Below are 111,061 nucleotides of genomic sequence, written 5' to 3'. Positions count from 1 at the left end.
GGCTGGATTTCAGCGTCGACCCCCAGGGGCGTCGCGAGATCCACGGGCGGCTGCGCGCCACGCTGCAGCTGCCCTGCCGGCGTTGCCTGCGCCCCATGGCGCAGGACGTCGAGAGCCAGTTTCTGCTCGGCATGGTCACCAGTGACGCCCTTGCGGCCGAGTTGCCCAGCACCCATGAGCCGGTGCTGGTGGAAGACGAACAGCTGAACCTGCTGACGGTGGTCGAGGATGAACTGATCCTCAGCCTTCCCCAGGTGGTTTACCACGATGAGGCCGACTGTGCGGTCTCACGCGACCAGCTGACCAGCGGGGAGGATGCCGTGGCATCCAGCGAGCCCGCAGCCAGCCCCTTCGACGTGCTCCGGCACCTCAAGGGAAAATCCTGATTCATTACCGATTCACTCTGGAGTGACATCCCATGGCAGTTCAACAGAACCGCAAGACCCGTTCCAAGCGCGGCATGCGTCGCAGCCACGACGCCCTGAGCGCCCCGGCCCTGTCCCAGGACAAGGAGACCGGTGCCACCCACCTGCGCCACCACGTCTCTCCGGATGGCTTCTACCGTGGTCGCAAGGTCGTCGACGCTTAAGTCGACGACGCGACCTGCGGTGACCCCTGGCTCCTGACCCCCTTCATGCGGATCGCTATTGATGCGATGGGGGGGGACCTCGGACCTCGTGCCACAGTGCGCGGTGCCGCCGGGGCAGCCCTCCAGGACACCCGTCTCGCGCTGCGACTGTTCGGCCCACGGGCTCGACTGGAGCGTGAGATTGCCAGCCTGCCGCGGCGTCTCGCCGCGGCCGGTTCGCGTCTGGAGGTCGTGGATGCCCCCGATGAGATTGCCCCGGGGCAGCGCCCCTCCGAGGCGCTGCGCCATGGTCGCAACAGCAGCATGGCGCGCATGCTCGACTGCCTGGTGTCGGGTGAGGCCTGTGCCGGGGTCAGTGGCGGCAACACCGGGGCCTTGATGGCCCTGGGTCGACGCGCGCTCGGGACCGTGGCCGGTATTCCCCGACCGGCGATTAGCACCGCGATTCCCACGCACGAGCAGGGACGCTGTTACCTGCTCGACCTGGGGGCCAACGTCGAGGCTTCAGCCGACCGCCTGGTGGACTTCGCCCGCATGGGCGAGGTAATGGCGCGCCATGTGGATGGCCTGGCGCGGCCTCGTGTGGCGCTGCTCAATGTCGGTGTCGAGGGCATCAAGGGCACCGCCAGCGTTCGCCAGGCGGACGCCCGGCTGCGCGAATTGCCTGAGCTCGACTACCACGGCTACGTCGAAGGGGATGGTATCTTCGCCGGACGGGTCGATGTGGTGGTCTGCGACGGCTTCGTCGGCAATGCCGTGCTCAAGGCCAGCGAAGGCCTGGCACGCATGCTGGTGTCCCGGGTTCAGGCCACCTTCGAGGCGCACTGGGGCAGCCGCCTGGTGGGCCTGCTCGCCAGGCCGGCGTTGCGTCGCCTGCGTGGTGAGCTCGATCCGGTTCGCTACAACGGCGCCAGCTTGCTGGGGCTTGCCGGCATCGTGGTGAAGAGCCATGGAGGATCCGACGCCGATGGTTTCCGCTATGCCGTGCTGCGCGCCGTGCAGGAGGTGGAGCATGATCTCCCGCGGCGTCTGGCGCGGGAACTCGGCGGCGCCCCACAGCACTCTACTTCTCGCGTCGGTGCGGCCGGCGACGATGACAGGCAATAAAAGCAAAGGTGACCAAGATGACTCAACCGCTCGCCCTCGTGTTTCCCGGACAGGGTTCCCAGCAGGTCGGCATGCTGCGGGAGCTGGCGGAGCGCTACAGCGTGGTGGGCACGACCTTCGAGGAAGCCTCCGAGGCCCTCGGTTATGACCTATGGCAGGTGGTCCAGGAGGGACCCGCCGAGGCGCTGAACGCCACCGCCTGTACCCAGCCTGCGCTGCTCACCGCCAGTGTGGCGATCTGGCGCATCTGGCAGGAGCTCGAGGGGCCGCGCCCTGGTGCCATGGCCGGCCACAGTCTCGGCGAGTACAGCGCCATGGTCTGCGCCGGGGTGATGCCCTTCGCCGAGGGGGTCAGGCTGGTGAAGCTGCGTGGTGAGGCCATGCAGGCCGCAGTGCCGGCGGGGCAGGGCGCGATGGCGGCGATCCTGGGTCTCGATGACGCCGTGGTGGAGCAGGCCTGTGCCGAGGCGGCTCAGGGCGATGTGGTTTCGGCGGTGAACTACAATGCTCCTGGCCAGGTGGTGATTGCCGGCAGCAAGGCTGCCGTGGAGCGTGCCATCGCTGCCTGCCAGGAGGCGGGTGCCAAGCGGGCCATGCCGCTGCCGGTCTCGGTCCCCTCCCACTGTGCCCTGATGGAGCCGGCCGCCGAGCGACTGGCCGCGGCACTGGGCGAGGTGACGCTCAAGGCACCGCGATACACCGTGGTCCAGAACGTCGATGCCCAGGCTCATGCCGATGTCGAGACCCTGCGCACGCGGTTGATCGAACAGCTCTATCGCCCGGTACGCTGGACTTCCTGCGTCGAGGCCATGAGCGAGCGCGGTGCCGAGGTCTTCATCGAGTGCGGGCCTGGCAAGGTGCTCACCGGCCTGGGCAAGCGTATCGCCCGCGGCAGCAAGGGCCTAGCGGTCAATGACCCTGACAGCCTCGATGCGGCCCTTGAGCTGGCGCGCGGCGTGGCAGCCAACCACGGTTGATCTCTTTTCACAGGACGAAGGCGTAATTTCCATGACTAGCGAAACCAGAGTCGCCCTGGTCACCGGGGCCAGCCGCGGCATCGGCCGGGCCATCGCCCACGAGCTTGGCCGCCAGGGGCGCATCGTGATCGGTACCGCGACCAGCGATGCCGGCGCCGAGAAGATCGATGCCGACCTCAAGGCCCAGGGCATCCAGGGTGCCGGTCGGCGTCTCGATGTCACCGACCAGGCCAGCGTCGACGGCCTGGTCAAGGCGATTACCGAGGAGTTCGGCGCACCGACCATCCTGGTCAACAATGCCGGGATTACCCGTGACAACCTGCTGATGCGCATGAAGGAAGGGGAGTGGGACGACGTCGTCGACACCAACCTCAAGTCGGTCTATCGCGTCAGCAAGGCTTGCCTGCGCGGCATGACCCGGGCGCGCTTCGGCCGCATCGTCAGCATCAGTTCGGTGGTGGCCAGCATGGGCAACCTGGGGCAGACCAACTATGCTGCCGCCAAGGCGGGCATGGAGGGCTTCACCCGGGCTCTGGCTCGTGAAGTGGCCTCGCGTGCTATCACCGTCAATGCGGTGGCGCCCGGCTTCATCGCCACCGACATGACCGAGGCGCTGCCCGAGGAGCAGCACAAGGCACTGCTCACGCAGATTCCGCTGGCGCGCCTCGGCCAGCCCGAGGAGATCGCCGCGGCGGTGGGCTTCCTTACCGGCGAGACAGCCAGCTACATCACCGGCGAGATTTTGCATGTCAACGGCGGCATGAACATGCGTTGAGAGGTGCCGGGTCCGGCGGTTGCGCCGGCCCCGGGGGCTCTATACACTACCCCGCAGCTTCCGGCTTGCGGATCTGGAACCCCAAACGGCTGGTCATCTGGACGGCCAATGTGAACGACTGGAGTACGTCATAATGAGCACCATCGAAGAGCGCGTTAAGAAGGTTGTGGCCGAGCGCCTGAACGTCAAGGAAGAGGACATCCAGAACAGCTCCTCCTTCACCGAGGACCTGGGTGCCGACTCCCTGGATACCGTCGAGCTGGTCATGGCGCTCGAGGAGGAGTTCGATACCGAGATTCCCGACGAGGAAGCCGAGAAGATCACCACCGTTCAGGAAGCCATCGACTACGTCAACGCCCACCAGTAAGTCTGGTGGCGGTCGATACCGCTTGCTGATGCTCGGGGCCGTCCTCGCCGGAACGGCCCCTGGAAAGCCGCCCCAAGGGGCGGCTTTTTCGCACCCGGACGGTTCTCATGTGCGCCGCCGGGGCGGCATCTCGCGGGGAGACTCGTTATAATGCGCCGAAACAGGCGGCCCGGTCGGGCCGCAATCATCCTGGACGCCTGGAGGAACGCTGATGACACGTAGACGGGTAGTGGTGACCGGCTTGGGCCTGGTCACGCCGGTGGGGAATTCCGTGGAAGAGAGCTGGCGCAACATCGTGGCCGGCAACAGCGGTATCGCCCCCATCGAGCACTTCGATGTCAGCGGCTTCAACACGCGCTTCGGCGGTTCGGTGAAGGACTTCGATATCAGTCCCTACCTGAATCCTAAGGAAGCCCGCAAGATGGACCTGTTCATCCAGTATGGGGTGGCGGCCGGGGCTCAGGCGATCCAGGATGCCGGCATCGAGTGCACGGAAGAGAACGCCGACCGCATCGGTGTGGCCATCGGTTCCGGCATCGGCGGGCTGCCGATGATCGAACACAACCATAGTGCCCTGCTCAAGAGTGGGCCGCGGCGCATCTCGCCGTTCTTCGTGCCGGGGTCGATCATCAACATGATCTCCGGAAACCTGGCGATCCAGCATGGCTTCCGCGGTCCCAACATCGCGATCACCACCGCCTGCACCACCGGTACCCACAACATCGGCTACAGTGCCCGCACCATCGCCTATGGCGATGCCGACGTGATGGTCTGTGGTGGTGCGGAGATGGCCACCACCCCGCTGGGCCTGGGCGGCTTCTCGGCGGCGCGGGCGCTGTCCACGCGTAACGATGATCCCCAGGCGGCCAGTCGGCCCTGGGACCGCGACCGCGATGGCTTCGTGCTCTCCGACGGTGCCGGCGTGCTGGTGCTGGAAGAGTATGAGCATGCCAAGGCGCGCGGAGCGACCATCTATGCGGAAATGGCCGGTTTCGGCATGAGCGATGATGCCTATCACATGACCGCCCCGCCCGAGGACGGCAGCGGTGCGGCTCTCTCCATGGCCAACGCCGTGCGGGATGCACGTCTCGACCCGTCCTCGATCGACTATATCAACGCCCACGGCACCTCGACCCCCGCCGGCGACCTGGCCGAGAGCCGGGCGGTGCAGAAGGTGATGGGCGAGGCGGCCAAGTCGGTGGCGGTGAGCTCCACCAAATCGATGATCGGTCATCTGCTGGGGGCGGCCGGCGCCGTCGAGGCGGTGTTCTCGATTCTCGCGATCCGAGACCAGGTGGCGCCGCCCACCATCAACCTGGACAACCCCCAGGAGGGTTGCGAGCTCGACTATGTGCCCCACACCGCCCGTGAGATGAAGGTCGACGTGGCACTCTCGAACTCCTTCGGCTTCGGTGGTACCAACGGCACCCTGGTCTTCACCCGGGTCTGAGGCGGGTGGAGCCGCGTGTGAGTGAGCAGGCTGCCTGGCCGCTGGACGATCGCGGCGCCGCTTACGGTGATGGCCTCTTCGAGACCATCCTGGTCAGGGCTGGCCGCCCACTACTGTGGGACGAACACCTGGCGCGGCTGGCCCGGGGATGCCATGTTCTGGGCATTCCCATGCCGGCAGAGCATGACCTGGCCGCCCCCCTGGCCGAGGCGGGGCCTGGGCTCGAGGTGCTCAAGCTGATTCTCACCCGGGGCAGCGGCGGGCGTGGCTATCGCCCGCCGGCGGCCCCCGAACCGCGGCTTCGCTGGCAGTTCGCCGACTTCGCCCCCGCCGAGTCGCGCTGGCAGAAGGGGGTGCGGGTTCGTCACTGTCGGCTACGCCTCGCCAGCCAGCCGCTGCTCGCCGGGATCAAGCACCTCAATCGTCTCGAGAATGTGCTGGCACGCGCCGAGTGGAACGATGATGCGATCGCCGAGGGGCTGCTCCGCGATGACGCGGGGCGGCTGGTCGAGGCCACCGCCATGAACCTCTTCTGGCAACGCGCCGGTCGTCTGGAGACCCCGCGCCTCGCACATTGCGGTGTGGCGGGGACCCTGCGCGAGGCGTTGATCTCCCATCTCGATATCCACGAGGTCGAGGCGGGGGACGAGGCGCTGACGAATGCCGAGGCGGTGTGGCTTGGCAACTCCGTGCAGGGCGTCTGGCCGGTCGTGTGCCTCGATGATGCCGCCGGTGTCGAACGACGTCGCTGGTCGCTCGGGGCCACGCATCGCACCTTTCAGGCCGAGGCCCACGCCTTGCTGGGCTACGCCTGCCCCTGAACTCTACTGACTCACGAGGACTCCGATGCGGCGAGTGCTGATCTTCCTGCTTGTGCTGGCCATGGTGGTCGCGGCGGCGCTGTTCGGTGGCTATCGCTACTGGCAGTCGCGCCTTACGGCTCCCATCGCGATCAGCGAGACGATGCTCTACGAGGTGCCCCGCGGGGCCGGCTACCATCGGGTGGTTGGCGACCTGGCGGCCCGGGGCGTGATCGAGGATGACTGGGCCTTCCGTGTGCTGGCGCGCCTCGAGCCTGAGAGCCTGCCGCGACTGCGCCCCGGGGAGTTCCGGCTGGAGCCCGGCATGAGCGGCCGCGAACTGCTCGAACTGCTGGGCAGCGATCGCCTGGTGAGCTATCCGCTGACCATTCCCGAGGGCTGGACCTTCCGCCAGATGCGAGCCGCTCTGGATGCGGCGCCCAAGCTGGAGCACCGTACCGAGGGGCTCGACGCCGAGGAGGTGATGGCACTGCTCGACCGCGAGGGCAAACATCCGGAGGGCTGGTTCTTTCCCGATACCTACCTCTATCACAAGGGCGCGAGCGACCTGCAGATTCTCGAGCAGGCGCTCTCGCGCATGGAGGAGACCCTCGAGGAGGTCTGGGCCCAGCGCACCGATGACCTGCCGTTCGATACCCCCTACGAGGCGCTGATCATGGCCTCGTTGATTGAACGCGAGACGGGGGCCCCCGAGGAGCGTCGTGAGATCGCCGGGGTCTTCAAGCGTCGCCTGGAGCGTGGCATGCGCCTGCAGACCGATCCCACGGTGATCTACGGCATGGGGGAGCGCTACGAGGGCAACATCACCCGCGCCGACCTGCGCGAGGCCACGCCCTACAACACCTATGTCATCGCCGGCATGCCGCCGACGCCGATTGCACTGCCGGGGCGGGCCTCGCTGGAAGCCGCGGTCGACCCGCTGCCCGGTGAGACGCTCTACTTCGTCTCCAAGGGCGATGGTACGCACCACTTCTCGCGCACCCTGCGCGAGCACAATAATGCGGTGAACCGGTATATCCGTAATCGCCAGTAAGGAGATTCATATGGCCGAGCGCGGACGCTTTATTACCCTGGAAGGGGGCGAGGGTGTGGGCAAGTCCACCAATCTCGAGCGGGTCGTTGGCTGGCTCGAGGCGCGTGGGTTCGAGGTGGTCCAGACCCGCGAGCCCGGCGGCACGCCACGCGCCGAGGCTATCCGTCGCCTGCTGCTCGACCCCGATGAGCCGGAACCGCTGGATGATGACGCCGAGCTGCTGCTGGTGTTTGCCGCCCGTGCCCAGCACCTGGCACAGGTGATCCGTCCGGCTCTGGCGCGCGGCGCCTGGGTGGTGTGCGACCGCTTCACCGATGCCACCTTCGCCTACCAGGGCGGCGGGCGCGGCATCGACAGCGCGCGCATCGCCGAGCTCGAGGCCTTCGTCCAGCGGGGCCTGGCCCCCGACCTGACCCTGCTCCTCGACATGCCGATGACGGCGGCCCAGCAGCGTCTGGATCAGCGCGGCGAGCGGCGTGACCGCTTCGAGCAGGAGCGCGCCGAGTTCTTCGAGGCGGTCCGCCAGGCCTACCTCGCGCGTGCCGCCGCTGCACCGCAACGCTTCGCCGTCATCGATGCGGCCCGCTCACGGGAGGCGGTCGCCGAACAGATCGAGAGTGTGCTCGAGGCACGGGTGGCCGCATGGCAGAGCTGAACTCTACGCCGATCACCACCCTGGAACCGCTGCCCTGGCTGGCTGGCCGATTCGCCGAGCTGACCCGCCTGGCCGACAGCGGCCGACTGCCCCACGCGCTGCTGATTTCCGGGCCGCGGGGGGTGGGCAAGCGTTCGCTGGTGGATGCCCTGGCCGCCCGGACCCTGTGCGCCGAACCCGGTGCGGTGGCCTGCGGTCGCTGCCATGGCTGCCGCATGCTGGCCTCCGGCTACCATCCCGATCTGATGAGCGTCGAACTCGAGGAGGGCAAGCGCCAGATCCGCATCGACGCCATCCGCGAGATCAACCATGTCGTTTCCCAGACCGCCCAGCAGGGGGGCTATCGGGTCATTCTCATCGCCCCGGCCGAGGCGCTCAACGTGGCCGCCGCCAACGCGCTGCTCAAGAGCCTGGAGGAACCTGGTGAGCGGACCCTCTTCCTGCTGCTCTCGGATATCCCGTCCCGTCTGTTGCCTACCATTCGCTCGCGCTGCCAGCACTGGAGCCTGGCGCCCCCCGCCGCGTCCAACTGCCTGCCCTGGCTCACCGAGCACCTCGGCGACGAGGAGGAGGCGCGCTTCTGGCTGACGGTGGCCGGTGGCTTGCCGCTGCAGGCGCTGAGCCTGGCCGAGCCCGAGGCCAGGGCCCTGCGCCAGCAGCTGGTGGAGACCTTCGAGGCGCTGGTGCGGGGGGGCGAGCCCGTGGCCGAGGCCGCCCGACTCGATCGCCAGTCCATCGACGCCATCCTGTGGTACGGTATCGCCTGGCTCGAGGATCTGATTCGCCTGGGGCTTTCCGGTGATGCCGAGGGCCTGTGCAATCCCGACCTGCTGCCGCTCTACCGTCAGGCGGTCAAGAACGCCCGGGTGCGTGACTGGTTCCGCCTGCTCGACTACGCCCGTGAAGAGCGCAGGCTGCTGGCGGCCGGCGGCAACCCCAACCCGCAGCTGGTGCTGGAAGCCTGGCTGGTGCGCTGGTCCGCGCTGTTGCGCTCATGATGCGCCGCCCGTGAACGTTGAAGGAGGGGCCCATGGCCGCCCAGAAGGCTCTGTCGCTGAATATCCAGGACGTCCAGACCCTGCTCTCGGCCTATATGCCGGCGCTCGAGCGGGGCGGTATCTTCGTGCCCACTCGCGAGCGCTATGAACTGGGCCAGCAGATCTACCTGCTGCTGACGCTGCCCGGCGAGAGCGAGCGCGTACCGGTCACCGGCCAAGTGGTGTGGGTCTCGCCGGAAGGCGTCACCGGCCGGCGGATGCCCGGGGTGGGCATCCACTTCAGTGCCGCCGACCAGGCCGTGCGCGACCGCATCGAGAACCTGCTCGCCGGGCACCTCGACAAGGGTACGCCGACCTATACGCTTTAATCAGCTTCGAGCTTCGAGCTTCGAGCTTCGAGCCATTCATCTGTCATCCGGATATACCGCATGTTTGTCGACTCCCACTGTCACCTCGATCGCCTCGATCCCGCCACCCACGGCGGAGACCTCGCCGCCACCCTGGATGCTGCCCGGGCACGCGGGGTCAAGCAGTTCCTGGCCATCGGCGTCACCCTGGATGAGGTGCCCGGTGTCGCCGCCATCGCCCGTGAACACGATGACGTGGTGATCTCCGCCGGGATCCACCCGCTGCACCGGGTCGACGAGGAGCCCGACGTGGAGGCGATCAAGGCGGTTGCCGACCGCTACGGCGCGGTAGCCATCGGCGAGTGCGGGCTGGACTATCATTACCTGAAGAAGGCGCCGGAGACGGTGCCCTCTCGGGAAGTGCAGCGCGAGCGCTTTCGCCGCCAGCTGATCGCCGCCAGGGAGCTCCAGCTGCCGGTAATCATCCATACTCGCGAGGCGCGCGACGAGACGCTGGCGCTCATCCGCGAGCACACCGATCCCGCTATCGGCGGTGTGCTGCACTGTTTCACCGAGGACCTCGAGATGGCCCGTGAGGCGGTACGCCACGGCTTCTATATCTCGCTTTCCGGGATCGTCACCTTCCACAGTGCCAAGGCGCTGCGCGAGGTCGCCAGGCAGGTACCCCTGGATCGGCTGCTGATCGAGACCGATAGCCCCTATCTGGCCCCGGTGCCCCATCGCGGCAAGCCCAACGAGCCGGGCTGGGTGGTGGAAGTGGCCGAGTGCATTGCGGCCGAGCGCGGGATCAGCGTGGAGGAGGTCGCCATGCAGACCACCGCCAACTTCTATCGGCTGTTCCGTGCCGCCGTCCCCGAGGTCTCCGAGGAGATGCGTGGCATCCTGCAGGGTGCCGGGCTGGTCACGTAGGAGGAAGGCGATGGACCTGGAGCCGCTGGTGGCACAGATCGACCCCGAGGGTGAGATCCCCCCGGTGGGTGACTGGCACCCCGAACACGAGGGGGAGATGGACCTGGTGATCGCCGCCGACGGGCGTTGGATACACGAAGGGACCATCATGTCCCGCCCACGACTGGTGCGATTGCTTTCCACCATCCTGCGCCGGGAAGCCGACGGTCGCCATGCGCTGGTCACCCCGGCCGAGAAGCAGCTGATCCGTGTCGAGGATCGCCCCTTCCTGATCGTCGACGCCGAGCCTGGCGCCGACGGCCTGTGGTGGTTGACCACCAACATGGGTGACCGCCTGGCGCTGGATGCCGGCCATCCCTTCACCCTCAGCGAGACCCCTGCCGGTGAGTGCGTGCCCGAGGTCCCGGTGCGCTTCGGCCTGGCCGCACGCCTTGGGCGCAACGTTTTCTATCGGCTGGTCGAAGAGGCCGCTTCCTTTACCCTGGATGACGGCCGTGAAGCCCTGGGGCTCCATAGCGGAGGCGTATGGCATCCGCTGGGCCTGGTTGACGGCGAGACGGCGTGCGGCTGACCGACGAGCAGCGTGCCGTGGTCGAGCACGGCGCCGGGCATGCGCGTGTTGCCGCGGTGGCGGGGTCCGGCAAGACCACCACCATGGTGGCCAGGGTGCTGCACCTGCTCGAACGGGGGGTGGCACCGCAGCGTATCCTGGTGCTGATGTTCAACCGGTCGGCACGCGAGGACTTCCAGGCGCGCCTGGCAGCCATGGCGCCTCCGGGCCAGCGGTTGCCGGATGTGCGCACCTTCCACTCCCTGGGCCACCGACTGAGTGGCAGCCTGACCCGCTGGGGGGCGCTGGCGCCCCGCCAGCTGCTTACCGCCGACTGGCAGCTCGAGCGCCTGCTGCGCCAGGCCACTCAGCTGACCCTGGGCGACCAGGATGCCGATTCCAGGGAGTCGGCGCTGGATTCGGAGCGGCTCGAGGCACTCGCCCACTTCTGTGCGTTGGTCAAGGCCGAGATGGTTCCCGCCGGCGAGCTTCACGAGCGGCTGGATTACGGTGAGGAGACCCGCTACTTTCCGGCCGCCTTCGAGCAGGTCGAGGCGCTGCTGGAGCAGCATGGGCTGATGGGCTATGCCGACCTGCTCTATCGTCCCCTGCGCGCGCTGGAAGCGGATGCCGGCCTGCGCGGCCGCATCCAGGGCTACCTCGACCATGTGATCATCGACGAGTATCAGGACATCAACGTCGCCCAGCAGCGGCTGCTGGCGCTGCTCGCCGGCGAGCGTGCCGAGGTGATGGCGGTGGGGGATGCCAACCAGTGCATCTACGAGTGGCGTGGCGCCCATCCGGAGACCATGCTCCAGCGCTTCACCGCCACCTTTGGAGAGGCCGTGGACTATCCGCTCTCCACCACCTTCCGCCACGGCCATGCCCTGGCGCTGGCCGCCAACCACGCCATCGAAGCCAATCGCCGGCGCCCCGACCAGCAGTGCCTGGCGGCTCCCGGAAACCCGCTGACCCGGATCGCGGCGGGCCAGGGCAGTCGCGGCCTGCTGGATGGCCTGGCGGCCTGGCAGCGGGAGGGGCGGGCGCTGCATGAGGCCTGTGTGCTGGTGCGCAGTTGGGCCCTCTCCGTGCCGTTGCAGCTGGCGCTGCTGCGCGAGGGGATCCCCTTTCGCCTGGCTCGGGAGGACCGCTTCGTCTTTCGTCTGCCCCTGGTCCAGGCGCTGGCCGGCTACCTGCGCCTGGCGCGTGAGCCGGGGCTACTGCGTGACCCCGCGCACCTGGCGCTGCTGTTCGGCCAGCCGACCCCCTTCGTGGCTCGCGAGCGGCTCGAGGCGCTGGCCCTGCGTCTGGCCGAGAGCCAGCGCTGGCCGGAGCCCCATGATCCGCTGCTGGCCCCCCTGAGACCCCACCAGAAGCGCACCCTCAAGAAGCGTTGGGCGCTGCTCTGTGAGCTGCCGCGGCTGGCGGCCCGTCCCCCGGCCGAGCTGCTCGAGCACGTAGTGGCCGAGGTCGATGCCGAAAAGGTGCTCAAGCGTGCCGCGGCGCGGCGCGACAAGGGCGAGGAGGACGTGCGACTGCTCGACGTGCTCAAGGAGCAGGCCAGCGAACTGGGCAACGATACCGAGGCCTTCGTCGAGCTGCTCAGCCGGCCGGTGGAGAACCGTGACGATGGCGTGCTGATCAATACCGTGCACGGTGCCAAGGGGCTGGAGTGGCCCCTGGTGGCCCTTGCCGGCGTCAACGAACAGGACTTCCCCCACTATACCCGTGACAACCCGCTCTCCCCGCAACGGCTCGAGGAGGAGCGCAGGCTCTTCTATGTGGCGATCACCCGTGCCCGGGAGCGGTTGCTGCTGCTGCATGACGGTGGCGACCACCGACCCAGCCGCTTCCTTGCCGAGAGTGCCTGGGAGGAGTGTGATCGCCTGGCCCGGCGACTGGACGGGATGGGTGAAGGGGCCCTCGAGGTGTCCCGCCCCGGGCTAGTACGTCACTATCTCGCCAGGCTGGGCGAGGAGCTGCCGCTGGTCGGCAGCGACCCGGGAGTCGCCGAGGGCGGGAGTGACTATCGCACCTTCGACGTGGGCCAGCGCCTGCGCCATGCTGTGTTCGGTGAAGGCGAGATCGACCTGGTGGAGGGGGATCCGGACAATCCGGTGATCGAGGTGCGCTTTCACCATGCCGGCCGACGGCGCTTGATCGCACGTCGGGCGCCTATCGAACTGCTCAACGGAGAACGCCCATGAGCCAACCCTTGATCGCCGCCTGGGAGCTGGAAGAGGCCCTGGAGGGGGCGCGTCCCCCGCGGTTGCTGGACTGCAGGGCACGCCTGGGGGAGCCCGACGCTGGCCACGGCCTTTGGTGGAAAGCCCATCTGCCGGGCAGCCACCACCTCGACCTGGATCGCGACCTCGCGGGACCGCCGGGGGAGGGCGGGCGACACCCCCTGCCGCGCCAGGAGGCTTTTACCGCGACGCTCCAGAGGTTGGGAGTGGCGCCGGATGTGCCGGTGGTGGTGTATGACGACATGGGCGGGCAGCTGGCAGCCGCACGGGCGTGGTGGATGCTGGCCTGCTGGGCCGGTCACCCCGATGTCAGGGTGCTGGACGGAGGCATCCAGGCCTGGCTGGGGCACGGTGGCGAGCTGCGCGAAGGTGATGGCGTGGCGCCGCGTCCCGGCGACTGGTCTCCCGCCTACCGTGACGTGGCCTGGATGGGGGCCGATGCGGTCTTCTCCGGGCGCGGTCTCAAGCTGGACGCCCGCAGCCGAGAGCGTTTCAGCGGTGAGGCCGAGCCCATCGATCCGGTGGCGGGCCATATCCCGGGGGCAATCTGCCGCCCCAGCGCCGAGAACCTGGGCGCGGACGGACGCTTCAAGGACCCGCGCCGCCTGGCCGAGGAGCTGCCCCAGGCCGATGAGTCAGTGGCCTACTGCGGCTCGGGGGTCACCGCCTGCCACACTATTCTCGCCTATGCCGTGGCGGGCAGGCCGTTGCCACGTCTCTATCCTGGCTCCTGGAGCGAGTGGATCCGCGACCCGGTGCGCCCGGTGGCGACCGGAGCCTAAGCCCGGCTCAAGCTTGAAGAGCGTCGCTTCGCTCCTGAAAGCTTGAAGCTGGAACAAGACCGCCTCCGGGGTTTTCCCCGGAGGCGGTCTTGTTCAGGCTGTTATCCAGCTTTCAGCTTACATATTCGGATAGTTCGGCCCGCCGCCGCCCTCCGGCGCCACCCAGGTGATGTTCTGGGCCGGGTCCTTGATATCGCAGGTCTTGCAGTGCACGCAGTTCTGGAAGTTGATCTGGAACCGCGGCTTGCCGTCGTCCCCCTCGACCACCTCGTAGACCCCGGCCGGGCAGTAGCGTTGGGCCGGCTCGGCGTACTCCGGCAGGTTGTCGCGAATCGGCAACTCCGGGTCGGCCAGCTTCAGGTGGCAGGGCTGGTCCTCCTCATGGTTGGTGTTGGAGAGGAATACCGAGGAGGGCTTGTCGAAGGAGAGCTTGCCGTCTGGCTTCGGGTAGTCGATCTTCTCGAATTCGCTGGCCGGCTTCAGTGCGGCATGGTCCGGAGTGGTGTCGTGGACGTTGGGCAGCTTGCCCCGCAACAGCTGGTCGGCGAAGTTGTAGGCGCCGCCAAAGACGGTGCCGTACTTGTGGATCGCCGGCCCGAAGCTGGCGCTCTCCTTGAGCTCGGCAAAGGCCCAGCTGGATTCCCACTTGTCGGTGAAGGCCGTCAGCTCCTGACCTCCTTCATCGCCTGCACTGATCGCCTCGAATACCGTCTCGGCGGCCACCAGGCCGGACTTCATGGCGGTGTGCAACCCCTTGATCTTGGCGAAGTTGAGGGTGCCAGCGTCGCAGCCGATCAGCAGGCCACCCGGGAAGGTCATCTTCGGCAGGCAGTTCAGCCCGCCCTTGGCGATGGCCCGGGCGCCGTAGGCGACCCGCTTGCCGCCCTCGAGATGTTTCGCCAGCACCGGGTGGTGCTTCATGCGCTGGAACTCGTCGAAGGGCGAGAGCCAGGGATTCTGGTAGGAGAGGTCCATGATCAGGCCTACCACCACCTGCTGGTTGTCGCCATGGTAGAGGAACCAGCCGCCATGGGTGTGCTTGTCCAGGGGCCAGCCGGATCCATGCAGCACCAGTCCGGGTTCATGCTGCTCGGCGGGCACGTCCCACAGCTCCTTCAGGCCGATGCCGTAGTGCTGGGGGTCCTTGCCCGCGTCGAGGCGATACTCCTCGATCAGGCGCTTGCCGATATGGCCCCGGGCACCCTCGGCGAACAGGGTGTACCTGGCGCGCAGCTCCATGCCCGGCATATGGCCATCCTTGGGCTGACCGTCGGCGCCCACGCCCATGTCGCCGATCAGGATGCCCTTGACCACGCCCTCCTCGACGATCGCCTCCTGCGCGGCGAAGCCGGGGAAGATCTCCACGCCCAGTCCCTCGGCCTGCTCGGCCAGCCAGCGGCACAGGTTGCCGGCGCTGATCACATAGCGGGGCATGTCCCCACCGGTGTTGTGCATGGAGGGGGGCACCAGGGCATTGGGCAGCTTCTGACCCTTCTCGGCGTCCTTGAGCAGGTAGACCTCGTCGCGGCTGGCCGGGGTGGTCAGCGGGGCGCCACGCTCCTCCCAATCGGGGAACAGCTCCTGCAGGGCGCGGGGTTCGAAGATGGCACCGGAGAGGATATGGGCGCCCACCTCGGATCCTTTCTCCACCACGCATACGGAGAGCTCCTGTTCCGCCTCGCTCGCCTGCTGCATCAGCCGGCACGCGGCGGCCAGGCCCGAGGGCCCGGCGCCGACGATGACCACATCGAATTCCATGGATTCGCGTTCGACTTGTTCTTCCATCTGCTCTCTCCTCGCTGCCCGAGTCGACGCTGAGGTCCATGCCACCAACGTCGAAACGATTTAAAACGGTCGTTTGCTTCTAGCCTGTCCCCATGATAGGCATAATAGTTCAACGAGGTCACCCCCTGCGATCGAGCAATCACGGTGTCATGCCGGCCAGGGATTCCGGGGAGGGGCCGATATTGGGATTGTTGCCGTGCGCAAGGGTATGGCACATTGGGGCAGTTTTTTCGATGCAGCGCCTATCAAACGCTTGCATGAAACATATAAGAGCATGCCACGCCGTTCTATGCGGCTGTTCCAGGAAGGTGCGGTCGGCAGTGGCAGTACCGCACCATTGGATTTGTGATGGTTCAACTTCCGAGAACCAAGCGAGGAAATCATGAAAGTACTCGTCGCGGTCAAACGCGTCATCGACTACAACGTCAAGATCCGCGTCAAGCCGGATAACTCCGACGTCGATCTCACCAACGTCAAGATGGCCATGAACCCCTTCTGCGAGATCGCCGTGGAAGAGGCGGTGCGCCTGAAGGAAAAGGGTGTAGCCACCGAGATCGTCGCCGTCACCGTCGGTCCCAAGGCCGCCCAGGAGCAGCTGCGTACCGCGCTGGCGCTGGGTGCCGACCGTGCCATCCATGTCGAGACCGACGAGCGCGTCGAGTCGCTAGGGGCGGCCAAGGCGCTGGCCAAGCTGGTGGAAGAGGAGCAGCCGGGTCTGGTGATCCTCGGCAAGCAGGCCATCGACACCGACAACAACCAGACCGGCCAGATGCTCGCCGCCCTGACCGGTCTGCCGCAGGGCACCTTCGCCTCCGCCGTGGATGTGGACGGCGAGAAGGTGCAGGTGACCCGTGAGATCGACGGCGGCCTGCAGACCGTCGAGCTTTCCCTGCCGGCCATCGTCACCACCGACCTGCGCCTCAACGAGCCGCGCTACGCCAAGCTGCCCGACATCATGAAGGCCAAGAAGAAGCCGCTGGACGTCAAGAGCCCGGCGGACCTCGGTGTCGAGGTGGCCTCGAAGGTCAAGCTGCTCAAGGTCGAGCCGCCGGCCGAGCGCCAGGGTGGCGTCAAGGTGGGCTCGGTGGACGAGCTGGTCGACAAACTCAAGAACGAGGCGAAGGTGATCTCATGAGCATTCTGGTTCTGGCCGAACATCACGACGGCGCCCTGGCCGGCGCCACCGCCCATGTGGTCGCGGCGGCACAACAGATCGGCGGCGATATCGACGTGCTGGTGGCCGGCGAAGGCGTCTCCGCCATCGCCGAGGCCGCCGCCAAGCTCGACGGCGTCAGCAAGGTCCGTGTGGCCGACAATGCCGCCTATGCCCACCTGCTGGCCGAGCCCACCGCGGCGCTGATCGCTGAGCTCGCCGGAGACTACAGCCACGTGCTGGCGGTGGCCTCCACCACCGGCAAGAACGTGCTGCCCCGGGTCGCCGCGCTCAAGGACGTGGCGCAGATCTCCGAGATCATCGCCGTCGAGTCCGCGGATACCTTCAAGCGCCCGATCTACGCCGGCAACGCCATCGCCACGGTGCAGAGCGAGGACGCGCTGAAGGTGATCACCGTGCGCACCACCGGCTTCGATGCGGTGGGTGAGGGCGGCAGCGCCGCCATCGAGGCCGTGGACTTCGTGGCCGACAACGCCCAGTCCACTTTCATCAAGGAGGAGCTGGCCCAGTCCGACCGTCCCGAGCTGGGTGCCGCCAAGGTGGTCATCTCCGGTGGTCGCGGCATGGGCAACGGCGAGAACTTCAAGCTGCTCGACGGCATCGCCGACAAGCTGGGCGCGGCCATCGGCGCCTCGCGTGCCGCGGTGGACGCCGGCTTCGTTCCCAACGACATGCAGGTGGGCCAGACCGGCAAGATCGTCGCCCCGGACCTCTACATCGCCGTGGGCATCTCGGGTGCCATCCAGCACCTGGCCGGCATGAAGGACTCCAAGGTGATCGTGGCCATCAACAAGGATGAGGAGGCACCGATCTTCCAGGTCGCCGACTATGGCCTGGTGGCGGATCTCTTCGAGGCTCTTCCGGAACTCGAGAGCAAGCTGTAACGGCGACCCCTCGAGGCGTCGTCAAGAAGGCCGGCTCCCTCAGGGGCCGGCCTTCTGCCATCTGGCTTGCGCTAGACGGATTCGCGCTGGCTGGGGTAGGGTGGCCGGAGGATAAAAAGTGCGTGCGGTGCGGTTGAAATCCCTATGCGGCGACCGCATCTCAATGAGTTGCAGCACAATGAAAGCCACCAAAAGGAGATGATCAACATGGCACATACCCTCCCTGACCTCCCGTATGCCTACGATGCGCTCGAGCCCCACATCGATGCGCTGACCATGGAGATCCACCACTCGCGTCACCACCAGACCTACGTCAACAACCTGAACGCTGCTCTCGAGGGCACCGGCCTGGAAGACGTGCCGGTCGACGAGCTGCTGGCCGATCTGGACAAGGTGCCGGCTGAGAAGCGTCAGGCGGTGATCAACAACGGTGGCGGCCACTCCAACCACTCCATGTTCTGGCAGATGATGTCGCCCAATGGCGGCGGTCAGCCCAAGGGCAAGGTGGCCGAGGCCATCGACAGCGAGCTGGGTGGCTTCGAGGCTTTCAAGGATGCCTTCACAAAGGCCGCTCTGGGTCGCTTCGGCAGCGGCTGGGCCTGGCTCTGCGTCACTCCGGAGAAGAAGCTGGTGGTGGAGAACAGCCTGAACCAGGACAGCCCCATCTCCAACGGCAACACTCCGGTGCTGGGGCTGGACGTGTGGGAGCACGCCTACTACCTCAAGTTCCAGAACAAGCGCCCGGACTACATCGCCGAGTTCTTCAACGTGATCAACTGGGACGAGGTTGAGCGTCGCTACCAGGCGGCCACCGCCTGATCGACTGACCGACTTCCGGTCTCACCACGCAGCGCCGCGGCCTTAGGGTCGCGGCGCTGTTTTTATATTCGCCCCTTGTTCCTTTTCTTGTGCCTCGTCCCTATCTATACCACAACATATGGTAATTAAAGGGTGACGAATTCTATATATGGTGTATCCTTGCCTCTGTAGACGCCATATATAGTTTTCCTGCCAACAGGGAGTGTCACCATGGAGATCGAGGTCTATACCCGTCCCGCCTGCCCCCAGTGCACCGCCACCTGCCGCACCCTGGAGCGTCAGGGCATCGCCTACCGCCTGATCGACCTGGAGCGTGACCCGAAGGCCCGCGAGCGCGTGATGTCCCTGGGCCACCGCCAGTTGCCGGTGGTGATTGCCGGCTCCGAGCACTGGTCCGGCTTCCGTCCGGATCGCCTCGGCCACCTGGCCCAGGCGTGAGTGTGGCGGCCGTCTCGGCGTTGCCACCGGAGCTGATCTACTTCTCGACCCGCTCCGGCAATACCCATCGCTTTATCCGGAAACTGGACCTGCCCGCTCGGCGCATCCCGATCGAGCGGGAGGCACCGAGTCTGGCGGTGACACGCCCCTTTATCCTGGTGACGCCCACCTACGGCGGGGGCGAGGCGAAGGGTGCTGTGCCCGCGCCGGTGATCCGCTTCCTCAACGAGGCCGATAACCGTGCGCTGCTGGTGGGGGTGATCGCCGCTGGCAATACCAACTTCGGCGCCGCCTACGGGCTGGCCGGGCGCATCATCGCCGAGAAGTGCGGCGTACCGCTGCTGTATCGATTCGAATTGCTGGGCACGGACGAGGACGTGACCCGGGTTCGCAAGGGAGTGAGAGAGTTTTGGACACGACTATCCTGACCCCGCCGCCCCGCCAGGGGGAGGCCGCCGCGCGTGAGCTGGATTACCACGCGCTCAACGCCATGCTCAACCTGTATGGTACCGACGGACGCCTGCAACTGGAGCGCGACCGCGAAGCGGTGCGCCAGTACTTCCTGCAGCACGTCAACCAGAACACCGTGTTCTTCCATTCGCTGGAGGAGAAGCTCGACTACCTGGTGGAGCAGGAGTATTACGAACCGGAGGTGCTTGCGGCCTATGCTCCCGGCTTCGTCAAGGCGCTGTTCGAGCAGGCCTACGCCTGGAAGTTCCGCTTCCCGAGCTTCCTCGGCGCCTTCAAGTACTACACCAGCTATACGCTGAAGACCTTCGACGGGCGTCGCTACCTGGAGCGCTTCGAGGGCCGGGTGTGCATGGTGGCGCTGACCCTGGCCCGCGGTGACGAGGCCCTGGCGCGGGCGCTGGTGGACGAGATCATCGGCGGGCGCTTCCAGCCGGCCACGCCCACCTTCCTCAATGCCGGCAAGCGCCAGCGCGGCGAACTGGTCTCCTGCTTCCTGCTGCGCCTCGAAGACAACATGGAGTCCATCGGTCGGGGCATCAACTCGGCGCTGCAGCTCTCCAAGCGCGGTGGCGGAGTGGCATTGCTGCTCAGCAACATCCGCGAGGCGGGGGCCCCCATCAAGCAGATCGAGAACCAGTCGTCGGGCATCATCCCGATCATGAAGCTGCTCGAGGACGCCTTCTCCTACGCCAACCAGCTGGGCGCCCGCCAGGGGGCGGGCGCGGTCTACCTCAACGCCCACCATCCCGACATCCTGCGTTTCCTCGACACCAAGCGCGAGAACGCCGACGAGAAGGTACGCATCAAGACCCTCTCGCTGGGGGTCACCATCCCCGACATCACCTTCGATCTCGCCCGGCGCAACGCGCCCATGTACCTTTTCTCGCCCTATGACGTGGAGCGTGTCTACGGCGTGCCCTTCGGCGACATCAGCGTCACCGAGAAGTACCACGAGATGGTTGACGACCGGCGCATCCGCAAGACCAAGATCGACGCCCGGGCTTTCTTCCAGACCCTGGCCGAGGTGCAGTTCGAGTCGGGATATCCCTATGTGATGTTCGAGGACAACGTCAATCGCGACAATCCCATCGCCGGCCGGGTCAACATGAGCAACCTCTGCTCGGAGATCCTGCAGGTCAACACGCCCAGCGAGTTCGACGAGGATCTCGGCTACCGCCGCGTGGGAGAGGACATCTCCTGTAACCTTGGCTCATTGAATATCGCCCGGGTGATGGATGGCGGGGATATCGGAGCCAGCGTCGAAGTCGCCGTACGCGGCCTGACCGCGGTGGCCGAGATGACCGACATCGCCTCGGTGCCTTCGGTGGCTAACGGCAATGCCCGCTCCCGGGCCATCGGCCTGGGTCAGATGAACCTGCATGGCTTCCTGGCCCGGGAGCATATCCACTACGGCTCACCGGAAGCGCTCGACTTCACCAGCGTCTACTTTGCCTGCGTGGCCTACCATGCACTGCGCGCCTCCAACCGGCTGGCCATGGAGCGCGGCGAGAGCTTCGCCGGCTTCGCGGCCTCCGCCTACGCCAGCGGTGCCTTCTTCGACAAGTACACCGAGCGTGACTGGCGACCGAGCACCGAACGCGCCCGGGCGTTGTTCGAGCGTCTCGGCATCGTGCTGCCGACTCGCGATGACTGGGCGGCCCTCAAGGAGTCGGTGATGGCGCACGGGCTTTACAACCGCTACCTGCAGGCGGTGCCTCCCACCGGATCGATCTCCTACATCAACCACGCCACCTCCAGCATTCATCCAGTGGCCTCGCCCATCGAGATCCGCAAGGAGGGCAAGCTGGGGCGGGTCTACTACCCGGCACCCTACCTGGACGACGACAACCTGGCGTTCTACCGCGACGCCTACGAGATCGGACCCGAGGCGATCATCGACACCTACGCCGCGGCCTCGGAGCACGTCGACCAGGGGTTGTCGCTGACGCTCTTCTTTCCCGATACCGCCACCACCCGGGACATCAACCGTGCCCAGATCTATGCCTGGCGAAAGGGGATCAAGACGCTCTACTACGTGCGCCTGCGCCAGAGTGCCCTGCAGGGCACCGAGGTAGAAGGCTGCGTTTCGTGCACACTCTGACGGAGGGATCCGACATGACGACGGCAACATCGCGATTGACCCGTGTCCAGGCCATCAACTGGAACCGGCTCGAGGACGACAAGGATCTGGAGGTGTGGAACCGCCTGACCAGCAACTTCTGGCTACCCGAGAAGGTGCCGCTCTCCAACGACATCCCGTCGTGGAACACCCTGAGCGAGCCGGAGCGGCGGCTCACTATCCGGGTGTTCACCGGACTGACGCTGCTCGACACCATCCAGAGCAGCGTCGGGGCGCCGACGCTGATGCCCGATGCGCGCACCCCCCATGAGGAGGCGGTCTATGCCAATATCGCTTTCATGGAGGCGGTACATGCACGCTCCTACAGTTCGATCTTCTCGACGCTATGCACCACTCGCGAGGTGGATGACGCCTTCCGCTGGAGCGAGGAGAACCCCGCGCTGCAGACCAAGGCCGAGCTGGTACTCGAGCGCTACCGCGCCGAGGACCCGCTGATGCGCAAGGTGGCCAGCGTCTTCCTGGAGTCGTTCCTGTTCTACTCGGGCTTCTACCTGCCGATGTACTGGTCGAGCCACGCCAAGCTGACCAACACCGCCGACCTGATCCGCCTGATCATCCGCGACGAGGCGGTGCACGGCTACTACATCGGCTACAAATTCCAGCAGGCCCTGGCCGAGGCGAGCCCAGAGCGCCAGGATGAGGTCAAGGCATACGCCTATGACCTGTTGCTGGCGCTCTACGACAACGAGGTGGCCTACACCGAGTCGCTCTACGACGAGGTGGGGTTGACCGAGGACGTCAAGGCGTTCCTCCACTACAACGCCAACAAGGCACTGATGAACCTGGGCTTCGAGGGTCTCTTTCCCCAGGAGCTGTGCGACGTGGATCCCACCATCCTCGCCGCACTCTCGCCGGGGGCTGACGAGAACCACGACTTCTTCTCCGGTTCCGGTTCGGCTTATGTCATCGGGCGGACGGTCGCCACCGAGGATGAGGACTGGGCCTTCTGATCTTCGTCATTGATAATTGTTATCATTTTTGCGATGATCCGGCGTCATTCGAGATCGCTCAGGGAGCCTGACGTGAAGAGGACCGGACATCTGCTGATCGGGGTGGCCGCCGGCTTGATGCTGGCGGCCACCCCGCTGATGGCCCAGGAGCTGCTGGAAGCCACCGGTGAGGCCCAGCGCGCCCAGGCCGAGCTGCAGCAAAGGATCGATGCCGCCGACGACGCCAGTCGCGAGATGTTGGCCGAGCTACGTCGCCTGGAAGCCGCTACCCGCCGGCTCGAGGCGCGCAGCGACACCCTGGCGCCACGGCTCGAACGCCAGGCGCAACAGCTGGATGCTCGGGAAGCGGCACTAGATACCCTGGCCGAGACGCGTGAGACGTTGCCCGAGGTCGAACAGGCGCTGACCAGGCGCCTGGCCACATGGGTCGAAGGCGATCTGCCGTTCCTGAGAGAAGAGCGCCTGGCCCGGGCCGAGGGCCTCGAGAAAGGCATGACGGACCCCGACACTACCACCGCGGAGCGCCTGGATCATCTGCTTGCCGCCTGGCGCAGTGAGCTGGACTACGGCCGCGAGCTCGACGCCTGGCGCGGTACTCTCGGGCAGGGCGAGCAGCGCCGCGAGGTGGACTTCCTGCGCCTGGGGCGGGTGGGGCTCTACTACCTGACCGCCGACGGACGAGAGGGTGCGGTCTGGCGCAGCGATGCCAAGCGCTGGCAAGCGCTGGATGAGGCGGCCCGCGTCGAGCTGCGCCATGGCCTGCGCATCGCCCGCGACCAGCGAGCACCGGAACTGCTGACCCTGCCGGTTTCCCGCCCCATCATGCCGGCCAACGAGGGGGATGCCTCATGATGACGACCGTCACATCTGCTGCCGGGCGCATGGTAGCGATAGCCCTGACCGCATTGTTGCTGGTCACGGCACTGCCCGCAGCCGCTCAGGAGGATCCCTTGACCACGCTGCGCGCCGAGCGCGAGGCCGCAGAGGCCCGGGACGCCGCCCGACTTGCCGCGCTGGTCGAGGATCGTGAGGCGCTGGAGTCTGCCTTGAACGAGGCCCGCCAGGTGCACGCCGCGGCCGAAGCACGAGGTGCCGAGCTCGAGTCACGTCAGGCCGAGTTGCAGGCACGGGATTCGGCCCTGGATGAACGCCAGGCCGAGCAGGGGGGTGACCTGGCGGCGGTACTGGACGTGCTGGCCCGGCACAGCGGCGAGCTGCGTGACTCCCTGGGACAGAGCTGGATCACGTTGGGAGGCCCTGATCTACCGCCACGCCTGGATGATGCCGAGGTGCTGCGTCCGGAACACCTCGAGACCCTGGGCGATGCGCTGATGGCGCTGACCGCCGAGACTGGCCGCATTCGGGCCTTAGAGGCTCCTGTTGCCGGCAGCAACGGCGAGATCCGCCCCCGCGAGGTGGTGCGCCTGGGTGACCTGGCGGCATTCAGTGGCGGCGAGCTGCTCGAGCGTGGGGCCGAGGAGGGCGTACTCTCCACGCTGGCGCGGACGCCGGTTGAGGTCAGCGAGCACTTGAGCGCCTTTCAGGCCGGCAACGCCGAGACCGTCGTGCTGGACCCCACCGGTGGCGATGTTCTGGCGGCCTTGGGCCAACGCCCCAGCCTGGTGGAGCGTTTCCATCAGGGGGGTGCTGTGGGCTATGTCGTGGTGGGGCTCGGCGCATTCGGCCTGCTGGTGGCACTGGCCCAGTATGCCTATCTGCTCCGTGTCAGCCTGGTGGTAAGGCGTCAGCGTCGTGACCTGGCCGACCTGCGTCAGGACAACCCGCTGGGCCGTGTGCTGCTGCGTTTCCGGGCACTCAGCGACGAGCCGGTGCCCGAGGCGCTGGAGGCGCGGCTCGACGAGGCGGTGCTGGCCGAGATGCCACGCCTGGAGCGCGGTCAGCCGCTGGTCAAGCTGCTTGCCGCGGTCTCTCCGCTGCTCGGCCTGCTGGGCACGGTGACCGGCATGATCGTTACCTTCCAGGCGATCACCGTGTTCGGCACCGGCGATCCGCAGCTGATGGCCGGTGGTATCAGCCAGGCCCTGGTGACCACCGTGCTGGGACTGGTTACCGCCGTGCCGCTGCTGTTTGCACATACCGCCCTGACCGGGCGCAGCCGCCAGCTGGCCGGCATTGTCGAGGGCCAGGCTAGTGCCGCCCTGGCCGAAACCCTCGAGCACCGCCAACCCTCATCCGTCGCGTCCAGGAACAAGCGCCGTGCTGATGCCCTGGCTTGAGCCGATCGCACGGCTGATCGATGCCGGTGGCGTGGTGCTGGTCGGCATCGCCGCGGTAGCGGCCCTGCTTTTCAGCCTGGCACTCGAGCGGGTGCTGTTCTTCCGCCTCGCCTACCGGGGAGCCCGCCAGCGCCTGATCCGGCGCTGGACGGCGCGCGCTGACCACCACAGCTGGAGCGCCCTGACCCTGCGTGAGGTGTGGACCCGCCAGCTGATCGCGCGACTGCGCCGGCCGTTACCCTGGCTCAAGCTGCTGGTGGCGCTCTGTCCACTGCTCGGCCTGCTGGGTACCGTCACCGGCATGATCAGCGTCTTCGACAGCTTGGCATTGAGCGATACTCACCAAGCCCGCGCCATGGCCGATGGGGTCGCCCGGGCGACTCTGCCGACCCTGGCCGGAATGGCCGTGGCCGTGGTGGGACTGCTGTTCACCAGTCGACTGGAACAGATCATCCGGCGCGAGGACCAACGGCTGCATGACCGCCTGGCCCGTGCCGTGGAGGAGAGTGATGCGTAGACGTCGCAGCGTTGCCGGCGAGCCGGGGGATGCCGGAGAGATCAACCTGACCCCGATGCTCGATGTGGTCTTCATCATGTTGATCTTCTTCATTGTCACCACCAGCTTCATCAAGGAGAGCGGGGTGGAGATAGAACGTCCCGAGTCGAGTGCTGCCACACCGCGCCCGGATGCCCAGCTGATGGTGGCGATCACGCCGGAGGGAGCCGTCTGGGTGGATGGCGAACCGGTGGACGTGCACCGGGTGGGTGACGAGGTGGCCGCCCTGGTCAGCGACGATGGCGGTGTGGTGATCCAGGCCGATCGAGAGGCCACCACGGGCCTTCTGATTGAGGTGATGGACCGCTTGCGCCAGGCGGGAGTGGAGAACGTGGCGGTGGCCGCCACGCGAGGCGCCTCATGACACGGGTTGTTGTCTCGGTGCTCTCCGGCCTGGGACTGGCGCTGCTGCTGTTCTGGCTGCTGGCGCTGCTGGTTACGCCTCCCGAGGCTGAGGTCGAGGTCATGGAAATGAGCATGGCGCTGACCAGTGTCGAGGCAGCCGAGCCCGAGGCGACTCAGCCGCCCGCCGATGCCGAGCCCCCGGCGCCCGTGGAGCCGGCGCCGCCGCCTCCCTTGCCGGAGCCGGCCCCGCTGCCCCGCAGCGAGGTGATGCTGCCAGAACCCGAGCTGCCGCCGGAGAACGCCGAGCCGCCGGAACTGGATACGCGTCTGCCGGAATTGAGCGAGGTTCAGCCCGAGCCTCGCCCGGAGCCGGCGTCGCAGCCTGCCTCTCCGCCGGAACCCCGCCCCCAGGCAGAGCCCGAACCCCAGGCGAGCCCGGCACCACAGCCGAGCCAGGAATCCTCGGCGCCATCGTCCGCGCCCTCTGAACCTGCACAGGCCGAAGCGGCCAGCAATGCGCCGGTGGATGTGGGGCAGGTTGCGCCCACCAGTCGGGTGCCGCCCGAGTATCCCGCGCGGGCCCAGCGCCGCGGCCTCGAGGGGCATGTCGAGGTGGAGTTCGTGATTCGAGCCGACGGTAGCGTCGACCCCTCGAGCATCCGCGTGCTCTCCGCCCGGCCATCCAATGTCTTCGACCAGGCAGCGAAGCGAGCCGTATCACGCTGGCGCTTCGAATCCGCTGAGGGGCTGCGTCGCGCTCGCCAGCGCCTGGAATTCGAGCTGAGGTAATGCCATGTCGAGAGTTCTCCTGCCTGTTGCGCTGCTGGTCACTAGCTGGTTTGGGGTCGCCACCGCGGCCTGGTCGGCGCCACCGCTACCGGCCTCGTTCATCGCCGATCTCGAAGGACTCCAGGCGCGCCTGGAGGCCGGTGACCTGGCGGCAGTGAGGGAGCGATCCGTGGCCCAGGCCGAGCGTCTGGCCGGGGGCAATGCCGCCGATCGCTGGGCTCGCGCTCTCTATCTGCAACTGGCGGCGGGGGCGGCGGCACGTGACGGGGATCTCTCCTTGGCCGCCGACTACCTCGGCCAGGCGCGTCGCGTATCCGGCATCGAGCCGGATCATCGCGATCGCTGGCAGCACGACGAGGCCGGGTTGCGCCTGGCCGCGGGCGAGACCCGGGATGGCGCCAACCTGCTGGCCGAGTGGCTCGAGGGCCACTCGGGCGAAGCCCGGGATCACTGGCGTTTGGCTCGCGCCAGGGCCGAACTCGAGCAGTGGGAGCTGGCCGCCGAGCATGTGCGGCATGCGCGTGGCATGACTGAGCAACTGGATGAGGGGCAGCGGGAACTGGCCGTCACGGTGCTGCGCCGCGCCGGGGACGAGGCAGAGGCTCTGGCGCTCCTGGGTAGCGGGCTCGCCACGAGCCGCGACCCTGAACGCTGGCGAGTTGCTGCAGCCCTGGCACAGCGTGCCGGCAATACCGGTCAGGCGGCATCGATCTGGGAGGCGGGCTGGCGGGCTGGCGTATTCACCGGGGCCGATGACCTTCGCCGGTTGGTCGAGTTGCATCTGGCCGGAGGTACTCCGGCCCGGGCCGCCGAGCATCTCGAGGCCGCCCTGGCAGAGGGGACCCTGGAGGACAGCGAGGCGAACCGGCGGCTGCTGGCCCAGGCCTGGGAGCGGGCCCGGGACCGTGAGCGCGCCCTGGCCGCCTGGCAGCGGGTGGCCAAGCAGAGTGGGGCCGGCGACGATTGGGCGAGGCTTGGTCAGCTCGCCCATGCCTGGGGACGTGATCGGCTGGCCGAGCAGGCACTGGACCGCGCCGGGCTGCGCCCGGAGTTATAAGCTGTGAGCTTTAAGCTTTAAGAAAAACGGGGGCATATCAACCGCTGCCACCGCTTATCTCGGTGGCAAGATCCCGGCTTACGGCTTACGGCTTACGGCTTACGGCGCCTGCTGTACCCCGTCGATCTCGCGGACGAAGGGCGGTAGCGAGTCGAGCAGTGCCCGCCCGTAGCGCCGGGTGAGCACGCGCCGGTCGAGGAGGGTGATGCGGCCGTGGTCGGCTTCCTTGCGGATCAGACGGCCACAGGCCTGGACCAGCTTGATGGAGGCGTCCGGCACGCTGATGCGCATGAAGGGATTGCCACCGCGGCTCTCGATCCATTCGGCGAGCGTCGCGCCCACCGGATCGTCGGGCACCGCGAAGGGCAGTCGGGTGATGACCACATGGGTCAGGTAGTCGCCGGGCAGGTCGATGCCCTCGGCGAAGCTCGCCAGCCCGAAGATGATGCTGCCTTCCCCAGCATCTACCCGCTCGCGGTGGCGGTTGATCAGCTCGCGCTTGGGCAGCCGGTCCTGGGCCAGTACCCGTTCGGCCAGGGACCTGGGCAACGCCTTCTCCACGGCGCGCAGCTGGGCCCGGGACGAGAACAGCATCAGCACTGCTTCCCGGGTGTCGAGACCCTGTACGAAGTCGACGATGGCACGCTCATGGCCTTCGCGATCGGCGGGGTCGACGGCCTCCCGGGGAACGCTGAGCACCGCCCGCGAATAGTCGAAGGGACTGGGTAGGCGCTGGTAGCGATAGCGGTTGGCCAGTCCGGCGCGCTCCTGCAGCCGTTCGAAACGACCCAGTGCGGTGAGCGTCGCCGAGGTGACCACGGCGCCGAAGGTGGTACCCCACAGGCTCTTGGCCAGGGTGTGGGCGGCCGACACGGGGCTCGCCGCGAAGGTCAGCTCCGGCTCACCGCCGAAACGTTCTAGTGTCAGCCAGCGCGCCCGCGGTGGCTCTCCCTCGGGATCGACCTCGCTGAAGGCCTGCCACAGGGCGTGGGCTTCCAGGGCGCGGCCATGGAGCAGCGCCACCAGCGGCAGCCACGCCTCAGCGGCGTCCCGAGGCAGGCCAGTGTGCTTCTCGGGGTCGAGGCTCTCGCGCAGGATATCCGCCATGCTCTCGAGGGTGCGGGAGAGCTCGGCAAACAGCGTGACCAGCGCCGCGGCGTGCTCGCGCAGTGCCTCCGGGGCGCGTCCCATCTCGAAGCGGTGCTGGTGGAACTCCTCGGCGTCGCCGAGCCCCTGGGGACGCCCGGCCAGCTGATGGCCCAGGGCGAAGGCCTCGCCGAGTCGTGGCTCGGCGGCATCCATCGCCTGGGGCAGGCTGGCCAGCAGCCGCGCCAGGGTGGGCTGTACGCCCAGGGCGGCGTTGAGTTCGCTGAGCGACTTCCTGAGATTGCGCAGCCAGCGCAGGCCGGAATTCACGCCGAAGCGATAGGTGAAGTGGTTGAGGGCCTTGTCGGGCAGGTGATGCCCCTCGTCGAAGACGTGGATGCAGTCACCCGGGTCGGGCAGTACCACGCCGCCGCCCAGGGAGAGATCGGCTAGCACCAGGTCGTGGTTGGCGACGATGATATCGGCCTGTTCCATGTCGCGGCGGGCACGGAAGAAAGCGCAGGCACCGAAGTGGCCACAGCGCCGGTTGGTGCACTGCCGGTGGTCCACGGTCAGGCGACGCCAGTGCTCATCCTTGATCGCCTCGGGCCAACTGTCGCGATCCCCCTCCCAGCGGCCACTTCCGTAGGCGTCGCCCAGGGTCTTGACTAGGGCCTGGAAGTCATCGCCGCCACTGTCCAGGGCCTGCTCGAACATCGACAGGGTGGGATTCTCCTCGCCGCCATCGAGGGCCTGGTCGAGGCGTGCCACGCACACATAGCGGCCACGCCCCTTGGCCAGGGCGTAGCTGAAGTCGATCCCGCTGTGGGCCTTGAGCGCCGGCAGGTCCTGGTGAAGCACCTGCTCCTGCAGCGCCACCGTGGCGGTGGAGATCACCAGCCGCTTGCCGCGGGCCTTGGCCACCGGCAGGGCGGCCAGCAGATAGGCCAGGGTCTTGCCGGTGCCGGTGCCCGCCTCGAGCACGCAGACATGCTCGTCGCTTGTGCGCTTGCCGGAGTCGTCGGCCTCGATGCCTGCCAGGGTGCGGGCGATCTCGGCGATCATCAGGCGCTGGCCATAGCGAGGCGTGAGCCCGAGGCCCTCCAGCGCATGGCGGTAGGCTGTCTGGATCTCGCGCTTGAGGGCCTCGTCGAGCATCGCGGCTACAGCAGTCCTTCGGGGGGATGCTCGCAGGGCAGCTTGTCGCCGATGAAACGCTCGATCTCGGGCAGCGAGAAGGCATCTTCTTCGCCCACGAAGCTGATCGATACGCCCTTGGCGCCGGCCCGGCCGGTGCGGCCAATACGGTGGACATAGTCCTCCGGGTCTTCCGGCAGGGTGTAGTTGATCACGTGGCTGACGTCCTCGATATGGATGCCGCGACCGGCCACATCGGTGGCCACCAGCACCTGGATCTCACCTGCGCGGAACTTCTCTAGGGTTTCGATGCGCTGGTTCTGAGGCACGTCGCCGGAGAGCATGGCCACGTCGATCCCCGCCTTGCGGAGCAGGTCGTCGAGCTTGCGCACCAGGTCACGCCGGTTGCCGAACACCATCACCCGATCGAAGCTTTCCTGCTGCAGCAGCTTGACCAGCAGGCGCTGCTTGTCGGCATCGCCGACCATGTAGACGCGCTGGTCGATATCGGCGGCGTTGTCGACTGTCACCGCGATCTCGACGTGGGCCGGCTCATGGGTCCACTGGCTGGCCAGCTCGAGGATGTCCTCGGTGAAGGTGGCCGAGAACAGGAAGGTCTGACGCTCCTCCTTCTTCGGCGTATGGCGGATGATGCGCTTGACGTCGGGAATGAAGCCCATGGAGAGCATGCGGTCGGCCTCATCGAGCACCAGCACCTCGACCTGGGTCAGGTCGACGTCGCGCTTCTGATGGAAGTCGAGCAGGCGCCCCGGCGTGGCCACCAGGATGTCGAGCTTGCCGCCCAGGGCGTCACGCTGCTTCTGGTAGTCCATGCCGCCGACGACACTGGCCACCTTGAGATCGGTGAAGCGGGCCAGTGCCTTGGCATCCTTCTCGATCTGCAGGGCGAGCTCCCGGGTCGGCGCCACGATCAGCGAGCGCGGCGCACCGTTCTTCTGGCCGTTGGGACGCTCTTCCTCGAGGAAGTAGGCGATGATCGAGATCAGGAAGGCGGCGGTCTTGCCGGTGCCGGTCTGGGCCTTGCCGACGATATCGCCGCCGAGCAGGGTGTGGCCGAGGGCCTCGGCCTGGATCGGCGTGCAGTACTCGAAGCCTAGCGCATGGATGGCGCGCATCAGCGGCAGGGGCAGGTCGAAGTCGTGAAAGCGCCACTTGCCGGCCACCGGGGGTACCTGGAACTGGCGCAGGTCCCAGTTCGACTGGCGACGGCGCGGCTTGCGACGACGACGCTTGGGCTTGCGGTTCTCGGCCGGGGCCGTGGTCTGTTCCGACTCGCTCATAGGCTTGCTGTCTTTCCGTATCGATAGGGTAGTCGTGTGATGCAAACGGGCATTGTACCAGTCTATGCGACGAAGGGCGCGTCTCACCGCGAAGGGCTGGTAGAATGCGCGCCAAAGCAGAGGAGTTTCCCCATGACACGTCGCAAAAAGACCCGTTCGCTGGCCGACAAGGTGCAGATTCGCACCGGTCGACGCAAGGATTACAAGAAGTGGCGCCACGAGAATCCCGATCAGGTGACCTCGTCGACCCGCTATACTCAGAAGAAGCGTCAGCAGCGCAAACTGCAGGCTGCCCGCAAGCAGGCCCGCCAGGAGGCTGGCCAGGAGATCGCCATTCACCCTGAGCACGAAGGCGGCCAGGGATCGGAGCAGGGAGGCCCGTCGAACTGATGCGCCTGGTCTCGTTCAATATCAACGGCATTCGCGCGCGTCTCCATCAGCTGGAGGCGCTGGTGGCTACCCAGCGGCCGGCCGTGATCGGCCTGCAGGAGACCAAGGTGCAGGACGCCGAGTTTCCCCGCGAAGCGGTGGAAGCGCTGGGCTACCGGGTCGTCTACCACGGCCAGAAGGGCCACTACGGAGTGGCCCTGATGATTGATGTCGCCCAGTGCGGTGAGCCCGAGGCGGTGCACTACGGCTTCCCGGATGACGGCGAGGAGTCCCAGCGGCGCATGATCGGCGTGGTGCTGCGCCTGGCCGACGGTGAGCCGCTGACGGTGTGGAACGGCTACTTCCCCCAGGGCGAGAACGTCGAGCACCCGCTGAAGTTTCCCCACAAGCGTGAGTTCTATGCCCAGCTCCGGCGCCTGCTGGAGGGCGCCCACCGCCCCGACGAGCGCCTGGCGGTGATGGGCGACTTCAACATCTCGCCCGAAGATATCGATATCGGCATCGGCGAGGCCAACCGCAAGCGCTGGCTTCGCGAGGGCAAGACCAGCTTCCAGCCGGTGGAGCGCGAGTGGCTCGCCGGGATCAAGGCCTGGGGGCTCACTGACAGTTACCGCCTGCGCTATCCGACGGTGGACGACCGCTTCAGCTGGTTCGACTATCGCTCGAAGGGCTTCGACCGGGAGCCGAAGCGTGGCCTGCGCATCGACCATATCCTGGTGACCGCCCCGTTGGCCGAGAGGGTGACCGACGCGGGTATCGACTACGACCTGCGTGGCATGCAGAAGCCCTCCGACCACGCCCCGGTATGGACTGAGCTGGTGCTCTAGGGAGTGTGAGTTCTTACCTGAAGAAAACCCCACGCCGACAGCAGTGGCGCGGGGTTTTCGTGCACGGTACCGGGAACCGCTGGGTGGTTGTGCCGGGCGGCTCGATCAGGCCTCGATGCGCTTGGCCAGTACCGGCGCCAGCTTCTCGTCCATCTCTTTGAAGGCCCGTTCGGTGGTCTCCCAGTCGATGCAGGCATCGGTGATGGAGACACCGTATTTCAGCTGGCTCAGGTCCTCGGTCAGTTTCTGGTTGCCCCAGCCGATGTTGGACTCGACCATCAAGCCGATGATCGAACGGTTGCCCTCGAGGATCTGGTTGGTGACGTTCTCCAGCACCAGCGGCTGAAGCGCCGCATCCTTGTTGGAGTTGGCGTGGGAGCAGTCGATCATGATGTTGGGCTTGATGCCGGCCTTGTTGAGCTCCTGCTCGGCCAGGGCCACGCTGACGCTGTCGTAGTTGGGCTTGCCGTTGCCGCCACGCAGCACCACGTGGCCGTAGACGTTGCCGCGGGTGCGGATGATCGCCACCCGGCCCTTGTAGTCGATGCCCAGGAAGTTATGGGGATGCGCCACCGATTGCAGGGCGTTGACCGCGACATCCAGGCTGCCGTCGGTGCCGTTCTTGAAGCCTACCGGGCAGGAGAGGCCCGAAGACATCTCGCGGTGGGTCTGGGATTCGGTAGTACGCGCACCGATCGCCGACCAGCTGATGCAGTCCTGGATATACTGCGGCGAGATCGGGTCGAGTGCCTCGGTGGCCAGCGGCAGGCCCATCTCGGCGAGCTCCACCAGCAGCTTGCGGGCGATATGCAGCCCTTCCTCGATCTCGAAGGAGCCATTGAGGTGGGGGTCGTTGATCAGGCCCTTCCAGCCCACGGTGGTGCGCGGCTTCTCGAAGTAGACGCGCATCACGATATACAGGCTGTCCTTCACCTCATCGGCCAGGCGGCGCAGGCGGCGCGCGTAGTCGATGGCCGCGTCCACGTCGTGGATGGAGCAGGGGCCGACCACGACCAGCAGGCGTGGATCCTCGCCGTCGAGGATGCGCTGGATGGTGTGGCGCCCCTCGATGACCGTCTTCTCGGCGGCGTCGGTAAGCGGAATCTCCTGCTTGAGGGCTTCCGGGGTGATAAGCACGTCCTGGGAGAGGACGTTGAGGTTGCTGACCTGCTGATCTGTCATTCGAGTACCTTGTCTGTCGTGTCTGCGCTGAGGGCCTGACGGCGTGATTCTTGTGCGCCTACTATACACCGGGCGGGGTGCGGCGGATCAATCGCGGGAACCTCCGGGGTATGCGCATTGTCACAGCGCCCGCGTCCGCTAACGACCACCGCTTGATGGATGAACTGGAAAAGGGAACACTTGTGCGACTCTTGTTGACGGTCATCGACCCCCATCCGCCCAGGCTCCAGGTAGACGCTATGCAAGCAAGCCACGCAGTTGAAGTTTCAAGGCCTTCCGGACGACGCCGCCTCTCCCGTCGCCTGATGACGGGGAGGGGCTAGATGGGTGCCAGGGAAACCGACCAGCAGCTCGTCGAGCGTGCCCAGAAGGGCGATACTCGCGCCTTCGACCTGCTGGTGAAGAAGTATCAGCACAAGATCATCGGCCTGATCGGTCGCTATGTGCACGATCATGCCGAAGTGCAGGATGTGGCCCAGGAGGCCTTCATCAAGGCCTATCGTGCCCTGGGCAAGTTCCGCGCCGAGAGTGCGTTCTATACCTGGATGTACCGTATTGCCATCAATACGGCGAAGAACCATCTGGTGTCCCGGGGACGGCGTCCGCCGGGCAGCGATCTGGATATCGTCGATGCCGAGATCCTCGACCAGAGCGGGCGTCTCTCAGATACCGAGACCCCCGAGGCGGCCATGGCCCGCGACCAGCTGGAGGCGGCCATCTTCGAGGCGATCGAGGCGCTGCCCGATGACCTGCGCACGGCGATCACGCTTCGCGAGCTGGATGGCCTCTCCTACGAGGATATTTCCAATATCATGGATTGCCCGGTAGGCACGGTACGTTCGCGGATTTTCCGCGCACGTGAGGCGGTCGATGCGCATATTCAGCCGCTGGTCACCACCGCACGCAATCGTGAGACGGTCGATGAGTGAAGTGCACCAGAAAATTGCCGATTTCTTGTTGATTCGCTGAACTGTCCGGCGCCTTTGGCGTCACATGCAGTGTTCGATCCGCCACTGGCGGTTCAGGATGTCGGCATTCCCAGAGCAGCTCCCGCGAATGCCGATATCTGGCTGATAACGGATGCAAGGCACGGCCTTGCCAGGCTGAGGTGTTGAGAATGAGTCAGAACGCACGGGAATCGCTTTCTGCCCTGATGGACAACGAGGGGGATGAGCTCGAGCTTCGCCGCGTGCTGAAGTCGCTGGAAGACGAACCGGATGCTGCCGAGGCGTGGCGACGCTATCACCTCATGCGCAGCCTGATGCGCCGCGAGTCGGAGGTGGATGTCAGCGTCGACCTCTCCGCGGGTATCCTGGCGCGTCTCGAGAGCGAGCCGGCGCCGGCCCGCGAGGACGACGCTGCACCACCCGCTGTCCGTCGGTCACTGCCCTTTGCGCGCAGTGCCGGCATCGCTGCCGCCGTGTCGCTGATGGTGATTACCGGTGTGCAGTTCTACAACGGTGGCGGGGTGCCCGGGGAGGGCGCGTCAACCGAGCTGGCTTCCGGAGAGGGGACTTCCCAGGCGTCTCCCGCCGGTCTCTCCGGCGGAGGGTCCCAGCGCCCCTCCCTGGCCGAGCTGCCGCTCTTCCAACTGCCCCAGGGTGACGGTAGCGGCCTGATGACCGTGGGTTCCGGTATGCCGAGCACGCCGATGTTCATGGCGCCCAGCCAGCGACAGTCGCTGATGGCCGACGAGGAGCAGGCACGTCTGCTGCAATCCTACCTGGACCGCCATGCCGAGGGGGCCGCCTACCGCAGCGGTGACTCCTGGATGCCGCTGCTGCGCGCCAGCGGTGGCGACAGTCTCGGTCAGCGCTGAACGGGAGGCAGGCGATGCGCGTCCTACGCAGCTGCGCCGCGGGTATCCTGCCGTGCCTGATGGCGGCCGCGTTGCCGGCCGTCGCACTGGAAGCGACCCCCGATGCGGACCGTTTCGACTGCCGCGTCCTCGCAGAGGAGCCTGCACCGCAGAGCGCACTCGACTGGTATGAGCTCAGCCTCTGGGCCGGTCACTGCTACCGCTACGATGCCCATGCGGTGCGTATCGGCTTCGACGGCGTGCGCACCCTCGTGCTGAGTCATGAAGTGGATGGCGGCCTCGAGCGGGGCCATGCCCGTTTCCTGGATGGGCCTCCCATGGCCTTCGAGCGGCGCAGTCGCATCGGCCGCCTGGGCTGGTCAGGAGGCGACGAGGCCCCCGCGACGCCTGAGGGCATCGCGTCCAGTATCACATCACATTATCGCTTGAGCCTGGGGGGCGAGGAGCGCATCGCCAACCGGCGTGCCCGCCGCCTGGATATCTCGCCGCTGGACAGCTTCCGCTACGGCAAGCGACTGTGGCTCGACGTCGATACCGGCTTGACTCTCAAGCAGAGCCTGCTCGACGAGACCGGTCGCGCCGTGGAGACCTTCCAGTTGACGGTGCTCGAGCAGCCGCGGCTGCACCAGGGTGAGGTGAGCGTCGATGCTCCCCGCCAGGCGCCTCGTGATGCCTGGAGCCCCGGCTGGCTGCCCGCCGGCTTCAGGGCGCAGCCCGTGGAAACCCGCAGCGGACGTCACGCGAGTGATGTGACCCATCGTCTTTACAGCGATGGTCTCTCTACCTTCAGTGTCTTCGTCTCGCCCCTCGACGGTATCGAACCCCTGGCCCCCGGCCTGCACCGGCTCGGCGTCTCCCATGCCGTGGTACGTCACCGCGAGCTGGGCGGCGCCCCCCGCCAGGTGGTGGTCATGGGCGAGATGCCGCCGCGGGTGTTGCTGCAGGTCGCCGATACCCTGAACTGGGAAGCCGCCGACTCCTGATCCCCCTGGCGAGTCGATGCCGTTCCCCCGTTATCTTCGCATTGCCCAACCAAAACCACGCAGGAGCCAACATGATGCGAACGTTGCGACACTTTTCCCTGTGGATGCTGCTGGCCGGAACCCTGCTGGCCTGGCAGAGCGCCATGGCCCGTGAGCTGCCAGACTTCACCGAACTGGTCGAGGAGGCGGCTCCCGGCGTGGTGAACATCTCGACGACCCGCATGGTGGAGAGCCGTAACCCCTTCCAGGGGTTCGGCAATGAGGAGATACCCGAGATCTTCCGGCATTTCTTCGGCGACCGCTTTCCGATGCCGCCGGGCCAGACGCCCGGAAGGCCCCAGGAGCGTCAGTCGCTGGGCTCCGGCTTTATCATCAGCGATGACGGCTACATCATGACCAATGCCCATGTGGTCGATGGCGCCGACGAGATCCTGGTGCGTCTCAATGATCGTCGCGAACTGGCCGCCGAAGTGGTGGGCAGCGACGAGCGCACCGATGTGGCAGTGCTCAAGGTCGACGCCGGCGACCTGCCGACGCTGCGTCTGGGCGACTCCGATGACCTCAAGGTCGGCGAGTGGGTGGCGGCCATCGGCTCGCCCTTCGGCTTCGACCACTCGGTCACCGCGGGCATCGTCAGCGCCATCGACCGCACCCTGCCACGCGATGCCTATGTGCCGTTCATCCAGACCGACGTGGCCATCAACCCGGGCAACTCCGGAGGGCCGCTGTTCAACCTCGACGGCGAGGTGGTGGGTATCAACTCCCAGATCTTCACCCGCAGCGGTGGCTTCATGGGGCTGTCGTTCGCGATTCCCATCAATGTTGCCATGGACGTGGCCGACCAGTTGCGCAGCGATGGTGAGGTGCGCCGCGGCTGGCTGGGCGTGATGATCCAGCCGGTGTCGCGTGATCTGGCGGAGTCGTTCGGCATGGACGAGCCGCGTGGTGCCCTGATCGCCGACATCGACCCCGAGGGTCCGGCGGCCGAGGGCGGCCTGCAGGCCGGCGACGTCATCCTCGCCGTGGATGGTGCGCGAGTGCATGACTCCAGCACCCTGCCACGGCTGATCGGGCGCACCGCGCCGGGTAGCGACGTCGAACTTGAGCTGATGCGTGACGGCAAGCGCCAAACCCTCGAGCTGACCCTGGGTGACTGGCCCGACAGCGGCAGTGCCGCCGCCGGCGAGAGCCGCGACAGCCAGCAGGCGCGCCTGGGTATCTCCGTTGTCGAGCTGGATGCCACCGAGCGCGAGCGCCTGGGCATCGAGGGCGGCGTGCGCATCGCCGAGGTCGACCCCAGTGGTGCCGCGGCGGCGGCGGGCCTGCAGCCCGGCGACATCCTGGTCAGCATCGATCACCAGGCCGTCACCAGCGCGTCACAGTTGGTCTCTCTGGTGAGTGAGCTGCCTACGGATCGCGCCGTGCCGGTGCGCCTCTATCGTGATGGGCGCTCGCTGTTCGTGGCCCTGCGCCTGGCCGGCGACTGACCCTCTCCTTCACGCCACGCCATTGCAGCCCGACGGTCCTCCCGTCGGGCTGCTGTATCTGGCACCAGCATCCCGGTACAATGCGCCCATCCTGGCCGCTGGCCCGCGCTGCTGCGCCCGGCCCCGGCCCGAACCCCATCAGGTAGAAGTCCATCGATGTCCCAAGACACCTCCTCCGACAAGCTCAAGCATATCCGCAACTTCTCGATCATCGCGCATATCGACCATGGCAAGTCCACGCTGGCCGACCGGTTGATCCAGACCTGCGGCGGCCTGACCGAACGCGAGCTCAAGGAGCAGGTGCTCGACTCAATGGACCTGGAGCGTGAGCGGGGCATCACCATCAAGGCGCAGTCGGTGACCCTCGACTACCACTCGCCGGATGGCAACACCTACCAGCTCAACTTCATCGACACCCCGGGGCACGTCGACTTCTCTTATGAGGTGTCGCGTTCGCTGTACGCCTGCGAAGGGGCGCTGCTGGTGGTAGATGCGGGCCAGGGCGTCGAGGCGCAGTCGGTGGCCAACTGTTACACCGCCATCGAGCAGGGCCTCGAGGTACTGCCGGTGCTCAACAAGATGGACCTGCCCCAGGCCGACCCCGACAAGGTCTCCCACGAGATCGAGGAGATCATCGGCCTGGACGCCACCGACGCCTGCCAGGCCTCGGCCAAGAGCGGGATGGGCATCGATGCGCTGCTCGAGCGGCTGGTGCGTGATATCCCGCCGCCCAAGGGAGATCCCGAGGGTCAGCTGCAGGCCCTGATCATCGACTCCTGGTTCGACAACTACCTGGGCGTGGTCTCGCTGGTGCGGATCTTCGATGGCACCCTGAAGAAGGGCGAGAAGATCCGCATCAAGTCCACCAGTCGCGACTGGCAGGTCAACGAGGTGGGTATCTTCACCCCGCTGCGCAAGGAGACCGGTGTGCTGCGCGCAGGCGAGGTGGGCTTCATCGTCGCCGGCATCAAGGAGATCCAGGGGGCACCGGTGGGTGACACCATCACCCACACCAAGACCCCGGATGTGGCGCGCCTGCCCGGCTTCCAGAAGGTCAAGCCCCAGGTCTATGCCGGCATGTTCCCGGTCAGTGCCGACGACTACGAGGACTTCCGCGACGCCCTGGAGAAGCTGGCACTCAACGACGCCTCCCTGGAGTACGAGCCGGAAAACTCCGATGCCCTGGGCTTCGGCTTCCGGGTCGGCTTCCTCGGCACCCTGCACATGGAGATCATCCAGGAGCGTCTCGAGCGCGAGTATGACCTGGACCTGCTGACCACGGCGCCCACCGTGGTGTATGAGCTGGCGCTCAAGAATGGTGAGGTGATCTACGTCGCCAACCCCTCCAAGCTGCCCGACATGGCCGACGTCGAAGAAATGCGCGAGCCCATCGTGCGGGCCAGCATCCTGGTGCCCCAGGAGTTCGTCGGCAACGTCATCACCGAGTGTGAGCAGCGCCGCGGCACCCAGAAGGACATGCAGTTCCTGGGCAGCCAGATCCAGCTCACCTACGAGCTGCCGATGAGCGAGGTGGTGATGGACTTCTTCGATCGCCTGAAGTCGATCTCCAAGGGCTACGCCTCGCTGGAGTACAACTTCGAGCGCTTCGAGGCCGCCAAGCTGGTGCGCCTGGACGTGCTGATCAACGGCGACAAGGTCGATGCCCTGGCGGTGATCATCCATCGCGACCATGCCCACTCCCGCGGCCGCCTGCTGGTGGAGAAGATGAAGGAGCTGATCCCGCGCCAGATGTTCGATGTGGCAATCCAGGCGGCCATCGGCGGCCAGGTGGTGGCCCGCTCCACCGTCAAGGCGCTGCGCAAGAATGTCACCGCCAAATGCTATGGCGGCGACGTGTCGCGCAAGAAGAAGCTGCTCGAGAAGCAGAAGGCGGGCAAGAAACGCATGAAGCAGGTGGGCCGGGTGGAGATTCCCCAGGACGCCTTCCTCGCCGTACTCAGGGTCAACGACTAGGAACCGACAACCACCATGGACTTCTCACTGCTGCTGGTGATCGCCGTCGCCGTCACCGGCGTGATTACCCTGTTGAACTTCCTCTGGTGGCGTCCGGCACGCCGCCAGTCCCTGCAGGCCGCCGAGGCCGGCACCACCGAAGGCTTGACGCCCCATGCCCGCGAACAGGTGATGAAGGAGCCGTGGCCGGTGGACTACGCCCGCTCCTTCTTTCCGGTACTGCTGGTGGTGCTGGTACTGAGAAGCTTCGTGGTGGAGCCGTTCCAGATCCCTTCGGGCTCCATGAAGCCGACCCTGGAGATCGGCGACTTCATCCTGGTCAACAAGTTTGCCTACGGGCTACGCCTGCCGGTGGTGCATACCGAAATCCTCGACCTGGGCGAGCCCGAGCGTGGCGATGTCATGGTGTTCCGCTTCCCCAGCGAGCCATCGGTCAATTTCATCAAGCGCGTGGTGGGACTGCCGGGCGATCGCATCCGCTACGAGGGCAAGCAGCTCTACATCAATGGCGAGGCGGTGCCCAAGGCGCTGTTGGCCGAGGGGCCGGCCAAGGCACCCGGTGAACTGATGCTTGCCGAGCAGCTGGGCGAGGTGGAGCACCGCATCTACAATAACCCTCGGGATCCCGGGCCCCAGATGCGTGAGCTGGTAGTTCCCGACGGTCACTATTTCACCATGGGTGACAACCGCGATCACTCCAACGACAGCCGCTACTGGGGCTTTGTGCCGGAGGATAACGTGGTGGGTCGTGCCTTCGCCGTCTGGATGCACTGGGACGGCGGCCTGCCCAGCTTCACCAGCATGCGACGTATCCACTGAGCGCGCTGTGATTCACCATCAGAAACAGACGACAGAATCAGACAACAGGATTTTCGTGAGCCAAACCCTCAACGCCTTCAGCCGACGTCTCGGCCATGACTTCGTCGACTCCTCGCTGCTCGAGCTTGCCATGACCCACCGCAGCTTCGGTGGCCAGAACAACGAGCGCCTCGAGTTTCTGGGTGACTCCATCGTCAACTTCGTGATTGCCGAGGCCCTGTTCCGGCGCTTCCCCGAGGCCCGGGAAGGGCAGTTGTCACGCCTGCGTGCCCGGCTGGTCAAGGGGCAGACCTTGGCAGAGCTGGCCCGCGAGATGGGCTTCGGCGAGCACCTGCGGCTCGGCTCCGGCGAGATGAAGAGTGGCGGTCACCGCCGCGAGTCGATCCTTGCCGACGCTGTCGAAGCGATCATCGGTGCCATCTACCTTGATGCCGGCATGGAGGCGGTACGCGCCCGGATACTCTCCTGGTATGCCGCGCGTCTGGAAGAGATCAGCCTGCAGGATACCCAGAAGGATCCCAAGACGCGTCTCCAGGAGTTCCTGCAGTCACGCCAGGTACCGCTGCCGCGCTACGAGGTGGTCAACGTGGAGGGGGAGGCGCATGCCCAGACCTTCACTGTGGACTGCCATGTCGAGTTGCTGGAGAAGCACACCACTGGCATCGGCTCCAGCCGCCGGCATGCCGAACAGCAGGCGGCCGAAGTGGCCCTCAAGCAACTCGAGCCGAAAGGAGTCCGGTCATGACCCAGACCTGTGGTTTCGTGGCCATCGTTGGCCGCCCCAATGTCGGCAAGTCCACGCTGATGAACCGCATCCTCGGCCAGAAGATATCGATCACCTCGCGGCGGCCGCAGACCACCCGCCATCAGGTGATGGGCATCAAGACCGAGGGTGAGGCCCAGTTCATCTACGTCGACACCCCCGGCATCCACATTCAGACTCGCGATCGCAACAAGGCGATCAACAGCTTCATGAATCAGGCGGCCACCCAGGCCCTGCGTGACGTGGACTGCGTGGTGTTCATCATCGACCGTACCCGCTGGAGCGAGGAGGACCAGGTCGTCCTGCAGCGCCTCGAGCACGTCAAGGCGCCGGTGATCCTGGCCGTCAACAAGGTCGACCGTCTCAAGGACAAGGCGGAACTGCTGCCCTGGCTGGAGTCGGTGGGCGCCCGCCGCGATTTCGCCGCCATCGTGCCGATCTCCGCCAAGCACGGTACCAATGTGCCGGAGCTGGAGGCGGAGGTGGCCAAGTATCTGCCGGAGAGCGTGCATTTCTTCCCCGAGGACCAGATCACCGACAAGAGCCAACGTTTCCTGGCCGCGGAACTGGTGCGCGAGAAGGTCATGCGCCAGCTGGGCGACGAGCTCCCCTACCAGATGACCGTGGAAATCGAGGAGTTCCGCGACGAGGGCAGGGTGGTGCATATCAGCGCCCTGATCCTGGTCGAGCGCCAGGGGCAGAAGAAGATCCTCATCGGCGAGAACGGCGAACGCATCAAGAGCATCGGTCGCGAGGCGAGGCTCGACATGGAGCGTGCCCTGGGCGCCAAGGTAATGCTCAACCTCTGGGTCAAGGTCAAGCGCGGCTGGTCCGATGACGAGCGGGCGCTCAAGAGCCTGGGTTACGACCTCGACTGAATGACCCCCGAACCGGCGTTCCTGCTGCACAAGCGGCCCTACCGCGAGACCAGTGCTCTGGTGGAGCTGCTGACGCTGCACCACGGGCGGGTGCGGGCCGTGGCCCAGGGTGTACAGCGCCCCGGCTCACGCTCCCGCGGCCGGTTGCAGCCCTTCGCCCCGCTGCACGTGACCTGGGTGGGTGAGAGCGAACTCAAGCGCCTGCGCCTGATGGAGAGCCGAGGCGCGGTGGCGCTGCTGGCCGGGGAAGGGCTGCTGTGCGGCCTCTATGCCAACGAGTTGCTGACACGCGTTCTGCCGGTGGAGCTGCCGGTGGCCGAGGTGTTTGCCTTCTATACCTCGCTGCTCGAGGCGCTGCCGCGGCCCGACTCCCGCGCCGGTGCCCTGCGCTGCCTGGAGTTCTCGCTGCTCGAGGCGCTGGATGCCGCCCCGCGCTTCATCGACGCCGAGGGTGGCGAACTCGACCCTCAGGCACGTTATGTCTATGACGCCACCAGCTGCGCCTTCCGACCCGGTCAGCCGGGCCTCGACGGGCGGACCCTGCGTCTGCTCGCTGCCGGTGATTGGGCCGCGCCCGGGCTCGCCGGGCCTGCCAAGGCGGTGGCCCGCGCCGCCCTGGCACCGCTGCTGGGCGCGCGCCCACTGCGCTCCCGGGAGCTGATGCGCCAGTTGGCCGAGCGTCGGCGCGCCGGGCTTCGCCCGGAGCTGTAAGCTGTAACTTGTAAGCTATAAGATGCCATTCCATCTTATGGCTTACAGCTTACGGCTTAAGGCTTGTCTAAGGAGACCCCATGCATCCCCCCCGTATCCTTCTCGGCGTCAATATCGACCATATCGCCACCCTGCGTCAGGCTCGCGGTACCCGCTACCCGGACCCGGTCCAGGCGGCGCTGCTCGCCGAGGAGGCCGGCGCCGATGGCATCACCGTCCACCTGCGCGAGGATCGCCGGCATATCCAGGAACGGGATGTGCGCCTGCTGGCCGAGGTGCTCAACACCCGCATGAACCTCGAGATGGCGGTGACCGAGGAGATGATCGCCCTGGCCGAAGAGGTGTGCCCGGCCCACGTCTGCCTGGTGCCGGAGAAGCGCGAGGAGCTGACCACCGAGGGTGGTCTCGATGTGGTCGGTGGCTTCGAGGCGATCCGCATCGCCTGTCGTCGCCTGGCCGCGGCGGGCTGCGAGGTGTCGCTGTTCATCGACCCGGAACCCGCGCAGATCGAGGCTGCCGCCAAGGCCGGCGCGCCGGTGGTCGAGCTGCATACCGGGGGCTATGCCGAGGCCACAGGCGATGCGGCGACCCGTGAGCATGTGCGGCTCTCGGCGGCCGCCGAGATGGCCATGGAACTCGGCCTGACTGTCAATGCGGGCCACGGGCTTCACTACCACAACGTGGAAGCGGTAGCCGCCATCCCGGGCATCCATGAGCTCAATATCGGTCACGCCATCATCGCCCGGGCACTGTTCGTTGGCCTCAAGGAGGCGGTGGCCGAGATGAAGCGCCTGGCGATCGCCGGCCAGGAGGCAGGCTTCGTCGCCGCCCTCGAGGAGCATGACCATGACCACGAGCATGCGCACGACCACGACGACCGTGTGCATTGAACCATGATTCTGGGCATCGGCACCGATATTGCCAGGGTGGAGCGCTTCGAGGCGGCCTTGTCACGCCGGGGCGTACGCCTGGCGGGGCGCCTGCTGGGGGAGCTGGAGCGCGAACGGCTCCACGAGCAGGTCCGGCCTGCGGCCTTCCTGGCCAAGCGCTTCGCGGCCAAGGAGGCCTTCGTCAAGGCGCTGGGCACCGGACTGAGGAACGGCATGCGCTGGACCGAGATCCAGGTGGTCAATGACACCCTCGGCAGGCCCTCGCTGCTGCTCGCCGGCAAGGCTCACGAGCTGGCGCGTGCCGCGGGGGTGCGAGCCACTCACCTGTCGCTTTCCGACGAGGTGGAGTTCGCGGTGGCCTTCGTGGTGCTGGAGGGATAAGGCTCCAGCGGGTGCTCGCTTCGCCAGCAGCGTAGTTCCCCCATGGCGCTGAACAGGTCCTCCATGAGCGGTGTCAAGGCCTCGCGACCCCGGGTGCGCAGGCGAGTCTCCATGGTTTCGGCGAGCAACCCCAGCCGCGGGGCACCGCAGTAGCGACAGGCGCCGTTGAGGGCATGGATGGCGTCCAGCAGTGCCTCGTCATCCTGCTCGGCGTGGGCCCGACGTATGCTGGCCTCGCTCTCGTCGAGCGAGGCCGCCAACTGGTCGAGTAGCTGGCGGGCCAGGGCTTCACGGCCACCGGCCAGGCGCGTACCCAGCGTCAGATCCACTGCACGCAGCTCCGTCGTGTCGGGCCGGGCAGGGGGCGTGGGGGGAGACGTGAGATGCGCCGGGGCACCGCCCAGGTGGCGCGTCAGCAGGGCGGCCAGGTCCTCGGCGTCGAGCGGCTTGATAAGCACATCATCCAAGCCATTGGCCAACAGCCGTCGCCGCTCATCCTCCAGAGCATGGGCGGTCACGGCGATGATCGGTGTACGGCTCCACTGGCCCCCGAGGCGGCGCAGTGCACGGCTGGCATGAATCCCGTCCATGCCCGGCATGCGGATATCCATCAGCACCAGGTCGAAGTGTTGCCGGCTGCCCAGGGCCACGGCCTGCTCACCGCTGCTGGCCAGGGTGACCTCCATGCCGGGGCCGGAGAGCAGCTCGCCCATCAGCTGGCGGTTGGCGTCGTTGTCGTCGACGGCGAGCAGGCGCAGGCAGGTGTCAGGGGCGTTCGGTACGTCTTGCGCGCCGGTCGGGTCAGTGTCCCGCTGCGGTAGCAACAGGCGCTCGATAACAGCGGCGAAGGTGCGGCGTGCCAGCGGCTTGGCCAGGATCTCGCCACCGTGGGGCAAGGTCAGGTCGGGAAAGTCCAGCGGACTGGCCGTACACAGCAACAGGGCCGGGCAGGGCAACTCTGCCAGGCGTGTGCGCCAGTGGCGCAACTGCTCGGGAAGATAGGGCGGAGCGCCCAGGCTGGCCACCAGCAGCTGCGGTGTGGTGCTGGGTGCCGAGCCGGCCTCCAGCGGCTGTGCTCCCCAGCACCGCAGCAGATGCTGCAGGGCATGCCGCGTGGCAGGGTGCGGCTCCTCCAGCAGTATGTTTACGCCCTCCAGCTGCAGTTCCGCCGGCCGCTCTATCCCGGGTTCGCCGGCTAGCGGCAGGGTGAAGGTAAAGGTGCTGCCACAGCCGGGCTCGCTCTCCACGCCGATCTCGCCACCCATCTGCTCCACCAGCTGGCGGCAGATGGAGAGCCCCAGTCCGCTGCCACCGAACTCCCGCGAGTGGCTCGGTGCGGCCTGCTGGAAGGCGTCGAAGAGCCGACGGCAGTGCTCCGCCGACAGGCCGATGCCGGTATCCGAGACGCTGACTCGCAGGGTGACACGGCCGGGCTCGGTCTCTTCCACCATTACCCGCACCAGGACCTCGCCGCGCTCGGTGAATTTCACTGCATTGCTGACCAGGTTGGTCAGCAACTGGCGGATGCGCATCGGGTCGCCGTGGAGTACCGGTGGTACGTCGTCATAGACCATGCCGACCAGTTCCAGCCCCTTCTGCTGGGCCATGGGGGCCTGCAGGGCCAGTACCTCGTCGACCAGTTCCACCATTTCCACTGGCATCCGCTCGAGCTCCAGCCTGCCGGCCTCGAGCCTGGAGTAGTCCAGCACATCGTTGACCAGCAGCAGCAGGTTGCCGCAGGCGCGGTTGACGTGCTCCAGCCACTCCTGCTGGCGGGCATCCAGCCGCGAACGTCCCAGCAGTCGACAGAAGCCGACGATGCCGTTGAGCGGTGTGCGTATCTCATGGCTCATGTTGGCCAGGAACTCCGATTTCACCCGGTTGGCCTCCACGGCGCGCCGATGGGCCATGTCGAGCTGCATGTTCTGGACCTCGACGGTCTCCATCGACTCCTCCAGCTCTGCCGTGGCCTGGGCGATCTGGCGTTGCATCTCTTCGCGGGATTCCTGCAGTCGCGTGGCCAGTTCATTGATACGGCTGCCCAGCGGGGGGAGCTCGGGAGGCGAGGGCGGCAGGGGGGCCGCAGGCTTGCCAGTGGTCAGTTGCTCCAGGGTGGCATCGATCTCATCGAGGGGGCGCTGCAGGCGGCGGTAGGTGGCGGTTGTGGCCAGCGTCAGGATACCAGCGCCCAGCATCAGCAACAGTCCGGCACCACCCAGCTGTCGGTAGTGCTCGAGCAGCAGTCCGCTGGCATCGATATCCATTACCAGGCGCTCGCCGGAGCTGCCCTCCTCGAGGGGGAAGGTCATGCGCCAGTGGCCGTCGCCATGGCGCTGCATGCCGGGCGCGTCGACGAGAGGGATGCCCGCCTCGAGGCGCCCGACCTCCACGTGTGGCGTGCCATCGGCGTCGATGACGGCCACGGCCTTTACCTCCTGGAGGTCGAGCAGGCGACCCACGCGCTCCTCCAGGGCCTGGGTGTCATTGGCCCGCAGTGCGGCTACCAGGCCGGGCTCGGTCAGGCCCGCGGCCCGGATCAGTTCGGCCTCAAGCTGCGCCTCATGGTTTCCTCGGTGCAGGGGCAGGGTGATGACCGCCACGCTGACCATCAGCAACATGGGCAGTACCAGTGCGATAAGCAGCAGGCGCAGCTTCAGCGTCATAGGAACTCTCGATGTGGGAGACACGAAACGCCAGGCGACCCGAGGATGCCTGTCCACCCCGGAGTCGCGCGGATATAATGTTGAAAATACCTTTAGAGAAGGATGCTTGCATGCATTTTCCCACCATCGAGGATGTCGTCGGCCATACTCCGCTGGTACGCCTCAAGCGGATCGGTGCTGGCCGCAACAATGTGCTGCTGGCCAAGCTCGAGGGCAACAACCCGGCGGGCTCGGTCAAGGACCGCCCGGCCCTCTCCATGCTCGAACAAGCCGAGGCGCGCGGGGAGATCGCCCCGGGTGACACCCTGATCGAGGCCACCTCGGGCAATACCGGCATCGCCCTGGCCATGGCCGCGGCCATCAAGGGCTATCGCATGGTGCTGATCATGCCTGAGAACGCCTCGGAGGAGCGCAAGCAGTGCATGGCCGCCTATGGGGCCAAGCTGATCACGGTCAGCAAGGAGGGCGGCATGGAGGAGGCTCGCGACGTCGCCGAGGCGATGCTCGCCCGTGGCGAAGGCAAGCGGCTGGACCAGTTCGCCAACCCCGACAACCCGCTCTCCCACTACCAGGGCACCGGGCCGGAAATCTGGGAGCAGACTGCCGGCACGGTCACCCACTTCATCAGCTCCATGGGCACCACCGGCACCATCATGGGTGTCTCCCAGGCGCTCAAGGAGCGCAATCCCCAGGTCGAGATCATCGGCCTGCAGCCCGAGGATGGCGCCAGCATCGCCGGGATCCGCCGCTGGCCGGCGGAGTACCTGCCAAGCATCTTCGACGCCAGCCGCGTCGATCGGGTGCTCGATATCGGTCAGCGCGAGGCCGAGGAGCATATGCGTCGCCTGGCCCGGGAGGAGGGCATCCTGGCCGGGGTCAGCTCCGGCGGTGCCCTGGCCGGTGCCCTGCGCGTCGCCGAACAGGTGGAGAACGCGGTGATCGTGTTCATCGTCTGCGACCGCGGCGACCGTTATCTCTCCACCGGCCTGTTCGCCCCGGAGGCCTGAGCCATGGCGATGCTGGGCAAACGGCGGCCGCGCCGTGAGCGGTCGGGTGTCTCCGGCCTGCAGGGCCGCCAGCCACAATCGAAGCCGGTGGCCCCGGGCGATGATCAGGCCCAGGGGCTACGGATCGAGCGGCTGGCCCATGACGGTCGCGGGGTGGCCCACGACGCCACCGGCAAGGCGCTGTTCGTCGAGGGCGCACTGACCGGCGAGCGGGTCGAGGTGGCGGTCCACCGGACCCGCAAGCGCTTCGATGAGGCCCATGTGCGTGAGGTGCTGGAGGCCACGCCGGAGCGTGTCGAGCCGCCCTGTGCGTACTATGCACGCTGTGGTGGCTGCGACCTTCAGCACCTGGCGGTACCTGCCCAGCGTCGCCACAAGCAGGCGGTACTCGTCGACCTGCTGGCCCGTCAGGGCATCGTGGTGGATGGCGAACCCGAGCTGCTGGCCGGTGCCGGCCAGGGCTACCGTCGTCGGGCGCGGCTGGGGGTGAAGATTGATGCCGAGGGCCAGCTCCACCTGGGCTTTCGGGCGCGGCATTCGCATCGCCTGGTGGATATCGAGCACTGCACCATTCTGGTGCCTGAACTCGATGCTCTGCTGGTGCCCCTGCACCGTCAGGTGGCCTCGCTCCAGGCGCCACGCCAGGTGGGCCATCTGGAGTTGCTAGCCAGTGACCAGGGCGTCACGCTGGTGGTGCGTCAGCTGAAGGAGCATGCCGCCGATCGCGAAGCCTGGCTGACCTTCGGTGCGGAGCATGGGCTGAACCTGGCCAGGCTGACAGGACGCGACGCCCCCGAGCTCGAGTGGCTGACCCCCAGGCCGACGCTGAGTTGTCGCGTGCCGGGGGTGGGGGGAGAGCTCGACCTTGGCTTCGCCCCTGGAGACTTCCTGCAGGCCAATGCCGAGGTCAACCGCCGGATGGTGGCCACCGCGCTGGACTGGCTCGATGGCCTCGCCGACGCGCCGCTGCTGGACCTGTTTGCCGGGGTCGGCAACTTCAGCCTGCCGCTGGCCTCTGCCGGGGCCCGGGTGACCGCGGTGGAGGGCAGCCCGTCGATGGTCGAGCGCCTGGAGCACAACGCCCGGGCCAATGCCCGAGCGCCGAGCCTGAGTCTGGTGGCCCGCCAGGCCGACCTGGCGGAGGCGGGCGCCGTGGCCACGCTGTTGGCCGAGCTTGCCCCCGAGGTAGTGGTGCTCGACCCGCCCCGCGACGGTGCCGAGGAGGCCGCTCGAGCACTGGTGGCTGCGCCGGTGCCGCGTGTGCTCTACGTCTCCTGCGATCCGGCGACCCTGGCCAGGGATGCGGCACACCTCTTGCAAGGTGGTTATCGGGTCACGCGCATCGCCGTGGCCGACATGTTCGTGCACACCTCACACCTGGAATCGATGCTGCTGTTCGAACATTCGCGGACACAGCGGCAGCGCCAAGGAGCATCACCCGATGGTTAAAGTCCGTGAGGACCAGCCCCTCACCGCTACGGGGCGCGTGGATATCGAGCTGTGGGTGGAGCGCCTGCAGGAGGACGTCAGGCTGCGCGACCCGGTCGAGATGGTCGAGGCTTGCCGTCTCGCCGAACGGCTGGATCGCGAGTCGGAGCGTCCTCATCGCGCCTGGCTGGCGGATGGCTCCAGCTTTCGCATGGGTCTGGAGATGGCCGATATCCTGGGCGAGCTCAAGCTCGACCAGGCGGTGCTCGAGGCCGCGGTGCTCTATCGTGCGGTACGCGAGGGGCTGATCGGCCTGGAGGCGGTCGGCAAGCAGTTCGGCCGCGAGGTGGCCGGCCTGATCGACGGCGTACTGCAGATGGCGGCGATCAGCGCCACCCAGCTGCCCAGCCATGACATGGGTCAGCATGACCAGCAGGACAACCTGCGCAAGATGCTGGTCAACATGATCGATGACGTGCGCGTGGCGCTGATCAAGATCGCCGAGCGCACCTGCGCGCTGCGCCAGGTCAGGGACGCCCCTCGCGAGAAGCAGCTGCGCGTGGCCCGCGAGGTGTTCGACATCTACGCGCCGCTGGCCCATCGGCTGGGCATCGGTCACCTCAAGTGGGAGCTGGAGGATCTCTCCTTCCGTTACCTCCACGAGGATGACTACAAGGCCATCGCGCGTCAGCTGGCCGAGAAGCGCCTGGATCGCGACCGCTATATCGCCGAGGTCGTGGATGCCCTCAAGGGGATGCTCGAGGCTCAGGGCATTCCCCGCTATGACGTGGATGGCCGCGCCAAGCATATCTACTCGATCTGGCGGAAGATGAAGCGCAAGCGCATCGACTTCTCCCAGGTCCACGACATCCGCGCGGTGCGCATCCTGGTCCCCGAGGTAGCCGACTGCTACACCGTGCTGGGACTGGTGCATTCGCGCTGGCACCACGTGCCCAACGAGTTCGACGACTATATCGCCAACCCCAAGAGGAACGGCTACCAGTCGCTGCATACCGCGGTGATCGGCCCCGAGAACAAGGTACTTGAGATCCAGATCCGAACCTTCGCCATGCACGAGGAGGCGGAGCTCGGGGTGTGTGCCCACTGGCGCTACAAGGGCCACGACACCAAGGCCAAGAGCACCAGCTACGAGGAGAAGATCGCCTGGCTGCGCCAGGTGCTGGAGTGGCAGGACGAGGTCGGCGACTTCGGCGATCTGCGCGAGGGACTGTCGAGCGACGTGGCGCCGGATCGCATCTATGTGTTCACGCCCGACGGCCATGTCATCGACCTGCCGCGCATCGCCACGCCCATCGACTTCGCCTATCGCGTACATACCGAGGTGGGCCACCGCTGCCGAGGTGCCAAGGTCAATGGGCGCATCGTGCCTCTCACCTACAAGCTCAAGACCGGCCAGCAGGTGGAGATCCTCACCGCCAGCAAGGGTGGGCCGAGCCGCGACTGGCTCAATCCCAGCCTGGGCTATGTGCGCACCTCCCGTGCCCGCGCCAAGATCCAGGCCTGGTTCAAGCACCAGGCTCGCGGCCAGAACATCGAGGAGGGGCGTGCGCTGTTCGAGCGTGAGATGAAGCGCCTCGATCTCGAGGGCATGGACCTCGATACCCTGGCCCGCAAGGTCAACTACCTTACCCCCGAGGACATGTATGCGGCGCTGGGGGCGGGCGACCTGCGCATCGGACAGGTATTGCACCAGGCCCAGCAGCTGTTCGGCGAGAACGACGACCAGGAGCAGCTCGAACGCCTGCTGGCCAAGCCGAAGCGCTCCCCGGTCAAGGGGGAGAAGAGCGATATCACCGTGCTCGGAGTCGGCAACCTCAAGACCAGCATGGCCAACTGCTGCCATCCGGTGCCCGGCGAACCCATCGTCGGCTTCATCACTCAGGGGCGCGGCGTCACCGTCCACCGCCAGGACTGCCCCAATATCCTCCAGCTGCGCATGGAGGAGCCGCAACGCATCATCGAGGTCGAGTGGGGCGAGCGGGCCCGCACCCAGTACCCGGTCAATATCGAGGTGGAGGCCTGGGACCGCTCCGGCCTGCTACGTGATGTCACCGGGGTGCTCGGCAACGAGAAGGTCAACGTGCTGGCGGTGAATACCCTGACCGACAGCGACGACGGCATCGCCCGCCTGCAGATCACCGTGGAGGTGGATGGCCTGGAGACCCTCGGCCGGCTCTTCTCGCGGATCCAGCAGCTGCCCAATGTCATCGAAGTGCGCCGCCTGCGCAGTGGCACAGGCGGTGGCGGTGGTGGACGCAAGCGCAAGAACAAGGAGCGCAAGTCATGAGTCGTCGCCACTCTCTCGATGACCTGTTGACCCTGATGGCAGTGCTGCGCGACCCCGAGCAGGGCTGCCCCTGGGACCTCAAGCAGGGGTGGGACTCCATCGTGCCGCATACCCTGGAAGAGGCCTACGAGGTCGCCGATGCCATCGAACGCCGCGCCTGGAACGAGCTACCCGGCGAGCTGGGCGACCTGCTCTTCCAGGTGGTCTACTACGCCCAGTTCGGCGATGAGGAGGGGCGCTTCGACTTCCACGATGTGGTGGATACGCTGACCGCCAAGATGCTGCGCCGCCATCCCCATGTCTTCCCGCAAGGCACCCTGGCCTCGCGGCGCCCGCCGGGCGTTTCCGCCGCGGAGATCGAGTCCCGTCAGGTCAACAGTCGCTGGGAGACGCTCAAGGCGGAGGAGCGTGCCGCGCGGGCTGCCCAGGGAGAGGACGCCTCGGGATCTGGCTCGGCGTCGGTAGCCGATAGCGCCGCGGCGTCGGTGCTGGATGATGTCCCGCGCACCCTGCCGGCGCTTTCTCGTGCCGCCAAGCTGTCGAAGCGCGCCTCCCGGGTGGGCTTCGATTGGCCTGACTCCCGCGGGGTGATCGCCAAGATTCGCGAGGAGCTCGACGAGGTGGAGGAGGCGCTGGCCGCCGGGGATCGCGACCACGCCGCCGAGGAGGTGGGTGACCTGCTATTCGCGGTGACCAACCTCGCCCGCACCCTCAAGGCCGACCCCGAGCAGTGCCTGCGCGCCACTAATGCCAAGTTCGAGCGCCGTTTCCGTCACGTGGAGGCTGCCCTGGCCGCCGAAGGTGACAGCCCCGGCGCTGCCGACCTCGAAACCATGGAGCGTCACTGGCAGGCCGCCAAGCGAGACGAACGCCTCGATGTCGCCCCATCTTCCGGAGAATCTCGGCCATGAGTCACGATCTGCATGAATCCCTGCGCGACAACGTCCGTATCCTGGGTGACAGCCTGGGACGCACCATCGCCGATGACCTGGGCCATGGCTTCGTCGACCGGATCGAGGCAATCCGTGGCTTCGCCAAGCGCGGCCGCCAGGGTGATGAGGCGGCCCAGCGCGAACTGATCGACTACCTGCGTCGCCTGCCCGACCGCGACCTGCTGCCGGTGACCCGGGCCTTCAACCAGTTCCTCAACTTGGCCAATATCGCCGAGCAGCACTACCGGGCGCGCTTCCGGCGGGTCGAGGACTATCGTCCGGGAACCCAGCCGGTGCTCTCGGAGCTGGTGGAGCGGGCACGGCGTGCCGGTAACTCGCCGCGCAAGCTGGTGGAGAGCCTGGCCGGCATGCGGGTCGAGCTGGTGTTGACCGCCCATCCCACCGAGGTCATCCGGCGTACCCTGATCCAGAAGTACGACGCCATCGACGACTGTTTGACCGCCATCGAGTCCTCGGCGGACTATCCCGAGCGTGGTGCGCGGGCCAAGGGGCGCCTCGAGGAGCTGATCAGCCAGGCCTGGCATACCGACGAGATTCGCCACGAGCGGCCCTCGCCGGTGGACGAGGCCAAGTGGGGCTTCGCGGTGATCGAGAACTCGCTATGGCAGGCGGTGCCCGACTTTCACCGTGACCTCGACAACCTGCTGCTGGAGACCGCCGGCGAGCGCCTGCCGTTGGACGCCGCGCCGATCCGCTTCGCGTCATGGATGGGCGGCGATCGTGATGGCAACCCCAACGTCACCTCCCGGGTGACCCGGGAGGTGTTGCTGCTGGGGCGCTGGATGGCCGCCGACCTCTACCTGCGCGACCTCGAGCAGCTCAAGGCCGAGCTCTCCATGTGGAAGGCCAACAGCGCACTGAAGGCCGAAGTCGGTGATGCCGGGGAGCCCTATCGCGAACTGCTGCGCCGGCTGCTGGCGCGAGTCGAGGCGACCCGCGACTGGGCCAAGGCGAGCCTCGACGGCAAGCCCTACGATGGCGGCCCGATCATCGAGAGTCGCGACCAGCTCTATGCGCCACTGCTCGCCTGCTACCGCTCGCTGTGCGACGTGGGGCTCGACACCATCGCCAACGGCGCGCTGCTCGACACCCTGCGCCGGGTCGCGGTGTTCGGGGTCACCCTGACCAAGCTCGATATCCGCCAGGAGGCGGGCCGCCATGCCCAGGTGATCGAGGAGCTTACCGATGGCCTGGGGCTGGGCCACTATCGTGACTGGAGCGAGGAGCAGCGCCAGGCCTTCCTGCTCGAGGAGCTCGCCTCGCGTCGACCCTTGATTCCCCGGCGCTGGGAGTGTTCGCCGGAGTCCCGGGAGGTCATCGACACCTTCCGGGTCATCGCCGGCGAGCAGGCCGAGGCACTCGGTACCTATGTCATCTCCATGGCGGCAGAGCCCTCCGACGTACTCGCCGTGGCGCTGCTGATGAAGGAGGTGGGGGGCGAGGTCAAGCTGCCCATCGCGCCGCTGTTCGAGACCCTGGATGACCTCAACCATGCCGGCGATGCCATCGACCGCCTGCTCTCGCTGCCTGGCTATCGCCTCCTCACCGGTGATCGTCAGGAGGTGATGATCGGCTACTCGGACTCGGCCAAGGATGCCGGCCAGCTGGCCGCCGCCTGGGCCCAGTATCGCGCCCAGGAGAGCCTGGTGGCGGTGTGCCGCCGACACGATGTCGACCTGACCCTGTTCCATGGTCGCGGCGGCACCGTGGGCCGCGGTGGTGGCCCGGCCCACGCGGCGATCCTGTCCCAGCCGCCGGGCTCGGTGAACGGCAGCCTGCGGGTGACCGAGCAGGGCGAGATGATCCGCTTCAAGTTCGGCCAGCCGGAGATTGCCCTGCGCTCCATGGAGATCTATGCCTGTGCTGTGCTGGAGGCGACTCTGCTGCCCCCGCCGGATCCCGAGCCCCAGTGGCGTGAGGAGATGGACCGCCTGGCCGAGATCGCCCATGGCGCCTACGTCGGGGTGGTGCGCGAGGATCCCGACTTCGTCCCCTACTTCCGGGCGGTGACCCCGGAGGGCTCACTGGGCCGGCTGCCGTTGGGCTCGCGGCCCACCAAGCGCCGCCAGGATGGCGGGGTGGAGACCCTGCGGGCGATCCCCTGGATCTTCGCCTGGACCCAGATCCGTTTGATGCTGCCGGCCTGGCTGGGCAGTGGCGAGGCCTTCGCCACGCGGCTCGCAGAGGAGGGTGGCCGTGAGGTGCTTCAGGAGATGCGCGATCGCTGGCCCTTCTTCGGTACCTATCTGGACATGCTGGAGATGCTGCTGGCCAAGGCCGATGTGGGCATCGCCGCCTACTATGAGCATCGCCTGGTCGACGAGCCTGCCCTCAAGGCGCTGGGTCAGCGCCTGCGCGACCGTTTCGAGCGCCTCAACACGGTGTTGCTGGAGATCCTCGAGCAGCAGGAATTGCTCGAGAAGACCCCGTTGATCCATCAGGCGATTGCCGTGCGCAATCCCTATATCGACCCGCTGCATGGCCTGCAGGCGGAGCTGCTACAGCGTAACCGCGATGCCGACGGGGCGATCAGCGCCGATCTCTCCCGAGCGCTGATGGTCACCATGGCAGGCATTGCGGCGGGGCTGCGTAATACGGGGTAATCCGGCTTCGCCGAGAGCTGTAAGCTGGAAGAGTGCCGCTGCGCGGCTGAAAGCTGGAAGAAAAAACCTGGACTCCTTGGTTTGGGTTTTCTTCCAGCTTCAAGCTGTAAGCCCGCGCAGCGGGCGTTCTTCAGGCTCTAGAAAGGAATATTGACCGAGGCGGTCAGCAGGTTGAGGTGGGCCATATCGGGGGCGTCGTACTCCTCAAGCTCCAGGCGGCTGGTGAAGCCCGGGAACTGCAGCCGCGCCCCGAAGCCCTGCACTCGGGTGGTGCCGGCCTCATCGAAATCGCCGCGAGGAATCACCGCGTCGCCTTCCCAGCCGACCAGACCGGACTTGGCATATAGGCCGAAGCGCCCCATTCGCACGCCCGCCACCAGGCTGCCGCCGAGGCTGACGGTGTTGACCAGCAACTGCTGGTCGCCGAGCCGGGTGGGGACCTCGTTGCTCTCGCGGTAACTGAATTCGGCACCCAGATCGAGCTTGGGAAGCTGGAAAGGACTGAAGCCGGCGATCAGGCGAAAGCCGGAGGTGAAACCGTCCGGGGTTTCGATGTCCTGGCCGTCGATGACGACGCCGTTTTCCAGGCGCATGAGGTCTTGTGGCTGACCCGCGTAGGCGGGGCTTACCCCATTGCCTCGTTTGGCTTTCGTGACGATCTCGACGATGTCGTCGTTACCATCCTCGGCGGCGACAGCCCCGAGCGAGGCGGTGAAGGCAAGGCAGGCCAGCAGCACAGCGAAGGTGTGGCGGGATTTCATGGGTCCCTGTCCTTGCGCTACGGCCTGACCCGCAAGGGGTCAAGCCGCAGGGCGAGTAGCGATGAGATTCATCTAGGCTAGCAAGCTCACCGGGGATTCGCCAGTCGCCGCTGCAGCGCCTCCAGCCGCGGGGTGGCCAGGGCGTGGCGCCTGGCGGCCTCGTCCAGCGGCCCGAGGATGGCGGCATGCTCGGTGGGCCGGCCCGCGAGGATATCCTGAAGCATGGAGGCACGGTTGGCAGCGGTGGCCTCCACCACCTTCCAGACCAGGGCCCGCCAGCCCTCGAGTCCCGTGCCGCTGGGCGGGGCAATCCCTTCGGCCTGCATCACCTCTGCCACCTCGCCGATGATCCCCTCCACCTCCTTTCGGTAGGGCGCATCGCGCAGCTCGCCATTGCGAATGCGGTAGTGGGCCACCAGCGGGTTGATGGCGGCATTGACCGCCAGCTTCTGCCATAGCCGTTGCCGAATATCGGGCACCGCCCGGCTCGGCAGCCCGGCGTCGCTCAGCAGGCCAGCCAGTGATTCGGCGAGGGCTGCATGACCGCCGTCCAGCGAGCCGATGGCGGTGTCGCCGTGACCTGCGTGAACCACCCGGTCATCCGCTTCCACATAGGCGCCTTCGGTGGTGGTAGCGCAGAGCACCGGCCCCGGGTGACACGCGCTGAGGCGTGGCTGGGTGAAGAATCCGTTCTGCCACAGCACCATCGGGGTGTGCGCAGGAAGGTGCCCGGCCAGGGCCGCATAGGCCGCCTCGGCGGCGTAGGCCTTGGTGGTCAGGTGAACCACATCCGGAAAACCCTGGGGCGGGCCGGTTCGGGTGGTGACCTCGAGAGTCGACGCTTCACCCTCGGGTGTGACAAGGGTCTGCTGGCCAGGGAGGGGCCGGCGACCGATCAGCGTCACCCCATGGCCGTCGCGGATGAGGCGCAGGGCCAGCAGTCGACCGATGGCGCCCGGGCCGATGATCCAGTGGGTTTGCCAACTCATCAGCTGCCCTCCTTGCGGCGTCGCGGCGCACGGCGCTTGCTGCCCTTGCTCGTCGCGCGTCCCGTGCCGCGCCGTCGTGACGCCCGCTGGGGTGCCTTGGCCTCCTCGCCCTCGGCGTTATGCAGCGCCTGGCGCAAACGGCCGGCATCCGCGGCGCCGAGCAGGGCATGCAGGTCGCTGATCAGCGAGTCGAGGAAGGGGGCGGGGGCGGAGGCCTCCTCGGCGATGGCGGTGAGCCGCTGCTCCCATAGCGCGGTGCGCTCGGGACGACCGACCGCCTCGGGCAGCGAGGCGATCAGCGCACTGCCCAGGCGGGTGGCGCGCAGCGCCTTGCCCTGACGCACAAGGTAGCCACGCTCGACCAGGGTCTCGATGATGCCGGCACGCGTCGCCTCGGTGCCCAGGCCATCGTGCTCGCGCAGGGTGCGCCTGACCGCGGGGTCGTCCACGTAGCGGCCGATGTTCATCATCGCCTTGATCAGGCTGGCGTCGTTGAAAGGCTCGGGCGGGCGGGTCTCGCGATCCTCCACGCCGGCTTCCTGGACCCGGCACGCCTCGCCCTCGGTGAGGGGCGGCAGAGGCGGCGCCTCGTCGCGGGTGGTGAACAACGGCTTCCAGCCGGGGTCGAGGATCTCCTGGCCACGGGCGCGGAAAGTTTCCTCGAGGATGCGGAACTCGGCCTTCACCTCGCGTGTGATTAAGGGCGAGTAGAACTGGGCCAGCACATTGCGGGCGATCAGTCGGAAGACATTGGCCTCGGTGGCCGAGAGCCGCGCCGGGTCCATGGGGCGCCCGGTGGGCGCCAGGGCGTGGTGGGCGCCTACCTTGGTGTCGTTCCAGGCCCTGGAGCGACGGGAGAAGTCGGCGCCGGAAAGCCACCCGCGCAGGGTGTCATCCTCCCGGCAGGCGCTCTGCAGAGTGCTGCGGGCGGCGGCGAAGTGCTCCTCGGGCAGGTAGCGGCAGTCGGAGCGCGGGTAGGTGATCAGCTGGTGGCGTTCGTAGAGCGCCTGGCAGGTGTCCAGGACGATCTTGGCGGAGATGCCGTAGCGCCTGGCGGCGTCGACCTGCAGTGCCGACAGCGAGTAGGGCAGAGGGGCGGCCTGGCGTTTCTGCTGGGTCTCCAGGGCCACCAGGCGACCTGCGGCTCCCGGCAGGCGCTCGGCCAGGGTCGCTGCTGGCTCCCGGGCCAGCAGGCGCCCCTGGTCGTCGAGCGGATGGTGCTCCCCGGGGGCCCACCAGGCGCGCAGCTCACCGTGCGCCACTGCGAGGTCGGCCCACAGCACGAAGAAGGGCCGGGGCGTGAAGTCGCGGATTTCGGCGTCGCGGCGCACCACCAGGCCCAGCACCGGAGTCTGCACGCGGCCCACCGAGAGCACACCATCATGGCCGGCCTGGCGACCGGTCAGCGTCCAGGCCCGGGTCAGATTGATGCCATACAGCCAGTCGGCGCGGGAGCGCGACTCGGCGGCGCGGTAGAGCGGCTGGTAGCGGGCATTGTCCTCCAGGCGTGCAAGCGCCCGCTGCACCGCTGGACGGTTGAGGTCGCTGACCAGCAGTCGGGATACCTTACCCTTCCAGCCGAGGTATTCGATCACCTCCTGGACCAGCAGCTGACCCTCGCGGTCGGGGTCCCCGGCGTGCACCACCTCGCCGGCTGTCTTGAGCAGCTTGCGAATCGCCGCCAGCTGGCCGCGGGCCTTGGGGCGAGGCGTGAGTTTCCAGCGCTCGGGCAGGATCGGCAGGGTATCCAGGCGCCACTGCTTGAGGGCGGGATCATAGGCATCGGGTGGTGCCTGCTCCAGCAGGTGGCCCAGGCACCAGGTCACGGTGGTATCGCCCACGGCGATCGCCCCCTCCTGCTTGCGGGGAGAGCCGGGCAGGGCGTCGGCGATGGCCCGGGCCAGGCTGGGCTTCTCGGCGATGATCAGGCGCATGGTGGCCTCGACAGCGGTGAAGTATGGACATTCTTCCAGTGTTCGTGGTGATTGGCCAGGTGTCACGTCGCAATCATGGTGTACAATTGTTGTAACACTATTCTTCGGCGGAGCAGGCGATGCGTGAGCGAGGCAGGACGAGGCGGTTGCTGGGACTGGGGGCACGCACCGGTGGGGCGCTGTTGCGCACCCGGCTGGGCGGCCAGGCCGACTGGCGCGCCCTGGGCGAGGCGCTGTTTGAGGGGCTCTCCGAGCTCAAGGGGCCGGCCATGAAGCTGGCCCAGATCATGTCCCAGTGGGATGACCTGCTGCCGCCGGACCTCGCCGAGGAGCTGGCCCGGCTGCAACGCCAGGCCGAACCGATGCCCTGGGAGTCGATTCGCCGCACCCTGGATGACCACTACGGCGATATCGATGACGTGTTTCGCGAGGTCGAGACGCGCCCCTTCGCCAGCGCCTCCATGGGGCAGGTACACCGCGCCGTGACTCTCGACGGCGAGACGCTGGTACTCAAGGTGCAGTACCCCGGCCTTGCCGAGGTGCTGGAGGGGGATCTCGCCCAGGTCAGGCGTCTGATGCGCCTGGGGCGCTGGTTCAAGGTGCCACAGGCGCGACTCGATGCGCTCTTCGAGGAGTTGGCGGCGAGCCTGCGCGGTGAGCTGGACTACCACGCCGAGGCTGCGGCGCTGGCACGCTATCGGCAGCGCTACGCCGACTGGCCGGGACTGGTGATCCCCGAGCCGCTGCCTGACTACTCGGGTGAGCGGGTGCTGGCGATGCGCCATGTGCCTGGCACCCCGCTGCGCGAACTGGAGGCCTCCGACGATGCCACCCGACAGCGTATCGCCCAGACCCTCGCCGACTGGCTCACCGAGGAACTCTTCACCCATGGCGAGCTGCACGCCGACCCGCATGCCGGCAACTTCGCCGCCGACGCCGAGGGGCGACTGGTGATCTATGATCTGGGTGCGGTCATACCTGTGCCTGAGCCGCGGCTCAAGGCGATGATGCGCCTGCTCGAGGCTACCCTGGTCGGAGACCCGATGGCCATGGACAGTGCGCTGCTCGAACTGGGCGGCCGTCAGGGGCAGGGTGCGCCGCTGGCGCTCTACAGGGAATCCGCCGAGGCGGTCTCGGCGCTTTTCGCCCCCGGCGAGCAGGATTTCGGCGACGTGCGGGTGCACCGTCGCCTGCGCGAGCTCTCCCCCAAGGTGTGGGCGGCCATGGACCGCCTGCAGCCTCCCGCCGACACCCTGCTGCTGTCGCGCACGCTCAACGGCCACTACTGGAACCTGGTGCGCCTCGGCGCCCGACTCGACATGCGTTCGCGCACCGCCCCCCTGCTGGCGTGGGCGCGGCAGTAAGCGGCTGCCAAGCCCCCGTGCGGACTGGTAGACTGTGCCGTTTTCCGGACGGTGGAGTGCGCAATGCTGGCGGTATGGGTCGAACAGCTGCTGGGATTTGCCTCGGGAGCGCTCAAGGCGATTCGCCAGGACGAGCGCTATCCGACGCTGATGGCCTGGGCTCGGGAAGAGGGACCCGCGCTGGTGGGCGGCGATCTGCCGCTGGCCCAGGCGCTGGCGCCGGAACTGTGGTCCCAGGCGCCGCTGGCGCGCCTGGATTTCCGCTGCGAGCCACTGGCGCGCCCGGGGCGTAACGAACCCTGCTGGTGCGACTCCGGCCGCAAGACCAAGCACTGCTGTGGCGCCGTGACACTGCCCGGCTCGGTGCCGGATCACCTGATGTGGATGCTCTCGCTGCGCGACTGGAAGGGCGACACCCTCAAGGCGGCGCTGGCGAGTGGCCGGGCCCCGGCCCAGGCGCTGCTCGAGGCGGGCCTGATCGCCGCCGAGACCGGCCAGCGTGGCCGCGCCCAGCAGATCCTCGAGTCGCTGTTCGAGCGTGGCGACTGGTCGCGGCTGCCGGAACAGGCCGAGCCCGCCTTCGAGATCCTGATCGACCTCTACCAGGAGCGCGGCTTCCATCGCAAGCGCGAGAGCCTGCTCGATGCCGTGCTCGAGCACGGTCCGCTGTTCCTGCGTGGAGTGGCACTGGAGCGGCTGTGCCTGATGCACCTCGACAACGACGACCTGGACAGCGCCCGCGCCGCCTTCGTGCGCGCCCAGCAGGCGCTGCCCGACTCGCCCACCCTGGCCTATATCGAGGCCATGCTGCTGCTCCACGAAGGGCATGAAGAGGAGGCCGCCGAACGGGCGCGCTTCTGGTTCCGGCGCCTGGCTCGCCGGGGCGACCTGGACCCCGATCAGCTGCAGTTCCTCGCCGATCTGGCCGAGAACCCCGGCGCCACCCTGGCCGAACAGTTGCTCAACGCCGAGGAGGACCTGGCCGAGCCGCTGGCCTCCCTGCAGGCGCTCCTCGAGGAGCTGCCCATCGCGCCGCGCCTGGCCGTGTCATGTACCCCGGAAGGCCGGCTCGAGTATCACACCACTGCCCGAGAAGACACCCTGCACGCCGCCTGGCGCCAGGTGTTTCCCGTGTCTGCCGTCTCCGACTCGCCGCTGGGGCTCGAGGATGACCCCTGGCCGAGCGCTGCGGAGTGGCTCCCCGAGCTGTGCAGCCACCCCGAATGGCTGGATGCCCCGGCGGTGGTCCAGGAGCTGGCTCTGGCGCTGACCACGCGCTTCGGCAGCCTGCCGTGGATGGCTCCCAGCCTGTTCGTGCCGCTGGCCAGCCGGCTGGAACGCTGGCTCGAACAGGTGGCGGCCGAAGGCCCCGGCACTCTGGCCTGGGAGGATGCCGACAATGCCCTGCTGCTGCGCACGGGGCTGGCGTTGGTGGTGGGCATGGAGCGCGGCGCCCGCGAACGTTCCCGCCAGCTGGCCGAACGCCTGCTGGTCCTGGACAACCATGACAGCCTGGGCCTGCGGGAGCTGGTACTCGACCAGCTGCTGCGGGATGGTCGCGACAGCGATGCCCTGGCACTCAGCGAGCAGCCGCCCGAAGCCGAGGCCGAGGGGCCGGCACTGGGCGTGCTGATGGGGCGGGCCCTGGCGCTCTATCGCCTCGATCGGCCCGAGGAGGCCGGCCAGGCACTGGCCGAGACCCAGGCACACAACGCCCACGCGCTCAAGCTGCTGTGTGCCGACACTCCACGGCCACTGTCGGGAAGCGATGATGACCCCGCCGAGCCCGGCAGCCGCGCCGAGGCCTGGCAGTATCGCACTCTGATGCGCGACCAGTGGCGGGCGACCCCGGGGGCGCTCGCCTGGCTGCAGGGGTGGCTGGATGGCGAGGCGCATCGCCGATAAATCGGGCTCCCATGGGGGCGGTTTCCAGCGCCCGTGGTGCAAAGGGCTTACGGCTTACGGCTTGCGGCTGCCGGTACAACCGGCGCCGGCACCAGTTCCCGGTCGCGGCTGATCCATAGCGCCAGCAGCACCGCCGGAATCCCCATGACGGCGGAGATCATGAAGAAGGTGGCGTAGCCCTCGACCTCGACCACCAGCCCACCGAAGCCGCTCAGGAACTTGCCGGGCAGGGTCATCAGCGACGAGAACAGCGCGTACTGTGTCGCGGTGTAGGCCCGCGATGTCAGGCTGGAGAGAAAGGCGATAAACACCGCACTGGCCAGGCCGTTGGCCAGGTTGTCGCCGATGATGGCCATCACCAGCAGCGGCAGGCTCTGGCCGGTGAGCGCCAGGGCGGTGAACAGCAGGTTGGTCAGCGCCGCCGCGGTGGCGCCCAGCACGAGGATGGGGCCGATGCCATAGCGCGCCACCAGTAGCCCACCCAGCATGCCCCCGGCGATGCTCATGGCAATGCCGAAGGCGTTGGTGACGTTGGCGATCTCGGTCAGCGTGAACCCCAGGTCGATATACAGCGGGTTGGCCATGGAGGCCATGGCCAGGTCGCTGATCCGGAATACCGCCACGAAGATCAGCAGCCACAGGGCCTTATGCCGATAGCGGGTGAAGAAATCGGTGAAGGGGCAGACGATGGCACCGATCCCCCAGGCGCCCAGGCGCCGCAGCGTCCTGGGCTTGCCGCGGCTGGCCCGCAGGAAGGCACGAACCCTCGGCTCATGGATCAGCTGGCTGGTCAGGGAAAGGCGTTCCGGCTCGGGGCGCACCAGAACCGTCACCACGCCGATGCCGACCAGCGCGGCCATGGTCAGGTAGGCGGCCTCCCAGGAGAGCCAGGAGGCGACGTAGAGCGCCCCGGCACCGGCCGCCAGCAGGCCGCCGCGGTAGCCGATGATATAGGTCGAGGCCATGGCCGCCTGGATGTCCTCCGGCGCCGACTCGATGCGAAAGGCGTCGATGGCGATATCCTGGGTGGCGCTGCCGAAGGCGACCAGCAGGGCGAAGGCGGCCACCAGCGGCAGGTGACCCACCGGGTCTACCCCGGCGAGTCCCACCAGGCCGGCGACGATCAGCGCCTGTGCCAGCAACATCCAGCCGCGGCGCTGGCCGAGGTGACGGGTCAGCAGTGGCAGTGGCAGGCGGTCCACCACCGGGGCCCAGAAGAACTTGATCGAGTAGAGCATGCCGATCCAGGCGAAGAAGCCGATCGCCGCCACCTCGACGCCGTCGCTGCGCAGCCAGGCCGAGAGCGTGGAGAACACCAGCAGGAAGGGCAGGCCGGCGGAGAAGCCCAGGAACAGCATGGTGATGACAGGGGCGCGCAGGTAGATCGCCAGGGAGGCTAGCCAGCTTCTCTGGACGGTAGGCGTCGGCATGGGGCTCTCCTTGCAACGGTGTTAAAATCCTTGCCTCTTTCGCCGGGCTCCCGGCCCGCGAGACGGGTCGCGCAGGGCAGCAGCCGATTGTTGCAGAGCCCCGGCAGCGATACCAGCGTGCAGCGTGAGGGAGAGACATGAACGAGAGCGATGTGATCCGCGACGAAGGTGAAGCAGCGGTACCTCGCTGGTATGCGATCCAGTGCAAGGGCGGCGAATCCTTCCGCGCCACCGAAAACCTGGTCAATCAGGGCTTCGAGGTCTTTCATCCGGTGCTCGAGGTGCAGAAGAAGCGCCGCGGCAAGCTGACCTGGGTGGTCGAGCCGCTGTTTCCCTATTACCTGTTCATCCGCCTCGACCGGCTGGTGAGCAACTGGCGTCCCATCCGCTCGACTCGAGGCGTGCTGAAGCTGGTCAGCTTCGGCGAGACGCCCATCGCCGTGGATGATGCCCTGGTGGAGACGCTGCGCGAGAAGGGCAGCGAGCGCGACCAGGATGCCAACCTCTACTTCCATGCCGGCGAGCCGGTGCAGATCACCGAAGGCCCCTTCAAGGAGCTGCAGGCAGTGTTCGAGAGCCACAAGGGCGAGGAGCGCGCCATCGTGCTGCTCAACCTGCTGCATCGCCAGCAGCGCCTGGAGATGCCGGTGGCCAATCTGCGCCGCAACTGAGCCGGTCACCGCCGCCGGCTTTCACCCGCGATACCCCCATTCAGGAGATCCGCATGACCATTGCCCCTCAGCGCGTCGTTACCCTGCACTATGTCCTCAGCGACGCCGACGGTCAGGTCCTCGATGATTCCCGTGCTCGCCAGCAGCCCCTCGAGTACCTGCATGGCCACCACAATATCGTCGCCGGCCTGGAGCGTGCCCTGGAGGACCAGGACACCGGGGCCGAGCTGACGGTGACTCTGATGCCGGCCGAGGCCTATGGCTTGCGCGACGAGGCGCTGCAACGCGAGGTGGGGCGTGACGCCTTCCCGGTTCCTGAGCTCACGCCGGGCATGCGCTTCCAGACGCCCGGGGATGATGGTCCCGAGATCGTCACCGTCATCGAGGTGCGCGATGACAGCGTACTGATCGACACCAACCACCCCCTGGCCGGCCACACCCTGCGCTACACCCTCGAGGTGCTGTCGGTGCGCGATGCCACTCGTGCCGAGCTGGCCAAGGGCCACCCCCTGCCCCCCGACACCGATCACACCCAGGTCGAGGACAAGAAGCTCCCCTGAAAACTGACCTGAATCAATTACGCTCCCTCTCTCGTCAGCCCCCGGGTCGTAACTTGATTCAGGTCAGGTTTCTCCTTGCCTTCCCGGCCTATAGTGCACCCATCACATCGAGTCGGGGAGGACACCACCATGTATCTGGATGACGCCGTAATCTTCGGGCTGGTCACCGTCGCGATGATGATCGCTTTCATGGGTGGCTGGATTGCCTTCATCGTGCGGGACCACCGCAAGAAGCACTGAAGCCAGCCGCAGCACGAGTCGTCAGGGGAGGGGGGAGTCTTTCCCCCCAGTGGGCCGACCTTCACGGGTCGGCCTTTTTTTTCGTGTGTGATCAGTTAGTGTCGCGGTTAGGCAACGCCCGTGGAACAAATTGACAACGCTTCTCCGGCAGCGGCATCTCGAGGCCTCAGTGGCTAGGATGAACAGTGTTCGAGCAAGACACTGCTCGCCGAGCCGCAGGAGGTTCCCATGTCACACCACGATCATGAAATCGAGGCCGCCGAGACCCATCGCCGGCGTCGGCGCCGGCTCCTCGCCACCCTCGGCGTGGGTCTGGCTGGTGCCTATGTTGCCCCCACGCTGTTCAGCGTCGGCCAGGCCCAGGCCTGGGATGGGCGCCGCCGTTCGCGTCCCAGCCGCTCCCGGCCTAGCTGGTCGCGCCCCAGCCGCTCCCGGCCCAGCCGCTACGACGGCGCCTATCGGCGGCATGAGCGGGCCCGCCAGGAGCGCCACTATCGCCGCGGCGATGAGCGCTATCGCCGGGACGACCGCTACTACTCGCGGCGTGAATACGAGCACGACCGTCGCCGGCTGCGCGATTATCGTGAAGACCCGGTGACCATCGTCGAGGATATCGTCTTCGGTCGCCCCGATCGCCGCTGGTAATGGTCGACGCCCAAGATATTTCCCTGCCCGGCCTCGGACGCATTCTGCGGGTGCAGGAGGCGCCCGAGGTCGTCGCGGCCTTGGGCCAGGCGTTGCCGGGTTGGCCACTCTCTGTCGCGCGTGCCCGGGGTCTGGCACCGGCCATCCGCCTGCGGCGCAGTCGCGGAGGCTATCTGCAGCGCTCGCCCCAGCTGCCCCGAGGTCTCGAACTGCCGACGCCGGCCTCGGCGGTGTGCAGCCTGATCGCGGATCTGGGTGGCGATCTTCTCGATCGGGATGGCTCGCTGCTGGGCCTGCACTGCGCCAGCGTGGAGGTGGGTGGCCGCCTGGTACTGTTTCCCGAGAGCCATCGCGCCGGCAAGAGCACCTTGGCGGTGGCCTTTGCCGCGGCCGGTTACCGGCTGTTCGGCGATGATGTGCTGGGCCTGACACGGGAAGGCAAGGGGGTGGGCCTGGGCATCGCGCCTCGGCTGCGCCTGCCGCTGCCCGAGACGTTGGCTCCGAAGCTGCTCGACTATGCCGAGGCCCATGCCGGCCCCGAGGATGCCCGCTATCGCTTCGTGCTGCCGCCCGGGAATGCCCTGGCTCGCCATGGCGAATCGGGTCCGGTGGGGGCACTGGTGCTGCTGGAGCGTGACGATCAGGCGAGCATTCCCGAGGTCGTCCGGCTCCAGCCGGGAGAGGGGCTGCTGCAGCTGCTCTCCCAGAACTTTGCCCGGCATGCCGCCCCCGAATCGCTCATGGCACACCTGCTGCCGCTGATGAAGCGCGTTCCCTGCCTGCTGCTGCGCTATGCCGAGCCGCTGGCAGCGGCCCGCCACCTGGGCGCCGTGCTCGAGGGTGACGAAAGTGAGGCTGGCCAGGGCGAGAGCGACAGGTTCGTGGTGACCAGGCCTGAGGCCTCGCCGCTTAGCGGCCCGGTCCCTGCAGGGCGGCGCTGGCTGGCGACTCGCGAGGCGAGAAGCTACCCGCTCGGTCGTGAGCTGTTCCTGATTCAACCCGCCAGCGGTGCCATTCACCGCTTGAACGCCACCGGCGAGGCGGTGTGGCGATTGCTGTGTCAGGAGCCGCTCAGCGGGGAGGAGCTGGGGGAGCTGTTGGCCGAACACTTCGGCGAGCCGCTCGAGTCGGTCAGCGAGGATGTCGGCTGGTTGCTGGCGGGGCTTGCCGATGCCGGCCTGGTGGCTGCCGCCGAGCAGCAGTCAGCACCTATCGCTGGACCGTGACGCGCTCCTCGGCGGGGCGCCAGTGGCGCTGCCAGGCCCGCATCACGCGTTCCGGGTACCAGGTCTTGCCCAGGCTGCCGTTGTAGCGGGCCAGGGCCCGGGTGAAGTCGCCGCGCTCCACTGCCAGGTAGTGGGCGAGTATCGTGCAGCCATAGCGCAGGTTACGCCACGGGTCCTTGAGGTCGTCGGCGGGAAGGCCCAGTTCGCGGATCCAGAATGGCATGATCTGCATCAGTCCCACCGCGCCGGCGGAGGAAACCGCCTCGACCTGGAAGGCACTCTCCACCTGGATCAGGGCCAGTACCAGCTCGGGAGGCAGCCCCGCCAGCGTCGCCTCGTGATAGACCCGCCGCAACAGCTCGCTGCGCAGCATTGGATCCTTCACATGGCGCGACAGCGCCGGCTCCATGGCGGTAAACCACTGGCGTGCGGCCCACACCTCGGCCGGGTCACGGGAGATGGAGAGGGTCTCGTCGAGGGTGGTGCGCAGCGTATGTGGGGTATCCGGCAGCGGCTGGACCAGCAGCGGCCGACTATCGGCCGCCAGGGATGCCAGGAAATCGCCGTCATCGGCCGCTACACCCGCCGCCAGCAGGCTGCTTGCCAGCATGGCGGCAAGTGAGCGGCGCATCCTGGCCAAGATGAAACTAGCCGAGCTGGATCTTGTGGCGCAGGAAGTCGAGGATCTCCGCGGCCGGCACCATGGTGGCTTCGCTGTCACGGCGTCCCTTGTACTCCAGTTCACCCTTGTCCAGTCCGCGATCCCCGACCACCAGGCGGTGGGGCAGGCCCATCAGCTCATGGTCGGCAAACTTCACGCCGGGGCGCAGGTCGCGGTCGTCCAGCAGCACCTCGAAACCGGCGGCGGTCAGCTCGGCGTAGAGTTTCTCCGACTCCTCGCGCACGCGCTGCGACTTGTGGGCATTCATCGGCACCAGCGCGATATGGAAGGGGGCGATGGGGTCTGGCCAGATAATGCCGGCGTCGTCGTGGTTCTGCTCAATGGCAGCCGCCACCACGCGGGTCACCCCGATACCATAGCAGCCCATCCAGGGATGAATGGCACGACCTTCGTCGCCCAGCACGGTGGCGTTCATCGCCTCGCTGTACTTGCGTCCCAGCTGGAAGACGTGGCCCACCTCGATGCCCCGCTTGATGGAGAGCGTGCCCTGGCCGTCCGGCGAGGGGTCGCCCTCGACCACGTTGCGGATATCGGCCACCTTGGGCAGCGCCACATCGCGCTCCCAGTTGATGCCGAAGTAATGCTTGCCATCGATGTTGGCGCCGGCACCGAAGTCGCTCATCAGTGCCACGCTGCGATCGATGATCACCGGCATGTCCAGGTTAACGGGGCCCAGGGAGCCGGGACCGGCACCCACCACGGCGCGAATCTCCTCTTCACTGGCCATCGTGAGCGGGGCAGCCACCTCGGGCAGGTTCTCGGCCTTGACCTCGTTGAGCTCATGGTCGCCACGCACCAGCAGAGCGATCAGCCCGCCCTCGGCAGCGTGGACCATCAGAGTCTTGATCGTCTTCTCGATGGGCAGGCCGTGCTGCTCCACCAGGGCGGCGATGGTTTTGGCATCCGGCGTATCCACCAGGCGCAGCTCCTCGCCGGGCGTGGGGCGCCGGGCATCGCTGCCCAGCGGTGCCGGCAGCGCCTCGGCCTTCTCCATATTGGCCGCGTAGTCGGAGCCGGTAGAGAAGACGATGTCGTCCTCGCCGGAGTCGGCCAGCACGTGGAACTCGTGGGAGCCGGTGCCGCCGATGGCGCCGTTGTCGGCGATCACCGGGCGGAAGTCCAGTCCCAGGCGGGTGAAGATCCGCGTATAGGCGTCGTACATCGCCTGGTAGGTCTCCTTGAGGGAGTCCTCGTCGACGTGGAAGGAGTAGGCATCCTTCATGATGAACTCGCGCGAGCGCATCACTCCGAAGCGCGGGCGGATCTCGTCACGGAACTTGGTCTGGATCTGGTAGAAGTTGGCCGGCAGCTGCTTGTAGCTGGAGATCTCCTTGCGGACCAGGTCGGTGATCACTTCCTCGTGGGTGGGGCCCACGCAGTAGTCGCGATCGTGGCGGTCCTTGAGGCGCAGCAGCTCGGGGCCGTACTGCTCCCAGCGGCCGGACTCCTGCCACAGTTCGGCGGGCTGGACCGCCGGCATCAGCACCTCCTGGGCGCCGGCCCGATCCATCTCCTCGCGCACGATGCGTTCGACCTTGCGCAGGGTCTTGAGCCCCAATGGCAGCCAGGTGTAGAGGCCGGAGGTGAGGCGGCGGATCATGCCTGAACGCAGCATCAGCTGGTGGCTGATGACTTCCGCATCGGCGGGGGTTTCCTTCAGGGTGGCGATCAGCATCTGGGTGGCGCGCATGGGTCCGGCGTGTCCTCGGTGGTCAAACGGGATGGCCGCAAGGGCGGCAATGTTGCAGGCATTGTACGGCGAAGCCGGGGGCGCGGCAAAAGCCGTCGCACCGTGGCCCGGCGTTGCGCTGGGCCTTGATGCGGATCAACTTGATCACGCTTATCTATAGCAAGCTAAAAGAAAGCATGAAATCATCATGCCGTGATCTAATTCTGCGGCCTCGCCGCGGATCGTGAAAGGAGACGACCTTGGACAAGCTGGACAGGAATTCCATCGAAGCGCGCTGCCGCTGGCCCGGCTGGCAGGACAAGCTGTGCTCCGCCGAAGAGGCCTCTGCCCTGATCGAAGATGGCATGACCGTGGGCATGAGCGGCTTCACTCGGGCCGGAGAGGCCAAGGAAGTACCGCGGGCACTGGCCGAGCGCGCCGCCCTGGACCCGTTCTCGATCACCCTGATGACCGGGGCCTCGCTGGGCAACGACCTGGACAAGCTGCTCACCGATGCCAACGTGCTGTCGCGGCGTATGCCGTTCCAGGTCGACGCCACCCTGCGCCGCGCCATCAACGACGGCCGGGTGATGTTTATCGACCAGCATCTCTCCGAGACGGTGGAACTGCTGCGCAACCGCCAGTTGGCCGAGCTCGACGTGGCCGTGGTGGAGGCCTGCGCGATCACCGAGGAGGGCGGGATCGTGCCCACCACCTCGGTGGGCAACTCGGCCAGCTACGCGATCCTCGCCGACAAGGTGATCATCGAACTTAACCTCGACTCGCCCGCCGAGCTGGAGGGGCTGCACGATATCTATATCCCCCAGATGCGGCCCACCCGTCCGCCGATTCCGGTGGTGGCGCCGGACTCGCGCATCGGCACGCCCTATATACCGATCGATCCGGAGAAGATTGCCGCCATCGTGGTCACCCGGGGCAAGGACAGTCCCTCCACGGTGTTGCCACCGGACACCGATACCCGACATATCGCCGATCACCTGATCCGTTTCTTCTCCGCTGAGGTCGAGGCCGGGCGTCTTGCCCCCTCCCTGCTGCCGCTCCAGGCCGGCATCGGCAGCATGGCCAATGCGGTGATGAGCGGGCTGGCCGAGGGTCCCTTCGAGCACCTCACCATGTACTCCGAGGTGCTGCAGGATTCCACTTTCGACCTGCTGGATGCCGGCAAGCTCGACTTCGCCTCCGGCTGCTCCATCACCCTCTCCGAGGCGTGTGGCGAGCGGGTCTGGTCGAACCTGGACGTCTATCGCGATCGCCTGATCCTGCGCCCCCAGGAGCTCTCCAACCACCCGGGGATCGTGCGCCGCCTGGGCATCATCGCCGTAAACACGGCGCTGGAGGTGGATATCTACGGCAACGTCAACTCTACCCATGTGGGCGGCACCAGGATGATGAATGGCATCGGTGGTTCCGGTGACTTCGCCCGCAACGCCCAGCTCTCGGTGTTTGTCACCAAGTCGGTGGCCAAGGGCGGTGATCTCTCAAGCGTGGTGCCCTTCGTCAGCCACGTGGACCATACCGAGCACGATGTGGATGTGCTGGTGACCGAGCATGGGCTGGCCAACCTGCGTGGCCTGGCGCCGCGGGAGCGCGCCGAGCGGGTGATCGAGCAGTGTGCCGACCCACTCTATCGCCCGGCGCTGCGTCGCTATTTCGAGGAGGCCTGTCGGCGTGGCGGTCACACGCCGCACTGCCTGGAGCAGGCGCTGTCGTGGCATATCGCCGTGGAGCGTGATGGCCATATGCGCAGCCTCCAGGAGGAAGGTGCCGAGGCCGTGGGCGCCTGAGCGGCTGGTTCAGGCCTGAAACAGCAGCAGGCGCACCAGCATGCCCAGCACCAGGGTGGTGGAGACGCTCAGCAGGGTGCCGAGCAGAACGTATTCGGTAAGCTTGCGGTCGGGGGAGTCGCGCAGGTCGCCGAAGCGTAGCACCGACTTGGCAGCAAGCAGGAAGCCGACCGCGGTGAGCTGGTCGAGCAGCACCAGGGTCAGCACCAGCAGCCGCTCCAACACGCCGATGCGCGCCCCGGCGCTGACCAGGGTGCCGGTCTCCTCGAGTTGCTCGCTCCAGCGCTGCATGATCAGGGCGATGGCGATGGACAGCGGTCGCGTTACCAGCAGGTAGGCGGCCGCTGTCCCCAGTACCGTCGGCGAGACCAGCCAGGCGGCAAGCTCTCGCAGCGGTGACAGGCTGCCCAGCCAGGCCAGCCAGAGCCCCACCAGCACCAGAAGATGGGCGGCCTGGTCGAGCAGGAACCAGCGCAGCTCGCCGGCCGGCAGCCGGGCCTTAACCAGGTCGATCAGCCAGTGGCTGGCGGCCAACGCCAGACTTCCGATCGCCACCACGGCCAGCCCCCTGGGCTGGGCGGCACTTGCCGTCAGCAGCACGCCCCCGGCGAGCAGGCCATGCAGCCCGGCATGCTGGAGCAGGTGCTTCGAGCGGTGGCGCAGTCGATAGCGCTCCGCCACCCAGGCGGATGGCTGCAGCAGGAAGTCGCCCACGAGATGGGCGAGGAGCAGCCCCATAAGCAGCGACAGGGGATCGAAGCTCATGGCCTTTCCTCCTGCTCGGCGAGGCGCTCACGCAGGTAGTCGAGGGAGTCGGAGAGCAGGGCCCAGCGGGCGACACGCAGGCGCTTGTGCACGCTGGGCTGGCGGATGCCGAGACGCTCGGCCAGGGCCTGCTGGGAGGCGTCATGGCGCAGGCTCAGGCCGACGACCTCGGCGGAGTAGGGCGACCAGCCGTCGATCATGTCGTCGATAAAGCGTACCAGCAGGGCGAGGCCGTGATCCTCGGGTGCCTCGAGCCGGGTCAGCGAGAGATGGGCGACGCCATCGGCCAGGGCATCCAGGGCGCGCCCCGATGCGACGAAGGTGGCGCCGTCGGCCGCCGCGATACCGTGCTCGGCTGGCCCGGCCGCCACGGCTATCCGGGCATCCCACCGCTGATGGGTTTCGGAGTGCTCGATCAGCGCCGCTCGCAAGGCCACCGCCGCTTCCATGGCCGGCGCCGCCTGCGGTAGAGCAAGCTGGAAGCCGTCGCCCCGGAAGCGTTCGCCGTGGCCGCCGTGCCGAGAGGCCAGCTCGGCGAGGCTGTCATCCAGCAGACGGTAGAGGCGGGGCCGGTCCTCGACCTTGCGCGAGTCGATGACGTCGCCGGTCAGCACCGCGATGCGCTGTGGCATGGCGTTATTCTCCGGAGGTGCCTGCCTGGAGTATAGCCCTAATGGGCTATTTTTCAATCTAATAGCCCTCAAGGGTTATTTTTATGATAAATAGCCCGTATAGGGTATAAATAGCCTACCGGGCCAGCTCCCGCATGGCGTTCTCCAGCCCCTCAAGGGTCATGGGGTACATGCGGTCATCGATCAGCTGGCGGATCAGCTGGGTGGAGTGGGTGTAGTCCCAGGCGCGCGGCGGCATGGGGTTGAGCCAGGCCAGGCGCGGGAACTTGTCCGCCAGGCGCTTGAGCCACACGGCCCCGGCCTCGTCGTTGAAGTGCTCCACACTGCCGCCGGGATGGGTGATCTCGTACGGTGACATGGCGGCGTCACCGACGATCACCACCTGGTAGTCATCGCCATAGGTGTGCAGCACGTCCAAGGTCGGGATGCGTTCATGTCGGCGACGGGAGTTGTCGCGCCACAGCCCCTCGTAGGGGCAGTTATGGAAGTAGTAGGCCTCCAGGTGCTTGAACTCGGCGCGTGCCGCGGAGAAGAGCTCCTCGCAGGTGCGGACATGGTCATCCATGGAGCCGCCCACATCGAGGAGCAGCAGCACCTTCACCGCATTGTGGCGTTCGGGGCGCATCTGCACGTTGAGCAGGCCGGCGTCCCGGGCCGTCTCGCGGATGGTGGCGTCGACATCGAATTCCTCCGCAGCCCCCTGGCGTGCGAACTTGCGCAGCCGGCGTAGCGCCATCTTGATATTGCGGGTGCCAAGCTCCAGGGAGTCGTCGTAGTCGCGGAAGCGGCGCTCGTCCCATACTTTCACCGCGCGGCGGTGGCGTGAGCCATCCTGGCCGATGCGGATCCCCTCGGGGTTGTAGCCATAGGCGCCGAAGGGACTGGTGCCGCCGGTACCGATCCACTTGTTGCCGCCGGCGTGGCGCTCCTTCTGCTCCTCGAGGCGCTGCTTGAAGGTCTCGATCAGTTTCTCGAGCCCGCCCAGGGACTCGATCTGCGCCTTCTCCTCTGCGGAGAGCTGCTTCTCGAATTCCCGGCGCAGCCAGTCGTCAGGGATCAGCGCCTCGATGGCGGCGTCGAGGTTCTCCAGCCCCTCGAACCAGGCGGCGAAGGCGCGATCGAAGCGGTCGAAGTGGCGCTCATCCTTGACCATCACGGTGCGGGCGATGCGGTAGAAGGCCTCCATGTCGGCGAACACCACGCCGCGCTCCACCACCGCGTGGAGGTCGAGCAGCTCGCGCAGCGATACCGGCACCCCGGCGCGCTTGAGGGTCTCGAACAGGCCGATAAACATGGGTCAGCGCCTCTGGTTGCCCTGGCGGCGCATCATGAAGGCCAGCCGCTCCAGTAACTGGGTGTCCTGCTCGTTCTTGACCAGTGCCCCGGCCAGCGGCGGGATCGCCTTGGCGGGGTCGCGCTGGTAGAGCGCCTCCCGGGCCAGGTCGTCGGCCATCAACAGTTTCAGCCAGTCCACCAGCTCCGAGGTCGATGGCTTCTTCTTGAGTCCCGGTGCCTGGCGCAGCTCGAAGAACACCTCCAGCGCCTCGCCGACCAGCTTCGGGGCGATCTCGGGGAAGTGCACGTCGACGATCGCCTGCATGGTCTCGCGGTCGGGGAACTCGATGTAGTGGAAGAAGCAGCGGCGCAGGAAAGCGTCGGGCAACTCCTTCTCGTTGTTGGAGGTGATGACGATGATCGGGCGGTGTTTGGCGCGAATGGTCTCGCCGGTCTCGTAGACATGGAACTCCATGCGATCCAGCTCCTGGAGCAGGTCGTTGGGGAATTCGATGTCGGCCTTGTCGATCTCGTCGATCAGCAGCACCACCCGCTCGTCAGCGGTGAAGGCGTCCCACAGCTTGCCGGGCTTGATGTAGTTGGCGACGTTCTCCACCCCCTCGACCCCAAGTTGGGAGTCGCGCAGGCGGCTTACCGCATCATATTCGTAGAGCCCCTGGGCCGCCTTGGTAGAGGACTTGATATGCCAGGTGTGCAGCTCGGTGCCTAATGATGCCGCCAGCTCCTCGGCGAGCAGGGTCTTGCCGGTGCCCGGCTCGCCCTTGATCAGCAGCGGACGCTCCAGGGTCACGGCGGCGTTGACCGCCTGCTTGAGGGCCTCGGTGGCCACATAGGTGGAAGTGGAATCAAACGCCATGGGTCTTGCCTCGGCTTGTCGTCAGCGGGTCAAAGGGATTCGAACGAGTGTACGGAAGGGCCGAGGCGGGGACAAATGCGCGGTTGACGGCATCGGACCGGCGGCGAGTCGGTTAGGATATCGACCCGGTGTACGAAGACAGAAGGAGCCTGCGGCATGACCGACAACCTGTTCGCCTCGATCCCCCTCACCCTGGAGGCGGAGCGGTTCGATGAGCTGGCGGCCGGCAAGGACGTGCGCATCGAGCGCATCGTCTCCCGTGGCCACACCTCGCCGGAGGAGGGCTGGTATGACCAGCCGCAGCACGAGTGGGTGACGGTGCTGCAGTGGCGGACGGTGCTGGCATTCGCCTCGGGGGAGGAGGTCGAGCTGGCGCCGGGCGACCATCTCACGATCCCGGCCCACTGCCGGCACCGTGTGAAGTGGACGGATCCTCAGCAGGCGACGGTCTGGCTGGCGGTGCACTATTCCGCATAGGTCATCCTGCGGGTCATGCCACCGTCCACCACCAGGTTCTGGCCGGTGATGAAGCCCGCCTCGTCGGAGAGCAGGAAGGCCGCCATGGTGGTGGATCAATGCGGCTGATGCTGCTCGAGCCTCTCGGCCAGCCAGATCTTGATGATCGATTGTCGTGTCACCCCCAGCCGAGCTGCCTCGCGATCCAGAGAGTCGATCATCCAGGTAGGGAAGTCGACATTGACGCGCTTCTGTTTCCTGAGGGGGCGCTTGGCGTTGTCCAGATCCAGCTCTTCGGTGATGTCGTTACCGTCATCGAAGCGCCTGTCGAGTTCAGTCGCCTTCATAGAGTTCAACCTCTCTGCTGCGGGCCCGCCTGACAGAGATAAGGCGTATTCGAGCCCCACGGTAGGTGATGATGCCGGACCAGTGTTTCTCACCAATCCTGCCGATGACCACGTAACGAGGCTCATCGGTCGACTTTGCCGGTATCTCGAGCAGGTCGGGGTCCTGCCAGAGCAGCTGCGCCTCGACAAAATCGATGCCGTGCTTGTCCCGATTCGCCTCGCTTTTTCGACGGTCATACTCGAAGCTGGTCATGAGTAGAAATTATACCTTTTTTATGCCTCCGAAAAGTCCTCATTCAAGGAGGTGAGTGAATATTTCAGTGTCGAGGGCGGTAGGCCTCCACCAGGGTCGCCGGGTCGTGTTCGGCATGGCCGCGGGTGGCGTGGGCGCGCAGCAGTTGGGCGGCCAGGCCGCTCATGGGCGTGGCGCTGGCGCTGCGCCGACTCTGGGCCACCGCCATGTCCAGGTCCTTGAGCAGGGTACGCAGGTGCCAGGGCGGGTCGGCGAAGTCGCTGGCCGCCATGCGCGGGGTGAGGATCCGGAAGGGGGTGGAGTCCGCGAAGCCGCCTGCCAGCGCCTCGGTCAACCGGCCTGCTTCGACGCCGCTGGCCTCGGCGAGTGCCACCATCTCGGCGAGCACCGCGGCCTGGCAGCCCACCACCATCTGGTTGCACACCTTGGTGACCTGGCCGGCACCCACCGGGCCCATATGGGTCACCCGCGTGGCCAGTGGGGCGAGCAGCGGGCGCAGGGCGTCGATCCGCGCCGCCTCACCGCCGGCCATCATCACCAGGCTGCCCGCCTCGGCGCCGGCCACGCCCCCGGAGACGGGGCAGTCGACCCACCTCATGCCACACCGCGACTCGAGCCGGGTGGCGAAGTCACGGGTCGCCTCCGGGTCGCTGCTCGAGAAGTCGATCAGGGTCTGGCCCTGGCGGCCATGCTCCGCCACGCCGCCCTCGCCGAACACCACGGTTTCCACCACCTCGGTATTGGCCAGGCAGAGCATCACCACGTCCACACCCTGCACCAGCTCGCCGATGGAGTCGGCGACCCTGGCTCCGGCGCTGCCCAACGTCTTTGCCTTGGCGGGGGTGCGGTTCCAGACGGTGACCTCGAAGCCGGCATCGAGCAGGCGGCGGGTCATGGGGACGCCCATCAGGCCGAGGCCGATGAAGCCGAGCGTGGGGTGGGGCATATCACTCTCCTTGGCAAACGGAAGGCCGCCCTGAGGCGGCCTTCATCATGCGGTCCGAGTAAAATCACGGCAACCCGTTGCTACCCGTAGACCTGGAAGCTCCCGGCATTGAGCCACAGGTGCACCAGGATGCTGGCGACATACCCCAGGGCGATCACCGGCGCCCAGCGCAAGTGGCCAGCGAAGGTGTAGTAGCCGCGGGCCTGGCCCATCAGTGCCACCCCGGCGGCGGAGCCGATGGAGAGCAGGCTGCCACCGACGCCGGCGGTCAGGGTGATCAGCAGCCAGTGGCCGTGGGACATCTCCGGCTGCATGGTCAGCACCGCGAACATCACCGGGATGTTGTCCACCACCGCCGAGATCAGGCCCAGGGCGATGTTGGCCCAGGTGGCGTCCCAGCCGGTGTAGAGCGCCTCGGATAGCAGGCCGAGATAGCCCATGAACCCCAGGCCCCCCACGCACATAACCACGCCGTAGAAGAACAGCAGGGTGTCCCACTCGGCGCGCGCAACACGGTTGAAGACATCGAAGGGCACCACGCTACCCAGCTGGGCCAGGCGCTTGTCGTCGCCCAGGCGCGTGTAGCGGGCGCGCTTGCGTTCCAGTGAGCGGGGCAGGGTACGGCGCAGGAAGAAGCCGAAGAACTGCAGGTAGCCCAGGCCCGTCATCATGCCCAGTACCGGAGGCAGGTGCAGCAGGCTGTGGCAGGCCACGGCAGTAGCCACGGTGAGCAGGAAGAGCAGCACGATGCGGCGTGCGCCACGCTTGAGTTCTACCTCCTCCTGCACACCCTCCGGGGTACGATTGCCGATGAACAGGCTCATGGCGATGGCGGGTACCAGGAAGTTGACCAGCGATGGGCCAAGCAGGGCGAAGAACTCGTAGAACTTGACCATGCCGGCCTGCCACACCATCAGGGTGGTGATATCGCCGAAGGGGCTGAAGGCGCCGCCGGCGTTGGCCGCTACCACGATATTGATGCACGCCATGTTGATGAAGCGTTTGTCGCCCTCGGCCACCTTGATCACCACTGCGCACATCAGCATGGCGGTGGTCAGGTTATCGGCGATGGGGGAGATCACGAAGGCCAGGCCGCCGGTGATCCAGAACAGCTGGCGATAGCTGAAGCCCTTGCGCACCATCCAGGCGCGCAGGGCATCGAACACCCGGCGCTCCTCCATGGCGTTGATATAGGTCATCGCCACCAGCAGGAACAGCATCAGCTCGGTGAACTCGAGCAGCGTCTCGCGGAAGGCATGTTCGGCCTCGGTGGGCATGCCGGCCTGCACATAGACCCAGCCGATCAGGCCCCAGATCAGGCCGGCAGCGATCAGCACCGGCTTGGACTTGCGCATATGCAGTTTCTCCTCGCCCATGACGAGTGCATAGGCGAGGATGAACAGCGCCACCGCCACGAACCCGGCAAGCGACCCGGTCAGGTCCAGGGGGCCGGTGGCGGCATGGGCGGGAGCGCTGGCAAGCAGCAGAACGGGAACGACGGACAGCAGTTGACCCGGCCGGCGGAGGTTCCGCGGCCAGGCTGAAGGGTGACAGCCGGTAGGCATGGCAGTGTGTCCTGGGAAGGAAGGGAAGGGTGGGAAAGCTCCTTCCTTATAGCACGTGATGCTGCGCTGCGGTATCGGCGCGCACTTTCCAGGCCATGCCAATTCGGCATGAGCGCGATCGGGCCTGCCGGATGCCCCCGGCTGAGCAGTGGAGTTTGCTCCAAGCGTGTATCACACTGGCACGAACGGTCGTTGCAAAGGGAACCGATCATGCGCTTAAGGATACTTTCCGACCTGCATCTCGAATGTTTCGACAAGAAGCGAGAGTTGCCGGACAAGGCGTGCGATGTGGTGATCCTCGCCGGCGATATCTCGCGCAAGACCCGTGGTCTCGAGTGGGCGGCGAAGCGTTTCGCCGGCACACCGATACTCTATGTCCCCGGCAACCACGAGTTCTATCGGAGCAGCATGCCGCAACTGCGCAGGGAGCTGGAGGTCGAGGCAGACCGTCTCGGTATCCATCTGCTCGACAACCGCACCCTGACCCTGGGTGGCGTGCGCTTTCATGGCACCACGCTATGGACCGATTTCGATCTCTATGCGGGGAAGCCGGATCACGATCCGGCACTCACCGAGGAGAGGGTGCTGGCCTTCATGCCGGATTTCCACATCATCGAGCAGCCCGACGGGGTGGTGTTCTCCCCGGCGGAGAGCCGACGCCTGCATGCCGAGGCGCTGTCCTGGCTGGAAGGGGAACTGGCACAGGCGTTCGATGGTCCGCGGGTAGTGATTAGTCACCATGCGCCCCTGGCCGAGTGCATTCCGCCCCGTTACCGCGGTGATGCGGCTTCTCCGGCCTTCGCCTCGCATCTGCCGCAGCTGATGGGCCGGATGGATCTGTGGATCCATGGCCATGTGCACGAGCCGGTGGACTTCGAATCAGGTGGTACGCGTATCATCGCCAACCCTGGCGGTTATCCTGATGAGTTCGACTTGCCCCTGTTCTCGCCCGACCTGACCGTCGAAGTGAACGTGCCATGATGTTGATGATTGGTCTCTACCTGCTGGCGAGCCTGGTGGCCCTGGGCCTGTATGGCATCGACAAGGCCGCGGCGCGCCGAGATCGGCGACGCATCCGCGAGTCGACCCTGCATCTTGTCGCCCTGGTGGGAGGCTGGCCCGGCGCTCTGTTGGCGCGGCGCTGGTTTCGCCACAAGACGCGCAAGCAGCCGTTCGGGACGATCCTCTGGGGGTGCGTCGCCTTGAATCTCGGCGCCGTGACCTGGCTGGCCATGGCGGATTCCGCGGCAGGACTGCGGCGACTGGTCGCCCTGGGGTAGCCCTTTGCCGAGTCGACAAGGATTCATCCTGACGAGCCACTGGCAGGATGCCGCCGAGGGCATCCGGGTGTGGCTGTGGCTGGCCACCGATGAGGGGCCACTGTGCGTCACCCTACCGGTGCAGCACGCGGTGGCCTTCCTGCCGGCTGAGCAGCGTGCCGAGGCCGAAGCGGTGGTCGCTAGCGAAGCGGGTCTCGAGCTGCGTGGCCTCGAGCTGAAAGACTTTCGGCACCGACCGGTCCTTGGGCTATATGCGCGGCACTATCGTCAGCTGCAGGCGGCGGAGCGTCGCCTGCAGGAGGTTGGCGTCACGCTCTACGAGGCCGACATCCGTCCTCCGGAGCGCTATCTGATGGAGCGGTTCATCACCGCGCCCGTTGAGGTGCAGGGGTCTCTGGACGGGGAGGGTGGCCTTGTCGAGGCGCGCCTGCGCCCGGCCCCCGACTACCGCCCGCGCCTGCGCACGGTCTCGCTGGATATCGAGACTAGCGCCCGGGGCGAGCTCTACTCCATTGCCCTTGAAGGCTGCGGGCAGCGCCAGGTCTACATGCTGGGGCCGGCCAACGGCGAGTCAGGCGAGGGGGATTTTTGTCTGGACTACTGCGCCACCCGAGGCGAGCTTCTCGAACGGCTGAACGCCTGGTTCGCCGAGTTCGATCCCGATGCCATCATCGGCTGGAACCTGGTGCAGTTCGACCTGCGTCTGCTGAACGAGCATGCCCGTCAGTTGGGAGTGCCGCTGAGGCTCGGGCGCGGCGGGGCACAACTCGAGCTGCGCGCCCATGGCCACCAGCCCAGCCATCTCTTTGCCGCTGCCGAGGGGCGGCTGATCATCGATGGCATCGAGGCGCTGCGCTCGGCCACCTGGAGCTTCCCCTCCTTCAGCCTGGAGAACGTGGCCCAGACACTGCTCGGCGAGGGCAAGGCGATCGAAGATCCCTACCGGCGCCTCGACGATATCCTGCGCATGTTCGCCGAGGACAAGCCGGCGCTTGCCCGCTACAACCTCAAGGATTGTGAGCTTGTCACTCGCATCTTCGCCAGGACCGAGCTGCTGACCTTCCTGCTGGAGCGGGCCACGGTGACCGGCCTGCCCGCCGACCGCAGCGGCGGCTCGGTGGCGGCCTTTACCCACCTCTACCTGCCACGGCTGCACCGGCTGGGATGGGTGGCACCCAACCTCGGTGAGGGAGAGGCGGCCGAGAGCCCCGGTGGCTTTGTGATGGACTCCCGTCCGGGGCTTTACGATTCGGTGCTGGTGCTGGATTTCAAGAGTCTCTATCCCTCCATCATCCGCAGCTTCCTGATCGACCCGGCGGGGCTGGTGGCGGGGTTGGCCGAGCCCTCTGACGCAGCCTCGGTGCCGGGTTTTCGTGAGGCCCGCTTCTCGCGCACCCGCCATGCACTGCCGGCCATCGTCGAGCGGGTCTGGGCGGGTCGCGAGGTGGCCAAGGCGGAGGGCAACGCGCCGCTCTCACAGGCGCTGAAGATCATCATGAACAGCTTCTACGGCGTACTGGGTTCCCGGGGCTGTCGCTTCTTCGATGCACGTCTCGCCTCGTCGATCACCTTGCGCGGGCACGAGATCATGCGACGGACGCGTGAACTGATCGAGGATAAGGGATATACCGTTATCTATGGCGACACCGACTCTACCTTCGTCTGGCTCGGGCGGGCCCGCGAGGAGGCCGACGCCGCAGCAATCGGAAAGGCACTCGTGGACCACGTCAATGCCTGGTGGCGCGACCATCTGGAGGTCGAATATGGCCTGGCCAGTGCCCTGGAGCTGCAGTTCGAGACCCACTATCGACGCTTCCTGATGCCTACCATCCGCGGTACCGAAGCGGGCAGCAAGAAGCGCTATGCCGGACTGGTGTGCGATCCAGCAGGGGAGGAGCGGATCGTCTTCAAGGGCATGGAGACGGTACGCAGCGACTGGACGCCACTGGCGCAACAGTTTCAGCGCGAGCTATACCGGCGCATCTTCCAGGATGAACCGTACCGGGACTACGTGCGTGGCTACGTGGCTGCCTTTATCGAAGGCGCCAGAGGGGCGTCGCTGGATGAGCGGCTGGTCTACCGCAAGCGTCTGCGGCGTCGCCTGGAGGAGTACCGACGCAACGTGCCGCCCCATGTTCGGGCGGCCCGCCTGGCCGATGCCGAGAATGATCGGCTGGGCCGGCCGCGCCGCTATCAGCGTGGTGGCTGGATTCGCTACGTGATCACCGTGGCCGGTCCGCAGCCTCTGGAGGCGTGGCATTCGCCCATCGATATCGACCACTACATGAGCCGCCAGCTGCAACCTGTGGCGGATGCCATCCTGCCCTTCGTGGGCGACGCCTTCGCCGCTCTGGTCGATCGCCAGCTGGGGCTGTTCGGCTAGCCCGCTCAGCCGCGCTCGGCGGCGAAGGTGTCGTAGGCTTCCAGCGCCTGGGCGCCGGTGGTGAAGGCCGGGCCGCCACCCATGTAGATACCCACGCCGATGGTCTCCATGATCTCGTCGCGGCTGGCACCGAGATCCGCGGCCGCCTTGGCGTGGAAGGCGATGCAGCCCTCGCAGCGGGTGCTGATGCCGATGGCCAGGGCCATTAGCTCTTTGTGCTTATGGGACAGGGCGCCATCGACGTTGGCCCCCTTGGCCATCTGCGTAAAGCCCTTGGCGACCTCGGGAACGCCCTTGCGTACCGCCTGCATGAGGGCAGAGAGGTCCTGGGTAGTCTTCTTCCAATCCTTGTGCATCGCGCAAACCTCAACGTGGTTATCAGGGTATTCGGTAGCGCGATATGCTAGGGCTCGGACCGATCCGCCACCGTGATCTGGGTCAACTCCCTCACCGTCCAGTGTCGGGCGGAATGTCGCACTCATGAGCCACCGGTGAACGCTTGCCGAACTGCAGCTCGGCCAGATGGCGATAGAGTGGGCTTGTCTCCATCAGCTCGGCGTGGCGACCGGCGGCGACCAGGCGTCCCTCGTCCATCACCAGCAACCGGTCGGCGGCGACTACCGTGGCCAGGCGGTGGGCGATCACCAGACTGGTGCGCCCCACCATCAACCGGTCCAGCGCCTGCTGCACCAGGCGTTCGCTCTCGGCATCCAGGGCGCTGGTCGCCTCATCCAGCAGCAGCACCCGGGGGTCCTTGAGCAGCGCCCGGGCAATTGCCAGGCGCTGACGCTGGCCACCGGAGAGCTGCACGCCGCCGGGGCCCAGCGGGGTATCGAATCCCTCCGGCAGTGCGTCGATAAAGGCCAGGGCGTTGGCGTCCCGGGCCGCTGAGCGCAGCGTCTCGAGGTCCGCGTCGGGGTCTCCATAGCGCAAATTGTCGGCCACGCTGCCGGTGAAGAGCACGGGCTCCTGGGCCACCAGGCCCAGCGCCGAGCGCAGCTCGCCCGGGTCCAGGTCGCGCAGGTCGATGCCGTCCAGTCGCAGGGTGCCGGTGTCGGGATCGTGAAAACGCAGCAGTAGCGTGAGCAGGGTGCTCTTGCCCGCGCCGGAGGGGCCCACCAGCGCCACCCGCTCGCCCGGCTGGATGGTCAGATCGAAGGCTGCCAGTGCCGGGGTATCGCGCCCCGGATAGGTAAAGCCCACCCCCTCCAGGCGGATCTCGCCGGCGAGCGGTCGGGGCAGCGGCACGGGGCTGGCCGGTGGCGCGATGGCGGGGCGGGTATCCAGCAACTCCAGCAGGCGTTCCGCGGCCCCCGCCGCCCGCTGGACATCCCCGGCCACCTCGGCCAGGGTCGCCACGGCACCGGCCGCCAGCACCGCATAGAAGACGAAGGCCGAGAGTTCGCCGGCGCTCATGGTGCCGGCCAGCACCGCCTGGCCACCCTGCCACAGCATGATGCCCACCGCCGCAAACACCGCCAGCATGGCAAGCCCCGTCAGCATGGCGCGCTGGCGGGTGCGCGTCACGGCGCTGGCGAAGGCCTCCTCGACGCGCCCGGCATAGTCGCGTCGATCGAGCGTCTCGTGGGTGAAGGCCTGGACGGTGCGGATACCAGACAGGGCCTCGCCGGCATAGCGGCCGAGTTCCGCCACCCGATCCTGGCTGATACGGGAGAGCCGCCGCACCCGTCGCCCGAACCACAGGATCGGCAGCACGGTGGCGGGGATACCCAGCAGCACGATGGCCGAGAGCCAGGGCTGGGTCACCAGCATCAGCCCCACGGCGCCGATCAGCATCAGCAGGTTGCGCAGGGCCAACGAGACCGAGGAGCCGAACAGGCTCTGCAGTACGCTGGTATCGGCGGTAAGCCGCGAGGTGATCTCCCCGGCGGCCTGGCCCGGCGCCTGGGCACTCTCGAAGAAGCCCGGCTCCAGGGTCAACAGGTGGTCGAAGACCCGGCGGCGCAGGTCCGCGGCCAGCCGCTCGCCGATCCAGGTCACCAGGTAGTAGCGCAGCGCCGAGGCCATCGCCAGTACCGCCACCACAGCGAGCATCACCCCCAGGGTGCGCCCCAGGGCGGCGCTGTCGGCGGCCATGAAGCCACGGTCGATCACCAGGCGCAGCCCCTGGCCAAGCAGCAGCACGCTGCCGGAGGCCAGCAGCAGGGCCAGGGCGGCCAGGGTCAGGCGCCATCGGTAGGGGGCCAGCAGGCTCAGCAGGCGCAGCAGCACGCGCGGGTCGGGGCGTGAACGCATCGCGGGTCTCGACAGACAGGGAAGGAGGGCAGCATGCGCCGACCATAGCAGTCGGGCAAGGTGCCCGCATGGCAACTCGGGGTGGCCACAGGAAGGCGCGACGGCATGTCGCTTGAAGGGGAGGCGGGCAGGCGCCATATTCGAGAGGGACGATTTTCTATCTGGAGACCCCATCATGTCCGATGCCCTGACCCTGGGATGCCCCCACTGCCATGCCGTCAACCGCGTCAGCCGGGCGCGCCTGAACGACGGTCCCACCTGCGGCAAGTGCAAGCAGCCACTCTTTACCGGCGAGCCGGTGGCGCTGACCTCGGCCAACTTCCGGGCCCTGGTGGAGCGCAGCGAACTGCCGGTGGTGGTCGACTTCTGGGCCGGCTGGTGCGGTCCCTGCAAGATGATGGCACCGATCTTCGCCGAGGCGGCCCGCGAGCTGGAGCCGCGCATGCGCTTCGCCAAGCTCGACACCGAGGCGGAACAGGCATTGGCCGGGCGCTTCGGCATTCGCAGCATTCCCACCCTGATCGTGTTCAAGGGCGGGCGCGAGGTGGCACGCCAGGCCGGCGCCATGCAGGGGTCACAGCTGCGTCAGTGGTTACAGCCCCACCTCGTGTGAGTCCTGCTGCCAGGGAGGTGCACGGCTATCCCTGGCGCTTGAGCTGCTCCTTCAACTGCTTGGGCACCTGCTTGATGATCAGCCGGTCGCTGTGCTCGTCATACTCCACGCTGGAGCCCAGCAGGTGGGAGTCGAAGCTGATCGAGACCCCGCCCGCGCGGCCGGTGAAGCGCTTGAACTGGTTGAGGGTCTTCCTGTCCGGCGGGATCTCCGGCGACAGCCCGTAGTCGGCGTTACGAATGTGGTCGTAGAAGGCCTTGGGCTGCTGCTCGTCGAGCAGGCCCGAGAGCTCCTCCAGGGTCACCGGCTCTCCGCGACTGGCCTGCTCGCTGGCATAGTCGACCAGCGTCTCGGTCTTCTCGCGGCTGGCCTCTTCGGCCAGATCCTCCTTCTCCACATAGTCGCTGAAGGCCTTGAGCAGGGTGCGGGTCTCTCCCGGGGCATCGACGCCTTCAACCCCGCCGAGCAGCGCCGCGAACCCCTCGGCCAGCGCCTTGCCGCCGCGCTCGCGGGTCCAGGAGAGGTACTGCCGGGAATCGCCGCTCTGCCACTGGCTGATATCCAACCGAGCGGCCAGGCTCATCTGCGTCAGGTTGAGCTGGCGTGCCGGCACCGGCTGCAGGGCATCGTCGATGGCGAACCCCTCGCGATGGTGCAGCAGGGCCAGGGTCAGGAAGCGCGCATCGCCGAAGCGGGTATCCAGCACCATCAGATCGCCGGACACCGAAAGGTGCGCGTCCAGCAGCCTGGCCAGACGCTCGGCGATGCCGCGCGTCAGGGTAACGAAGTCGCGCTTATCCGCGAGGTAGTCGGTGATCTCCGTGGCCAGCACAGAGGCGGGCGCGTCGGCTTCCTCACCCTCCGCGTTGCCGGCCCCCGTTGGCGTATCGCTGAAGTGGCCCCAGGCCTTGCTCTTGGCGTGGTAGGCCCGCGTCAGGCCCTCGAGCATGGCCTCCAGGGTATCCGAGGAGGACAGAGGCTCGCTTGCTGCCAGCAGGCGGGCCGGGGCGTCGCCGGCTTTCTCGATGCGATGAACGATGGCGTTGAGAATCGGCATGTGGGCTCCCGCGGTGGTGGACGAGGAGCCGGATGATACCTGTCGCGGTGCCTTGCCGATAGGCGATGTCGCATCAGCGCCCCTCGAGATAGGCAGTCATCGAACCGGCCATCAGCAGGGCGATCAGGTCGGCCTGGCGATGGGTGTCGGTCTTCTGAAAGAGGTTGCGCAGGTGAAATGCCACGGTGGTGGGGGAGACGCTCATCTGCTCGGCGATCTCCTCGGTGCGCAGCCCCTCCAGCAAGGCCAGCGCAATACGGGTCTCGGTGGGGGTCAGCCCGAACAGGCTGGCCAGCACCCCGTGCGGCAGTGGTGGCCGCTGGTCCGGTGCTGACAGCAGCGCCACCACGCTGGCCTCGGTCCCGGCGGCATCCGTCGCTTGTCCCAGGGCGCAGACCAGTACCAGCAGGCCGTGATCCCCCGGTCGATGGGGGAGGCGCAGGGAGAAGACCGGCTCTTCTCCCTGCCGGCTGGCCTGGGTCGCCGCCGTGATGCACTCGCGCAGGCGACGGGCCATGGACCCGCTTGCCGAGAGCGTCGCGTTCAATGCCAGCACGTCACTCTCGCTTGCCAGCTGTTGTGCGCGCTGATTGGCGAAGGTGATGCGGCCTTCGCCGTCCAGCAGCACCATGCCGGGAGCGACCAGATCCAGGGCGCGGGTGGCTGCCTGGAAGGCCTGCTGTGAGGCTTCATGGTGGAGTGCCGCCATGGCCTCGCGCAGCTCCTGCAACTCATGGTTGGACTTGTCGCGCATGCGCCGCACCTGGCGCAGGCGGGCGGCAACGGTGGCCAGCAGCAGGTCGTAGTCGATGGGCTTGACCAGATAGTCATCGGCGCCGAGTCGCTTGCCGTCGACCACGTCTCGAGGGTCGGAGAGTGCGGTCAGGAACACGAAGGGCGTATCTGCCAGGTGAGGTCGGCGTTCTCGCACGGCATCGAGCACCGCGTAGCCGTTGAGGCCCGGCATGTTGATGTCGCAAAGGATCAGGTCCGGGGTACAGGCATCCAGCTGCTGCAGGGTGGCGTCACCATCGGCCGCCTCGAGCACGGCATAGCCGGACTCCCTCAGCTCATCACAGATATCCGCACGCAGGTCCTCCTGGTCCTCGGCACACAGGATCAGCGGCGGACGGGTTTTGGGCTCAGGGCTGCTCATCGCTGGCCTCGCTGGTATCCGCGGCGGGCAGCCACAGGGTCACGCGGGTGCCCTCACCCGGCGTGGAGTGCAGTGTCAGGTCGCCGTGCTGGATGCGTGCCAGGTGACGGGCGATGTTCAGCCCCAGGCCGGTGCCGTCTGTGCCCGTGGCGTTGCTGCCGCGGTAGAAGCGTTCGAACAGCTGCGGCTGCTCATCGGCAGGAATCCCGGGACCGAAGTCGGTGACCTGGCAGATTACCCGGCCGCCTTCGCGCGCGGTGGTGATGCGCACCGGCCGATCCCCGGGCGAATATTTCAGGGCATTGTTGACGAGGTTGGCCAGTACCTGCTCGGTCAGGGCGCGGTCGCACCAGGCCCAGGGCTCCGGTGTGCCATGCTGCGTTTCCAGGCGCTGTGTGCCGGTGGCCTCCGACTGCAGGCGGCAGAGGTGGTCGACGATACCGCTCAGGGAGTGGCGGCCCATGCTGGGTTCGACCTGCTTGCCGTCGAGTCGCGCCGCAGTCAGCGAGGACTCCACCAGGCGAGTCATCTGGGCCACCGCCTCGCGCAGCCGCGTATAGCGCTCGCTGCGCTGCTCCGGGGTGAACTGGTGATGACGGCGCAGCAGCCGTTGCAGGCCGGAGTCGATCACCGCCAACGGGGTCCTGAACTGATGCGAGACCATGGCCGCGAAACTACGGTAGAACTCGCTGACGCCGCGTTCGCGGTCGAGTGCCTGGGCAAGGGCCTCGGCGGCCTGTCGGTAGCGGTAGATATGCCGTTCCACCTCCTCCTCCAGGCGGTCACGATGGGCCATCAGCCCGCGCTGGGCCGCGCGTCGTTGGCGCAGGGCGGAGACCAGCAGCATGACCAGTATCGCGCCGCTGAGACCGATGCCGACGATGGCGGCGATGACCTTCTCGAGGCTGTTGCGATAGGTATCCAGGCGTGACCCGGTGCTCTCCCACTCGGCCATCATCACCCGGTTGGCAATGCGGTTGAGGCTGGCCATCAGCGCATCCAGGTGAGGTGTGAGTCGCTCGGGCGCGAACCGCGCCTCGCCAGGTGTTGTCGTGATGGTCTCGCGCAAGGCCTGCATCCGGGCCAGCGCCTCGTCGAGACGCGGCTCCAGCCCCTCGGCCGCCAGATAGCGCCGCTGCGGGCCATCATCCATCAGGGTCAGGCGGCTGGAGAGGATGTCCAGGCGCAGTTCGGGGTCTTCGGCGCTGTTGCCCAGTGCCCGTCGGTTGACCGCCTGGTCCAGGCGGTGACTGGCCACCTGCGCCTGGGTGACGACCCATAGCATGTTCTCGTCGACGTTGACGCGCATGGCCTGTTCGACCTGGAAGAGGCGTACCAAGGCAAAGGCCAGGAAAGCGGTCAGGGCCACGATCACCAGGCTGGGAACGGCGTAGGGCGGTATGGCACGCAGCCTGGTCATCACTCGACCTCGAGGCGGTGCAGCTGCCAGACCCAGCGATAGTCGTAGCGGATGTCCTGCAACTCGTCGTGATCGTCTCGGGGATAGACAATCCAGAGTGGCCCCTTGTCGCGCCGGGTCAGGCGCTCGCCGTTCATGGTGTCGGCGAGCAGGACGTCATAGCGCTCGAAGTCCGCGACGGGGATCTCGGCCAGGTAGTCGTTGAGGGCCAGGGCCGTCACCGTCTCACCCTCGGCATGCAGGGCATCCAGCAGGTCTCGGGCCAGAAAGCCTTCGAAGGTCTGGGGACCATCGGTAACGCTGGTATGCGTCGTCAGTCGTTCACGGGGTAGGGCCGCCAGCATGTCGGCATCCAGATGTGCCTCGTCATCCACGTTGGTCAGGCCGATCTCGCCGCTGACCGTCAGGACGACCTCCCCCGAGGGTGGTGGCAGAGGGGCAGCGGCGAGGGATGGTGCGGTCAGCAGCACTCCCCAGAGCAGCAGGGCTATCCGCGTTGCCTTCACATCGTTCCTCCTTTCCCCGGGCCTGCCCTCAGCCTAGTCGAAGCGCCGGCCATGTCCCCCTGCAAACGAAGGGGGGCGAGTCGGCAGAAAGTGGCTAACCTGCGTTTAACCTGCCAACTCTCGGCGGACTCGCCATGCATGGGCGCCACAGCAACAAGGAGAACCATCATGAAAGCAGGCATCACTTGGATGACGACAGGAGTCCTGGTCGCTGCACTGGGTGCCTCCTCCACTGCCCTGGGGCAGTCGGATGAGGTCGTGGAGCAGATCGAACTGGGCCTGGAGCTCTATCAGGAACAGGAGTATGGCGCGGCGATCACCGAGCTGGAGTTCGCCATCAGCGATATTCGCAAGTTGATGTCGGGGCGCATCGGCGAGACCTTCCCGGAGCCTCCCGAGGGGTGGAGTGCCGCCGAGGTAGCCTCCAGCGGCGGCGGTGGTGCCGCGGCGATGTTCGGTGGTGGTGGCAGCATGCTGGAGCGTGAATACCAGCAAGAGGGCGGAGAAGGACGGCTTACCGCCAAGCTGATGATCGACAACCCCATGATCCAGGCGATGTCGGCGATGTTCAACAACCCGGCGCTGATCGCCGCCCAGCCCAATATGGAGCGTATCCGCATCGGCCGTGACTCGGCGCTGGTCAAGTGGGAGCCGGAGCGTGGCAGCGCCGAGGTCTCTTTCCTGATGGATGGCCGTATCCTCGTTCAGGTCGATGGCCAGCGACTGGAATCCAGTGATCCCGCAGTAGCGCTGCTCAAAGCGTGGGATCTCGACGCCCTGCGTGAGCAGGCCGCCCGATAGCCTTGATCTCACCTTGGTGGGCAGCTTCTGTCACCAAGGTGAGATCAACGTGAGATCAACTACGACAAGCCCCGGCCACCCTGCCGGGGCTTGTCGTAGTTGCTGGAACTGTAGTGCGGGCCGTGTCGGCGGCTACTTCACCTGGAACTGCTGGCGGCCCAGGATCTCACCGCTGTCGCTGGCTCTGTAGCGCAGCTCGTACTCTCCCGCCGTGGGCGGCGCAAACAGCTGCAGCGGACTACCCTGGCTGGCGCGTGCCTCGCGGATGGCCTCGGCATCGTCGGGGGCATCGGCCGCCACGATCTGGATGAAGTCCTCGTAGCGCCCAGGGCCCTGCCAGGCCACATTGACCACGCCGCCCGCCTCGGCGCTGCCCTCGACATTCAGGCTGACCTCACCGGCGCCGACGCTGACTGGCTCGTTTGCCAGCACGCGCCGGGACTGCTGGATCACATAGCGTACCTCATAGTCGCCCGGGGCCTCCGGTGCTGCCAGCGTCAACGGTGATCCTCGGCTCGTACGCTGGTAGCTTTCGTAGGCGTCTTCCGGTGCTCCCACAGGGACGATGGTGATGTAGTCCCGGGGGTTGTCGGGGCCTTGCCACTCCACCTCGAATTCGCCGCCGGGCACGATGGGCTCGCTTACCATCAGCGAGGCCGTGACCGGTGTTAGGGTTACCGGTTGGCTGGCCAACACACGTCTGGACTGCTGGACCACATAGCGCACCTCGTAATTGCCCAGGGCGTCCGGGGCGGTAAGGGAGAGCGGCGAGCCGCGGCTGGTGCGCTGATAGCTCTCGTAGACGTCCTCCGGTGCCCCGGCGGGCACGATAGTGATGTAATCACGCGGATTGTCGGGGCCTTCCCACTCGATGGTGAACTCGCTGCCGGCAGGGATCTCCTCAGGCGCCTTCACATGGGCACTGACCGGGGTCAGGGTTACCGGTTGGCTGGCCAGCACCCGTTTGGACTGCTGGACCACATAGCGTACTTCGTAGGAGCCCAGGGCATCCGGGGCGGTGAGCGAAAGCGGCGAGCCGCGGCTGGTGCGCTGGTAGCTCTCGTAGGCATCCTCCGGCGCATCGGCGGGGACGATAGTGATGTAGTCCCGGGGATTGTCGGGGCCCTCCCAGTCCACCTCGAATTCGCTGCCAGCAGGGATATCCTCCGGCGCCTGCACCGCGGCGCTGATCGGGGTCAGGGTCACCGTCTGGCTGGCCAGCACCCGCTTGGTGGCATTATGGATATAGCGCACCTCGTGCTCGCCCAGGGCATCCGGGGCGGTGAGTGAAAGCGGCGAGCCACGGCCGGTGCGCTGGTAGCTCTCGTAGGCGTCTTCCGGGGCCCCGGCGGGGACGATGGTGATGTAGTCGCGCTTATCGTCGGGTCCCTCCCAGCTCACCTCGAACTCGCTACCGGCGGGAATCTCCGCGGGTGTGTTCAGGGTGGCCTCCTCAGGCTGAGGTTCCGGTTCGGGTTCTGGCTCGTGTTCCGGTTCGGGCTCGGCGGCCACCTCCTCCACGCGAGAGAGCGCGCCGGCCAGCTCGGCGCCGGAGTGGGTCTGGAAGAGCTCTCCTCCGGTCTGCTCGGTCACGCAGGAGAGCTGCTGGATCTCGTCGTCGCTGAGCCCGAAGCCGACCACGTGGGCGCGAATGGCCAACCCCTGTTCCGCCAGCCGTGCCGCCACGGCACAGGGATCGCCCTCGCAGGTCTCCAGACCATCGGTCACCAGGATGATATCGGCCGCCTCGGCGGTACGCGGTATCTGCTCGGAGGCGAGTCGCAGGCTTTCGGCGATGGGTGTCATGCCCTGGGGATTCAGTGCACGTACCTGCTCGGCCAGGGAATCGGCATCCTGAAGGGCCATGGCGGCGATCACTTCGATATCCCCACAGTCGCCGCGGCGATTGTGGCCATAGGCCAGCACACTCAGCGGCAGCTGCGGGTCGCGGTCATGCAGATACTCGTCGATCACATCGCGGGCGACCTCGATGCGTGTGATGTCACCGTCCATGCGGTTCCACATGGAGCCCGAGGCATCCAGCACCAGCACGCCCACACGCTCGGCCATGGCAGGCGCCGAAACGAGCAGCAGTGCGGCGGGCAGCAGTGTGGTGGGCAACAGGGAGCGCGGCTGATTGAGGCGGGCCATCCAGTACCTCCGAATGTCTATGCGTCGGGAAACAGGGTGCAACGATCAGCATAGGCAACTGAGGGGCCGGCGGGCCCCCTTCATCCGAACGGGGCCTGCATCGCCAGGCTGTCTTAAGCTTTCGGCAATGTGCTGGCTTGTGTGCAACGGCCGGACCTGGCCGAGAGAAGGAGAACCCGATGCGTGGATTCAGGTGCTGGATAGGGGTCGGGAGGGGTCGGGATAGCGGCGACAGGGCTGAGCGTCGGCTCGCTTGCCGCAGGCGAGATGAATGGCATGTCTTCCGATCCGAGGCTTGGCGAGGCCACGTCCACCGAGGCGATTGCTAGAGCCTTCCTGCCTGAAGCCCAATGGCAGCACCAGGATGCCGAGGCGCTGCAGGCCGAGGTCCGGCAGCTGCTAGATGACGATAGTGGGTCGAGCATCTTCCATCCGGATGCCGAAACCGGTCCGCTCACCAAGGCGTTGCTGGTGTTGATGATAGAAGAGGCGGACTTGCCCCATTCACGGGTGCGGTTGCGTTACGCCAGGGCGAGCGTTGCCCCGCAAGGACAGGCACCGATTCCGGTGGAGTTGGTGGAGGTCGCCCGTTTCAATCTCGGGCCGGCACGCCGTGAGGGCCTGATAGCCCAGCACGGGGAGTCGCGTGTGGCAACCGCCGAGGACTTCGGTGACGGGAAGCATATCGCCTGGCGATTCATCACTCGTCCGATCATGGGTCAGGTGGCCGATATCACCCATGCGGCGCGCCGCGACATTCCCCTCGAAGGTGCTTTCTGCGTGAACACTCCCACGCATCATGCGACGCATTGATGCGGGGCTTCAGGCTTTCGCCGCCAGAGCGTTGAGAGCGTGACCGGTGTTCTCGGTTTGCCAGGGGAGCTTCTGCCCGCTGACAACTGCCCGTCCTTGCGGCGGGTCAGCTTGTGTTTCCAGGCCCAATAGCGGGCACCGATGTTGTAGCTGGCGTTGAGATCAGCGTTGTACTGCTTGCCGTTCGGAAAGGTAGCCAGTTCGTGCTGCGTCTTGTCCCGCTTGACGCGACCCGAGCCGTCGAAAGCCCAGAAAGACGTGCCCCGGGCATAGACGTAGACGACCCGGCCACCGGCCTCGGTCATTTTCTGCTCGATCAGCGTGGCCAGCCGGCGATGCAGCCACTGATGGAAGCGCTGGCGCAGCCCCGACCGCTTCCTGCCCGCCCTGGGTCGCCAGCCTTTCAAGTCCTCCAGCACGATCACATCGGCTCCCTGTGCCAGCGCGAAGTCGACCAGTCGACGGGAGGTCTGCTGGGCGATGTCCTCGTTGATGTGCTGGGCCTTGCGATACCATGTCCGCCCGAACCCTTTCGAGAGCCTGGCGGTCTTGCGCGCCTTGCGGCGAATCAGCGTGGCGCGCTTGTCACGACGGTCTATGTCCGCGGCGGGGTGGAAAAACTTCCTCGCCGCGACAGTGCCGTCCGGTGTCACGATGCTGGCCGTGGCCAGCGTATTGATCCCCACGTCCACGGCGCATACGCGCTGCTGGTCAGGGAGGGATTGAGGCGCCAACGCCACCGGCACCGCCAGATGGCAGCGTCGATTGAGCACCAAGGTGGGTGACTTCACCGTGCCGAGAAGATGGCGCTGACGCACCGCCTTGATCGCAACGTTATGCCACAGCCACTCCTTGCCATCCCACAGCTTCAGGCTGGCGGTGGTGAAGTCGGCATCGAACTTGACCAACTGCCCGCGATACATCGCCGGATAGCAGCCGGCCACGGGGTTGAAACGCGGTGGCTGGGCATTTTTCCGCTGGCGATCTCCCGACTGCCAGGCCCGATAGCGGGTCAGGTAGCTCGATACCTGGCCCTTAACGAACTCGATGGCGGCTCGGCGCAGGTAAGACGGAAACTTATAGAAACGCTTGGCGAAGTAGTGGTGGCGAGGCGAGGGATTTTTACTGGTGGGGTGCATCAGCCGCTCCACGGCAGCGGCAAAGCTGGGGGCCTGCTGCAGCGACGGCCAGTTGGCCAGGACCACCACCGACAACGCACGGCAGAACTGACGGTACTCCGCCAGCGTCAAACGCATCAGGTATCGCTGCTGCGTCGTGGCTTGTAGTGGCCACTTGTCCGTGCGTATCATCGCCTTTGTCATGACTCATATAGTCGGTGCATAGAATGGAAATTTCAAGGCTTCGTACAAGCAACCACAGTGCCTACAGGCTTTATTATCATCTGGTGCTGTCAATGAAGTATCGCCACAAGTGCTTGACGGGGCCGATGCTGGAGCGTCTGGAAGAGATGCTGCGCGACCTGCTATCCCGATGGGGCGGCGAGCTGGTCGAGTTTGGCGGCGAAGCCGACCATGTGCACCTGCTGTTTGAGGTGCCGCCGACCGTGAAACCGTCCGATCTGGTAAAGAACCTGAAATCCGTCACTGCCCGTCGCATGCGCAAAGAGTTCGCGGCCGAATTGGCGCCCTACTACTGGAAACCCTACTTCTGGAACCGGGCCTATGCCCTGATCAGTGTCGGCGGCCGGGCCAGCATCGAAACGCTGCTTCGCTACATCGAAAACCAGGACGACCCTCGCAAGCTCGGGCAGCCGCTTAACTAACGCATCACGCTTCGCGTCGATGCGTAGGATGCGCGGCCGATTTGCTCAATGCACCGTGCTCGACCGCGGACTCGCTGAATGAACAGGCCCGTGACTGGCCGGCGCCCACGCCACTTGAGCCCACTCCAAGCTCACTGCACCTTAAAGTCGCGCTGCTGGAAGCGGGACTGGAGCGCCTCGGGCTCGTACAGCGCGACGATAGCGGTCCGGGTCACTGGCACCCCCCCGGAGTGGCCCGAAAGCGTGCCGCCCGGCGCGTCCTTCATGGAGGTGCTGGTGGAGCGTGGGCTGGGGCAGGACGACGGTGTTGACCTGGTGATCTATCTTGATCAGCTGATGGACGACGACATCAAGGCGTTGTGGCAGCGGCTGATGGCGGCGGACACGGGGACAGGAGAGTCGCCCCGGGTCTGGGAAACCCAGGACCGCGAACCCTGGCCGAGGCCGGATTGGTAGCTCGGTTGCCGTGGCCCGGGCGTTCAAGCAACCCAACAAGGAATACGACATGAGACACCTCGGACGATCAATCGGCCTGGCACTCTGCACCGGCGCCATGACCCTGGCCTCGGCGCAGGCTCTGGCCAACGAGATCCACGGAAGCCTGGATGGCGAGGAGCGCGAGTGGCATGTGGTGACCCATGCCGAGGGCTCGACGGCCAACTACCACGAGCTGATGCCCGGCATGCTCAACGTCACCATCCAGGGGCATCGGGAGGAGAAGTTCGCGACCCAGGGCACGCTGAGCATCGATTTCATGGTGATGCAGGGGTCGCCAGGTGCCGCCTCGGTGACCTATTTTCCCGAACCCAGCATGGTGCCGCATTATGGTACCGAGACGGAGGTGCCCATCGAGCTCGAGGTGCTGGAACTCGAGGGCGACAGCGGGCGCGCCAAGGGGCGGGTCAGCACTTCGTTGGCCTATGTGGAATCGATGCAGAGTTCCCACGACGCGGATAACAGCATCGACCTCGACGTCGAGTTCGACGTGACCCTGGTGCGCGAAGAACTGGAGCTGTAGACAGCGGTGTGAGCGAGGTTAGCCGCCGCGTGGCGTCCGGCGGCGGCTCACCTCGCTGTCACGGCTTCAGGCGGTACCCGGTGCGGAAGATCCAGGCCACCAGGGCGATGGCCGCCCCCAGGAACAGCAGGATCATGGCCAGGCTGACCAGCGGGCTGACGTCGCTTATGCCGTAGAAGCTCCAGCGGAAGCCGCTGACCAGATAGACCACGGGATTGGCCAGGGTCACCGCCTGCCAGAAGGGCGGCAGCATATCGATGGAGTAGAAGGTGCCGCCGAGGAAGGTGAGCGGGGTGATCACCAGCAGTGGCACCAGCTGCAGCTTCTCGAAGCCGTCGGCCCAGATGCCGATGATGAAACCCAGCAGGCTGAAGGTCGCCGCCGTCAGCACCAGGAACAGTACCATCATCAGCGGATGCTCGATGGAGTAGGGCACGAACAGCCGTGCGGTGGCCAGCACGATAAGGCCCAGGATCAGCGACTTGCTGGCCGCCGCTCCCACGTAGCCGACCACCACTTCCCAGTAGGACATGGGTGCCGAGAGCACCTCGTAGATGGTCCCCGAGAAGCGCGGAAAGAAGATCCCGAAGGAGGCGTTGGAGACGCTCTGGGTGAGCAGCATCAGCATGATCAGCCCGGGCACGATGAAGGCGCCGTAGCTCACACCGTCCACCTCGCTGATTCGCGAGCCGATGGCGGCGCCGAACACCACGAAGTAGAGTGAGGTCGAGAGCACCGGCGAGACGATGCTCTGCAGCACGGTACGCAGGCTGCGCGCCATCTCGGCCAGGTAGAGGGTCTTCACGGATTCGAGGTTCACGCTGTCTCCTTGACCAGGCTGACGAAGATCTCCTCCAGGGAGCTCTGGCGAGTGTGCAGGTCCTTGACCGCGATGCCGGCCCCCTCCAGGTCGGCGAGCAGCTCGGCGATGCCGGTACCGTCGTCCTCGCCCGCCTCGGCGTCATAGGTGTAGACCAGGGCGTGGCCCTCCTCGGTCAGCGTCAAGCCATGGCCCGAGAGGCGTTGCGGCACCTCCACCAGCGGGTCGCGCAGGTGGATCGTCAGCTCCTTGCGCCCCAGCTTCTGCATCAGCGCCTGCTTGTCCTCCACCAGCACCAGCTCACCGGAGCGGATCACCCCGATGCGGTCGGCCATCTCCTCAGCCTCCTCGATATAGTGCGTGGTGAGGATGATGGTGACACCGCTGTTGCGCAGCTGGCGCACCACTTCCCACATGTCGCGGCGCAGGGCCACGTCGACCCCGGCGGTGGGCTCGTCGAGGAACAGGATCTCCGGCTCGTGGGCCAGCGCCTTGGCGATCAGCACCCGGCGCTTCATGCCCCCGGAGAGGGTGATCATGCGGTTATGGCGCTTTTCCCACAGCGACAGCGAGCGCAACACCTTCTCGATATGCGCCGGATCGGGGGGCTTGCCGAACAGTCCGCGGCTGAAGCTCACCGTGTCCCACACCTTGATGAAGGCGTCGTTGGTCAGCTCCTGGGGCACCAGGCCGATACGCGCCCGAGCCTCGCGGAACTGGCGCACGTTGTCATAGCCATCGACCAGCACCCGCCCACGGCTGGGGTTGACCAGTCCGCATATCACGCTGATCAGGGTGGTCTTGCCCGCTCCGTTGGGACCGAGGAGGGCGAAGATCTCGCCACGGCGGATCTCCAGGTCGATGTCGCGCAGCGCCTCGAAGCCGCCGGCAAAGCTCTTGCCGAGCCCCTCGACACGGATCACGGCCTCACTCAAGGGTGATGTCCCCGTCGAAGGTCAGTGCCAGGCTGAGGCCGTCCACCTCCACGGTGACCCGTGCCGGAAGACGCTCGTTGCCCTGCAGGTGGCCTGCCTCGAGACCTTCGGCCACCGCCTTCTCGATCTCCTGCTGGGTGGTCACGCCGACGTTCTTGAGCAGCTTGCGAATGCTGTGCTGGAAGGTGTCCTGGTCCATGGTGGGCTCCTTTAGCAAGAGAGGATGAACACCCATCCTACCGCTACTGATCGAGGCTGTCGCCTCGTCGCCGATGGCACTCAGGCTGGAGATGGCATTGTAGGAGGGAGGCTCCGCCTCGCGACTGGCGCCGTCAGGCGCCCCGGTGGTGTTGCCAATCTGGGTGGCGTCATCCGTGGAGGCCTTCGGCCTCCAGTCGCGATGCGGAGTCGGGCCGCCGAACCGCTCCCTCCTACCGACTGGTTTCACGCCAGTCTGCGATGAACCTAAAAAAAGCGCCCCTTGCGGGGCGCTTCGTTCATCGACTTCGGGGAGAACCCGGGTCACCGCGGACGGTGGCCTACGATGTTGCGAGCATCGGAGTCGAACCTGAGGATATCAGAATACCGCGTATCAGGCTTCCTGGGCGATCGGAATCACGTTGGAAGCGGCGTTCTGATACTCCTCGATCTCGTGGAAGTTCATGTAACGATAGATCTCGCCGGCCATGGCGTCGAACTCGCCCATGTAACGGCGGTATTCGTCGACGGTAGGCAGGCGACCTTCCACGGCGGCCACGGCCGCCAGTTCCGCGGAGGCGAGGTAGACGTTGGCACCGTCGCCCAGGCGGTTCGGGAAGTTACGGGTGGAGGTGGAGACCACGGTGCTCTTGGCGGCAACGCGGGCCTGGTTACCCATGCACAGCGAGCAGCCCGGCATCTCCATGCGCGCACCGGCGCGGCCGTAAATGCCGTAGTAGCCCTCCTCGGTCAGCTGGTGCTGGTCCATCTTGGTCGGCGGGGCCAGCCACAGGCGGGTCTTCAGGCTGCCGGCCGGCTGCTTCTCGAGCAGCTTGCCCGCGGCACGGAAGTGACCGATGTTGGTCATGCACGAGCCGATGAACACCTCGTCGATCTTCTCGCCGGCCACCTCGGAGAGCAGGCGGGCGTCGTCAGGGTCGTTCGGCGCGCAGAGTACCGGCTCCTTGAGCTCCTCGAGGTCGATCTCGATGACTTCGGCGTACTCGGCGTCCTTGTCGGCGCGCATCAGGCTCGGGTTGGCCAGCCACTCCTCCATGCCCTGGATGCGGCGCTCGATGGTACGGCGGTCGCCGTAGCCATTGGCGATCATCCACTTGAGCAGGGTGATGTTGGATTTCAGGTACTCGCTCACGCTGTCCTCGGACAGGGTGATGGTACAGCCGGCAGCGGAGCGCTCGGCGGAGGCGTCGGAGAGCTCGAAGGCCTGCTCGACGGTGAGGTCCTCAAGGCCCTCGATCTCCAGCACGCGACCGGAGAAGGCGTTCTTCTTGCCGGACTTCTCGACGGTCAGCAGGCCGTTCTTGATGCCGTAGTAGGGAATAGCGTGGACCAGGTCACGCAGGGTGACGCCAGGCTGACGCTTGCCCTTGAAGCGCACCAGCACCGACTCCGGCATGTCCAGCGGCATCACGCCGGTGGCGGCGGCGAAGGCCACCAGGCCCGAGCCTGCCGGGAAGGAGATGCCCAGCGGGAAACGGGTGTGGGAGTCGCCACCGGTACCCACGGTGTCCGGCAGCAGCATGCGGTTCAGCCAGCTGTGGATGATACCGTCGCCCGGACGCAGCGAGACGCCGCCGCGGTTCATGATGAAGTCGGGCAGGGTGTGGTGGGTATCCACGTCGACCGGCTTCGGATAGGCGGCAGTGTGGCAGAAGGACTGCATCACCAGGTCGGCCTGGAAGCCGAGGCAGGCGAGGTCCTTGAGCTCGTCACGGGTCATCGGCCCCGTGGTGTCCTGAGAGCCCACGGTGGTCATCTTCGGCTCGCAGTACATGCCCGGGCGCACGCCCTCCATGCCGCAGGCCTTGCCGACCATCTTCTGGGCCAGGGTATAGCCCTTGCCGGTGTCGGCGGGCTGCTCCGGCAGGCGGAAGACGTCGGAGGGGGCCAGGCCCAGAGACTCACGCGCCTTGGTGGTCAGACCACGGCCGATGATCAGCGGGATACGGCCACCGGCGCGCACCTCATCAAGGATCACCTGGGTCTTGAGCTCGAAGGTGGTCAGCACCTCGTCGGTGCCGTGCTTGCAGACCTTGCCTTCGTAGGGGTAGACGTCGATGACGTCGCCCATCTCCATCTTGGAGACGTCCATCTCGACGGGCAGGGCGCCGGAATCTTCCATGGTGTTGAAGAAGATCGGGGCAATCTTGCCGCCGAAGCAGAAACCGCCGGCGCGCTTGTTCGGCACGTTGGAGATGTCGTCGCCGAAGAACCACAGCACCGAGTTGGTGGCGGACTTGCGCGAGGAGCCGGTACCGACCACGTCACCGACATAGGCGACCGGGAAGCCTTTGGCCTTCACTTCCTGGATCTGCTTGAGCGGGCCCTTGACGCCGGGCTCCTCGGGCTCGATGCCATCACGCTCGTTCTTGAGCATGGCGTTGGCGTGCACCGGGATATCGGGGCGTGACCAGGCATCCGGAGCGGGGGAGAGGTCGTCGGTATTGGTCTCGCCCGGCACCTTGAACACGGTCAGGGTGATCTTCTCTTCCAGGGCGGGCTTGGAGAGGAACCACTCTGCGTCGGCCCAGGACTGAATGACATCCTTGGCCACGGCGTTGCCCGCCTTGGCACGCTCTTCCACGTCATGGAAGGCGTCGAACATCAGCAGGGTGTGCTTAAGCTGCTCGCCCACTTCCTTGGCCAGTTCGGCCTCGTCGAGCAGCTCGACCATGGAGACGATGTTGTAGCCGCCCTGCATGGTGCCCAGCAGCTTGACTGCGTGGATCTTGTCGATCAGCGGCGACTCGGCTTCGCCCTTGGCGATGGCGGTCAGGAAGCCGGCCTTGACGTAGGCAGCCTCATCGACGCCCGGGGGTACGCGATTGGTCAGCAGGTCGAGGATGAACTCCTCCTCACCAGCCGGCGGGTTCTTCAGCAGCTCGACCAGGGCGGCGACCTGCTCGGCGTTCAGCGGCTTAGGCGGCACGCCTTCGGCGGCACGCTCCTCGACATGTTGGCGATAGGCTTCAAGCACGTTAGGGCCCTCATTGCTAGTGGGGCCAGAGTGTCGCGACCCGGCAAGAAAAGCATCGCCGGAACAAGCCTCTGGCGCGTGGAACAGGGGTGTGAACTCCCGTCTCAGGTGGCGGCGATTCTACGCGAGACTGTCGACAATGTTAAGCGAGGCCCATGCTGCCGGGCCTTGCACTTTGGTCGGCGGCGTGTGGGTTGGGCTACAGGAAACTCCCCCTTGGGGCAGGTCCTAAGAGACTTTGGGGTCTGGCCCCACAGGGAAGTCACAGCTCCAGGCTGAGTTGGCGCCGGGCGTCGGCCTCCACCAGTCGGGTGCCGACACCCAGCAGGCGCACCGGCCGGCGACCGCGCTCCCAGGCCTGTTCCAGCAGGCGCGCATAATTCTCCGCTGTCGGTGCCAGGCCCCGGCTCTCCAGGGTGGTCAGGCTGAAGTCGTCGAAGCGCACCTTGATCACGATACCGGAGAGGGGCGGGTGGCCGTGGCGGGCCAGACGTTCCTCCAGCTTCTCGCAGAGCGGCACCAATGCCTCCCGGCAGTGAGCCAGGTCGGGCAGGTCGTGGGCGAAGGTGGTCTCCACGCTCACCGACTTGCGCTCACGTTCGACCCTCACCGGCCGGTCGTCGATGCCGCGGGCCAGCTCGAAGAGGCGCTTGCCGAACTTGCCGAACTCCTCGACCAGCCGCTCCAGGGGCAGTTCACGCAACTCGGCGCAGGTACTGATGCCCAGCGCATCCAGCCTTGCCCCGGTTGCTGGGCCGACGCCATGGAGCTTCTTCACCGGCAGGGCAGTGATGAAGTCATCGACACGCTCGGGGGTAATCACCGTGAGGCCATCGGGCTTCTCCCAGTCGCTGGCGATCTTGGCCAGGAACTTGCTGGGTGCTGCACCCACCGAAACGGTGATGCCGGTGCGCCTGAGGCTTTCCTGCTTGATCCATTGCGCCATCCAGGTGGCGCTACCCGAGAAACGCTCAACGCCGGTGACATCGAGGAAGGCCTCGTCCAGCGAGAGTGGCTCTACCAGCGGGGTGAGCTCGTGGAAGATCGCCTGGATCTGGCGGGAGACCTCGCGGTACTTGTCGAAGTCACCGCGCAGCAGGGTGAGGTGAGGACAAAGGCGCAGGGCGCGCGCCGTGGGCATCGCCGAATGGATGCCGAAGGCGCGTGCCGGATAGTTGCAGGTAGCGATCACCCCGCGCCGCTCGACACTCCCGCCGATGGCCAAAGGGATGTCGCGCAGCGCCGGGTTGTCGCGCATCTCCACTGCCGCATAGAAACAGTCGCAGTCGGCGTGGAGGATCTTGCGCTCAGGAGAGCGACTGACCGTTACCGCCACGAATCACGCCCACGCCGATACCCTCAATTTCCAGCGGATCATGTCGCAGATCCAGCTCGATGGGAGCGAACTCGGGGTTCTCTGCTACCAGGGTCACCCGGTGGCCCTTGCGCTCGAAGCGCTTGACCGTGACTTCCTCCTCCAGGCGTGCCACCACGATCTGACCGTTGCGCACCCGGTCGGTCCGGTGCACGGCGAGCAGGTCACCCTCCAGGATCCCTACGTCCTTCATCGAGAGGCCGCGAACGCGCAGCAGGTAGTCGGCCCGGGGCGTGAAGTATTCGGGGGGTAACGGGCAGTAGCGATCGATATGCTCGGCGGCCAGGATCGGGCTACCGGCGGCGACCTCGCCGATGATCGGCAGGCCCTGGGATGATGGCTCCTCGCTGGCGGTATCTGTCTCAGCTTCCTGGGCGGGCAGGCGGATGCCCCGTGAGGTGCCGGCGATCATGCGGATGGCACCCTTGCGCTCCAGGGCACGCAGGTGCTCCTCGGCGGCATTGGGCGAGCGGAAGCCCAGGGCGCGGGCGATTTCGGCGCGTGTCGGCGGGTAACCGAGCTCGTGCATGGTCTTGACGATGAAGTCGTAGACGTTCTGCTGGCGCTGTGTCAGGGGGCGAGCCATGGGTCCTCCAGTGCGGATGGCGTAACCGTATTGATCAAGTATACAGCATGTTGTTCCGTACAGTCATATTTCACCTCGTTTCAAACGCTGCGTGGGGCCAGCGTTGAGCCGTAACGTGCGTCTGACGTAGAATTGAGCCACGTTTGAAACAATTGTTTATAACCAGGCGCTCCATCCATGGCACAGAACGATACCGTCACCCGGATCCTCGACACGGCCGAAGTGCTATTCGCCGAACGTGGCTTCGCCGAGACGTCGCTGCGCACGATTACCAGCAAAGCCAAGGTCAATCTGGCGGCAGTGAACTACCACTTCGGTTCCAAGAAATCGCTGATCCAGTCGGTCTTCGCACGCTACCTCGATCCCTTTACCGAGCGCTTTCACCGCGCTCTGGACGAGCTCGAGGCGCGCTACGCCGGCAAGACCATCCCGCTGGAGGAGCTGCTCGAGACCATGGCCCGCTGCGTGCTCGAGGTGCCGGCGGAGCGTAACAGCCTCAAAGTGTTCATGCGCCTGCTGGGCCTCGCCTACAGCCAGGCCCAGGGCCACCTGCGGCGCTATATCCAGGAGGAGTACGGCGGGGTCTTCACCCGCTTTACCGCCCTGATCCGCCAGGCGACCCCGGAGCTTCCCGATGCCGAACGCTTCTGGCGCCTGCACTTCATGCTCGGCACGGTGATCTTCACGCTCTCGGGCCTCGATGCCCTGCGCGATATCGCCGAGAAGGATTACGACGAGCATGTCACCGTGCGTGACCTCGTTCGTCGCCTGCGTCCCGTGGTGGTCGCCGCCATGCAGGCGCCGTTGCCGGCACCGGCGCCGGCCGGCGCTCAGGAGGCCTGACATGACTGACAGCAACCCCCGGTCTCACCCGCAGCCCCAGCCGCTGGGTCCGGTGATGCTCGACCTCGAGGGAACGCGCCTGACGCCCGACGAACACCAGCTGCTGTGTCGGCCCGAGGTCGGTGGGGTCATCCTGTTCGCCCGCAATGTCGAGTCTGCCACCCAGGTTCGCGAACTGTGTGAAGCGATCCGTGCCGTGCGCCCCAACCTGCTGATCGGTATCGACCAGGAGGGGGGGCGAGTGCAGCGCATTCGCCAGGGTGTGACCCGCCTGCCCACCATGCGTCGTCTGGGTCGCGACGTCGCCAGCCACCCCGAGGTCACCCGACGCCTGTGCCAGGATGCCGGCTGGCTGCTGGGCATGGAGATGGCTGCCTGTGGTATCGATATCACCTTTGCCCCGGTGCTCGATGTCGATGGCGGCACCTCCACGGTGATCGGTGATCGCAGCTTCTCGAGCTACCCCGAGACCGTGGCGGCACTGGCCGGAGCCTTCGTCGATGGCCTGCACGAGGCCGGCCTGGTAGCGGTGGGCAAGCACTTCCCCGGGCACGGCAGCGTGGCGGCGGATTCCCACCACGAGCTGCCGGTGGACGAACGTTCGCTGGAGGCGCTGCGCGCCCACGACCTGGTGCCCTTCGAACGCCTGGCGGGCCAGCTCGACGCCGTGATGCCCGCCCATGTGGTGTATTCAGCCTTCGACCCACGTCCTGCCGGCTTCTCGCCCGCCTGGCTGGGCATGTTGCGCGAGAGCCTGGGCTTCAAGGGGGTGATCTTCTCCGACGACCTGAGCATGGCCGGTGCGGCCTCGGCGGGCTCTCCCGGCGAGCGGGCGCTGGCTGCGCTCTCCGCGGGCTGCGACATGCTGCTGGTCTGCAATGATCGGCAGGCCGCTCTGGAGGTGCTCGACGCCTGTCGTGATCACCGCCCTGCGCCGCGCCTGTCGAAGCTGCGCTTCGCCCGTGCCCGCCCGGCACTCGAGAGCCTGCCGGCGCTCTCCCGCTGGCGCCGCCTGCACGCCCACCTCGAGGCCATGGGGGCAGACCCCAAAGCAAGCTGAGGGGGCTGCCCCCACATTCGATTCAACCACGAGATTTGTTGCCGATGTCCAGACTCGACCCCGAGATCCATCAGTCGTTGACCGATATGCGCGAGCTGATGGCCAGCGCCGATTGCCTGATCAGCCAGGAGGAGGTCGAGCGCGCACTCGACCGCATGGCCGAGGAGATCACCCGTGACCTGGGTGACAAGCTGCCGGTGTTCTACTGCGTGATGAACGGCGGGCTGATCACTACTGGCCACCTGCTGACCCGCCTCGGTTTCCCGCTGGAGGTGGACTACATCCACGCCACCCGCTACCGCGGCAAGACCCGCGGCGGCGAGCTGTTCTGGCGTGTCTCGCCGGAGGTCCCCATGGCCGGGCGCCATGTGGTGATCGTCGACGATATCCTCGACGAGGGAGCGACCCTGGCCGCCATCCTCGACTACTGCCGTGAGGCGGGAGCGGCCAGCATCACCACCGCGGTGCTGGTCGACAAGCAGCACGACCGCAAGGCAGTGCCTGGCCTCAAGGCCGACTACTGCAGCCTGGAAGTCGCCGACCGCTATGTGTTCGGCTTCGGCATGGATATCAAGGGCTACTGGCGCAACGCCCCGGGGATCTTTGCGCCCAAGGGGATGTGACCCGGGCGCAGCCCGGGAGCTGTAAACCTTAAGCCGCAAGCTATAAAAAACCCCACGGGCCGAGAGGCTCGTGGGGTTTTGTTATCTGCTTTCGACTCTTACCTAGGCCGCTCGGTGTCTACTTCAAGCCGAGCTCGTGGGTCGCTTCCTCGCGCATCTTGAACTTCTGGATCTTGCCGGTGACGGTCATCGGGAACTCGTCGACGAACTTCACGTAGCGCGGGACCTTGTAGTGGGCGATCTGGCCCTTGCAGAACGCCTTGAGGCCTTCCTCGTCGAGCTCCTGGCCGTCGGCGAGCTTGACCCAGGCCATCACCTCCTCGCCGTACTTCTCGTCAGGCACGCCGATCACCTGCACGTCGGAGATCGCCGGGTGGGTGTAGAGGAAGTCCTCGATCTCGCGGGGATAGATGTTCTCGCCGCCGCGGATGATCATGTCCTTGATGCGCCCGACGATGGCCACGTAGCCCTCGTCATCCATGGTCGCCAGGTCACCGGTGTGCATCCAGCCGGCCTCGTCGATGGACTTGTCGGTGGCCTCGGGGTTGTTCCAGTAGCCGAGCATCACGCTGTAGCCACGGGTGCACAGCTCGCCGGTCTCGCCGCGGGGCACCACGGCGCCGGTCTCCGGGCTCACCAGCTTCACCTCCAGATGCGGATGGATGGTACCCACCGTGGTGACGCGCTTCTCCAGCGGGGCGTCGGTCTGGGTCTGGAAGCTTACCGGGCTGGTCTCGGTCATGCCGTAGCAGATGGTGACGTCCTGCATGTTCATGCGGTCGATCACCTTGCGCATCACCTCGATGGGGCAGATGGAGCCCGCCATGATGCCGGTACGCAGGTTCGAAAGGTCGAAGTTCTCGAACTCCGGGTGCTCCAGCTCGGCAATGAACATGGTGGGCACGCCGTAGAGGGCGGTGGCCTTCTCCTCGGAGACCGCGCGCAGGGTCTGTTCGGGGTCGAAGCCGTCGCCCGGGTAGATCATGGTGGCGCCGTGGGTCACGCAGCCCAGGTTGCCCATCACCATGCCGAAGCAGTGGTAGAGCGGCACCGGGATGACCATGCGGTCCTCCTCGGTGAGCGCCATGGTGCGCGCCACGAAGAAGCCGTTGTTGAGGATGTTGTGGTGCGAAAGGGTGGCCCCCTTGGGTGCACCGGTGGTGCCGGAGGTGTACTGGATATTGATCGGGTCGTCGAACTGCAGGGTGGCCTGCACCTCGGCCAGGTGCTCGGCGGAGACTTCATCGGCATGGGCCAGCATCGACTGCCAGCTGAACATGCCGGTCAGCGCGCGGTCGGCATCCAGGCAGATCACCCGCTTGAGCTCGGGCAGCTTGGCGCTCTTGAAGGTGCCGGGGCCACCGTCGCGCAGCTCCGGGGCCAGCTCGGCCAGGGTCGCCACATAGTCTGAGGTCTTGAACATGCCCTGCAGGACCAGCGTTGCGGCACCGGACTGCTTGAGCGCGTACTCCAGCTCATGGGTGCGGTAGCTGGGGTTGATGTTGACCAGGATGGCGCCGATCTTCGCCGTGGCGAACTGGGTGATGGTCCACTCGGCGCAGTTCGGCGACCAGATACCGACCCGCTCACCCTTCTTCACGCCCAGAGCGAGCAGGGCACGGGCGGCCTCGTCCACCGCCGCCTGCAGCTCCTTCCAGGTGTAGCGCAGACCCTGGTGGCGGCTCAGCAGAGCGTCGCGGTCCGGGAAGCGGGCCACGGTGTCGTCGAAGCAGTCACCGATGGTCTGACCCTTGAGTGGGGTGTCGCTGATGCCGCTGACGTAGCTGATCGGATTGTGTTGGCGTGTCATGAGCGTGTCTCGCGATTGTTGTGGCCTGGAATTGTTGGGCGTTGGGATACCACGTTCATGATCCTGGCGGGTGGCTGGCTCAGTCCTTCTGATCACCGAGGCTTGCCAGCACGTCCCGGGCGCGGCGCTCGACATCGTCGAGCTCGAGCTGCATCAGCCGGATATCTTCCAGCTGGCGCTCCAGGTTGGCGCGCTTGTCGGCCAGGATCTCGAGAAGACGCCGCAGCTGACGCCGATTCCCGTCGGGCATGGCGTCGTACATCATCACCACCTCGCGGATCTCGGCCAGCGAGAAGCCCAGGCGCTTGCCACGCAGGGTCAGCTTCAGGCGCACGCGATCCTTCTCATTGTAGATGCGAGTCTGACCACGCCGCTCCGGGGCCAGCAGGCCCTCCTGCTCATAGAAGCGGATGGTGCGTGTGGTCACCTCGAACATCTTGGCCAGCTCGCCGATGCTGTAGGTGCGCCGCTGACGGGGCAGGGGGCCATCCTGAGCGGTAGCGGGAGCCGGGGTGGAGGGTGGTTGAGTCATGAGCGTCTTCCGTTTTTATTGGCAAGCGGAGCGTTGCTCGCCCGCCTGCTGGCAACACTAGCCGAGGTTTACGTTAACGTAAAGTGCTTGTTCGACCATGGGGTGATATGGGATAAACCAAGCAAGTGCTAGGTTGGTGCCATTGCAGCGCACCGCGAAGCACATCACTGTGGTGTCACAAGAATGTTGATGGCGACTTTTCATAACAACGAGACGACGAGGAACCTTCCATGGACTTCTCCTTGACCGACGACCAGAAGGCGCTGGCTCAGGCCGCCGCCGACTTCGCCCGGGCCGAGCTCAGCGATCACGCCGCCGAGTGGGACGCCAATGCCCACTTTCCCGTCGATGTGATCCGCCGCGCCGGGGAGGCCGGCTTCCTGGGCATCTACACCCCGGAGGAGCACGGCGGGCTGGGACTCTCGCGCCTCGACGCCTCGCTGATCTTCGAACAGCTCGCCCAGGGCTGCGTCGCCACCACCGCCTATCTCACCATCCACAACATGGTGGCCTGGATGATCGCCAACTGGGGCGACGATGCCCTGCGCGAGGCCTGGGTGCCCGCCATGGTAGCCGGTGAGGCGCTCGGCTCCTACTGCCTCACCGAGCCCGGTGCCGGTTCCGACGCCGCCAGCCTGCGCACCAAGGCGGTTCGCGAGGGCGACGAATATGTCATTTCCGGCAGCAAGATGTTCATCTCCGGTGCCGGGGCCACCGAGGTGTTGGTGGTGATGGCCCGCACCGGCGCGCCGGACAGCGGCGCCGGCGGTGTCTCCGCCATCGTGGTGCCTGCCGATGCTTCCGGCATCGAGTATGGCAAGAACGAGGAGAAGATGGGCTGGAAGAGCCAGCCGACCCGCCTGGTCAGTTTCGATGGCGTGCGTGTACCGGTGACCAACCGCCTGGGTGAGGAGGGCGAAGGCTTCAAGTTCGCCATGAAAGGCCTCGACGGCGGCCGCCTGAATATCGCCAGCTGCTCGCTCGGTGCCGCCCAGCAGGCGCTGACGCTTTCTCGCGACTACCTGGCCGAGCGTAAGCAGTTCGGTCGCGAGCTCAACCAGTTTCAGGCACTGCAGTTCAAGCTCGCGGACATGGCCACCGAGCTCACCGCTGCCCGGTTGATGGTGCGCCAGGCCGCCTGGCGCCTGGACAACAACGACCCCGAGGCCCCCGCCCACTGTGCCATGGCCAAGCGCTTTGCCACCGACATGGGTTTCCATGTCTGCAACGAGGCCCTGCAGCTGCATGGCGGCTATGGTTATATCCGCGAGTACCCTCTGGAGCGGCTGGTGCGCGACACCCGCGTGCATCAGATCCTCGAGGGAACCAACGAGATCATGCGCCTGATCGTTGCCCGGCGCCTGCTCGCCGACGGTGTGATCGAATCGCTGCAATAAGCTCGCTTAAAAAACAAGGAGTCCAGGATGTCGGATCTTCCCGTGATCTTCGACGAGCTGCCCACCGCCTGCGGTGGACTTATCGGCGTCGCCACCCTCAACGCCCCGCGTTCGCTCAACTCGCTGTCGCTGGAGATGGCGCGTCAGCTCGAAGCCAAGCTCGACGCCTGGGCGGTGGACCGTAATATCGTCGCCGTATGGCTCGAGGGCAGCGGCGAGAAGGCTTTCTGCGCCGGCGGTGATGTGGTCGCCCTCTACCGTGCCTTGACCGAGGAGGGCGAGAACCGCGGCTCGGGTCGTGACAGTGAACTTCCCGCTACCTACTTCACCGTGGAGTATCGCCTCGACTACCGCATCCACACCTACCCCAAGCCGGTGATGGTGTGGGCCGACGGTATCGTGATGGGCGGTGGTCTCGGGCTGACCGCCGGTGCCTCTCACCGTATCGTCACCGAGACCACGCTGATCGCCATGCCCGAGATCACCATCGGGCTCTACCCGGACATCGGGGCCAGCTGGTTCCTCAATCGCATGCCGCCCGGGGTGGGTGCCTACCTGGGTCTCACCGGCGCGCAGCTCAACGCCCGTGACGCCCTGGATGTGGGCCTGGCCGACCGCTTCGTGCCCCGCGAACGGCGTGCAGCAGTGCTCGAGGCCCTGGGTGAGGCCGACTTCGGCGATCGCAGCGCCCAGGCTCGCCGCGCCGCTGTTCAGGCCGTGCTCGACCGCTTCGAGGCCCGTGACCAGGCCCCGGCGGGACAGGTGCAGCCGCATCAGGACACCCTTCAGGCGCTGGTCGGCAATGTCGACGTCGAGACCGCCGTGGCGCGGATCCTGGCCGACGACAGCAACGACAAGTGGCTCGCCGCCAACCGCGCGCGCCTCGCCGCCGGCTGTCCGATTAGCGCCCACCTGGTGTGGCGCATGCTCCAGCGCCACGCTCATACCAGTCTCGCCGACGCCTTCCGCGATGAGTTGGTGCTCTCGGTGCAGTGCGGCCGGCTTGGCGACTTCACCGAAGGCGTGCGCGCGCTACTGATCGACAAGGACAAGAATCCCCAGTGGACCTACAGCGACGTCGCTAGCGTCCCGCAGACCTTCATCGACGCCATGTTCCAGTCCCCCTGGTCCAGCGAAGAGCACCCGCTGCGTGATCTTGGCTGGGGTCATCGGGTGGGGTAGTGCCCTTCGGGGTCAGGCCCCTCAGTAAACAGGGGGGCCTGACCCCGCCTATCACTTAATAATCACAAGGAGCCAACCATGAAAATCGCCTTTATCGGTCTCGGCAACATGGGCTCGCCCATGGCCAGCAACCTGGTCAACGCCGGGCACGATGTCACCGTCTTTGATCTGGTCGAGAGCGCCATGCAGGCGCTGGAGAGCGAGGGTGCCAAGCGCGCCGACAGCGCCGAGGGCGCGGCCAAAGGGGCGGAAGTGGTCATCTCGATGCTGCCCGCCGGCGTCCACGTCAAGGGGCTCTACCTGGGCCGCGACGGTGCCCCCGGCCTGCTCGAGGCGTTGGAAGCCAAGCCGCTGATCATCGACGCGTCCACCATCTCCCCGGAGGATGCCCGCACGGTAGCCGCTGCGGCCAAGGAGAAGGGCCTGACCTGGCTCGACGCCCCGGTCTCCGGCGGCGTGGGCGGCGCCAAGGCTGGCACCCTGACCTTTATCGTCGGTGGCGAGGCGGCCGGTTTCGAGCAGGCCAAGCCGGTGCTCGAGGCCATGGGCAAGAACATCTTCCACGCCGGCGACAGTGGTGCCGGCCAGGTCGCCAAGATCTGCAACAACATGCTGCTCGGCATCCTGATGAGCGGCACCGCAGAAGCCCTGGCGCTGGGCGTCAAGAACGGCATGGATCCGGCGGTGCTTTCCGAGATCATGAAGCAGAGCAGCGGCGGCAACTGGGCGCTCAACGTCTACAATCCCTGGCCCGGCGTAATGGAAGGCTCCGCCGCCAGCCGCGACTACCAGGGCGGCTTCCTCACCGACCTGATGGCCAAGGACCTCGGCCTCGCCTGGGAACTGGCGCTGGGCTCCAAGGCCACCGTGCCCATGGGCTCACAGGCCCGCAACCTCTTCGCCCTGCACAGCGCCCAGGGCAATGGCGCCATCGACTTCTCCAGCATTCAGAAGCTCTACAGGGCAGGGGAGTAGCCTTCCAGCAGGTATAGGCATCTGATACGAAGCCGGCTTCGCCGCGCGAAGGGAGCAGCCTGCCGCCAGCTGCCCTGTGCATATGGTGGGAGGCCGGCTCTGCCGGACGAGGGCACCGGCAGAGCCCAGGTAGTGTTGCCAGGCTCAGAGGTGTTTAACGAGCAGGCCACCGGCTTCTATTCGTCGAGACGTCGATTCGCTGGGGATCCCCGGCCTCCCACCGCAAGAGTTACCGGCTTCCTGCCATGCCTCGCTGGCCTCCTTCCACAGGCCTCAGAATGCCTGGCGTTCCTGCTCGGCGGGTTGGTCTCGTGCCGACATGAAGTCCGCCGAGACGCCTGGGCCATCGAACCAGCTTTCCCACGACCAACCGACCGGAGTGATGATCCGTGTGCGGCCGATGGCGATGATCTCCACACGTTTGACGTCCTCCGGCAGGGCGACGGCCTTCGGGAGCCGAACCGCCTGGCTGCGATTGGTCTTGAACACTGCTCACTGTTCCAAGGTGCGGCTCCTTGAGGTTGTGGAAGGTGTGCCATTCAATCCTGGCCGGATGTGGGGAGGTGTCAACGGGATATGGCATGGCGGTTGCCACCAAGGTCTAACGCTCTCCTATCCGGTCTCGGTTCGC

At 66.6% G+C, this 111,061-nt stretch carries 108 protein-coding genes (1 of these 108 only partly in view); 71 read left to right on the top strand and 37 right to left on the bottom strand.

Annotated features, from left to right (window positions below; genetic code table 11):
- The 16 genes from ACJ7IV_RS09710 to ACJ7IV_RS09635 all read left to right on the top strand — a co-directional run.
- Positions 1-386 carry the 3' portion of a YceD family protein gene (locus tag ACJ7IV_RS09710; protein ID WP_483864217.1) on the top strand. The gene continues 142 nt to the left of window position 1, outside the view, so only the last 386 of its 528 coding nucleotides appear in the window; its start codon lies beyond the left edge, outside the window; it ends in the stop codon at positions 384-386.
- Positions 387-418: 32 nt separating this feature from the next.
- Positions 419-589, top strand: a complete 171-nt coding sequence (rpmF, locus tag ACJ7IV_RS09705) for a 50S ribosomal protein L32 (protein ID WP_161430362.1) — start codon at positions 419-421, stop codon at positions 587-589.
- 45 nt (positions 590-634) lie between these two features.
- On the top strand, positions 635-1,696 hold the full coding sequence (gene plsX, locus ACJ7IV_RS09700; protein WP_483864216.1) for a phosphate acyltransferase PlsX: 1,062 nt from the start codon (positions 635-637) through the stop codon (positions 1,694-1,696).
- A gap of 17 nt (positions 1,697-1,713) precedes the next feature.
- A complete protein-coding gene (fabD, locus tag ACJ7IV_RS09695; RefSeq protein ID WP_483864215.1) occupies positions 1,714-2,673 on the top strand; it encodes an ACP S-malonyltransferase in 960 nt (319 codons plus the stop codon).
- Positions 2,674-2,704: 31 nt separating this feature from the next.
- Positions 2,705-3,448 carry a 3-oxoacyl-ACP reductase FabG gene (gene fabG, locus ACJ7IV_RS09690; protein WP_282040664.1) on the top strand — a complete coding sequence of 248 codons (744 nt, stop codon included), beginning with the start codon at positions 2,705-2,707 and terminating at the stop codon, positions 3,446-3,448.
- Between the two features lie 133 nt (positions 3,449-3,581).
- Positions 3,582-3,815, top strand: a complete 234-nt coding sequence (gene acpP, locus ACJ7IV_RS09685; RefSeq protein ID WP_008956801.1) for an acyl carrier protein — start codon at positions 3,582-3,584, stop codon at positions 3,813-3,815.
- A 211-nt stretch (positions 3,816-4,026) separates the two neighbouring features.
- On the top strand, positions 4,027-5,265 hold the full coding sequence (gene fabF, locus ACJ7IV_RS09680; protein ID WP_483864214.1) for a beta-ketoacyl-ACP synthase II: 1,239 nt from the start codon (positions 4,027-4,029) through the stop codon (positions 5,263-5,265).
- Positions 5,266-5,282: 17 nt separating this feature from the next.
- Positions 5,283-6,086, top strand: coding sequence for an aminodeoxychorismate lyase (gene pabC / locus ACJ7IV_RS09675; protein ID WP_483864213.1), 804 nt, complete (start codon positions 5,283-5,285; stop codon positions 6,084-6,086).
- Between the two features lie 25 nt (positions 6,087-6,111).
- Positions 6,112-7,119, top strand: coding sequence for an endolytic transglycosylase MltG (gene mltG / locus ACJ7IV_RS09670; RefSeq protein ID WP_483864212.1), 1,008 nt, complete (start codon positions 6,112-6,114; stop codon positions 7,117-7,119).
- A gap of 10 nt (positions 7,120-7,129) precedes the next feature.
- A complete protein-coding gene (gene tmk / locus ACJ7IV_RS09665; RefSeq protein WP_483864211.1) occupies positions 7,130-7,774 on the top strand; it encodes a dTMP kinase in 645 nt (214 codons plus the stop codon).
- Positions 7,762-8,772, top strand: coding sequence for a DNA polymerase III subunit delta' (locus ACJ7IV_RS09660; RefSeq protein ID WP_483864210.1), 1,011 nt, complete (start codon positions 7,762-7,764; stop codon positions 8,770-8,772). The genes tmk and ACJ7IV_RS09660 overlap by 13 nt, the downstream gene beginning before the upstream one ends.
- Before the next feature lie 32 nt (positions 8,773-8,804).
- Positions 8,805-9,140, top strand: coding sequence for a PilZ domain-containing protein (locus ACJ7IV_RS09655; protein WP_483864209.1), 336 nt, complete (start codon positions 8,805-8,807; stop codon positions 9,138-9,140).
- Positions 9,141-9,200: 60 nt separating this feature from the next.
- Positions 9,201-10,049 (top strand): TatD family hydrolase, encoded by an 849-nt coding sequence (locus tag ACJ7IV_RS09650; protein ID WP_483864208.1) that lies wholly within the window; start codon positions 9,201-9,203, stop codon positions 10,047-10,049.
- Between the two features lie 10 nt (positions 10,050-10,059).
- A complete protein-coding gene (locus ACJ7IV_RS09645) occupies positions 10,060-10,620 on the top strand; it encodes a DUF1285 domain-containing protein (RefSeq protein WP_483864207.1) in 561 nt (186 codons plus the stop codon).
- Positions 10,611-12,806: an ATP-dependent helicase gene (locus tag ACJ7IV_RS09640; RefSeq protein WP_483864206.1), complete on the top strand. Its 2,196-nt coding sequence runs from the start codon at positions 10,611-10,613 to the stop codon at positions 12,804-12,806. The genes ACJ7IV_RS09645 and ACJ7IV_RS09640 overlap by 10 nt, the downstream gene beginning before the upstream one ends.
- Positions 12,803-13,627, top strand: coding sequence for a sulfurtransferase (locus ACJ7IV_RS09635; RefSeq protein ID WP_483864205.1), 825 nt, complete (start codon positions 12,803-12,805; stop codon positions 13,625-13,627). The genes ACJ7IV_RS09640 and ACJ7IV_RS09635 overlap by 4 nt, the downstream gene beginning before the upstream one ends.
- A gap of 117 nt (positions 13,628-13,744) precedes the next feature.
- On the opposite strand, the gene ACJ7IV_RS09630 is transcribed toward ACJ7IV_RS09635, so the two are convergent.
- Complete coding sequence (locus ACJ7IV_RS09630) at positions 13,745-15,457, bottom strand: electron transfer flavoprotein-ubiquinone oxidoreductase (RefSeq protein WP_483864204.1); 1,713 nt, start codon at positions 15,455-15,457, stop codon at positions 13,745-13,747.
- Positions 15,458-15,794: 337 nt separating this feature from the next.
- Between ACJ7IV_RS09630 and ACJ7IV_RS09625 the strand changes: the two genes are divergently transcribed.
- The 13 genes from ACJ7IV_RS09625 (at position 15,795) to ACJ7IV_RS09565 (ending at position 27,272) form a co-directional block, all read left to right on the top strand.
- Entirely contained in the window at positions 15,795-16,547 is a 753-nt protein-coding gene (locus ACJ7IV_RS09625; RefSeq protein WP_483864203.1) for an electron transfer flavoprotein subunit beta/FixA family protein, read from the top strand.
- Positions 16,544-17,470, top strand: coding sequence for an electron transfer flavoprotein subunit alpha/FixB family protein (locus ACJ7IV_RS09620; protein WP_483864202.1), 927 nt, complete (start codon positions 16,544-16,546; stop codon positions 17,468-17,470). The genes ACJ7IV_RS09625 and ACJ7IV_RS09620 overlap by 4 nt, the downstream gene beginning before the upstream one ends.
- 207 nt (positions 17,471-17,677) lie before the next feature.
- Entirely contained in the window at positions 17,678-18,289 is a 612-nt protein-coding gene (locus ACJ7IV_RS09615; protein WP_161430379.1) for a superoxide dismutase, read from the top strand.
- A 210-nt stretch (positions 18,290-18,499) separates the two neighbouring features.
- Complete coding sequence (gene nrdH / locus ACJ7IV_RS09610) at positions 18,500-18,727, top strand: glutaredoxin-like protein NrdH (protein WP_483864201.1); 228 nt, start codon at positions 18,500-18,502, stop codon at positions 18,725-18,727.
- Complete coding sequence (gene nrdI / locus ACJ7IV_RS09605; RefSeq protein WP_483864200.1) at positions 18,724-19,155, top strand: class Ib ribonucleoside-diphosphate reductase assembly flavoprotein NrdI; 432 nt, start codon at positions 18,724-18,726, stop codon at positions 19,153-19,155. Before nrdH ends, nrdI begins: the two co-directional genes overlap by 4 nt.
- Positions 19,137-21,299, top strand: a complete 2,163-nt coding sequence (gene nrdE, locus ACJ7IV_RS09600; RefSeq protein WP_483864199.1) for a class 1b ribonucleoside-diphosphate reductase subunit alpha — start codon at positions 19,137-19,139, stop codon at positions 21,297-21,299. Before nrdI ends, nrdE begins: the two co-directional genes overlap by 19 nt.
- A gap of 14 nt (positions 21,300-21,313) precedes the next feature.
- A complete protein-coding gene (gene nrdF, locus ACJ7IV_RS09595) occupies positions 21,314-22,288 on the top strand; it encodes a class 1b ribonucleoside-diphosphate reductase subunit beta (protein ID WP_483864198.1) in 975 nt (324 codons plus the stop codon).
- Between the two features lie 72 nt (positions 22,289-22,360).
- Positions 22,361-23,140, top strand: a complete 780-nt coding sequence (locus ACJ7IV_RS09590) for a DUF3450 domain-containing protein (RefSeq protein WP_483864197.1) — start codon at positions 22,361-22,363, stop codon at positions 23,138-23,140.
- A complete protein-coding gene (locus ACJ7IV_RS09585) occupies positions 23,140-24,525 on the top strand; it encodes a MotA/TolQ/ExbB proton channel family protein (RefSeq protein ID WP_483866571.1) in 1,386 nt (461 codons plus the stop codon). Before ACJ7IV_RS09590 ends, ACJ7IV_RS09585 begins: the two co-directional genes overlap by 1 nt.
- Positions 24,512-25,042 (top strand): MotA/TolQ/ExbB proton channel family protein, encoded by a 531-nt coding sequence (locus ACJ7IV_RS09580; RefSeq protein WP_161432977.1) that lies wholly within the window; start codon positions 24,512-24,514, stop codon positions 25,040-25,042. Before ACJ7IV_RS09585 ends, ACJ7IV_RS09580 begins: the two co-directional genes overlap by 14 nt.
- On the top strand, positions 25,035-25,445 hold the full coding sequence (locus ACJ7IV_RS09575) for an ExbD/TolR family protein (protein WP_213313115.1): 411 nt from the start codon (positions 25,035-25,037) through the stop codon (positions 25,443-25,445). The genes ACJ7IV_RS09580 and ACJ7IV_RS09575 overlap by 8 nt, the downstream gene beginning before the upstream one ends.
- Positions 25,442-26,215 carry a TonB family protein gene (locus tag ACJ7IV_RS09570; protein ID WP_483864196.1) on the top strand — a complete coding sequence of 258 codons (774 nt, stop codon included), beginning with the start codon at positions 25,442-25,444 and terminating at the stop codon, positions 26,213-26,215. Before ACJ7IV_RS09575 ends, ACJ7IV_RS09570 begins: the two co-directional genes overlap by 4 nt.
- A 4-nt stretch (positions 26,216-26,219) precedes the next feature.
- The gene (locus ACJ7IV_RS09565; RefSeq protein ID WP_483864195.1) at positions 26,220-27,272 is read left to right on the top strand and encodes a hypothetical protein; all 1,053 of its coding nucleotides are present in this window, start codon (positions 26,220-26,222) and stop codon (positions 27,270-27,272) included.
- A gap of 99 nt (positions 27,273-27,371) precedes the next feature.
- On the opposite strand, the gene dinG is transcribed toward ACJ7IV_RS09565, so the two are convergent.
- A complete protein-coding gene (dinG, locus tag ACJ7IV_RS09560; protein WP_483864194.1) occupies positions 27,372-29,516 on the bottom strand; it encodes an ATP-dependent DNA helicase DinG in 2,145 nt (714 codons plus the stop codon).
- 5 nt (positions 29,517-29,521) lie between these two features.
- Positions 29,522-30,796 carry an ATP-dependent RNA helicase RhlB gene (gene rhlB, locus ACJ7IV_RS09555; RefSeq protein ID WP_161430387.1) on the bottom strand — a complete coding sequence of 425 codons (1,275 nt, stop codon included), beginning with the start codon at positions 30,794-30,796 and terminating at the stop codon, positions 29,522-29,524.
- A 132-nt stretch (positions 30,797-30,928) separates the two neighbouring features.
- Here rhlB and ACJ7IV_RS09550 point away from each other — a divergent pair, with 132 nt between their 5' ends.
- Positions 30,929-31,186: a hypothetical protein gene (locus ACJ7IV_RS09550; RefSeq protein WP_213313118.1), complete on the top strand. Its 258-nt coding sequence runs from the start codon at positions 30,929-30,931 to the stop codon at positions 31,184-31,186.
- Entirely contained in the window at positions 31,186-32,013 is an 828-nt protein-coding gene (gene xthA, locus ACJ7IV_RS09545) for an exodeoxyribonuclease III (protein ID WP_483864193.1), read from the top strand. The genes ACJ7IV_RS09550 and xthA overlap by 1 nt, the downstream gene beginning before the upstream one ends.
- Positions 32,014-32,118: 105 nt before the next feature.
- Here xthA and ACJ7IV_RS09540 read toward each other — a convergent pair whose 3' ends face one another.
- Positions 32,119-33,195, bottom strand: a complete 1,077-nt coding sequence (locus ACJ7IV_RS09540; RefSeq protein WP_483864192.1) for a 3-deoxy-7-phosphoheptulonate synthase — start codon at positions 33,193-33,195, stop codon at positions 32,119-32,121.
- Between the two features lie 323 nt (positions 33,196-33,518).
- On the opposite strand from ACJ7IV_RS09540, the gene rpoE reads away from it, so the two are divergent.
- The 11 genes from rpoE (at position 33,519) to ACJ7IV_RS09485 (ending at position 43,900) form a co-directional block, all read left to right on the top strand.
- Positions 33,519-34,124, top strand: coding sequence for an RNA polymerase sigma factor RpoE (gene rpoE, locus ACJ7IV_RS09535; RefSeq protein WP_483864191.1), 606 nt, complete (start codon positions 33,519-33,521; stop codon positions 34,122-34,124).
- A 188-nt stretch (positions 34,125-34,312) separates the two neighbouring features.
- Positions 34,313-35,014, top strand: a complete 702-nt coding sequence (locus ACJ7IV_RS09530; protein WP_483864190.1) for a sigma-E factor negative regulatory protein — start codon at positions 34,313-34,315, stop codon at positions 35,012-35,014.
- Between the two features lie 14 nt (positions 35,015-35,028).
- Complete coding sequence (locus ACJ7IV_RS09525) at positions 35,029-35,997, top strand: MucB/RseB C-terminal domain-containing protein (RefSeq protein ID WP_483864189.1); 969 nt, start codon at positions 35,029-35,031, stop codon at positions 35,995-35,997.
- Positions 35,998-36,068: 71 nt separating this feature from the next.
- Positions 36,069-37,484, top strand: coding sequence for a DegQ family serine endoprotease (locus ACJ7IV_RS09520; RefSeq protein ID WP_483864188.1), 1,416 nt, complete (start codon positions 36,069-36,071; stop codon positions 37,482-37,484).
- 156 nt (positions 37,485-37,640) lie between these two features.
- Positions 37,641-39,458, top strand: a complete 1,818-nt coding sequence (gene lepA, locus ACJ7IV_RS09515) for a translation elongation factor 4 (RefSeq protein ID WP_483864187.1) — start codon at positions 37,641-37,643, stop codon at positions 39,456-39,458.
- Positions 39,459-39,473: 15 nt separating this feature from the next.
- Entirely contained in the window at positions 39,474-40,277 is an 804-nt protein-coding gene (gene lepB / locus ACJ7IV_RS09510) for a signal peptidase I (protein ID WP_483864186.1), read from the top strand.
- A 55-nt stretch (positions 40,278-40,332) separates the two neighbouring features.
- Positions 40,333-41,022, top strand: a complete 690-nt coding sequence (gene rnc, locus ACJ7IV_RS09505) for a ribonuclease III (protein WP_483864185.1) — start codon at positions 40,333-40,335, stop codon at positions 41,020-41,022.
- The gene (era, locus tag ACJ7IV_RS09500; protein WP_483864184.1) at positions 41,019-41,918 is read left to right on the top strand and encodes a GTPase Era; all 900 of its coding nucleotides are present in this window, start codon (positions 41,019-41,021) and stop codon (positions 41,916-41,918) included. Before rnc ends, era begins: the two co-directional genes overlap by 4 nt.
- A complete protein-coding gene (gene recO / locus ACJ7IV_RS09495; protein WP_483864183.1) occupies positions 41,919-42,629 on the top strand; it encodes a DNA repair protein RecO in 711 nt (236 codons plus the stop codon).
- Positions 42,630-42,709: 80 nt separating this feature from the next.
- Positions 42,710-43,519, top strand: a complete 810-nt coding sequence (gene pdxJ, locus ACJ7IV_RS09490; protein WP_483864182.1) for a pyridoxine 5'-phosphate synthase — start codon at positions 42,710-42,712, stop codon at positions 43,517-43,519.
- 3 nt (positions 43,520-43,522) lie between these two features.
- Entirely contained in the window at positions 43,523-43,900 is a 378-nt protein-coding gene (locus tag ACJ7IV_RS09485; RefSeq protein ID WP_483864181.1) for a holo-ACP synthase, read from the top strand.
- Here ACJ7IV_RS09485 and ACJ7IV_RS09480 read toward each other — a convergent pair.
- A complete protein-coding gene (locus ACJ7IV_RS09480) occupies positions 43,840-46,563 on the bottom strand; it encodes an ATP-binding protein (RefSeq protein WP_483864180.1) in 2,724 nt (907 codons plus the stop codon). The two genes, ACJ7IV_RS09485 and ACJ7IV_RS09480, sit on opposite strands and share 61 nt — an antisense overlap.
- A gap of 110 nt (positions 46,564-46,673) precedes the next feature.
- Between ACJ7IV_RS09480 and cysM the strand changes: the two genes are divergently transcribed.
- From cysM to ppc, 5 genes are read left to right on the top strand one after another with little or no spacing between them, the layout of a single operon-like run.
- Entirely contained in the window at positions 46,674-47,570 is an 897-nt protein-coding gene (gene cysM / locus ACJ7IV_RS09475; RefSeq protein WP_483864179.1) for a cysteine synthase CysM, read from the top strand.
- A 3-nt stretch (positions 47,571-47,573) separates the two neighbouring features.
- The gene (locus ACJ7IV_RS09470) at positions 47,574-49,019 is read left to right on the top strand and encodes a TRAM domain-containing protein (RefSeq protein WP_483864178.1); all 1,446 of its coding nucleotides are present in this window, start codon (positions 47,574-47,576) and stop codon (positions 49,017-49,019) included.
- Positions 49,012-51,306 carry a GTP diphosphokinase gene (gene relA / locus ACJ7IV_RS09465; RefSeq protein WP_483864177.1) on the top strand — a complete coding sequence of 765 codons (2,295 nt, stop codon included), beginning with the start codon at positions 49,012-49,014 and terminating at the stop codon, positions 51,304-51,306. Before ACJ7IV_RS09470 ends, relA begins: the two co-directional genes overlap by 8 nt.
- Positions 51,303-52,217, top strand: coding sequence for a nucleoside triphosphate pyrophosphohydrolase (gene mazG, locus ACJ7IV_RS09460; protein ID WP_483864176.1), 915 nt, complete (start codon positions 51,303-51,305; stop codon positions 52,215-52,217). The genes relA and mazG overlap by 4 nt, the downstream gene beginning before the upstream one ends.
- Positions 52,214-54,862, top strand: coding sequence for a phosphoenolpyruvate carboxylase (gene ppc / locus ACJ7IV_RS09455; RefSeq protein WP_483864175.1), 2,649 nt, complete (start codon positions 52,214-52,216; stop codon positions 54,860-54,862). The genes mazG and ppc overlap by 4 nt, the downstream gene beginning before the upstream one ends.
- A 137-nt stretch (positions 54,863-54,999) precedes the next feature.
- On the opposite strand, the gene ACJ7IV_RS09450 is transcribed toward ppc, so the two are convergent.
- The 3 genes from ACJ7IV_RS09450 to ACJ7IV_RS09440 form a co-directional block, all read right to left on the bottom strand.
- Positions 55,000-55,623 carry a hypothetical protein gene (locus tag ACJ7IV_RS09450; protein WP_483864174.1) on the bottom strand — a complete coding sequence of 208 codons (624 nt, stop codon included), beginning with the start codon at positions 55,621-55,623 and terminating at the stop codon, positions 55,000-55,002.
- A gap of 86 nt (positions 55,624-55,709) precedes the next feature.
- A complete protein-coding gene (locus ACJ7IV_RS09445; protein WP_483864173.1) occupies positions 55,710-56,612 on the bottom strand; it encodes a ketopantoate reductase family protein in 903 nt (300 codons plus the stop codon).
- On the bottom strand, positions 56,612-58,546 hold the full coding sequence (locus ACJ7IV_RS09440; RefSeq protein WP_483864172.1) for a DNA topoisomerase III: 1,935 nt from the start codon (positions 58,544-58,546) through the stop codon (positions 56,612-56,614). Before ACJ7IV_RS09440 ends, ACJ7IV_RS09445 begins: the two co-directional genes overlap by 1 nt.
- Before the next feature lie 119 nt (positions 58,547-58,665).
- On the opposite strand from ACJ7IV_RS09440, the gene ACJ7IV_RS09435 reads away from it, so the two are divergent.
- Entirely contained in the window at positions 58,666-59,910 is a 1,245-nt protein-coding gene (locus ACJ7IV_RS09435) for an ABC1 kinase family protein (RefSeq protein ID WP_483864171.1), read from the top strand.
- A gap of 63 nt (positions 59,911-59,973) precedes the next feature.
- Positions 59,974-61,815: an SEC-C metal-binding domain-containing protein gene (locus ACJ7IV_RS09430; protein ID WP_483864170.1), complete on the top strand. Its 1,842-nt coding sequence runs from the start codon at positions 59,974-59,976 to the stop codon at positions 61,813-61,815.
- 47 nt (positions 61,816-61,862) lie between these two features.
- On the opposite strand, the gene ACJ7IV_RS09425 is transcribed toward ACJ7IV_RS09430, so the two are convergent.
- A complete protein-coding gene (locus tag ACJ7IV_RS09425) occupies positions 61,863-63,245 on the bottom strand; it encodes an AmpG family muropeptide MFS transporter (protein WP_483864169.1) in 1,383 nt (460 codons plus the stop codon).
- Between the two features lie 137 nt (positions 63,246-63,382).
- On the opposite strand from ACJ7IV_RS09425, the gene rfaH reads away from it, so the two are divergent.
- From rfaH to ACJ7IV_RS09400, 5 genes are all read left to right on the top strand, one after another.
- On the top strand, positions 63,383-63,916 hold the full coding sequence (gene rfaH, locus ACJ7IV_RS09420; protein ID WP_282040752.1) for a transcription/translation regulatory transformer protein RfaH: 534 nt from the start codon (positions 63,383-63,385) through the stop codon (positions 63,914-63,916).
- A 53-nt stretch (positions 63,917-63,969) separates the two neighbouring features.
- Entirely contained in the window at positions 63,970-64,476 is a 507-nt protein-coding gene (locus tag ACJ7IV_RS09415) for an FKBP-type peptidyl-prolyl cis-trans isomerase (RefSeq protein ID WP_282040754.1), read from the top strand.
- 129 nt (positions 64,477-64,605) lie between these two features.
- Positions 64,606-64,716, top strand: coding sequence for a cytochrome c oxidase subunit CcoM (gene ccoM, locus ACJ7IV_RS09410; protein WP_276608735.1), 111 nt, complete (start codon positions 64,606-64,608; stop codon positions 64,714-64,716).
- A 228-nt stretch (positions 64,717-64,944) separates the two neighbouring features.
- Positions 64,945-65,361 carry a hypothetical protein gene (locus ACJ7IV_RS09405; protein ID WP_483864168.1) on the top strand — a complete coding sequence of 139 codons (417 nt, stop codon included), beginning with the start codon at positions 64,945-64,947 and terminating at the stop codon, positions 65,359-65,361.
- A complete protein-coding gene (locus tag ACJ7IV_RS09400) occupies positions 65,361-66,587 on the top strand; it encodes a PqqD family peptide modification chaperone (protein ID WP_483864167.1) in 1,227 nt (408 codons plus the stop codon). The genes ACJ7IV_RS09405 and ACJ7IV_RS09400 overlap by 1 nt, the downstream gene beginning before the upstream one ends.
- Here the strand turns inward: ACJ7IV_RS09400 and ACJ7IV_RS09395 are convergent.
- Positions 66,571-67,218, bottom strand: coding sequence for a lytic transglycosylase domain-containing protein (locus ACJ7IV_RS09395; protein WP_420841781.1), 648 nt, complete (start codon positions 67,216-67,218; stop codon positions 66,571-66,573). The genes ACJ7IV_RS09400 and ACJ7IV_RS09395 overlap by 17 nt on opposite strands.
- A 16-nt stretch (positions 67,219-67,234) precedes the next feature.
- On the bottom strand, positions 67,235-68,959 hold the full coding sequence (locus ACJ7IV_RS09390) for a proline--tRNA ligase (protein WP_483864166.1): 1,725 nt from the start codon (positions 68,957-68,959) through the stop codon (positions 67,235-67,237).
- A 239-nt stretch (positions 68,960-69,198) separates the two neighbouring features.
- Here ACJ7IV_RS09390 and scpC point away from each other — a divergent pair, with 239 nt between their 5' ends.
- Positions 69,199-70,743 carry a succinyl-CoA:acetate CoA-transferase ScpC gene (scpC, locus tag ACJ7IV_RS09385; RefSeq protein WP_483864165.1) on the top strand — a complete coding sequence of 515 codons (1,545 nt, stop codon included), beginning with the start codon at positions 69,199-69,201 and terminating at the stop codon, positions 70,741-70,743.
- Positions 70,744-70,752: 9 nt separating this feature from the next.
- Here scpC and ACJ7IV_RS09380 read toward each other — a convergent pair whose 3' ends face one another.
- From ACJ7IV_RS09380 to ACJ7IV_RS09365, 4 genes are all read right to left on the bottom strand, one after another.
- Positions 70,753-71,508, bottom strand: coding sequence for a DUF3307 domain-containing protein (locus tag ACJ7IV_RS09380; RefSeq protein WP_483864164.1), 756 nt, complete (start codon positions 71,506-71,508; stop codon positions 70,753-70,755).
- Complete coding sequence (locus tag ACJ7IV_RS09375; RefSeq protein WP_483864163.1) at positions 71,505-72,140, bottom strand: hypothetical protein; 636 nt, start codon at positions 72,138-72,140, stop codon at positions 71,505-71,507. The genes ACJ7IV_RS09380 and ACJ7IV_RS09375 overlap by 4 nt, the downstream gene beginning before the upstream one ends.
- 115 nt (positions 72,141-72,255) lie before the next feature.
- Entirely contained in the window at positions 72,256-73,434 is a 1,179-nt protein-coding gene (locus ACJ7IV_RS09370) for a vWA domain-containing protein (RefSeq protein ID WP_483864162.1), read from the bottom strand.
- A gap of 3 nt (positions 73,435-73,437) precedes the next feature.
- Positions 73,438-74,292, bottom strand: a complete 855-nt coding sequence (locus tag ACJ7IV_RS09365) for an AAA family ATPase (RefSeq protein ID WP_213313138.1) — start codon at positions 74,290-74,292, stop codon at positions 73,438-73,440.
- A 156-nt stretch (positions 74,293-74,448) separates the two neighbouring features.
- On the opposite strand from ACJ7IV_RS09365, the gene ACJ7IV_RS09360 reads away from it, so the two are divergent.
- A complete protein-coding gene (locus ACJ7IV_RS09360; protein WP_483864161.1) occupies positions 74,449-74,769 on the top strand; it encodes a cupin domain-containing protein in 321 nt (106 codons plus the stop codon).
- Here the strand turns inward: ACJ7IV_RS09360 and ACJ7IV_RS09355 are convergent.
- The 5 genes from ACJ7IV_RS09355 to nhaD all read right to left on the bottom strand — a co-directional run bounded on the left by ACJ7IV_RS09355 (position 74,757) and on the right by nhaD (position 77,859).
- Positions 74,757-74,855 carry an SDR family oxidoreductase gene (locus tag ACJ7IV_RS09355; protein WP_483864160.1) on the bottom strand — a complete coding sequence of 33 codons (99 nt, stop codon included), beginning with the start codon at positions 74,853-74,855 and terminating at the stop codon, positions 74,757-74,759. The genes ACJ7IV_RS09360 and ACJ7IV_RS09355 overlap by 13 nt on opposite strands.
- 9 nt (positions 74,856-74,864) lie before the next feature.
- Complete coding sequence (gene brnA, locus ACJ7IV_RS09350) at positions 74,865-75,095, bottom strand: type II toxin-antitoxin system BrnA family antitoxin (RefSeq protein WP_483864159.1); 231 nt, start codon at positions 75,093-75,095, stop codon at positions 74,865-74,867.
- Complete coding sequence (locus ACJ7IV_RS09345) at positions 75,082-75,348, bottom strand: BrnT family toxin (protein WP_483864158.1); 267 nt, start codon at positions 75,346-75,348, stop codon at positions 75,082-75,084. The genes brnA and ACJ7IV_RS09345 overlap by 14 nt, the downstream gene beginning before the upstream one ends.
- 64 nt (positions 75,349-75,412) lie before the next feature.
- The gene (locus ACJ7IV_RS09340; protein ID WP_483864157.1) at positions 75,413-76,294 is read right to left on the bottom strand and encodes an NAD(P)-dependent oxidoreductase; all 882 of its coding nucleotides are present in this window, start codon (positions 76,292-76,294) and stop codon (positions 75,413-75,415) included.
- A gap of 80 nt (positions 76,295-76,374) precedes the next feature.
- Positions 76,375-77,859 (bottom strand): sodium:proton antiporter NhaD, encoded by a 1,485-nt coding sequence (nhaD, locus tag ACJ7IV_RS09335; protein ID WP_213313141.1) that lies wholly within the window; start codon positions 77,857-77,859, stop codon positions 76,375-76,377.
- 210 nt (positions 77,860-78,069) lie between these two features.
- Here nhaD and ACJ7IV_RS09330 point away from each other — a divergent pair, with 210 nt between their 5' ends.
- From ACJ7IV_RS09330 to ACJ7IV_RS09320, 3 genes are read left to right on the top strand one after another with little or no spacing between them, the layout of a single operon-like run.
- Positions 78,070-78,840, top strand: a complete 771-nt coding sequence (locus ACJ7IV_RS09330; RefSeq protein WP_483864156.1) for a metallophosphoesterase — start codon at positions 78,070-78,072, stop codon at positions 78,838-78,840.
- The gene (locus tag ACJ7IV_RS09325; RefSeq protein ID WP_483864155.1) at positions 78,837-79,139 is read left to right on the top strand and encodes a DUF1294 domain-containing protein; all 303 of its coding nucleotides are present in this window, start codon (positions 78,837-78,839) and stop codon (positions 79,137-79,139) included. Before ACJ7IV_RS09330 ends, ACJ7IV_RS09325 begins: the two co-directional genes overlap by 4 nt.
- Positions 79,140-79,143: 4 nt before the next feature.
- Entirely contained in the window at positions 79,144-81,522 is a 2,379-nt protein-coding gene (locus ACJ7IV_RS09320) for a DNA polymerase II (RefSeq protein ID WP_483864154.1), read from the top strand.
- A gap of 5 nt (positions 81,523-81,527) precedes the next feature.
- On the opposite strand, the gene ACJ7IV_RS09315 is transcribed toward ACJ7IV_RS09320, so the two are convergent.
- Both ACJ7IV_RS09315 and ACJ7IV_RS09310 read right to left on the bottom strand, forming a co-directional pair.
- Positions 81,528-81,878: a carboxymuconolactone decarboxylase family protein gene (locus ACJ7IV_RS09315; protein WP_483864153.1), complete on the bottom strand. Its 351-nt coding sequence runs from the start codon at positions 81,876-81,878 to the stop codon at positions 81,528-81,530.
- Positions 81,879-81,969: 91 nt separating this feature from the next.
- Positions 81,970-83,778: an ABC transporter transmembrane domain-containing protein gene (locus ACJ7IV_RS09310; protein ID WP_483864152.1), complete on the bottom strand. Its 1,809-nt coding sequence runs from the start codon at positions 83,776-83,778 to the stop codon at positions 81,970-81,972.
- Between the two features lie 175 nt (positions 83,779-83,953).
- Here ACJ7IV_RS09310 and trxC point away from each other — a divergent pair, with 175 nt between their 5' ends.
- Positions 83,954-84,391, top strand: coding sequence for a thioredoxin TrxC (gene trxC, locus ACJ7IV_RS09305; protein ID WP_483864151.1), 438 nt, complete (start codon positions 83,954-83,956; stop codon positions 84,389-84,391).
- Between the two features lie 25 nt (positions 84,392-84,416).
- On the opposite strand, the gene ACJ7IV_RS09300 is transcribed toward trxC, so the two are convergent.
- The 4 genes from ACJ7IV_RS09300 to ACJ7IV_RS09285 form a co-directional block, all read right to left on the bottom strand.
- Positions 84,417-85,448, bottom strand: coding sequence for a nucleoid-associated protein (locus ACJ7IV_RS09300; RefSeq protein ID WP_483864150.1), 1,032 nt, complete (start codon positions 85,446-85,448; stop codon positions 84,417-84,419).
- Positions 85,449-85,521: 73 nt separating this feature from the next.
- Entirely contained in the window at positions 85,522-86,604 is a 1,083-nt protein-coding gene (locus ACJ7IV_RS09295) for a response regulator (protein ID WP_483864149.1), read from the bottom strand.
- Positions 86,591-88,024, bottom strand: a complete 1,434-nt coding sequence (locus ACJ7IV_RS09290; RefSeq protein WP_483864148.1) for a sensor histidine kinase — start codon at positions 88,022-88,024, stop codon at positions 86,591-86,593. The genes ACJ7IV_RS09295 and ACJ7IV_RS09290 overlap by 14 nt, the downstream gene beginning before the upstream one ends.
- Positions 88,024-88,530, bottom strand: a complete 507-nt coding sequence (locus tag ACJ7IV_RS09285) for a putative pterin-binding protein (RefSeq protein ID WP_483864147.1) — start codon at positions 88,528-88,530, stop codon at positions 88,024-88,026. Before ACJ7IV_RS09285 ends, ACJ7IV_RS09290 begins: the two co-directional genes overlap by 1 nt.
- Positions 88,531-88,698: 168 nt before the next feature.
- On the opposite strand from ACJ7IV_RS09285, the gene ACJ7IV_RS09280 reads away from it, so the two are divergent.
- The gene (locus ACJ7IV_RS09280; protein ID WP_483864146.1) at positions 88,699-89,331 is read left to right on the top strand and encodes a hypothetical protein; all 633 of its coding nucleotides are present in this window, start codon (positions 88,699-88,701) and stop codon (positions 89,329-89,331) included.
- A gap of 132 nt (positions 89,332-89,463) precedes the next feature.
- Here ACJ7IV_RS09280 and ACJ7IV_RS09275 read toward each other — a convergent pair whose 3' ends face one another.
- Positions 89,464-91,482, bottom strand: coding sequence for a VWA domain-containing protein (locus ACJ7IV_RS09275; protein WP_483864145.1), 2,019 nt, complete (start codon positions 91,480-91,482; stop codon positions 89,464-89,466).
- Positions 91,483-91,758: 276 nt separating this feature from the next.
- On the opposite strand from ACJ7IV_RS09275, the gene ACJ7IV_RS09270 reads away from it, so the two are divergent.
- The gene (locus ACJ7IV_RS09270; RefSeq protein WP_483864144.1) at positions 91,759-92,295 is read left to right on the top strand and encodes a hypothetical protein; all 537 of its coding nucleotides are present in this window, start codon (positions 91,759-91,761) and stop codon (positions 92,293-92,295) included.
- On the opposite strand, the gene ACJ7IV_RS09265 is transcribed toward ACJ7IV_RS09270, so the two are convergent.
- Positions 92,280-93,551 (bottom strand): RNA-guided endonuclease TnpB family protein, encoded by a 1,272-nt coding sequence (locus ACJ7IV_RS09265; RefSeq protein ID WP_483864143.1) that lies wholly within the window; start codon positions 93,549-93,551, stop codon positions 92,280-92,282. The two genes, ACJ7IV_RS09270 and ACJ7IV_RS09265, sit on opposite strands and share 16 nt — an antisense overlap.
- Before the next feature lie 89 nt (positions 93,552-93,640).
- On the opposite strand from ACJ7IV_RS09265, the gene tnpA reads away from it, so the two are divergent.
- The 3 genes from tnpA to ACJ7IV_RS09250 all read left to right on the top strand — a co-directional run bounded on the left by tnpA (position 93,641) and on the right by ACJ7IV_RS09250 (position 95,096).
- On the top strand, positions 93,641-94,078 hold the full coding sequence (gene tnpA, locus ACJ7IV_RS09260) for an IS200/IS605 family transposase (protein ID WP_483864142.1): 438 nt from the start codon (positions 93,641-93,643) through the stop codon (positions 94,076-94,078).
- A gap of 243 nt (positions 94,079-94,321) precedes the next feature.
- Positions 94,322-94,534 (top strand): hypothetical protein, encoded by a 213-nt coding sequence (locus tag ACJ7IV_RS09255; protein ID WP_483864141.1) that lies wholly within the window; start codon positions 94,322-94,324, stop codon positions 94,532-94,534.
- 49 nt (positions 94,535-94,583) lie between these two features.
- Entirely contained in the window at positions 94,584-95,096 is a 513-nt protein-coding gene (locus tag ACJ7IV_RS09250; RefSeq protein ID WP_483864140.1) for a hypothetical protein, read from the top strand.
- A 58-nt stretch (positions 95,097-95,154) separates the two neighbouring features.
- On the opposite strand, the gene ACJ7IV_RS09245 is transcribed toward ACJ7IV_RS09250, so the two are convergent.
- The 6 genes from ACJ7IV_RS09245 to lexA form a co-directional block, all read right to left on the bottom strand.
- Positions 95,155-95,916 carry an ABC transporter permease gene (locus ACJ7IV_RS09245; protein WP_428252432.1) on the bottom strand — a complete coding sequence of 254 codons (762 nt, stop codon included), beginning with the start codon at positions 95,914-95,916 and terminating at the stop codon, positions 95,155-95,157.
- Positions 95,913-96,851, bottom strand: coding sequence for an ABC transporter ATP-binding protein (locus ACJ7IV_RS09240; protein ID WP_483864139.1), 939 nt, complete (start codon positions 96,849-96,851; stop codon positions 95,913-95,915). The genes ACJ7IV_RS09245 and ACJ7IV_RS09240 overlap by 4 nt, the downstream gene beginning before the upstream one ends.
- Positions 96,844-97,050, bottom strand: coding sequence for a DUF6494 family protein (locus ACJ7IV_RS09235; protein WP_161431938.1), 207 nt, complete (start codon positions 97,048-97,050; stop codon positions 96,844-96,846). Before ACJ7IV_RS09235 ends, ACJ7IV_RS09240 begins: the two co-directional genes overlap by 8 nt.
- A gap of 393 nt (positions 97,051-97,443) precedes the next feature.
- Positions 97,444-100,047 carry a bifunctional aconitate hydratase 2/2-methylisocitrate dehydratase gene (gene acnB / locus ACJ7IV_RS09230; protein WP_483864138.1) on the bottom strand — a complete coding sequence of 868 codons (2,604 nt, stop codon included), beginning with the start codon at positions 100,045-100,047 and terminating at the stop codon, positions 97,444-97,446.
- Between the two features lie 262 nt (positions 100,048-100,309).
- A complete protein-coding gene (gene dinB / locus ACJ7IV_RS09225) occupies positions 100,310-101,383 on the bottom strand; it encodes a DNA polymerase IV (protein WP_483864137.1) in 1,074 nt (357 codons plus the stop codon).
- Complete coding sequence (gene lexA / locus ACJ7IV_RS09220; protein ID WP_483864136.1) at positions 101,355-102,008, bottom strand: transcriptional repressor LexA; 654 nt, start codon at positions 102,006-102,008, stop codon at positions 101,355-101,357. The genes dinB and lexA overlap by 29 nt, the downstream gene beginning before the upstream one ends.
- Before the next feature lie 177 nt (positions 102,009-102,185).
- Here lexA and ACJ7IV_RS09215 point away from each other — a divergent pair, with 177 nt between their 5' ends.
- Genes ACJ7IV_RS09215 through ACJ7IV_RS09205 form a run of 3 tightly spaced genes read left to right on the top strand, consistent with a single transcriptional unit; the run spans position 102,186 to position 104,534 of the window.
- A complete protein-coding gene (locus tag ACJ7IV_RS09215; protein WP_483864135.1) occupies positions 102,186-102,851 on the top strand; it encodes a TetR/AcrR family transcriptional regulator in 666 nt (221 codons plus the stop codon).
- Between the two features lies 1 nt (position 102,852).
- Entirely contained in the window at positions 102,853-103,911 is a 1,059-nt protein-coding gene (gene nagZ / locus ACJ7IV_RS09210; protein ID WP_483864134.1) for a beta-N-acetylhexosaminidase, read from the top strand.
- A gap of 44 nt (positions 103,912-103,955) precedes the next feature.
- Positions 103,956-104,534: a hypoxanthine-guanine phosphoribosyltransferase gene (locus ACJ7IV_RS09205; protein WP_161431944.1), complete on the top strand. Its 579-nt coding sequence runs from the start codon at positions 103,956-103,958 to the stop codon at positions 104,532-104,534.
- 118 nt (positions 104,535-104,652) lie between these two features.
- Here ACJ7IV_RS09205 and ACJ7IV_RS09200 read toward each other — a convergent pair whose 3' ends face one another.
- Positions 104,653-106,344, bottom strand: coding sequence for an AMP-binding protein (locus ACJ7IV_RS09200; RefSeq protein WP_483864133.1), 1,692 nt, complete (start codon positions 106,342-106,344; stop codon positions 104,653-104,655).
- Positions 106,345-106,423: 79 nt separating this feature from the next.
- Positions 106,424-106,876, bottom strand: coding sequence for a MerR family transcriptional regulator (locus ACJ7IV_RS09195; protein ID WP_282040846.1), 453 nt, complete (start codon positions 106,874-106,876; stop codon positions 106,424-106,426).
- Between the two features lie 230 nt (positions 106,877-107,106).
- Between ACJ7IV_RS09195 and ACJ7IV_RS09190 the strand changes: the two genes are divergently transcribed.
- From ACJ7IV_RS09190 to mmsB, 3 genes are all read left to right on the top strand, one after another.
- Positions 107,107-108,273 carry an acyl-CoA dehydrogenase family protein gene (locus ACJ7IV_RS09190; protein ID WP_483864132.1) on the top strand — a complete coding sequence of 389 codons (1,167 nt, stop codon included), beginning with the start codon at positions 107,107-107,109 and terminating at the stop codon, positions 108,271-108,273.
- A gap of 27 nt (positions 108,274-108,300) precedes the next feature.
- Positions 108,301-109,455, top strand: a complete 1,155-nt coding sequence (locus tag ACJ7IV_RS09185) for an enoyl-CoA hydratase/isomerase family protein (RefSeq protein ID WP_483864131.1) — start codon at positions 108,301-108,303, stop codon at positions 109,453-109,455.
- A gap of 78 nt (positions 109,456-109,533) precedes the next feature.
- Positions 109,534-110,430 carry a 3-hydroxyisobutyrate dehydrogenase gene (gene mmsB, locus ACJ7IV_RS09180; RefSeq protein ID WP_483864130.1) on the top strand — a complete coding sequence of 299 codons (897 nt, stop codon included), beginning with the start codon at positions 109,534-109,536 and terminating at the stop codon, positions 110,428-110,430.
- A gap of 273 nt (positions 110,431-110,703) precedes the next feature.
- Here mmsB and vapB read toward each other — a convergent pair whose 3' ends face one another.
- Positions 110,704-110,919, bottom strand: a complete 216-nt coding sequence (vapB, locus tag ACJ7IV_RS09175; protein WP_483864129.1) for a type II toxin-antitoxin system VapB family antitoxin — start codon at positions 110,917-110,919, stop codon at positions 110,704-110,706.
- Between the last annotated feature and the right edge of the window lie 142 nt (positions 110,920-111,061).

The organism is Halomonas sp. C10-5, from assembly GCF_057169305.1.
The sequence above is the reverse complement of the archived record's forward strand: the minus strand, read 5'-3'. Positions and strand labels throughout refer to the sequence as shown.

Coding starts and splice junctions, on each gene's coding strand:
- rpmF (WP_161430362.1), top strand. CDS start 419: ATGGCAGTTCAACAGAACCGCAAGACCCGTTCCAAGCGCGGCATGCGT.
- plsX (WP_483864216.1), top strand. CDS start 635: ATGCGGATCGCTATTGATGCGATGGGGGGGGACCTCGGACCTCGTGCC.
- fabD (WP_483864215.1), top strand. CDS start 1,714: ATGACTCAACCGCTCGCCCTCGTGTTTCCCGGACAGGGTTCCCAGCAG.
- fabG (WP_282040664.1), top strand. CDS start 2,705: ATGACTAGCGAAACCAGAGTCGCCCTGGTCACCGGGGCCAGCCGCGGC.
- acpP (WP_008956801.1), top strand. CDS start 3,582: ATGAGCACCATCGAAGAGCGCGTTAAGAAGGTTGTGGCCGAGCGCCTG.
- fabF (WP_483864214.1), top strand. CDS start 4,027: ATGACACGTAGACGGGTAGTGGTGACCGGCTTGGGCCTGGTCACGCCG.
- mltG (WP_483864212.1), top strand. CDS start 6,112: ATGCGGCGAGTGCTGATCTTCCTGCTTGTGCTGGCCATGGTGGTCGCG.
- tmk (WP_483864211.1), top strand. CDS start 7,130: ATGGCCGAGCGCGGACGCTTTATTACCCTGGAAGGGGGCGAGGGTGTG.
- ACJ7IV_RS09660 (WP_483864210.1), top strand. CDS start 7,762: ATGGCAGAGCTGAACTCTACGCCGATCACCACCCTGGAACCGCTGCCC.
- ACJ7IV_RS09655 (WP_483864209.1), top strand. CDS start 8,805: ATGGCCGCCCAGAAGGCTCTGTCGCTGAATATCCAGGACGTCCAGACC.
- ACJ7IV_RS09650 (WP_483864208.1), top strand. CDS start 9,201: ATGTTTGTCGACTCCCACTGTCACCTCGATCGCCTCGATCCCGCCACC.
- ACJ7IV_RS09645 (WP_483864207.1), top strand. CDS start 10,060: ATGGACCTGGAGCCGCTGGTGGCACAGATCGACCCCGAGGGTGAGATC.
- ACJ7IV_RS09635 (WP_483864205.1), top strand. CDS start 12,803: ATGAGCCAACCCTTGATCGCCGCCTGGGAGCTGGAAGAGGCCCTGGAG.
- ACJ7IV_RS09625 (WP_483864203.1), top strand. CDS start 15,795: ATGAAAGTACTCGTCGCGGTCAAACGCGTCATCGACTACAACGTCAAG.
- ACJ7IV_RS09620 (WP_483864202.1), top strand. CDS start 16,544: ATGAGCATTCTGGTTCTGGCCGAACATCACGACGGCGCCCTGGCCGGC.
- ACJ7IV_RS09615 (WP_161430379.1), top strand. CDS start 17,678: ATGGCACATACCCTCCCTGACCTCCCGTATGCCTACGATGCGCTCGAG.
- nrdH (WP_483864201.1), top strand. CDS start 18,500: ATGGAGATCGAGGTCTATACCCGTCCCGCCTGCCCCCAGTGCACCGCC.
- nrdF (WP_483864198.1), top strand. CDS start 21,314: ATGACGACGGCAACATCGCGATTGACCCGTGTCCAGGCCATCAACTGG.
- ACJ7IV_RS09585 (WP_483866571.1), top strand. CDS start 23,140: ATGACGACCGTCACATCTGCTGCCGGGCGCATGGTAGCGATAGCCCTG.
- ACJ7IV_RS09580 (WP_161432977.1), top strand. CDS start 24,512: ATGCCCTGGCTTGAGCCGATCGCACGGCTGATCGATGCCGGTGGCGTG.
- ACJ7IV_RS09575 (WP_213313115.1), top strand. CDS start 25,035: ATGCGTAGACGTCGCAGCGTTGCCGGCGAGCCGGGGGATGCCGGAGAG.
- ACJ7IV_RS09570 (WP_483864196.1), top strand. CDS start 25,442: ATGACACGGGTTGTTGTCTCGGTGCTCTCCGGCCTGGGACTGGCGCTG.
- ACJ7IV_RS09565 (WP_483864195.1), top strand. CDS start 26,220: ATGTCGAGAGTTCTCCTGCCTGTTGCGCTGCTGGTCACTAGCTGGTTT.
- dinG (WP_483864194.1), bottom strand. CDS start 29,516: ATGCTCGACGAGGCCCTCAAGCGCGAGATCCAGACAGCCTACCGCCAT.
- rhlB (WP_161430387.1), bottom strand. CDS start 30,796: ATGAGCGAGTCGGAACAGACCACGGCCCCGGCCGAGAACCGCAAGCCC.
- ACJ7IV_RS09550 (WP_213313118.1), top strand. CDS start 30,929: ATGACACGTCGCAAAAAGACCCGTTCGCTGGCCGACAAGGTGCAGATT.
- xthA (WP_483864193.1), top strand. CDS start 31,186: ATGCGCCTGGTCTCGTTCAATATCAACGGCATTCGCGCGCGTCTCCAT.
- ACJ7IV_RS09540 (WP_483864192.1), bottom strand. CDS start 33,195: ATGACAGATCAGCAGGTCAGCAACCTCAACGTCCTCTCCCAGGACGTG.
- rpoE (WP_483864191.1), top strand. CDS start 33,519: ATGGGTGCCAGGGAAACCGACCAGCAGCTCGTCGAGCGTGCCCAGAAG.
- ACJ7IV_RS09530 (WP_483864190.1), top strand. CDS start 34,313: ATGAGTCAGAACGCACGGGAATCGCTTTCTGCCCTGATGGACAACGAG.
- ACJ7IV_RS09525 (WP_483864189.1), top strand. CDS start 35,029: ATGCGCGTCCTACGCAGCTGCGCCGCGGGTATCCTGCCGTGCCTGATG.
- ACJ7IV_RS09520 (WP_483864188.1), top strand. CDS start 36,069: ATGATGCGAACGTTGCGACACTTTTCCCTGTGGATGCTGCTGGCCGGA.
- lepA (WP_483864187.1), top strand. CDS start 37,641: ATGTCCCAAGACACCTCCTCCGACAAGCTCAAGCATATCCGCAACTTC.
- lepB (WP_483864186.1), top strand. CDS start 39,474: ATGGACTTCTCACTGCTGCTGGTGATCGCCGTCGCCGTCACCGGCGTG.
- era (WP_483864184.1), top strand. CDS start 41,019: ATGACCCAGACCTGTGGTTTCGTGGCCATCGTTGGCCGCCCCAATGTC.
- recO (WP_483864183.1), top strand. CDS start 41,919: ATGACCCCCGAACCGGCGTTCCTGCTGCACAAGCGGCCCTACCGCGAG.
- pdxJ (WP_483864182.1), top strand. CDS start 42,710: ATGCATCCCCCCCGTATCCTTCTCGGCGTCAATATCGACCATATCGCC.
- ACJ7IV_RS09485 (WP_483864181.1), top strand. CDS start 43,523: ATGATTCTGGGCATCGGCACCGATATTGCCAGGGTGGAGCGCTTCGAG.
- ACJ7IV_RS09480 (WP_483864180.1), bottom strand. CDS start 46,563: ATGACGCTGAAGCTGCGCCTGCTGCTTATCGCACTGGTACTGCCCATG.
- cysM (WP_483864179.1), top strand. CDS start 46,674: ATGCATTTTCCCACCATCGAGGATGTCGTCGGCCATACTCCGCTGGTA.
- ACJ7IV_RS09470 (WP_483864178.1), top strand. CDS start 47,574: ATGGCGATGCTGGGCAAACGGCGGCCGCGCCGTGAGCGGTCGGGTGTC.
- relA (WP_483864177.1), top strand. CDS start 49,012: ATGGTTAAAGTCCGTGAGGACCAGCCCCTCACCGCTACGGGGCGCGTG.
- mazG (WP_483864176.1), top strand. CDS start 51,303: ATGAGTCGTCGCCACTCTCTCGATGACCTGTTGACCCTGATGGCAGTG.
- ppc (WP_483864175.1), top strand. CDS start 52,214: ATGAGTCACGATCTGCATGAATCCCTGCGCGACAACGTCCGTATCCTG.
- ACJ7IV_RS09450 (WP_483864174.1), bottom strand. CDS start 55,623: ATGAAATCCCGCCACACCTTCGCTGTGCTGCTGGCCTGCCTTGCCTTC.
- ACJ7IV_RS09445 (WP_483864173.1), bottom strand. CDS start 56,612: ATGAGTTGGCAAACCCACTGGATCATCGGCCCGGGCGCCATCGGTCGA.
- ACJ7IV_RS09440 (WP_483864172.1), bottom strand. CDS start 58,546: ATGCGCCTGATCATCGCCGAGAAGCCCAGCCTGGCCCGGGCCATCGCC.
- ACJ7IV_RS09435 (WP_483864171.1), top strand. CDS start 58,666: ATGCGTGAGCGAGGCAGGACGAGGCGGTTGCTGGGACTGGGGGCACGC.
- ACJ7IV_RS09430 (WP_483864170.1), top strand. CDS start 59,974: ATGCTGGCGGTATGGGTCGAACAGCTGCTGGGATTTGCCTCGGGAGCG.
- ACJ7IV_RS09425 (WP_483864169.1), bottom strand. CDS start 63,245: ATGCCGACGCCTACCGTCCAGAGAAGCTGGCTAGCCTCCCTGGCGATC.
- rfaH (WP_282040752.1), top strand. CDS start 63,383: ATGAACGAGAGCGATGTGATCCGCGACGAAGGTGAAGCAGCGGTACCT.
- ACJ7IV_RS09415 (WP_282040754.1), top strand. CDS start 63,970: ATGACCATTGCCCCTCAGCGCGTCGTTACCCTGCACTATGTCCTCAGC.
- ccoM (WP_276608735.1), top strand. CDS start 64,606: ATGTATCTGGATGACGCCGTAATCTTCGGGCTGGTCACCGTCGCGATG.
- ACJ7IV_RS09405 (WP_483864168.1), top strand. CDS start 64,945: ATGTCACACCACGATCATGAAATCGAGGCCGCCGAGACCCATCGCCGG.
- ACJ7IV_RS09400 (WP_483864167.1), top strand. CDS start 65,361: ATGGTCGACGCCCAAGATATTTCCCTGCCCGGCCTCGGACGCATTCTG.
- ACJ7IV_RS09395 (WP_420841781.1), bottom strand. CDS start 67,218: ATGCGCCGCTCACTTGCCGCCATGCTGGCAAGCAGCCTGCTGGCGGCG.
- ACJ7IV_RS09390 (WP_483864166.1), bottom strand. CDS start 68,959: ATGCGCGCCACCCAGATGCTGATCGCCACCCTGAAGGAAACCCCCGCC.
- ACJ7IV_RS09380 (WP_483864164.1), bottom strand. CDS start 71,508: ATGAGCTTCGATCCCCTGTCGCTGCTTATGGGGCTGCTCCTCGCCCAT.
- ACJ7IV_RS09375 (WP_483864163.1), bottom strand. CDS start 72,140: ATGCCACAGCGCATCGCGGTGCTGACCGGCGACGTCATCGACTCGCGC.
- ACJ7IV_RS09370 (WP_483864162.1), bottom strand. CDS start 73,434: ATGTTTATCGGCCTGTTCGAGACCCTCAAGCGCGCCGGGGTGCCGGTA.
- ACJ7IV_RS09365 (WP_213313138.1), bottom strand. CDS start 74,292: ATGGCGTTTGATTCCACTTCCACCTATGTGGCCACCGAGGCCCTCAAG.
- ACJ7IV_RS09360 (WP_483864161.1), top strand. CDS start 74,449: ATGACCGACAACCTGTTCGCCTCGATCCCCCTCACCCTGGAGGCGGAG.
- ACJ7IV_RS09355 (WP_483864160.1), bottom strand. CDS start 74,855: ATGGCGGCCTTCCTGCTCTCCGACGAGGCGGGCTTCATCACCGGCCAG.
- brnA (WP_483864159.1), bottom strand. CDS start 75,095: ATGAAGGCGACTGAACTCGACAGGCGCTTCGATGACGGTAACGACATC.
- ACJ7IV_RS09345 (WP_483864158.1), bottom strand. CDS start 75,348: ATGACCAGCTTCGAGTATGACCGTCGAAAAAGCGAGGCGAATCGGGAC.
- ACJ7IV_RS09340 (WP_483864157.1), bottom strand. CDS start 76,294: ATGCCCCACCCCACGCTCGGCTTCATCGGCCTCGGCCTGATGGGCGTC.
- nhaD (WP_213313141.1), bottom strand. CDS start 77,859: ATGCCTACCGGCTGTCACCCTTCAGCCTGGCCGCGGAACCTCCGCCGG.
- ACJ7IV_RS09330 (WP_483864156.1), top strand. CDS start 78,070: ATGCGCTTAAGGATACTTTCCGACCTGCATCTCGAATGTTTCGACAAG.
- ACJ7IV_RS09325 (WP_483864155.1), top strand. CDS start 78,837: ATGATGTTGATGATTGGTCTCTACCTGCTGGCGAGCCTGGTGGCCCTG.
- ACJ7IV_RS09315 (WP_483864153.1), bottom strand. CDS start 81,878: ATGCACAAGGATTGGAAGAAGACTACCCAGGACCTCTCTGCCCTCATG.
- ACJ7IV_RS09310 (WP_483864152.1), bottom strand. CDS start 83,778: ATGCGTTCACGCCCCGACCCGCGCGTGCTGCTGCGCCTGCTGAGCCTG.
- trxC (WP_483864151.1), top strand. CDS start 83,954: ATGTCCGATGCCCTGACCCTGGGATGCCCCCACTGCCATGCCGTCAAC.
- ACJ7IV_RS09300 (WP_483864150.1), bottom strand. CDS start 85,448: ATGCCGATTCTCAACGCCATCGTTCATCGCATCGAGAAAGCCGGCGAC.
- ACJ7IV_RS09295 (WP_483864149.1), bottom strand. CDS start 86,604: ATGAGCAGCCCTGAGCCCAAAACCCGTCCGCCGCTGATCCTGTGTGCC.
- ACJ7IV_RS09290 (WP_483864148.1), bottom strand. CDS start 88,024: ATGACCAGGCTGCGTGCCATACCGCCCTACGCCGTTCCCAGCCTGGTG.
- ACJ7IV_RS09280 (WP_483864146.1), top strand. CDS start 88,699: ATGAAAGCAGGCATCACTTGGATGACGACAGGAGTCCTGGTCGCTGCA.
- ACJ7IV_RS09275 (WP_483864145.1), bottom strand. CDS start 91,482: ATGGCCCGCCTCAATCAGCCGCGCTCCCTGTTGCCCACCACACTGCTG.
- ACJ7IV_RS09270 (WP_483864144.1), top strand. CDS start 91,759: ATGTCTTCCGATCCGAGGCTTGGCGAGGCCACGTCCACCGAGGCGATT.
- ACJ7IV_RS09265 (WP_483864143.1), bottom strand. CDS start 93,551: ATGCGTTTGACGCTGGCGGAGTACCGTCAGTTCTGCCGTGCGTTGTCG.
- tnpA (WP_483864142.1), top strand. CDS start 93,641: ATGGAAATTTCAAGGCTTCGTACAAGCAACCACAGTGCCTACAGGCTT.
- ACJ7IV_RS09250 (WP_483864140.1), top strand. CDS start 94,584: ATGAGACACCTCGGACGATCAATCGGCCTGGCACTCTGCACCGGCGCC.
- ACJ7IV_RS09235 (WP_161431938.1), bottom strand. CDS start 97,050: ATGGACCAGGACACCTTCCAGCACAGCATTCGCAAGCTGCTCAAGAAC.
- lexA (WP_483864136.1), bottom strand. CDS start 102,008: ATGGCTCGCCCCCTGACACAGCGCCAGCAGAACGTCTACGACTTCATC.
- ACJ7IV_RS09215 (WP_483864135.1), top strand. CDS start 102,186: ATGGCACAGAACGATACCGTCACCCGGATCCTCGACACGGCCGAAGTG.
- nagZ (WP_483864134.1), top strand. CDS start 102,853: ATGACTGACAGCAACCCCCGGTCTCACCCGCAGCCCCAGCCGCTGGGT.
- ACJ7IV_RS09205 (WP_161431944.1), top strand. CDS start 103,956: ATGTCCAGACTCGACCCCGAGATCCATCAGTCGTTGACCGATATGCGC.
- ACJ7IV_RS09200 (WP_483864133.1), bottom strand. CDS start 106,344: ATGACACGCCAACACAATCCGATCAGCTACGTCAGCGGCATCAGCGAC.
- ACJ7IV_RS09195 (WP_282040846.1), bottom strand. CDS start 106,876: ATGACTCAACCACCCTCCACCCCGGCTCCCGCTACCGCTCAGGATGGC.
- ACJ7IV_RS09190 (WP_483864132.1), top strand. CDS start 107,107: ATGGACTTCTCCTTGACCGACGACCAGAAGGCGCTGGCTCAGGCCGCC.
- ACJ7IV_RS09185 (WP_483864131.1), top strand. CDS start 108,301: ATGTCGGATCTTCCCGTGATCTTCGACGAGCTGCCCACCGCCTGCGGT.
- mmsB (WP_483864130.1), top strand. CDS start 109,534: ATGAAAATCGCCTTTATCGGTCTCGGCAACATGGGCTCGCCCATGGCC.